This window comes from Halobacillus sp. B29, assembly GCF_052246755.1.
Lineage (GTDB): Bacteria > Bacillota > Bacilli > Bacillales > Halobacillaceae > Halobacillus > Halobacillus halophilus.
Genome location: NZ_JBQQCM010000003.1, coordinates 115,344 through 230,686, shown reverse-complemented (window position 1 = coordinate 230,686; position 115,343 = coordinate 115,344). Strand labels below are relative to the sequence as shown.

The 115,343-nt window shown below is 40.8% G+C and carries 116 protein-coding genes and 3 pseudogenes (2 of these 119 cut by a window edge); 110 read left to right on the top strand and 9 right to left on the bottom strand.

Annotated features, from left to right (window positions below; translation table 11 throughout):
- From fliJ to mutL, 82 genes and pseudogenes are all read left to right on the top strand, one after another.
- Window positions 1–140 carry the final stretch of a flagellar export protein FliJ gene (gene fliJ / locus ACTWP7_RS05450; RefSeq protein ID WP_443122320.1) on the top strand. Its footprint begins 310 nt before the window's first position, so only the last 140 of its 450 coding nucleotides appear in the window; its start codon lies beyond the left edge, outside the window; the stop codon is at window positions 138–140.
- A 4-nt stretch (window positions 141–144) separates the two neighbouring features.
- Window positions 145–732, top strand: a complete 588-nt coding sequence (locus tag ACTWP7_RS05445) for a MotE family protein (protein ID WP_443122319.1) — start codon at window positions 145–147, stop codon at window positions 730–732.
- Between the two features lie 31 nt (window positions 733–763).
- The gene (locus tag ACTWP7_RS05440) at window positions 764–2,266 is read left to right on the top strand and encodes a flagellar hook-length control protein FliK (protein ID WP_443122318.1); all 1,503 of its coding nucleotides are present in this window, start codon (window positions 764–766) and stop codon (window positions 2,264–2,266) included.
- A gap of 8 nt (window positions 2,267–2,274) precedes the next feature.
- On the top strand, window positions 2,275–2,730 hold the full coding sequence (gene flgD / locus ACTWP7_RS05435; protein WP_443122317.1) for a flagellar hook assembly protein FlgD: 456 nt from the start codon (window positions 2,275–2,277) through the stop codon (window positions 2,728–2,730).
- Window positions 2,723–3,097 (top strand): TIGR02530 family flagellar biosynthesis protein, encoded by a 375-nt coding sequence (locus tag ACTWP7_RS05430; protein ID WP_443122316.1) that lies wholly within the window; start codon window positions 2,723–2,725, stop codon window positions 3,095–3,097. Before flgD ends, ACTWP7_RS05430 begins: the two co-directional genes overlap by 8 nt.
- Window positions 3,098–3,179: 82 nt before the next feature.
- Entirely contained in the window at window positions 3,180–4,091 is a 912-nt protein-coding gene (flgG, locus tag ACTWP7_RS05425) for a flagellar basal body rod protein FlgG (RefSeq protein WP_443122315.1), read from the top strand.
- 47 nt (window positions 4,092–4,138) lie between these two features.
- Entirely contained in the window at window positions 4,139–4,354 is a 216-nt protein-coding gene (locus ACTWP7_RS05420) for a flagellar FlbD family protein (protein ID WP_014643281.1), read from the top strand.
- Window positions 4,344–4,772 (top strand): flagellar basal body-associated protein FliL, encoded by a 429-nt coding sequence (fliL, locus tag ACTWP7_RS05415; protein WP_443122314.1) that lies wholly within the window; start codon window positions 4,344–4,346, stop codon window positions 4,770–4,772. The genes ACTWP7_RS05420 and fliL overlap by 11 nt, the downstream gene beginning before the upstream one ends.
- A 28-nt stretch (window positions 4,773–4,800) precedes the next feature.
- On the top strand, window positions 4,801–5,802 hold the full coding sequence (gene fliM, locus ACTWP7_RS05410; RefSeq protein ID WP_443122313.1) for a flagellar motor switch protein FliM: 1,002 nt from the start codon (window positions 4,801–4,803) through the stop codon (window positions 5,800–5,802).
- On the top strand, window positions 5,795–6,976 hold the full coding sequence (fliY, locus tag ACTWP7_RS05405) for a flagellar motor switch phosphatase FliY (RefSeq protein WP_443122312.1): 1,182 nt from the start codon (window positions 5,795–5,797) through the stop codon (window positions 6,974–6,976). The genes fliM and fliY overlap by 8 nt, the downstream gene beginning before the upstream one ends.
- A 16-nt stretch (window positions 6,977–6,992) precedes the next feature.
- A complete protein-coding gene (locus ACTWP7_RS05400) occupies window positions 6,993–7,355 on the top strand; it encodes a response regulator (protein WP_443122311.1) in 363 nt (120 codons plus the stop codon).
- A gap of 12 nt (window positions 7,356–7,367) precedes the next feature.
- Window positions 7,368–8,033 carry a flagellar biosynthetic protein FliO gene (locus ACTWP7_RS05395; protein ID WP_443122310.1) on the top strand — a complete coding sequence of 222 codons (666 nt, stop codon included), beginning with the start codon at window positions 7,368–7,370 and terminating at the stop codon, window positions 8,031–8,033.
- The gene (gene fliP / locus ACTWP7_RS05390; protein ID WP_443122309.1) at window positions 8,026–8,691 is read left to right on the top strand and encodes a flagellar type III secretion system pore protein FliP; all 666 of its coding nucleotides are present in this window, start codon (window positions 8,026–8,028) and stop codon (window positions 8,689–8,691) included. The genes ACTWP7_RS05395 and fliP overlap by 8 nt, the downstream gene beginning before the upstream one ends.
- A 16-nt stretch (window positions 8,692–8,707) precedes the next feature.
- The gene (fliQ, locus tag ACTWP7_RS05385) at window positions 8,708–8,977 is read left to right on the top strand and encodes a flagellar biosynthesis protein FliQ (RefSeq protein ID WP_014643288.1); all 270 of its coding nucleotides are present in this window, start codon (window positions 8,708–8,710) and stop codon (window positions 8,975–8,977) included.
- A gap of 2 nt (window positions 8,978–8,979) precedes the next feature.
- Window positions 8,980–9,756, top strand: a complete 777-nt coding sequence (gene fliR / locus ACTWP7_RS05380) for a flagellar biosynthetic protein FliR (protein WP_443122308.1) — start codon at window positions 8,980–8,982, stop codon at window positions 9,754–9,756.
- A 6-nt stretch (window positions 9,757–9,762) separates the two neighbouring features.
- A complete protein-coding gene (flhB, locus tag ACTWP7_RS05375; RefSeq protein ID WP_443122307.1) occupies window positions 9,763–10,848 on the top strand; it encodes a flagellar biosynthesis protein FlhB in 1,086 nt (361 codons plus the stop codon).
- An 18-nt stretch (window positions 10,849–10,866) separates the two neighbouring features.
- On the top strand, window positions 10,867–12,900 hold the full coding sequence (gene flhA, locus ACTWP7_RS05370) for a flagellar biosynthesis protein FlhA (RefSeq protein ID WP_443122306.1): 2,034 nt from the start codon (window positions 10,867–10,869) through the stop codon (window positions 12,898–12,900).
- Window positions 12,897–14,006, top strand: a complete 1,110-nt coding sequence (gene flhF / locus ACTWP7_RS05365; RefSeq protein ID WP_443122305.1) for a flagellar biosynthesis protein FlhF — start codon at window positions 12,897–12,899, stop codon at window positions 14,004–14,006. The genes flhA and flhF overlap by 4 nt, the downstream gene beginning before the upstream one ends.
- Window positions 13,999–14,820 carry an AAA family ATPase gene (locus ACTWP7_RS05360; RefSeq protein WP_443122304.1) on the top strand — a complete coding sequence of 274 codons (822 nt, stop codon included), beginning with the start codon at window positions 13,999–14,001 and terminating at the stop codon, window positions 14,818–14,820. The genes flhF and ACTWP7_RS05360 overlap by 8 nt, the downstream gene beginning before the upstream one ends.
- Window positions 14,821–14,880: 60 nt before the next feature.
- Window positions 14,881–15,060, top strand: a complete 180-nt coding sequence (locus ACTWP7_RS05355; RefSeq protein ID WP_443122443.1) for a chemotaxis protein CheB — start codon at window positions 14,881–14,883, stop codon at window positions 15,058–15,060.
- Window positions 15,053–17,071, top strand: a complete 2,019-nt coding sequence (locus ACTWP7_RS05350; RefSeq protein WP_443122303.1) for a chemotaxis protein CheW — start codon at window positions 15,053–15,055, stop codon at window positions 17,069–17,071. Before ACTWP7_RS05355 ends, ACTWP7_RS05350 begins: the two co-directional genes overlap by 8 nt.
- A gap of 13 nt (window positions 17,072–17,084) precedes the next feature.
- Window positions 17,085–17,552 (top strand): chemotaxis protein CheW, encoded by a 468-nt coding sequence (locus ACTWP7_RS05345; RefSeq protein WP_443122302.1) that lies wholly within the window; start codon window positions 17,085–17,087, stop codon window positions 17,550–17,552.
- Between the two features lie 4 nt (window positions 17,553–17,556).
- Window positions 17,557–18,199 (top strand): annotated as a pseudogene (locus tag ACTWP7_RS05340) (chemotaxis protein CheC).
- On the top strand, window positions 18,192–18,689 hold the full coding sequence (locus tag ACTWP7_RS05335; protein WP_443122301.1) for a chemotaxis protein CheD: 498 nt from the start codon (window positions 18,192–18,194) through the stop codon (window positions 18,687–18,689). The pseudogene ACTWP7_RS05340 and the gene ACTWP7_RS05335 overlap by 8 nt, the downstream one beginning before the upstream one ends.
- Window positions 18,690–18,978: 289 nt before the next feature.
- Window positions 18,979–19,755, top strand: a complete 777-nt coding sequence (locus ACTWP7_RS05330) for a FliA/WhiG family RNA polymerase sigma factor (RefSeq protein ID WP_443122300.1) — start codon at window positions 18,979–18,981, stop codon at window positions 19,753–19,755.
- A gap of 166 nt (window positions 19,756–19,921) precedes the next feature.
- Window positions 19,922–20,119 carry a hypothetical protein gene (locus tag ACTWP7_RS05325; RefSeq protein WP_443122299.1) on the top strand — a complete coding sequence of 66 codons (198 nt, stop codon included), beginning with the start codon at window positions 19,922–19,924 and terminating at the stop codon, window positions 20,117–20,119.
- A gap of 143 nt (window positions 20,120–20,262) precedes the next feature.
- Entirely contained in the window at window positions 20,263–20,742 is a 480-nt protein-coding gene (locus ACTWP7_RS05320; protein WP_443122298.1) for a DUF6115 domain-containing protein, read from the top strand.
- A gap of 160 nt (window positions 20,743–20,902) precedes the next feature.
- Window positions 20,903–21,640, top strand: coding sequence for a 30S ribosomal protein S2 (gene rpsB, locus ACTWP7_RS05315; protein WP_224892416.1), 738 nt, complete (start codon window positions 20,903–20,905; stop codon window positions 21,638–21,640).
- A gap of 126 nt (window positions 21,641–21,766) precedes the next feature.
- A complete protein-coding gene (gene tsf / locus ACTWP7_RS05310; RefSeq protein ID WP_089750941.1) occupies window positions 21,767–22,651 on the top strand; it encodes a translation elongation factor Ts in 885 nt (294 codons plus the stop codon).
- Between the two features lie 115 nt (window positions 22,652–22,766).
- Window positions 22,767–23,489 (top strand): UMP kinase, encoded by a 723-nt coding sequence (pyrH, locus tag ACTWP7_RS05305; protein WP_224892418.1) that lies wholly within the window; start codon window positions 22,767–22,769, stop codon window positions 23,487–23,489.
- 2 nt (window positions 23,490–23,491) lie between these two features.
- A complete protein-coding gene (gene frr, locus ACTWP7_RS05300; protein WP_443122297.1) occupies window positions 23,492–24,049 on the top strand; it encodes a ribosome recycling factor in 558 nt (185 codons plus the stop codon).
- Between the two features lie 281 nt (window positions 24,050–24,330).
- On the top strand, window positions 24,331–25,098 hold the full coding sequence (locus ACTWP7_RS05295; protein ID WP_014643307.1) for an isoprenyl transferase: 768 nt from the start codon (window positions 24,331–24,333) through the stop codon (window positions 25,096–25,098).
- Between the two features lie 16 nt (window positions 25,099–25,114).
- Window positions 25,115–25,915 carry a phosphatidate cytidylyltransferase gene (locus ACTWP7_RS05290; protein ID WP_443122296.1) on the top strand — a complete coding sequence of 267 codons (801 nt, stop codon included), beginning with the start codon at window positions 25,115–25,117 and terminating at the stop codon, window positions 25,913–25,915.
- Window positions 25,916–25,930: 15 nt separating this feature from the next.
- Window positions 25,931–27,076 (top strand): 1-deoxy-D-xylulose-5-phosphate reductoisomerase, encoded by a 1,146-nt coding sequence (gene dxr / locus ACTWP7_RS05285; RefSeq protein WP_443122295.1) that lies wholly within the window; start codon window positions 25,931–25,933, stop codon window positions 27,074–27,076.
- Window positions 27,077–27,092: 16 nt separating this feature from the next.
- Complete coding sequence (gene rseP, locus ACTWP7_RS05280) at window positions 27,093–28,349, top strand: RIP metalloprotease RseP (RefSeq protein WP_443122294.1); 1,257 nt, start codon at window positions 27,093–27,095, stop codon at window positions 28,347–28,349.
- 114 nt (window positions 28,350–28,463) lie between these two features.
- A complete protein-coding gene (locus tag ACTWP7_RS05275) occupies window positions 28,464–30,167 on the top strand; it encodes a proline--tRNA ligase (RefSeq protein ID WP_443122293.1) in 1,704 nt (567 codons plus the stop codon).
- 98 nt (window positions 30,168–30,265) lie between these two features.
- Window positions 30,266–34,558 carry a PolC-type DNA polymerase III gene (locus ACTWP7_RS05270; protein WP_443122292.1) on the top strand — a complete coding sequence of 1,431 codons (4,293 nt, stop codon included), beginning with the start codon at window positions 30,266–30,268 and terminating at the stop codon, window positions 34,556–34,558.
- Window positions 34,559–34,905: 347 nt separating this feature from the next.
- Entirely contained in the window at window positions 34,906–35,382 is a 477-nt protein-coding gene (gene rimP / locus ACTWP7_RS05265; RefSeq protein WP_014643313.1) for a ribosome maturation factor RimP, read from the top strand.
- Window positions 35,383–35,396: 14 nt separating this feature from the next.
- Complete coding sequence (gene nusA, locus ACTWP7_RS05260; protein ID WP_014643314.1) at window positions 35,397–36,503, top strand: transcription termination factor NusA; 1,107 nt, start codon at window positions 35,397–35,399, stop codon at window positions 36,501–36,503.
- Window positions 36,504–36,515: 12 nt separating this feature from the next.
- A complete protein-coding gene (rnpM, locus tag ACTWP7_RS05255; protein WP_443122291.1) occupies window positions 36,516–36,791 on the top strand; it encodes an RNase P modulator RnpM in 276 nt (91 codons plus the stop codon).
- Window positions 36,788–37,102, top strand: coding sequence for a YlxQ family RNA-binding protein (locus ACTWP7_RS05250; RefSeq protein ID WP_014643316.1), 315 nt, complete (start codon window positions 36,788–36,790; stop codon window positions 37,100–37,102). Before rnpM ends, ACTWP7_RS05250 begins: the two co-directional genes overlap by 4 nt.
- An 8-nt stretch (window positions 37,103–37,110) precedes the next feature.
- Window positions 37,111–39,189, top strand: a complete 2,079-nt coding sequence (gene infB / locus ACTWP7_RS05245; RefSeq protein WP_443122290.1) for a translation initiation factor IF-2 — start codon at window positions 37,111–37,113, stop codon at window positions 39,187–39,189.
- Window positions 39,186–39,464: a DUF503 domain-containing protein gene (locus ACTWP7_RS05240; RefSeq protein WP_014643318.1), complete on the top strand. Its 279-nt coding sequence runs from the start codon at window positions 39,186–39,188 to the stop codon at window positions 39,462–39,464. The genes infB and ACTWP7_RS05240 overlap by 4 nt, the downstream gene beginning before the upstream one ends.
- Before the next feature lie 27 nt (window positions 39,465–39,491).
- Window positions 39,492–39,842: a 30S ribosome-binding factor RbfA gene (rbfA, locus tag ACTWP7_RS05235; RefSeq protein WP_014643319.1), complete on the top strand. Its 351-nt coding sequence runs from the start codon at window positions 39,492–39,494 to the stop codon at window positions 39,840–39,842.
- 70 nt (window positions 39,843–39,912) lie between these two features.
- Window positions 39,913–40,809 carry a tRNA pseudouridine(55) synthase TruB gene (gene truB / locus ACTWP7_RS05230; protein WP_443122289.1) on the top strand — a complete coding sequence of 299 codons (897 nt, stop codon included), beginning with the start codon at window positions 39,913–39,915 and terminating at the stop codon, window positions 40,807–40,809.
- Window positions 40,810–40,836: 27 nt separating this feature from the next.
- The gene (locus tag ACTWP7_RS05225; RefSeq protein ID WP_443122288.1) at window positions 40,837–41,757 is read left to right on the top strand and encodes a bifunctional riboflavin kinase/FAD synthetase; all 921 of its coding nucleotides are present in this window, start codon (window positions 40,837–40,839) and stop codon (window positions 41,755–41,757) included.
- A 127-nt stretch (window positions 41,758–41,884) separates the two neighbouring features.
- Window positions 41,885–42,154 (top strand): 30S ribosomal protein S15, encoded by a 270-nt coding sequence (gene rpsO / locus ACTWP7_RS05220; RefSeq protein ID WP_014643322.1) that lies wholly within the window; start codon window positions 41,885–41,887, stop codon window positions 42,152–42,154.
- 122 nt (window positions 42,155–42,276) lie between these two features.
- Window positions 42,277–44,400, top strand: a complete 2,124-nt coding sequence (pnp, locus tag ACTWP7_RS05215; protein ID WP_443122287.1) for a polyribonucleotide nucleotidyltransferase — start codon at window positions 42,277–42,279, stop codon at window positions 44,398–44,400.
- 107 nt (window positions 44,401–44,507) lie between these two features.
- Entirely contained in the window at window positions 44,508–45,431 is a 924-nt protein-coding gene (locus ACTWP7_RS05210) for a polysaccharide deacetylase family protein (protein ID WP_443122286.1), read from the top strand.
- A gap of 17 nt (window positions 45,432–45,448) precedes the next feature.
- On the top strand, window positions 45,449–45,679 hold the full coding sequence (locus ACTWP7_RS05205) for a YlmC/YmxH family sporulation protein (RefSeq protein ID WP_443122285.1): 231 nt from the start codon (window positions 45,449–45,451) through the stop codon (window positions 45,677–45,679).
- A gap of 315 nt (window positions 45,680–45,994) precedes the next feature.
- The gene (gene dpaA / locus ACTWP7_RS05200; protein WP_443122284.1) at window positions 45,995–46,897 is read left to right on the top strand and encodes a dipicolinic acid synthetase subunit A; all 903 of its coding nucleotides are present in this window, start codon (window positions 45,995–45,997) and stop codon (window positions 46,895–46,897) included.
- Window positions 46,887–47,486, top strand: a complete 600-nt coding sequence (locus tag ACTWP7_RS05195) for a dipicolinate synthase subunit B (protein WP_443122283.1) — start codon at window positions 46,887–46,889, stop codon at window positions 47,484–47,486. Before dpaA ends, ACTWP7_RS05195 begins: the two co-directional genes overlap by 11 nt.
- Window positions 47,487–47,590: 104 nt before the next feature.
- Complete coding sequence (gene asd, locus ACTWP7_RS05190; protein WP_443122282.1) at window positions 47,591–48,637, top strand: aspartate-semialdehyde dehydrogenase; 1,047 nt, start codon at window positions 47,591–47,593, stop codon at window positions 48,635–48,637.
- Between the two features lie 25 nt (window positions 48,638–48,662).
- On the top strand, window positions 48,663–49,904 hold the full coding sequence (dapG, locus tag ACTWP7_RS05185) for an aspartate kinase (protein WP_443122281.1): 1,242 nt from the start codon (window positions 48,663–48,665) through the stop codon (window positions 49,902–49,904).
- A complete protein-coding gene (gene dapA, locus ACTWP7_RS05180; protein ID WP_443122280.1) occupies window positions 49,901–50,797 on the top strand; it encodes a 4-hydroxy-tetrahydrodipicolinate synthase in 897 nt (298 codons plus the stop codon). Before dapG ends, dapA begins: the two co-directional genes overlap by 4 nt.
- 118 nt (window positions 50,798–50,915) lie before the next feature.
- Entirely contained in the window at window positions 50,916–51,641 is a 726-nt protein-coding gene (locus ACTWP7_RS05175) for a ClpP family protease (protein ID WP_014643332.1), read from the top strand.
- Window positions 51,638–51,844, top strand: coding sequence for a YlzJ-like family protein (locus ACTWP7_RS05170; RefSeq protein WP_443122279.1), 207 nt, complete (start codon window positions 51,638–51,640; stop codon window positions 51,842–51,844). The genes ACTWP7_RS05175 and ACTWP7_RS05170 overlap by 4 nt, the downstream gene beginning before the upstream one ends.
- Before the next feature lie 203 nt (window positions 51,845–52,047).
- Window positions 52,048–54,357, top strand: a complete 2,310-nt coding sequence (locus ACTWP7_RS05165) for a DNA translocase FtsK (protein WP_443122278.1) — start codon at window positions 52,048–52,050, stop codon at window positions 54,355–54,357.
- Window positions 54,358–54,549: 192 nt separating this feature from the next.
- Window positions 54,550–55,275, top strand: coding sequence for a GntR family transcriptional regulator (locus tag ACTWP7_RS05160; RefSeq protein WP_443122277.1), 726 nt, complete (start codon window positions 54,550–54,552; stop codon window positions 55,273–55,275).
- A 118-nt stretch (window positions 55,276–55,393) separates the two neighbouring features.
- Window positions 55,394–56,524 carry a BMP family lipoprotein gene (locus ACTWP7_RS05155; protein WP_443122276.1) on the top strand — a complete coding sequence of 377 codons (1,131 nt, stop codon included), beginning with the start codon at window positions 55,394–55,396 and terminating at the stop codon, window positions 56,522–56,524.
- A 169-nt stretch (window positions 56,525–56,693) separates the two neighbouring features.
- A complete protein-coding gene (locus ACTWP7_RS05150; RefSeq protein ID WP_443122275.1) occupies window positions 56,694–58,220 on the top strand; it encodes an ABC transporter ATP-binding protein in 1,527 nt (508 codons plus the stop codon).
- On the top strand, window positions 58,221–59,267 hold the full coding sequence (locus ACTWP7_RS05145) for an ABC transporter permease (RefSeq protein ID WP_443122274.1): 1,047 nt from the start codon (window positions 58,221–58,223) through the stop codon (window positions 59,265–59,267).
- A complete protein-coding gene (locus tag ACTWP7_RS05140) occupies window positions 59,268–60,227 on the top strand; it encodes an ABC transporter permease (RefSeq protein WP_443122273.1) in 960 nt (319 codons plus the stop codon).
- Between the two features lie 140 nt (window positions 60,228–60,367).
- A complete protein-coding gene (gene yfmF / locus ACTWP7_RS05135) occupies window positions 60,368–61,651 on the top strand; it encodes an EF-P 5-aminopentanol modification-associated protein YfmF (protein ID WP_443122272.1) in 1,284 nt (427 codons plus the stop codon).
- 2 nt (window positions 61,652–61,653) lie between these two features.
- Window positions 61,654–62,946, top strand: coding sequence for an EF-P 5-aminopentanol modification-associated protein YfmH (gene yfmH, locus ACTWP7_RS05130; protein ID WP_443122271.1), 1,293 nt, complete (start codon window positions 61,654–61,656; stop codon window positions 62,944–62,946).
- Entirely contained in the window at window positions 62,939–63,655 is a 717-nt protein-coding gene (gene ymfI, locus ACTWP7_RS05125; RefSeq protein ID WP_443122270.1) for an elongation factor P 5-aminopentanone reductase, read from the top strand. Before yfmH ends, ymfI begins: the two co-directional genes overlap by 8 nt.
- 70 nt (window positions 63,656–63,725) lie before the next feature.
- Complete coding sequence (locus tag ACTWP7_RS05120) at window positions 63,726–63,986, top strand: DUF3243 domain-containing protein (RefSeq protein ID WP_443122269.1); 261 nt, start codon at window positions 63,726–63,728, stop codon at window positions 63,984–63,986.
- 154 nt (window positions 63,987–64,140) lie between these two features.
- Window positions 64,141–64,932: a DUF3388 domain-containing protein gene (locus ACTWP7_RS05115; RefSeq protein ID WP_422167759.1), complete on the top strand. Its 792-nt coding sequence runs from the start codon at window positions 64,141–64,143 to the stop codon at window positions 64,930–64,932.
- Window positions 64,933–64,952: 20 nt separating this feature from the next.
- Window positions 64,953–65,903: a helix-turn-helix domain-containing protein gene (locus tag ACTWP7_RS05110; RefSeq protein ID WP_443122268.1), complete on the top strand. Its 951-nt coding sequence runs from the start codon at window positions 64,953–64,955 to the stop codon at window positions 65,901–65,903.
- Window positions 65,904–66,009: 106 nt separating this feature from the next.
- Entirely contained in the window at window positions 66,010–66,588 is a 579-nt protein-coding gene (gene pgsA, locus ACTWP7_RS05105) for a CDP-diacylglycerol--glycerol-3-phosphate 3-phosphatidyltransferase (RefSeq protein WP_014643347.1), read from the top strand.
- A complete protein-coding gene (locus tag ACTWP7_RS05100; RefSeq protein ID WP_443122267.1) occupies window positions 66,585–67,826 on the top strand; it encodes a competence/damage-inducible protein A in 1,242 nt (413 codons plus the stop codon). Before pgsA ends, ACTWP7_RS05100 begins: the two co-directional genes overlap by 4 nt.
- A gap of 164 nt (window positions 67,827–67,990) precedes the next feature.
- Window positions 67,991–69,034 carry a recombinase RecA gene (recA, locus tag ACTWP7_RS05095; RefSeq protein ID WP_443122266.1) on the top strand — a complete coding sequence of 348 codons (1,044 nt, stop codon included), beginning with the start codon at window positions 67,991–67,993 and terminating at the stop codon, window positions 69,032–69,034.
- 346 nt (window positions 69,035–69,380) lie between these two features.
- Window positions 69,381–70,943 (top strand): ribonuclease Y, encoded by a 1,563-nt coding sequence (gene rny, locus ACTWP7_RS05090; RefSeq protein ID WP_014643350.1) that lies wholly within the window; start codon window positions 69,381–69,383, stop codon window positions 70,941–70,943.
- Between the two features lie 77 nt (window positions 70,944–71,020).
- Complete coding sequence (locus ACTWP7_RS05085) at window positions 71,021–71,818, top strand: TIGR00282 family metallophosphoesterase (protein ID WP_014643351.1); 798 nt, start codon at window positions 71,021–71,023, stop codon at window positions 71,816–71,818.
- A gap of 108 nt (window positions 71,819–71,926) precedes the next feature.
- Window positions 71,927–72,187 carry a stage V sporulation protein S gene (locus ACTWP7_RS05080; RefSeq protein WP_014643352.1) on the top strand — a complete coding sequence of 87 codons (261 nt, stop codon included), beginning with the start codon at window positions 71,927–71,929 and terminating at the stop codon, window positions 72,185–72,187.
- Between the two features lie 177 nt (window positions 72,188–72,364).
- Window positions 72,365–73,405, top strand: a complete 1,041-nt coding sequence (gene tdh / locus ACTWP7_RS05075) for an L-threonine 3-dehydrogenase (RefSeq protein ID WP_443122265.1) — start codon at window positions 72,365–72,367, stop codon at window positions 73,403–73,405.
- 19 nt (window positions 73,406–73,424) lie between these two features.
- Window positions 73,425–74,600, top strand: a complete 1,176-nt coding sequence (locus ACTWP7_RS05070) for a glycine C-acetyltransferase (RefSeq protein ID WP_443122264.1) — start codon at window positions 73,425–73,427, stop codon at window positions 74,598–74,600.
- A 161-nt stretch (window positions 74,601–74,761) separates the two neighbouring features.
- Entirely contained in the window at window positions 74,762–76,333 is a 1,572-nt protein-coding gene (gene miaB, locus ACTWP7_RS05065) for a tRNA (N6-isopentenyl adenosine(37)-C2)-methylthiotransferase MiaB (RefSeq protein WP_014643355.1), read from the top strand.
- Window positions 76,334–76,756: a RicAFT regulatory complex protein RicA family protein gene (locus ACTWP7_RS05060; RefSeq protein WP_014643356.1), complete on the top strand. Its 423-nt coding sequence runs from the start codon at window positions 76,334–76,336 to the stop codon at window positions 76,754–76,756.
- Between the two features lie 210 nt (window positions 76,757–76,966).
- A complete protein-coding gene (locus ACTWP7_RS05055; protein ID WP_014643357.1) occupies window positions 76,967–77,539 on the top strand; it encodes an outer spore coat protein CotE in 573 nt (190 codons plus the stop codon).
- Between the two features lie 237 nt (window positions 77,540–77,776).
- Complete coding sequence (mutS, locus tag ACTWP7_RS05050; protein ID WP_443122263.1) at window positions 77,777–80,356, top strand: DNA mismatch repair protein MutS; 2,580 nt, start codon at window positions 77,777–77,779, stop codon at window positions 80,354–80,356.
- A 13-nt stretch (window positions 80,357–80,369) separates the two neighbouring features.
- The gene (gene mutL / locus ACTWP7_RS05045; RefSeq protein WP_443122262.1) at window positions 80,370–82,238 is read left to right on the top strand and encodes a DNA mismatch repair endonuclease MutL; all 1,869 of its coding nucleotides are present in this window, start codon (window positions 80,370–80,372) and stop codon (window positions 82,236–82,238) included.
- Between the two features lie 50 nt (window positions 82,239–82,288).
- Here the strand turns inward: mutL and ACTWP7_RS05040 are convergent, their stop codons facing one another.
- Together ACTWP7_RS05040 and ACTWP7_RS05035 are read right to left on the bottom strand one after the other, a co-directional pair.
- A complete protein-coding gene (locus ACTWP7_RS05040) occupies window positions 82,289–82,501 on the bottom strand; it encodes a hypothetical protein (protein ID WP_443122261.1) in 213 nt (70 codons plus the stop codon).
- Window positions 82,502–82,659: 158 nt separating this feature from the next.
- Window positions 82,660–83,019: a helix-turn-helix domain-containing protein gene (locus tag ACTWP7_RS05035; protein WP_014643360.1), complete on the bottom strand. Its 360-nt coding sequence runs from the start codon at window positions 83,017–83,019 to the stop codon at window positions 82,660–82,662.
- A 185-nt stretch (window positions 83,020–83,204) separates the two neighbouring features.
- Here ACTWP7_RS05035 and miaA point away from each other — a divergent pair, with 185 nt between their 5' ends.
- The 9 genes and pseudogenes from miaA (at window position 83,205) to ACTWP7_RS04990 (ending at window position 92,288) form a co-directional block, all read left to right on the top strand.
- The gene (gene miaA / locus ACTWP7_RS05030) at window positions 83,205–84,134 is read left to right on the top strand and encodes a tRNA (adenosine(37)-N6)-dimethylallyltransferase MiaA (protein WP_443122260.1); all 930 of its coding nucleotides are present in this window, start codon (window positions 83,205–83,207) and stop codon (window positions 84,132–84,134) included.
- Between the two features lie 45 nt (window positions 84,135–84,179).
- Window positions 84,180–84,404 carry an RNA chaperone Hfq gene (hfq, locus tag ACTWP7_RS05025; protein ID WP_443122259.1) on the top strand — a complete coding sequence of 75 codons (225 nt, stop codon included), beginning with the start codon at window positions 84,180–84,182 and terminating at the stop codon, window positions 84,402–84,404.
- 131 nt (window positions 84,405–84,535) lie between these two features.
- Window positions 84,536–85,474 (top strand): AAA family ATPase, encoded by a 939-nt coding sequence (locus ACTWP7_RS05020; protein WP_443122258.1) that lies wholly within the window; start codon window positions 84,536–84,538, stop codon window positions 85,472–85,474.
- Window positions 85,475–85,554: 80 nt separating this feature from the next.
- Window positions 85,555–86,790: a GTPase HflX gene (gene hflX / locus ACTWP7_RS05015; RefSeq protein ID WP_443122442.1), complete on the top strand. Its 1,236-nt coding sequence runs from the start codon at window positions 85,555–85,557 to the stop codon at window positions 86,788–86,790.
- Window positions 86,791–86,810: 20 nt separating this feature from the next.
- The gene (locus ACTWP7_RS05010; protein WP_443122257.1) at window positions 86,811–88,064 is read left to right on the top strand and encodes a methionine gamma-lyase family protein; all 1,254 of its coding nucleotides are present in this window, start codon (window positions 86,811–86,813) and stop codon (window positions 88,062–88,064) included.
- 133 nt (window positions 88,065–88,197) lie between these two features.
- Window positions 88,198–88,602, top strand: coding sequence for a MerR family transcriptional regulator (locus ACTWP7_RS05005; RefSeq protein ID WP_014643366.1), 405 nt, complete (start codon window positions 88,198–88,200; stop codon window positions 88,600–88,602).
- Window positions 88,603–88,627: 25 nt separating this feature from the next.
- Window positions 88,628–89,959: a type I glutamate--ammonia ligase gene (glnA, locus tag ACTWP7_RS05000; RefSeq protein ID WP_014643367.1), complete on the top strand. Its 1,332-nt coding sequence runs from the start codon at window positions 88,628–88,630 to the stop codon at window positions 89,957–89,959.
- Window positions 89,960–90,784: 825 nt separating this feature from the next.
- Window positions 90,785–91,333 carry a hypothetical protein gene (locus ACTWP7_RS04995; protein WP_443122256.1) on the top strand — a complete coding sequence of 183 codons (549 nt, stop codon included), beginning with the start codon at window positions 90,785–90,787 and terminating at the stop codon, window positions 91,331–91,333.
- 82 nt (window positions 91,334–91,415) lie between these two features.
- Window positions 91,416–92,288 (top strand): annotated as a pseudogene (locus ACTWP7_RS04990) (IS3 family transposase).
- 99 nt (window positions 92,289–92,387) lie between these two features.
- On the opposite strand, the gene ACTWP7_RS04985 reads toward ACTWP7_RS04990, so the two are convergent.
- Window positions 92,388–92,531 carry a hypothetical protein gene (locus ACTWP7_RS04985; RefSeq protein WP_443122255.1) on the bottom strand — a complete coding sequence of 48 codons (144 nt, stop codon included), beginning with the start codon at window positions 92,529–92,531 and terminating at the stop codon, window positions 92,388–92,390.
- 234 nt (window positions 92,532–92,765) lie between these two features.
- Window positions 92,766–93,389 (bottom strand): transcriptional repressor LexA, encoded by a 624-nt coding sequence (gene lexA / locus ACTWP7_RS04980; protein WP_224892471.1) that lies wholly within the window; start codon window positions 93,387–93,389, stop codon window positions 92,766–92,768.
- 323 nt (window positions 93,390–93,712) lie between these two features.
- Here lexA and ACTWP7_RS04975 point away from each other — a divergent pair, with 323 nt between their 5' ends.
- The 8 genes and pseudogenes from ACTWP7_RS04975 (at window position 93,713) to ACTWP7_RS04940 (ending at window position 99,802) form a co-directional block, all read left to right on the top strand.
- Window positions 93,713–94,378 carry a YneB family resolvase-like protein gene (locus ACTWP7_RS04975; RefSeq protein WP_443122254.1) on the top strand — a complete coding sequence of 222 codons (666 nt, stop codon included), beginning with the start codon at window positions 93,713–93,715 and terminating at the stop codon, window positions 94,376–94,378.
- A 95-nt stretch (window positions 94,379–94,473) separates the two neighbouring features.
- Window positions 94,474–94,707 carry a DUF896 domain-containing protein gene (locus ACTWP7_RS04970; protein ID WP_443122253.1) on the top strand — a complete coding sequence of 78 codons (234 nt, stop codon included), beginning with the start codon at window positions 94,474–94,476 and terminating at the stop codon, window positions 94,705–94,707.
- A 179-nt stretch (window positions 94,708–94,886) separates the two neighbouring features.
- Window positions 94,887–96,896, top strand: a complete 2,010-nt coding sequence (gene tkt, locus ACTWP7_RS04965; RefSeq protein WP_443122441.1) for a transketolase — start codon at window positions 94,887–94,889, stop codon at window positions 96,894–96,896.
- 463 nt (window positions 96,897–97,359) lie between these two features.
- Complete coding sequence (locus ACTWP7_RS04960; RefSeq protein ID WP_173380447.1) at window positions 97,360–97,578, top strand: YneF family protein; 219 nt, start codon at window positions 97,360–97,362, stop codon at window positions 97,576–97,578.
- A gap of 143 nt (window positions 97,579–97,721) precedes the next feature.
- On the top strand, window positions 97,722–98,426 hold the full coding sequence (locus ACTWP7_RS04955; RefSeq protein WP_443122252.1) for a cytochrome c biogenesis CcdA family protein: 705 nt from the start codon (window positions 97,722–97,724) through the stop codon (window positions 98,424–98,426).
- A 67-nt stretch (window positions 98,427–98,493) separates the two neighbouring features.
- Entirely contained in the window at window positions 98,494–98,922 is a 429-nt protein-coding gene (locus ACTWP7_RS04950; protein ID WP_014643377.1) for a Na(+)/H(+) antiporter subunit B, read from the top strand.
- 20 nt (window positions 98,923–98,942) lie between these two features.
- Window positions 98,943–99,295, top strand: a pseudogene (locus ACTWP7_RS04945) (response regulator).
- Window positions 99,296–99,334: 39 nt separating this feature from the next.
- On the top strand, window positions 99,335–99,802 hold the full coding sequence (locus ACTWP7_RS04940) for a CcdC family protein (protein ID WP_041601327.1): 468 nt from the start codon (window positions 99,335–99,337) through the stop codon (window positions 99,800–99,802).
- 31 nt (window positions 99,803–99,833) lie between these two features.
- Here ACTWP7_RS04940 and ACTWP7_RS04935 read toward each other — a convergent pair whose 3' ends face one another.
- Window positions 99,834–100,262 (bottom strand): DUF2621 domain-containing protein, encoded by a 429-nt coding sequence (locus ACTWP7_RS04935; RefSeq protein ID WP_014643380.1) that lies wholly within the window; start codon window positions 100,260–100,262, stop codon window positions 99,834–99,836.
- 293 nt (window positions 100,263–100,555) lie between these two features.
- On the opposite strand from ACTWP7_RS04935, the gene acnA reads away from it, so the two are divergent.
- The 7 genes from acnA to ACTWP7_RS04900 all read left to right on the top strand — a co-directional run bounded on the left by acnA (window position 100,556) and on the right by ACTWP7_RS04900 (window position 107,660).
- Complete coding sequence (gene acnA, locus ACTWP7_RS04930) at window positions 100,556–103,261, top strand: aconitate hydratase AcnA (RefSeq protein WP_443122251.1); 2,706 nt, start codon at window positions 100,556–100,558, stop codon at window positions 103,259–103,261.
- Window positions 103,262–103,417: 156 nt separating this feature from the next.
- The gene (locus ACTWP7_RS04925; RefSeq protein WP_443122250.1) at window positions 103,418–104,014 is read left to right on the top strand and encodes a TlpA disulfide reductase family protein; all 597 of its coding nucleotides are present in this window, start codon (window positions 103,418–103,420) and stop codon (window positions 104,012–104,014) included.
- A gap of 51 nt (window positions 104,015–104,065) precedes the next feature.
- A complete protein-coding gene (locus ACTWP7_RS04920; RefSeq protein WP_443122249.1) occupies window positions 104,066–104,209 on the top strand; it encodes an FbpB family small basic protein in 144 nt (47 codons plus the stop codon).
- Between the two features lie 101 nt (window positions 104,210–104,310).
- Complete coding sequence (gene tlp, locus ACTWP7_RS04915) at window positions 104,311–104,532, top strand: small acid-soluble spore protein Tlp (protein WP_443122248.1); 222 nt, start codon at window positions 104,311–104,313, stop codon at window positions 104,530–104,532.
- A gap of 135 nt (window positions 104,533–104,667) precedes the next feature.
- Window positions 104,668–106,926: an AAA family ATPase gene (locus ACTWP7_RS04910; RefSeq protein WP_443122247.1), complete on the top strand. Its 2,259-nt coding sequence runs from the start codon at window positions 104,668–104,670 to the stop codon at window positions 106,924–106,926.
- Window positions 106,927–106,929: 3 nt separating this feature from the next.
- Complete coding sequence (locus ACTWP7_RS04905) at window positions 106,930–107,355, top strand: acyl-CoA thioesterase (RefSeq protein WP_443122246.1); 426 nt, start codon at window positions 106,930–106,932, stop codon at window positions 107,353–107,355.
- Window positions 107,355–107,660, top strand: a complete 306-nt coding sequence (locus tag ACTWP7_RS04900; protein ID WP_443122245.1) for a hypothetical protein — start codon at window positions 107,355–107,357, stop codon at window positions 107,658–107,660. The genes ACTWP7_RS04905 and ACTWP7_RS04900 overlap by 1 nt, the downstream gene beginning before the upstream one ends.
- A 135-nt stretch (window positions 107,661–107,795) precedes the next feature.
- Here the strand turns inward: ACTWP7_RS04900 and ACTWP7_RS04895 are convergent, their stop codons facing one another.
- From ACTWP7_RS04895 to plsY, 4 genes are all read right to left on the bottom strand, one after another.
- Window positions 107,796–108,083, bottom strand: a complete 288-nt coding sequence (locus ACTWP7_RS04895; RefSeq protein ID WP_014643389.1) for a HesB/YadR/YfhF family protein — start codon at window positions 108,081–108,083, stop codon at window positions 107,796–107,798.
- A 99-nt stretch (window positions 108,084–108,182) separates the two neighbouring features.
- On the bottom strand, window positions 108,183–108,419 hold the full coding sequence (gene yidD / locus ACTWP7_RS04890) for a membrane protein insertion efficiency factor YidD (RefSeq protein ID WP_443122244.1): 237 nt from the start codon (window positions 108,417–108,419) through the stop codon (window positions 108,183–108,185).
- 11 nt (window positions 108,420–108,430) lie between these two features.
- On the bottom strand, window positions 108,431–109,363 hold the full coding sequence (gene folE2, locus ACTWP7_RS04885) for a GTP cyclohydrolase FolE2 (protein ID WP_443122243.1): 933 nt from the start codon (window positions 109,361–109,363) through the stop codon (window positions 108,431–108,433).
- A 189-nt stretch (window positions 109,364–109,552) separates the two neighbouring features.
- Window positions 109,553–110,134 (bottom strand): glycerol-3-phosphate 1-O-acyltransferase PlsY, encoded by a 582-nt coding sequence (plsY, locus tag ACTWP7_RS04880; protein ID WP_443122242.1) that lies wholly within the window; start codon window positions 110,132–110,134, stop codon window positions 109,553–109,555.
- A gap of 364 nt (window positions 110,135–110,498) precedes the next feature.
- Between plsY and ACTWP7_RS04875 the strand changes: the two genes are divergently transcribed.
- The 4 genes from ACTWP7_RS04875 to parE form a co-directional block, all read left to right on the top strand.
- On the top strand, window positions 110,499–111,563 hold the full coding sequence (locus tag ACTWP7_RS04875; RefSeq protein WP_443122241.1) for an ABC transporter ATP-binding protein: 1,065 nt from the start codon (window positions 110,499–110,501) through the stop codon (window positions 111,561–111,563).
- Window positions 111,560–113,086 (top strand): ABC transporter permease/substrate-binding protein, encoded by a 1,527-nt coding sequence (locus ACTWP7_RS04870; protein ID WP_443122240.1) that lies wholly within the window; start codon window positions 111,560–111,562, stop codon window positions 113,084–113,086. The genes ACTWP7_RS04875 and ACTWP7_RS04870 overlap by 4 nt, the downstream gene beginning before the upstream one ends.
- A gap of 10 nt (window positions 113,087–113,096) precedes the next feature.
- The gene (locus ACTWP7_RS04865; protein WP_443122239.1) at window positions 113,097–113,510 is read left to right on the top strand and encodes a CoA-binding protein; all 414 of its coding nucleotides are present in this window, start codon (window positions 113,097–113,099) and stop codon (window positions 113,508–113,510) included.
- A 192-nt stretch (window positions 113,511–113,702) separates the two neighbouring features.
- Window positions 113,703–115,343, top strand: partial view of a DNA topoisomerase IV subunit B gene (gene parE / locus ACTWP7_RS04860; protein ID WP_443122238.1) — the 5' portion only. 315 nt of this gene lie beyond the right edge of the window; the window shows 1,641 of its 1,956 coding nt (coding positions 1–1,641); it begins with the start codon at window positions 113,703–113,705; its stop codon lies beyond the right edge, outside the window.

The window sequence follows — 115,343 nt, the reverse complement described above, 5'->3', positions numbered from 1 at the left end:
ACGCTTATGTAGAAGTGAAGAAATTTGAAAAGCTCATCGAACAAAAGCAGAAAAAGCATCAAAAATGGGTTAAAGATGAAGAAAATAAACAAATGGATGATTTGTCCATGAGACAATTTTTAAATTTCCAAAGCAGGTGAGGTCATGGCAAAGAAAATAACGGATAAGCAGCAAGGCAGTAAACTTCAATGGTTCTTCCTTGTAATTATTATTCCCATAGTGTTTGCCATCACCTTAGCTTGGATTGTCTTAACTCTTCTAGGTGTGAATGTTACAGAACAAGCTGGCAAGTATGTAAGTAAAGTGCCAGGGATGTCTCAGAGCGCTTCTGTTGCAGAGGAAGAAAATACTAAATCAAACAAGAAGGAAGTTCAGTCTTCTCTTGACGCCAAGAATGAAGAGATTGAGCTGCTTGAAGAAGAACTCAGTGCCAAACAGACAGAGATCGATGAACTTGAACAAAAGGTAGTTAAATTAGAGGCTGATGTGAAATCAGCTCAAGAAGTAAAAGAAGAAAAACCTGAAAATGAGAAAGTGATGGACATGGCTGCTTCTTTTCAGCAAATGGAGCCGGAAGAAGCGGCGCCTATAGTGGAGAACATGAGTCAAGATCTTGCTATACAGGTACTTGAAAATGTAGCAAGCGAAGAAAGAGGATTGATTTTTGGTCAGATGAGTCCAGAAGCAGCCGCTGGAATCGCTGGTGAAATCATTAACTCATCTGAGAATTAATGGCGTTTTATCTTGAAAGGAGGTGAAAACAATGGATCTTGTCCATCAGATGTTTAGCACGGCACGATCCCAGCCGCTGCTTCTATTTAACTCCCCAACAGAAGGTAAGAATTCCAAAGGATCATTTCAAGACTTATTATCCACCTTGCAAGAGAATAGGGAGAGTTTAAATGTTCCGGGCAAGGCAGGTATAGGTCCAATTGATGAAATGGTACAGAAGCTTCGCCGCCAATTAAATGAACTGTTTACAAAACTAAAGTCCTATCAAAAAGAAACTGATCAAGGAAATGGACAGGGGTTAAAAGAACTGGAACAGCTGGCTGAGCTCCAAATTCAGTTTGAAGACGATGCGGTTATGCCTTCAGATTTGGACATATTAACGGGTTTAGACTCCGCTCTTAAAATGCTTCAAGGAGTAATTAAAGCGGAGGAAGCAGAAGGGGGTAATTCGAAAGAAGAGACTAGCCTAGTGAAAGACCCAAAGGTTTCAGATCTTTTTCAAACCATAAATGAAACCATACACTTGGTTCAGAATGTACTTAAAGGCACTGAGGAGCAAAAAAAGAAAATGTCGAATGACACCCACTTTATTACCCTCCCTATTCCTTCCAACTTCACACAATTGGAAAAAAGTCAAGTATTTAATAACTTTGAGCAGAAAGAGATTGATCTCCAAAAATTATGGGTTAAGTTTCAGCAAAACATTCATAGTTTGGAAAACAACAATAAAGATGTTCATTCCAAGGTCAATGGTTATTCAACCAAAGTATTAGTTATTAAAGATGTCATTCAATCGATTTCCCAAATATCCAATCAAGTACCTGAGGGAAAATGGACATCCATGCTGAGCAAGCTATCAGAGCAAGGAACTGAATTTGAAAATAAGCTGTTTAGAGGTTTATGGAATACCTATCAGAATAGACAAACTGTTCCGTCTGGTTATCAAAGGTTGGCGCCTGTTAATGGAAAGGAAATGGGGAAGTGGATTTCACAGTATATTGATAAGCATACGGACAATTCTCGAACCTCGGCACTTTCTCTTCAAACCATGCCGATGGCAAAAGTAGAGCAACATGTGATTCAGATCCATCAGAATCAGCTGTCTTCTTCTATCCCAAACCAGTTTATGAAAGAACTGGAACGTATCCTTCAATCCAGCCGGTGGTTTACCAGCAAGCCGGGCAGTATGGAAATGCAGTTAAAACTTAAGCCTCACAATCTTGGGGAGATGACGGTGAAACTTGCGCAAATAAATGGTGAACTAACCGTGAAGATTATTGCTAGCAGTCAAGCAGCGAAAGAAATGCTGGAAAGTAATATGGGTCAGTTGCGTCATATGTTCTCCCCTCAGCAGGTCGTAGTTGAAAAGAATGAAGGATTATCTGACCAGCAGTCGTTCTATTCTTTCGATGAGGATCAAGCCGGGCACGAAGAACAAAAAGAAAAACAGTCAAATCAGATAGATTCGGATAGTGAAGAACAATCTGAGGATGGAGAGTCTTTTTACGATATTTTAATGAATGAGAAAGTTTAGGTGATGACATGAATACGATTGATTCGTCCTACTATTTAAAAAATCAGCCAGCTGCCGGGAGCACAAATACCTCCCTCGGAAAAGATGAATTCTTAAAGATTTTAATGGCGCAAATTCAAAATCAAAACCCTCTTGACCCTATGAAAGATAAAGAGTTTATCTCCCAGATGACCCAGTTTTCTAATTTGGAACAAATGACGAATATGTCTCAATCTATGGAGAAATTTTTAGAAACTCAAAGTCTACCGCCCCTGGTCCAATATAGCGGTTTGATAGGTAAGGAAGTTAGCTACCCAATAGCTAATGAAGAAACGGGGGCCCGGGAGAGTGTAGAAAAAGGAGTAGTTACATCCGTGGCTCAAAAAGACGGAAATACCTCTCTTGAGTTGAATTCAGGCCTTAAACTCCCAGTCAACCAAATTATATCTGTCAGTGATACAGGTGAAGAAAGTTCCGGTGAATAGATTGAATCCCCGTATTCATCAATTTCACCAACCACTACAGGCACCTCTAGGGAACAAAACGAAAACGAAAACAGATACCTCCTTTCAAAAGGTTCTTAATGAAACTCAGACATTAAAAATAAGTAAACATGCAGAAAAGCGGTTGAAACAACGGAATATAGAAATTGAAGAAAACAAATGGAATGAGATTTCAAATAAGATGGCGGAAGCCAAATCCAAAGGTGTAACGGATAGTTTAGTCATTACTAACCAGGCAGCTTTTGTAGTAAGTACCAATAATAACACTGTAGTTACAGCGCTTGGAAGAGAAGAAGCTGCATCTCAAATTTTCACAAACATAAATGGCACCATTGTTTTAGACGATTAGGCTGGACCCTCAAGGGAGGCCGTACTACCGCTGACTGATGGAAGCGGCTGATCTAATTAAAAAATGAGAGGAATGTTGCAATATGCTACGTTCAATGTATGCGGGAATTTCCGGAATGAAAGGCTTTCAAACACAGTTAGATACGATTGGAAATAACATTGCCAATGTAAATACGTACGGATACAAAAAAGGGCGCGTTACATTTCAGGATATGATGAGTCAAACGATGACAGGAGCTCAAGGGCCTACTGAGGGAGCAAACGGCAACGCGCGAGGAGGTTTGAACCCTTCTCAAGTAGGGCTGGGATCTCAAACAGGATCTATTGATACAATCCATACTCAAGGCAATCGCCAGACTACGAATCGCCCCTTGGATTTGTCTCTTGAAGGAGACGGGATGTTTATGCTTGCCGAAGGTGGAACGGATGACATTGATACTGACGGGAAAACATTCAATCTTGACAACGTGAATACAAGCTTTACGAGAGCGGGAAATTTCTATTTGGATTCTGAAGGGGCAATCGTGAACAATGAAGGAAAATACTTAGTTGGGGAGCCTTATTCTATAAATCAAAACGGTCCGAATACCGCACAAAACATTGCAGGAATAATTACCATTCCTGAAGACGCTCAGAGTTTTAGTATCCAGCCGGACGGTGCTGTAAGTTATGTAGATGTTGATGGTACACCTAAAGTAGCAGGGCAGATCAGACTGGCTAACTTTGCTAACCCAAGCGGCCTTGAAAAGGTGGGTGGCAATTCCTATCGCTATACCACTAACGCTGGTGAGCCCAATGCGGAATTAGGCGATCTTTCGGTTGCTGGAGAGGATGGAACAGGACAAATGGTCGCAGGGGCTCTTGAGATGTCCAATGTGGATTTAGCTGAATCGTTCACTGAAATGATTACAGCACAAAGGGGATTTCAGGCCAATACGAGGATTATTACGACTTCAGATGAAATTCTTCAGGAACTAGTTAACTTGAAACGATAACCGGAGAGGAGGGCGGGGAGGCGGATTATAAAGCCTCCCTGATCATTATGATAGCTTTAACGAAATTAAACGGAGATTCGTTTACCTTAAACGCAATCTACATAGAGCAAATTCAATCCAATCCGGACACTATGATAACTACAACTCAAGGAAAAAAGCTTCTGGTTAAAGAGCAGGAAGAAATTGTGGTAAAGAAAATCAAAAGGTTTTATAGAGAAGTAGGGCTTTTTAGAATAGCTGGACAGGCAGGTGATGACGATTAAAAATCGAGTCTTTAAGACAATGATTATTATTCTCAGTACACTTACTCTTCTCGGTGCAGCCACCCTTATTATCGTCATGAATCTGAATGGTACAGATGAAGTAAGTGGAAAAAGATCCATTGATGAAATGCGTGAGTCCTCTATGCTGACGGAGGATATTACAACGGATTTAAAGAATGGGGACTTTGTCCGCATCCGCTTTCGTGTAGTAACAGACAGCAAAAAATCTTTAGAAGAATTACAAAAGAGAGATTTCCAGATGCAAAATATATTGATTAAAGAACTTGCGGTTATGGATTCGGAATCGTTTCAATCGGGTCTGGGTGACCTTGAGGACCAGTTAAAAGCAAAATTGAACGAGGTGATGAGCCAGGGGACCGTTACTGAAGTTTATACAGTAGACAAGGTTCTACAATAACTAACAATTCTGGTAAGGAGGTGAGAGTGTGGCAGAAGAGGTTCTTTCTCAGAATGAAATAGATTCCTTGCTATCCGCTTTATCAACGGGTGAAATGGATGCCGAAGAACTAAAGAATGAAGAAAAAGAGAGAAAAGTTCGATCCTACGATTTTAAAAGGGCGCTTCGATTCTCAAAAGACCAGATTAGAAGTCTTTCCAGAATACATGAAAATTTCTCCAGACTGCTTACTACTTATTTTTCAGCACATCTACGAACCTATGTAAATATCGAAGTCGCTTCAGTAGACCAGCTACCTTATGAAGAATTTATCAGATCTATTCCAACAATGACCATATTGAATATATTCAGTGTATCTCCATTAGAAGGAAGAATTCTGCTCGAAACCAACCCTAATGTAGCGTATGCGATGATGGACCGAGTCCTGGGGGGCAGAGGTAGCAGTGTGAGCAAAGTGGACAACTTAACAGAAATTGAAACGACTATTATGTCTCACTTATTTGAGAAAGCCCTCGATAACTATCAGGAAGCCTGGGGTTCTATAGTTGAGATCGATCCAGTACTGGAAGAATTTGAAGTGAATCCTCAATTCCTGCAAATGGTATCGCCTAATGAGACGGTGGTAGTTGTTTCCTTAAATACAACCATTGGAGAATCGAGCGGTATGATTAATATATGCATCCCTCACGTAGTGTTAGAACCAATCATTCCGAAGCTCTCTGTACATTATTGGATGCAAAAGCAACAGCCGAAAGATAGAGATCCTGGAGAATATGAAGCTTTAGCGAAAACTATCAAAGGGGCAGAAGTAGATATGAAAGCTCTGCTCGGAGAGTCCAACATATCGATTCAGCAGTTCTTAGGGTTGAAGGAAAATGATGTGATTCGACTAAGTCAGCAAATTGACAGACCTATGACACTAAAAGTAGATAACGAACAAAAGTTTCATGTACAGCCGGGTACAATTAAAAATCATCTCGCTGTGCAAGTTTTAGAAGACTATCGAGGGGAGGCGGAAAGAAATGAGTGACGATATGTTATCACAGGATGAAATAGATGCTCTTCTGAATGGCAGTACAGGTGAAGATCTTAATCGCTCATCTTATAATCAAGGTTTGGCAGAAGAATTATCAATACTTGAAGAAGATGCGCTAGGTGAAATTGGCAATATATCTTTTGGAAGTTCTGCTACAGCTTTGTCTTCCTTATTAAATCATAAAGTGCAAATTACCACACCGAAAATCACAGTTGTAAACCGTAATCACCTGCCTGATGAATTTCCAAAACCGTACGTCGCAGTCGGTGTTACTTACACGCAAGGATTCTCAGGGGAAAATGTTCTAGTTATTAATACTAAAGATGCAGCTATTATTGCAGATCTAATGCTGGGAGGAGATGGCAGCTCACCTGATGATCAATTAAATGAAATTTCTTTAAGTGCTGTCCAGGAAGCGATGAACCAAATGATGGGGTCAGCAGCGACCAGCATGTCAACTATATTTAATAAAAAAGTGGATATCTCTCCCCCCTCCATTGATGTGTTAAACCTCGAGGAAAACCGGGGTACGGATCAGATTCCAGACGATGAAACTCTTGTGAAAGTTTCTTTCCAGCTTAAAGTGGGGACATTAATCGATTCTAGTATTATGCAGCTTCTTCCTGTTGGTTTTGCTAGAGAGTTAGTGGACCAGTTAATGAATCCTGAAGACCAAGCACCTCCTCAAAAACCACTGAAAAAATCTTTGGGTTCAAGAGAAGACGATCAGCCCACTAAAGCTGCTGTTACAACGGAGGAGTCTGACAAGGGTTCGAGTACATCAACATCTCACGAGGGAGTTGAACCTCAGTACGTAGGAGGACCGGTTGGGCAAGGCGTTAATGAGGCGAATATTCAGACCGCTCAATTCCAAAACTTTGAATCTGTGCAACTTAATAACAATGAACAAAGAAACTTAGATATGCTGATGGACATTCCATTAAAAGTTACCGTAGAACTTGGTCGCACGAAGCGTACAATAAATGAAATTTTAGAAATATCAGCAGGTTCTGTGATAGAACTGGATAAGTTAGCAGGCGAACCAGTTGATATTCTTGTAAATGAAAAATTGATGGCTAAGGGAGAAGTTGTCGTGATCGACGAGAACTTCGGTGTACGGGTTACCGACATATTAAGCCCTAAAGATCGGCTGAGTAAATTACGTTAATCAAGGAGGAAGTAGGATGGGAGGAAGAATAATGATTGTAGATGATGCAGCTTTTATGAGAATGATGGTAAAGGACATTCTTACGAAGAATGGCTATGAGATCGCAGCTGAAGCAGAAGATGGGAAAAAAGCGGTGGAATTATATAAAGAAAAAAACCCTGATCTCGTAACGATGGACATTACCATGCCCGAAATGGATGGAATTACAGCACTAAAGGAAATAAAGCAGCATAACCCAAATGCTAAAGTAATTATGTGCTCTGCAATGGGACAACAGGCAATGGTTGTCGATGCTATTCAAGCAGGGGCGAAAGACTTTATCGTTAAACCTTTTCAGGCTGATCGTGTTATTGAAGCCATTCAAAAAGCCTTAAGTTAAAGAGGAATGTTTATGTATCGAACAACTAGATGGACAGCTTTCATTATCGCTCTATTTACTATTTTTCTCGTCGGTGCAGGGTTCGTTCAAGCGGCACCCTCTGCCACTGAGTGTTTAGAAAATCCTCAGCTTGAAGGATGCCCATCTTCAAACTCAGCAGAAGATTCTGAGGCTCCACCTGGGGGCAATTCCTCTCAGGTGGAAGCAGCTGAAGGGTCTTTACTGTGGAACATTATAAAACTGGTTTTTGTTCTTTTGCTAGTATTAGTTCTCATATATGGCCTATTAAAGTTTTTTAATTCCAGGAATAAAGTATTCAATCAGAATCGAACAATGGAAAACCTCGGAGGGATGAACCTTGCACCTAACCGTTCGATTCAGGCTGTGCGGATTGGCGAACAAGTGTTTATCCTTGGCGTTGGGGATTCTGTAGAAATCATTACCGAGATCTTAGACCCTTCGACCAAAAGCGGTTTGATCCAAAAGGATAAACATCAAGGAATGGAACAAGCTTTCCCTTTGGATAAGTGGCTCGGAAAATGGAAAAAGGATAAGGGAAAGGAAGAAACTACTTCCACGGTACAGTTTCAGCAATTATTTGAGAAACAGCTTAAAGATATGAAAGAAAAAAGAAAGAATGCGTCAAGACGGGATCAGGGGGGCAGAGATCATGAATGAATTTATCGATATCTTCTCCGGTTCAGATCCTGAAGATATTTCTACTTCCGTTAAATTACTGCTATTGTTAACGGTCTTGTCCCTTGCTCCTGGAATATTGATTTTAATGACGAGTTTTACAAGGATTCTGATCGTACTTTCATTTGTCAGGACTTCGCTTGCGACTCAGCAAATGCCTCCCAATCAAGTTTTGGTTGGTATTGCTCTTTTTTTAACATTTTTCATAATGGCCCCCACTTTCCAGGAAGTAAACAACCAGGCCTTAACACCATTGTTCAATGAGGAAATTACATTGGATGAAGCTTATGAAGAAGCAAGTATTCCTATGAAGGATTTTATGGGGAAGCATACGAGGCAGAAGGACTTAGCTTTATTCATAAATTATTCAGGAATGGAGCGTCCGGATACCATTCAGGATGTTCCGCTCACTACGCTTGTACCAGCTTTTGCTATCAGTGAACTTAAAACAGCTTTTCAAATGGGGTTCATGATATTTGTCCCTTTTCTCGTTATTGATATGGCTGTAGCGAGCGTGCTTATGTCCATGGGTATGATGATGCTGCCTCCCGTCATGATATCACTTCCTTTTAAAATATTATTATTTGTGCTGGTTGATGGGTGGTTCTTAATTACAAAATCGCTATTAGAAGGGTTTTAGGAGGGAGGTCAATAATATTAACGATCAAATGGTCATTTCATTTGCTAAGGAAGGCATTTATACCGTGTTAATGATTACCGGTCCCTTGCTGATTCTAGCTTTGGCGGTCGGCCTCCTGGTTAGTATTTTTCAGGCAACGACGCAAATCCAAGAACAGACGCTTGCTTTTATTCCGAAGATTGTAGCGGTAATGGTAGGTTTAATATTTTTTGGTCCCTGGATGCTGACCAACATGGTAGAGTTTGCTGCCGGTATATTCAGTAACTTAAATATGTTAGTAGGGTAGCTATGCTTGACTCGATAAATTTAGCGGGCATTCCCGCGTTTTTATTAATATTCATTCGAGTAACCTCCTTTTTTGTCACACTTCCGCTCTTCTCCTATCGTAATGTTCCAAATCAGCATAAAGTTGGTTTCAGCTTTTTTATTGCATTACTAATGTATTTCTCGCTTTCTATACCTGAGCTTGCTGTGGATGAGGAATACTTTTTGCTTTTATTCAAAGAAGCAGCTGTCGGAATTGCGGTTGGTTTACTAGCCTATATTGTATTGGCAGCGATTCAAATCGCAGGTGGTTTTATTGATTTTCAGATGGGATTTGCGATTGCTAATGTTATAGATCCGCAAACAGGAGCGCAAAGTCCTTTAATTGGTCAGTACTTCAATATTATTACTCTATTATTTATTTTAGCCGTGGATGGACACCATCTGATGATTGAAGGTGTGTTTTACAGCTACACCCTGATTCCAATTGATCAATTACTGCCGCTTCAAGATGAATCGTGGATCCAATATGTTATAGAGACTTTCAACCAGATGTTTGTTATAGCTTTTTTAATGGCCGCGCCTATTGTTGGCTGCTTGTTTCTTGTAGATATTGCCCTTGGAATAGTAGCACGGACGGTGCCCCAGCTAAACGTGTTTGTAGTTGGCTTACCGCTGAAAATATTCATAGCTCTCTCTGTCCTGGTCATAGCCATGACTTTTTATATGATGCTGATTGAACAATTATTCGAAACTATGCTCACCACCATGCGTGGTTTAATGCAAATATTCGGAGGCTAGCTGCTCATGCATTACTTACATTTAGACCTGCAGTTCTTTGCAGCAGACGAAAAAACAGAAAAAGCTACTCCTAAGAAGAGACAGGATAGTCGAAATAAAGGACAGGTTCCAAAAAGCCAGGATGTAAATACCGGCTTTCTTCTATTAATGGTATTTGGCGTCCTGTTTTTACTGGGGAGCCAAATGAAGTCAACCATGACAGGAATGTATGAACATGCGTTTCAAGAATATATTCACTGGGATGTAACTGAAATGCAAGTTCATACGGTTTTTGTCGAAATGACCTGGGAGATTAGTAAAGTCATTGCTCCTATAATGGGGGTGGCTATTATAGCAGGTATAGCATCTAATCTTTTGCAGGTAGGCATTATGTTCACCGGTGAGCCATTAAAAGTGGATTTGAAAAAGCTGGATCCTATTCAGGGAGCAAAAAAAATATTTTCAGCACGGGCTCTCGTCGAGCTTGTAAAGTCCTTGCTGAAAATTGCAATGGTAGGTTCTATAACATTTACGATCATCTGGGTTAATAAAGATGAAATGATGCTGATGTCCCAGAAATCCGTACAGGCAGCTCTCGCTTTTTTTGGTAACACTACTATTTTAATGGGGCTTGCTTCAGCACTCGCTCTGCTTATTCTCTCCGTTATCGATTATACATATCAGCGCTACGATCATGAGAAAAATATACGAATGTCTAAAAAAGACATTAAAGATGAACATAAGAACATGGAAGGGGGTCCACATATTAAAGCAAAAATTAAAGAGAAGCAGCGGCAAATGTCTGCTTCCCGTATGATGAGTGAAGTCCCTGATGCGGATGTGGTAATTACGAACCCCACCCATTATGCAATTGCTGTAAAGTACAGTGAGGATCAGGGAGATGCGCCTTATATTGTCGCTAAAGGGGTTGATTTTATCGCTTTAAAGATTAAAGAAGTAGCTAAAGCAAACAACGTAGTTACCGTTGAGAACCGTGCTTTGGCAAGAGCTTTGTATAGAAATACTGAGATCGATCAGCCCATTGATGAGCAATTCTATAAAGCAGTAGCAGAGATTCTTGCTTACGTATATCAATTGGAGAAAAAAATTTAAAGTAAAGGAGGCCCACTGATGTCAGCAAGAGATTTATCCGTTTTATTAGGCGTGATCCTGATCATCGTCATGCTTGTGATTCCGCTTCCGGGGTGGCTCCTTAGTTTTTTTATTCTCATTAATATTACGCTTGCTCTGATTGTCATTTTAGTTTCAATGAATATGGAGGAAGCGCTTCAATTTGCTGTTTTTCCAACCCTATTATTATTGCTTACATTATTTCGCCTTGGTTTAAATGTTTCAACAACCCGTTCCATTCTGTCCGAAGCAGAAGCGGGAGGTGTGATTGCTACATTTGGAACTTTCGTTATCGGAGGAAATCCTTTGGTTGGATTTGTAGTATTTGTCATTCTGGTTATTATTCAATTTCTAGTAATCACGAAAGGGGCAGAGCGTGTATCTGAAGTAGCCGCTCGATTTACCTTAGATGCTATGCCCGGAAAACAGATGAGTATAGATGCTGATTTGAATGCAGGCATGATTAATGAACACCAAGCTAAAGAGCGCAGAGAAAAAATTGAAAATGAGTCCGATTTTTATGGAGCGATGGACGGAGCAAGTAAGTTTGTTAAAGGAGACGCTATAGCCGGTATTATCATTGTACTTATTAATATAGTGTTTGGTTTAATTATAGGAATGGTCCAGATGGGCATGTCCTTTAGTGAAGCAATTGATACCTATATGCGATTAACCGTTGGGGATGGTCTTGTCAGTCAGATTCCTGCCCTGCTTATATCTACAGCTACCGGAATTGTAGTCACGCGCGTAGCTTCTCAGGGTAATTTAAGTACAGATGTAACTAGTCAGCTGCTCCGGTATCCTAAACTGCTATATATAGCTGCTGGAACTATTTTTCTATTAGGTTTAACTCCAATTCCATTCTTCCTTACAACTCTTATAGCTTCCGTGTTAGGATTTGGGGCTTACTGGCTCTCTAGAGAAGTTGAAGAACCAGTTGAAAATGAGCCTGAAGAGCTGGATGAATCGGAAAGTGATCAAATGAAATCGCCGGAAAATGTGGTTAATTTAATCAGTATGGATCCGATAGAGTTTGAATTTGGCTATGCACTTATTCCGATCGCTGATTCAAATCAGGGAGGAGATTTATTAGACCGAATTGTCATGATCCGGAGACAGTTGGCTATCGAATTAGGGATAGTCATACCTGTTGTAAGAATCAGGGACAACATCCAGCTGCATCCGAATGAATATCGGTTAAAGATAAAAGGAAATGAGGCGGCACGAGGCGAGCTTCTGCTTGATCATTATTTAGCCATGAGCCCAGGAGACGAAGATGAGGAACTAGAAGGAATCGAAACGCAGGAACCTGCCTTTGGTTTACCTGCCAAATGGGTTACTGAGGACCTGAAAGATGAAGCAGAATTATCTGGCTATACCGTAGTTGATCCTCCATCTGTTGTATCCACTCATATTACTGAGGTAATAAAACAGCACGCCCATTCCCTCCTTGGACGTCAAGAAACACAGCAGCTGATTGATCATTTGAAAGAATCCTATCCAATTCTGGTGGCCGAAGTTACACCGGAGCCTTTATCAGTTGGCGATGTTCAAAAGGTTTTGGCTAAGCTTTTACGTGAGAACGTGTCCGTTAATAACTTACCAGTAATCTTCGAAACGCTGGCTGATTTCGGCAGAATGACCACCGATACGGATCTGCTTGCTGAATATGCGAGACAATCATTAGCTGCCCAGCTGACCCGTCAATATATGAAAGAAGACCAAACCGTTAAAGTCATCACCGTATCCGGTAAAGTAGAGAAAATAATTGCAGACAACATTCAACAGACAGAACATGGAAATTATCTAGCACTGGATCCAGAAAGTCAACAGTCCATTATTAGCGCCGTGGCAGCTCAGGTTGAACAAATTTCACTTCAGGAAGAAACGGCGGTTTTATTGTGCTCGCCAGCTGTCCGCATGTACATCAAGCAGCTGCTAGAACGATTCTTACCTCAAGTAGTGGTGTTATCTTATAACGAATTAGAGCCAAGTGTTGAAGTGCAAAGTGTAGGAGTAGTGAATGTCGCATGAAGGTGAAAAAGTTTCAGGCAGTTACCATGCCGGAAGTTATGAAAAAGGTAAAAAGTGAATTAGGACCGGAAGCGGTGGTTTTGAATACAAAAACAGTCAAACCAAGGGGACTGTTCAAAAGGTTCAAGAAAGAACTTATTGAAGTCATCGCAGCCGTAGATTCTTCCGCATCTATTCAGAAGAGGGTGCAGCCTTCAAAAAGTTCTAAGGCATTAAGTTCTAATGAATCGGCAGCATCATCGAATGAAGCGATCATGAACGAGTTGAAGCAGCTTCGCTTAACGATAGAATCTACAAGTAATCACTCGCCGGGCTCTGGAGAATTCGCAGCCTGGTATGAACATCTAATTGCGCAAGAACTAGAACCTGCACTTGCTGCAAGTATTGTACAAAGTATCGATCAGAAACAATGGACCGATAATTCTGGTCAAAACGATGGGAGGGAGCGGTTATTAACGGAAGAGATCACTAAGCGTCTGAATTCACATCCTTTTGGACATAAGCATTTGGGTAAAACAATTGTGCATTTAGTAGGACCCACTGGAGTTGGAAAAACAACGACCGCAGCCAAATTGGCAGCAGAAGCGGTTTTGAATCAAAAATTAAACGTAGCCTTTATTACCACGGATACATACCGCATTGCGGCTATTGATCAATTGAAAACCTATGCGAAAATACTGGACGTTCCGCTAGAAGTAGCCTACAACTTTGAAGACTATGAACAAGCAATAGAAAAATATAAAGATTTTGATCTTTTATTAGTGGATACAGCTGGACGTAATTACTTGCAGTCTTCTTATGTAGAAGAGTTAAACCAGCTACTAAATTTTAATGATGCTTCCGAAACTTTTTTAGTATTATCGTTAACAAGTAAATATATGGATATGAAAGATATTTATGAGAAGTTTCGGCCTATTCCCATCAACAAGGTTATTTTTACAAAAGAAGATGAAACCTCTACTTATGGAAGTGCGATTAATTTACTGGTTCACCATAAAATTGGTGTCGCTTACTTAACTAACGGGCAAAATGTTCCAGACGACATTGAAGAAGCTTCGCCTGACATGATGGCGAGGAAAGTTACAGAGGGATATGGTTATGCATGATCAAGCCGAACAATTACGGCTGCGAATGACGGACAGCCGGGTTGTGGAACACAAAGCCCGCAATATTGCTATTGCCAGCGGAGTAGAAGGAGAAGGAAAATCCACCTTCGTTGTTAACTTTGGCATTAAACTAATAGAACAAAATCATCGCGTCTTAATTCTTGATTTAGATGTTGGTAAGGGTACAATCGACCGATTATTAGAAGTTCATCCTTCACGTTCACTGGCTCATCTTTTCTCTGAACAGAAAACGATTCATGATCTTATCGAGCAGGCGCCATCATCTGTATCTTATCTCGCCGGGGGCACAGGGGTGGAAGTGTTTTCTGAGCTTGATGAATGTAATTTTCAATATTTTCAATCTCAGTTTGAAGAGTTAAACCGGTCCTATGACTATATTCTATTTAATATGAGATCAAATGTAGAAGAGAATTGTTCAGAATTTATGACGTCTGCTCATGAAGCGATCATTGTAACTACACTATCCTCCACATCAATTAGAAGTACATACGGACTTATTAAACAATTACTAACCAAAGAAAAAGAGTTTCCGATTTCGATACTCCTTAATCGGTGTGCTTTGGAAAGAGAGAGTGAAGATACCAGCTTACGCCTTCAGGGAGTAATTGATCGTCATTTAAAAACTCAAGTTCAATATTTAGGGGCGATCCCTGAGGACCGTGCTGTCATTCGTTCAATAATTCAGAAGAAGCCTTTTACGATTCAATATCCTGAAGCTCAGGCAAGCAAAGCTATTAATAATATAGTCTATAACTATATAAATCTATCTGAAAATAAACTTCACCATCATTAATTTTTATTTAAATTGAGGCGGTTCATTAGTAAAGGAGCAAGACGATGAAAAAGACATGAGCTGAAACGAAAATATCCTCAGACTTATAGCATTGTCGAGTCGGAAGACAGCTGTATTGCATTTGGAATGCCAAAAGCTATTTTTAATGCTGGATTGGCTGATGAAGTTATGCCTTTATCAGGAATTGGCATCAGTATCATAAAAGCTCTTAGATCAAAGAGGGGGAAGAAGAATGGGTAATAACCCATACCTAGAAGTTTTTATAGATGAAAGTAAAGAGCATCTTCAAGCAATTAATGATCATCTATTATTGTTAGAGAAAAACCCTGAAGACTTGTCCATTGTTAATGAAATATTCAGATCGGCCCATACCTTGAAAGGCATGTCAGCTACAATGGGATATCAGGATCTATCTAATTTAACTCATCAGATGGAAAACGTTCTAGATGGGGTGCGTAATGAACTAATTAAAGTAGATGGTGACATGTTGGATATCGTATTCGACTCAGTAGATGATTTAGAAGCGATGGTCATGGATATAGCAGGGGGCGGTGCTGGTAAACGGGATGTTAAACAGGTGGTGAAAATGCTTGAAGGTATTGAAAGAGGTGAAAAAGCCCCAACGTTTTCTTTGGAACCAGCCCAACAGGTGATCACGTCGGCAAGTATGTCTATTGATGAATTTACCCTCACAGTTTTAGAGCAGTCTAAAGAACAAGGTCAGCAAAATTATCGAATCGAAATTACTTTAAGAGAGGATTGCCTGTTAAAGGCAGCTCGTGTCTATATGGTTTTTGAGGTGCTTGAGCAATTGGGGGAAGTTATTCTGTCCGTCCCCTCTGTGGAGCAGTTGGAGAGCGAAAAATTTGAACAAAGTTTTATAGTTTTATTAATAACCTCTTCCAACATGGAAGAAGTAGAAAAAAAAATACATAAAGTCTCGGAAATAGAGAGAGTTGCGGTCACTGAATTCCTGATTGACAGACGCTCACCTGAATTATCTTCTTATGAAGAAAACAATTCTTCGGAATCTGTAAAAAATACCAAATCTGAAGAGAAAATAACTTCAGTAAACTCAGAAAAAACAAATCAGACTCAGACTGGCAATAAAACGGTACGTATAAATATAGATCGATTGGATGTACTGATGAATTTGTTCGAGGAACTTGTCATTGATAAAGGAAGACTGGAACAAATTTCAAGTGAATTGAAACATGCTGAACTTCAGGAAACAGTGGAACACATGTCCAGGATTTCAGGAGATTTGAAAAGTATAATTCTTAATATGAGGATGGTGCCGATCGAACAAGTTTTCAACCGGTTCCCTCGTATGGTGCGGCAGCTTTCCAGAGATCTGAGTAAACAAGTGAGCTTGAGTATAGTTGGGGCAGACACAGAACTTGATCGAACCGTTATCGATGAAATTGGAGATCCTCTTGTTCATTTAATCCGCAATGCTCTTGATCATGGAATAGAAAGTCCAGCGGAACGAGAAAGAAAAGGGAAAAACCCTTCAGGGAAACTGGAGTTGAAATCCTTCCATAGCGGCAATCATGTGTTTATAGAAATAGCAGATGATGGTGCAGGGATTAATCGGGATAAGGTCATTCGAAAAGCGATAAGTAACCATGTAATTACAGAACGCCAAGCCCTAAACATGAACAATAAACAGGTTTATGAATTAATAATGGAAAGTGGTTTTTCGACCGCTGACGTGGTATCTAATGTATCCGGTCGAGGGGTAGGGTTGGATGTAGTTAAGAATACGATCGAAGTGCTGGGTGGTACCATTACGGTAGATTCTGAGGTTGACAGGGGCAGTGTTTTTTCCGTGCAACTACCTTTAACGTTATCGATCATATCTGTCATGGTTGTAGAAGTGCAGGAAGAGAAGTTTGCGATTCCACATGGTTCGATAATTGAGACGGCGATTGTTAAAAAAGAAGACGTTATGTTAGTTCATAGAAAACAAGTGATCGATTTTCGAGGAAGAGTAGTTCCTCTCGTCTTCTTAGAAGAGGTGTTAGAAGTACCTTCATCATACGAGGAGGGGGAATATCATTCTTTAGTTATGGTTAGTAAAGGAGATAAAATGGCTGGTCTTGTTGTAGATTCGTTTATCGGGCAGCAAGAAGTCGTTTTAAAATCTCTCGGAGACTATTTGAGCGGGGCATATGCCATTTCAGGAGCCACCATCTTGGGCGATGGTCAAGTAGCATTAATTCTTGATAGCCATGCACTTATTAAATAGAGGAGGAATGAGAATGAAAGAAATGAATTCTTTTTTAAAGGTAATTGTCTTTCAGCTAAACGAGGAAGAATATACAATTCCTGTTCATCAAGTAGGTTCGATTGAGAAGATCATGCCGATCACCAGGGTCCCTGGAACGGCCCTGTTTGTAAAAGGAGTGATTAACTTAAGGGGGGTTGTTACTCCTGTAATAGACCTGCGTGAGAGATTAGGAATGGAAGATACCAGAATGACTGAGCAAACCAGGGTTATTACAGCCAAAATAGGTGATCTGGCTGTGGGGTTAATTGTTGATCGAGCAAATGATGTTCTTGATATCAATCAGGAATTAATTGAGCCTTCTCCTGAAGCAATAGGAAATGAAGGATTAGATTTTATACAGGGGGTGATCCATCTTGAACAACGATTGCTGGTTCTTTTAAACCTTGAAAAGGTGCTGTCTCTTGAAGAGGTCCATGATCTGAAAAAGGTTGAAGAATAAATCTATGACATTCAGTGAGCGTTTTTCAGCTTTTCAATTAGATGTACTTAAGGAAGTGGGCAACATTGGAGCTGGTCACGCGGCTACCGCTCTTTCCCATTTACTTGAACGAAAGATCGAAATGTTTGTCCCCTCGGTCAAACTGGCAGACTTTGATGAAGTGGTTGAATTTTCAGGGGGGTCAGAAGAGGTTGTTGTCAGTGTGTACTTAAAAATAGAAGGCGACGCACCAGGGGGGGGTATTTTTCATTTTGCCGCCAGCTCAAGCTGAGCGTTTTGTAGAAATCATGACTGGAGATGCATCTTTTACCATTCATAATTCCAACTCTATGGAAATTGGTTTATCAGCTCTCAAAGAATTAGGGAATATTCTGTCTGGCTCTTACCTTACAGCCCTCTCGGATTTTACACAATTGACGCTTTACCACTCTGTTCCTTCACTAAATATGGATATGGCAGGAGCCATCTTAAGTTTCGGTTTACTGGAACTATCCCTAGTCAGTGATCAGGGGATTGTAATCGAGACTTGCCTGACAGACTCATCTGATGAGACTAAAGGATCTGTTGAGGGGCACTTCTTCTTATTTCTAGACCCTGATTCGTATGATACGTTGTTTAAAGCCCTGGGAGTATTAGCTTATGACTAAGATGATACAAATGGTTAAAGTGGGAATTGCTGATCTAAAAGTAACAAAACGCTCAGAAAAACTCCGCACCTCAGGTCTAGGTTCATGCGTAGGTATAGTACTCTATGATGAATTCCATAAGGCTGCAGGCATGGCTCATATTATGCTTCCTGACTCTTCATTAGCCAGGAAGGGAGATATTAATCGACTTAAATATGCAGATACAGCTATAGAAGATCTTCTTATTAAATTAAGTCGATCAGGGGCTGACAGCTTCCGGTTAAAAGCAAAAATTGCAGGAGGAGCCCAAATGTTTCATTTTACACCGGCGAGTGAAATGATGAGGATAGGTCCTAGAAATGTTGAGGCTGTAAAGAAAAAGCTTGCTAGTTTGCATATACCTATTGAAGCTCAGGATGTAGGAGGGCAAAGTGGCAGGACTATTGAGTTTAATCCACTTACTTCATATCTTCATATAAAAACAGTAAATAAGGAAGAAATGATTATTTGATAAAAGGCTCTATTAACTGGAACTTGTACGCTGCTAAATTTCATACTCTTTACCCTTTGTCTAATTTATGGGAAACCTCTGTCATCCTAGGTGTCACAAGTTTTTAACTTCTTAGCCGCTCTTAGAATATAGAAGACGGACAGGGTATGTAGTAGCTCTCTCAAAACGCTGACAGGCTTCATTTAGTAAAGAGCTTGATCAAAGGGAATTTTCGTAATATCCGAATATTTGAAAATAAGATAAAACGCTGGATAAGTGATTGATTATAGAAAGAGCAGGGAGGGTTATTATGGCAAACTGTTCATCTCCTCAAGAAGAAAGACTATGGGAACTATGGACAATGAATAAAGATGGGGAAGCTGCTAATCAATTAGTTCAGCTTTATGATTACTTAGTAAGCTACCACGTGCAGAGGATATCTGCTCACTTACCCAAAAGCGTGAGTAAGGACGATGTTAGAAGCTTAGGAATGCTTGGATTATATGATGCATTGAAGAAGTTCGACACGACAAGAGATTTAAAATTTGATACTTATGCTTCTTTCAGAATCCGCGGCTCTATTATGGACGGTTTAAGAAAAGAAGACTGGCTCCCACGCTCGGTCCGGGATCGGTCGAAAAAAATTGAGCAGATGACTGAAAAACTGGAGCAGCATCTTCAGCGGCCGGTTACTTCGGCGGAGATTGGAAAAGAATTAAATATGACAGCGGCAGAAGTGGAAGAAACGGTAAAAGATTCGTTATATGCTAATGTTCTTTCAATGGAAGAAAGGCCGAAAGACGGTGGGGAGGAGCATAAAGAAGGAATTGGTTACTCGATCCCTGATGAACAAACAATGACACCTTCTGCATCAATGATTCAAGGAGAGAACTATCAGGAGCTCGCGACTCAAATTCAAAAGCTTAATGAGAAGGAACAATTGGTGATCAGTTTATTTTACACTGAGGAGCTTACACTGACGGAAATTGGCGAAGTGCTTAACTTAACTACTTCAAGAATCTCTCAAATACACGCAAAGGCCATATTTAAGTTGAAAGCCGCACTAAGCGATATGATGAACTCTTAAATACAAGGGCGAAGCGTGGTGGAAATACAAAATAAAATAAAGATACCTGGTTCTCAGGATAAGACGAAAGCTTACATATTATTCATGGCAGTATACCTGCATGCTTCTGTTTAAAAGCGCGAGGCGCAACATTACGAACAAGTAGAAAAAGAGAGACAGTGATGAATTGTCCTCTAAGAAAAGAATCGCTTTTTCTAGCCAGCGAAAATCATTAATGGAGACGGAAGAAGATATTGAAGATCTTACCGAGCAGCTTAAACGACTAGAGTGTAAGATTAGAGATGTAAAAGACCCCAAGGGCCAGGCAGAAGGTAACTGTTTGATAACGGACAGCCAGGGTGTGGTCAATACAAATTCAGAGTGAAAAGTCTTTACAGCCTGGTAGAAGCTGTAATACATAAAGGGTAAATAGTCCTTCGTCCATTAGAAGACTCCCTACTCCAGGAAAAACCAAAAACAAACGACAAGGTTTTACGGACCGATCGTGCACAGCAGGTGAAAATCAAGATGGCCACATTCTTATTAGTCATCAGTTTTATTATAGACGGGGTCATAATACTTACCCTTTTAACGATCTCCACCAGAGTGAAAAAAAACGAAGAGCTTGAAATGCGCCAGGAGGAAGTAGCTAGAGAGATTGAAGATATGTTTACTTCATATTTAATGGAAATTAAAGAAGAGAACAAACGAATGAGCAGTTGGCTTCAGCCCGATAAGCATTCGATACATGATCAAAAAACAGAGGATGGAAAGGCAACTGCTGAAGAGTCTGTATCTTCGAAACATTTTAAAGCTAAAGCTTCGGAAGAGCACACGAATTATTCTCCACCCGTCTCTAACGAGCGGAAGGACTTATTTGAACGCAGCGACAACTACCAAATTTTAGAGTTAAGAAGGGATGGATATTCTGTAGATGAGATCGCAAAAAAATTAGACAGAGGTAAAACAGAAATTGAACTTTTTCTTAAATTTCAGCAAAAACATTAGATGAAAAACTTGATAGAGCTACGGTGGTATGGTATATTTACTGTCGGTGTCAATACACACGTCTTTGGATTCTTTTATAGGTTGCTCTTACAAAAGAGTTTGTAAAAGAAAATGATAAAGGCGGAGGATACTAAAAATAAACCAAACAGGAGGAACAATCATGTCTGTAATTTCTATGAAACAGCTTTTAGAAGCTGGTGTTCATTTTGGACACCAAACCCGTCGCTGGAACCCGAAGATGAAAAAATATATCTTCACGGAGCGTAACGGAATTTATATTATCGACCTTCAGAAAACCGTTAAGAAGGTAGATGAAGCATTTAATTATGTAAAAGATGTAGCCGCTGATGGTGGAAACATTCTTTTCGTAGGTACTAAAAAACAAGCCCAGGATACTGTACGTGACGAAGCAACTCGTTGCGGCATGTACTACATCAACCAGCGTTGGTTGGGCGGAACTCTTACAAACTTCGAAACAATCCGTAAGCGTATTAATCGTCTGAAAGATATTGAGCGTATGGAAGAGGACGGTACAACTGATGTACTTCCTAAAAAAGAAGTTGTTGACATGCTTAAAGAAAAAGATCGTCTAGTTAAATTCCTAGGTGGTATTAAAGAAATGAAGAGTCTTCCAGATGCAATGTTTGTTATCGATCCACGGAAAGAGCGCATTGCGATTGCGGAAGCTCATAAATTGGACATTCCTGTTGTAGGAATTGTTGACACAAACTGTGACCCGGACGAAATTGATTACGTTATCCCGGCAAATGATGACGCAATCCGTGCCGTTAAGCTGCTTACTTCTAAAATGGCAGATGCTGTCCTTGAAGCTAAGCAAGGGGAAGAAACTGAAGTTACAGAAGAAGTAGAAGCTCAAGTAGAAGCTGCTAAAGAGTAATGAAGTTTCAGGAGGTGATAAGGGGGAATTCCTTTTATCACCTTTTTTAAAGAAGAAATGCACCTGGACTTCGGTCCAAGGTGCTAAACATAATAAAATTAGTTCAACTCATAAGGAGGCTTTACAATGGCTGTAAACGCTAAAATGGTAAAAGAACTTCGTGAAAAAACTGGTGCTGGAATGATGGATTGTAAGAAAGCACTAACTGAAACAGACGGAAACATGGAAGAAGCAATGGCTTGGCTTCGTGAAAAAGGAATTTCCAAAGCACAGAAAAAAGCAGACCGTGTAGCTGCTGAAGGTGCTGCTGCAATTGAAATCTCAGGTAACACAGCTGTTCTTTTCGAAGTAAACTGTGAAACGGATTTCGTAACAAAAAATGATCAGTTTAAAAAACTGCTTCAAGAACTTGGACAACACCTTGTCAATCAAAAGCCAGCAACAGTTGAAGAAGCTCTAGAGCAGAAACTTCATGGTGAAGGCGAAGTGCTAAGCAGCTATATTACAGATGTAGTAGCTAAAATTGGCGAGAAAATCTCCCTGCGCCGCTTCTCTATCCAAGAGAAAACTGATAATGACGCTTTTGGTGCTTATCTTCACATGGGCGGTAACATTGGTGTTCTTACTGTACTTGAAGGTTCTACAGATGAAGCTGCAGCTAAAGATGTAGCTATGCACATCGCAGCTGTAAATCCTCGTTATGTTTCAACAGATGCTATTCCTGAAGAAGAAATCAACAGTGAGCGCGAAATGCTTAAGACTCAGGCGCTTAATGAAGGAAAGCCTGAAAATATTGTTGAGAAAATGGTAGAAGGCCGTCTGAATAAATTCTTCCAGGAAATTTGCTTACTTGAACAGGACTTTGTTAAAGATCCTGATCAAAAAGTGAAGCAGTTCGTCAAGTCTTCCGGCGGATCTGTTAATTCTTTCCAACGTTTCGAAGTAGGCGAAGGAATGCAGAAACGTGAAGAAAACTTTGCTGATGAAGTAATGAGCCAAGTTAAAAAATAATGACTGCTGAGGATAGGGGACACACATGGCGTGTTCCCTATTTTCAAAGGCTACATATCGTTAAGGAATTTGTAGCAGACCAACTTAAAGAATAGCAATTACACGGGAGGTTACTATGACTACTGCTCGTTATCGTCGTATTGTACTGAAACTCAGTGGAGAGGCTTTGAGCGGCGAAGCTGGTTTCGGACTAGAACCAAGTATTATCCAATCTGTTTCACGTCAAGTGAAAGAAGTCGCCGAGCTCGGTGTAGAAATTGCCGTGGTTGTCGGTGGCGGCAACATCTGGCGCGGAAAAGTCGGCAGTGAAATGGGTATGGATCGTGCCAATGCCGATTATATGGGAATGCTGGCTACTGTAATGAATTCTCTTGCATTGCAGGACAGTTTAGAGAACCAGGGCATCCCGACCCGTGTTCAAACTTCTATTGAAATGAGACAAGTAGCTGAGCCTTATATTAGACGTAAAGCTATACGTCATTTAGAAAAAAAGCGTGTTGTGATTTTTGCGGCAGGAACCGGAAACCCATATTTTTCAACTGATACAACTGCAGCGCTTAGAGCAGCCGAAATAGAAGCAGATGTTATTCTTATGGCAAAGAATAATGTAGACGGCGTATACAACGACGACCCTAAGCTGAATGAAGATGCAACGAAATACGACCAGCTCTCCTATATGGATGTTTTAAATGAGGGGCTTGGAGTTATGGACTCAACAGCATCCTCATTATGTATGGACAATGATATTGATTTACTGGTATTCTCTATTATGGAGGAAGGTAATATCAAGAAAGCCGTAATGGGTGAAAATATTGGAACGATTGTAAGGGGGAAATAATCATGTCTAAAGCAGTGATTAATGAGACAAATCAACAAATGGAACAAGCCGTACAAGCTTTCTCTCGTCAGCTTGCTACTGTAAGAGCAGGCCGTGCAAACCCGGCTATTCTGGACAATGTATATGTAGACTATTATGGTGCTGCAACACCTTTGAACCAATTAGCTCAAGTTGGCGCTCCAGAGCCTCGCTTGCTGGTTATCACTCCATATGATAAATCAGCAATTGCGGAAATTGAAAAAGCAATTCAGAAAGCAGACCTTGGACTGTCTCCTTCCAGCGATGGTAATGTCGTTCGTATTAACATTCCAGCTTTAACCGAAGAACGCCGTAAAGACTTAGCTAAAGTAGTTGGCAAATATACGGAAGAAGCAAAAGTACAGGTTCGAAACATTCGTCGTGAATCTAACGATCGTTTGAAAAAACTTGAAAAAGAGGGAGAACTAACTGAAGATGATCTCCGTTCCTATCATGATGACGTGCAGAAAGCTACGGACAAGCACGTTGAGAAAATCGATCAGTTGGCTAAAACGAAAGAAGAAGAGATCATGGAAGTATAATCTGCTTCATTTTCAGATATGCCAATAGGTATATAGAGCCGCGCTGTAGATGTTAGGCAGCGCGGCTTTTTATGTTAGGTCTGTTATATTCCCTTGTAGATAAACAGTCCTTTGGTAGTAGTAATATGGATTAATGAGCGCTTCTTCCCTAAGCGTTTGAGAAGTGAAACGATTTTTTGCCTCTGCGCTTTCTTTTGCACAGGTCTTTATGTCGTGCTCAGCATGTTGTAGGATTATAGTATATAATAGAAAGATGGAAGAAACGGACTGGAGGATCAAGTATGCCACTCAAGTTTCCATTTACAAAAAACAAGAAAGAAATTAAGCCACAGCCTCTAGGTCTTGAACAAAGCCATTTGCCCCAGCATGTAGCGATTATCATGGACGGAAATGGACGTTGGGCTAAAAACCGTAATATGCCGCGAATTGCCGGCCATAAAGAAGGGATGGGCGTGGTTAAAAAGATTGTGCGTCATGCATCAGATATTGGTGTCAAAGTTTTAACGCTTTATGCATTTTCTACTGAAAACTGGAAACGCCCTAAAAATGAAGTTGATTTCTTAATGAAATTACCTGTAGATTTTCTAAATACATATTTGCCAGAACTCATTGAGAGAAATGTCCAAGTCAGGACAATTGGTGATTTTAACGTTCTGCCTCCCCATACAAAAAAAGCAGTTCAGGAAGCTACAGAGAAGACTCAGCACAATGATGGGCTTATTCTAAATTTCGCCTTAAACTATGGCAGCCGTTATGAAATGATCAATGCAGTGAAGCAAATAGCTGCTCAAGTAGAAGAGGGAGAACTAAGCAGTGAAGATATTAACGAAGAATTATTCACTTCTAATCTGTATACATGTGAACTAATTGAGCCTGATTTATTAATTCGGACAAGTGGAGAACAGCGTTTGAGCAACTTTTTATTATGGCAGTTAGCTTATGCAGAATTCTGGTTCACTGAAGTATATTGGCCTGATTTTGATGAGAGCCATTTCGAAAAGGCGCTGCTAGATTACCAAAAAAGGAAACGTCGTTATGGCGGAGTATAAGGTGTGAACGTATGTTATGAAACAACGGACAATAACGGCCGTAGTTGCGGCCCTAATTTTTTTACCGATCGTTATGACCGGTGGAATACCATTCAGAATATTTATTTATATCATTGCAAGTATCGCTTTACTGGAACTTGTAAGAATGAAAAAAATCTCTCGTTACTCTGTACCGTCAGGGCTTGGCTTGCTATTAATGTGGGCACTTATGTTTCCCTATAGGGACCTTGGTGCTTATATTGATGCGGAAAGTTTAATTACAAAATCAGAAATTACGTTACTGGCTGTTCTGGTCCTGCTTAGCTATACCGTCCTTGTGAAAAATCGTTTTACGTTTGATGACGCCGGGTTCCTCTTGTTATCAGCTATCTATATAGGGATGGGTTTTAATTATTTAATAGAAACGCGTGAAGCGGACCTTTCTTATATTTTCTTTGCTTTATTTGTAGTCTGGTCTACAGATACGGGGGCCTATGTGTTTGGAAGAACTTTTGGAAAACACAAATTATGGCCGCAGATTAGTCCCAAAAAAACAATTGAAGGTTCCGTCGGCGGTGTCCTTCTGGCTGTTTTGGTTGCCATAATTTTTCAGTTAATCGCTCCACTGAGCCATTCTCTCTTCGTCGTAATTCTCGTTACTATACTCGTTTCGATAGCGGGCCAGATAGGAGATTTAGTGGAATCGGCGTTCAAACGTCATTATGCGGTTAAAGATTCAGGGAAAATCCTCCCTGGACATGGTGGGGTACTTGATCGGTTTGACAGTTTGATATTCATTCTGCCAATTCTTCACCTCATTAATTTCATCTCAATATAGAGAGGAGAGCGAATAATGAAGCAAATAACTTTGCTGGGCGCCACAGGGTCTATTGGCTTGCAAACCCTGGATGTAATCCGCCTGCACCCTGAAGAATTCTCCCTCCATTCTATGGCCTTTGGACGGAATATCGAGAAAGCCTTACCCCTTATCAAGGAATTTGAACCTCGCTTAATAGTGGTACAGGATGAAGAGACAAAGAAAAGCTTAGCAGGTCATGTGAATGGAACTCCTATTCTTACAGGAAGTGGAGGTATGATTGAAGCGAGTGTTGCAGATGAAGTGGATGTAGTAGTAAATGCTGTAATGGGAAGTATAGGTCTCCCAGCAACACTCAAAGCTATCCAGGCTAAAAAATTAATTGCCCTCGCTAATAAAGAAACGCTTGTAACCGCCGGGCATCTGGTTATGGCAGAAGCTCATAAACACAACGTAGAATTATTACCTGTGGATAGTGAACACTCCGCTATATACCAATCCCTAAATGGTGAACGTAAGGAAGACATTCATAAGTTAATTATTACGGCATCGGGTGGGAGTTTCAGAGACAACACAAGAGAAGAACTTGCAGGAGTGACGGTTAAAGATGCTTTAAATCACCCAAACTGGAGTATGGGTGCAAAAATTACGATTGACTCTGCTTCTATGATGAATAAAGGGTTAGAAGTCATTGAAGCGCATTGGCTTTTTGATGTACCTTATGACCAGATCCATGTTATTCTTCATAGAGAGAGTGTCATTCACTCGATGGTCGAGTATGTAGATGGAAGTGTCATGGCGCAGCTTGGAACACCTGATATGAAGGTGCCGATCCAATATGCTTTAACTTATCCGGAACGACTGAATTTACCCATTACCAAACAGCTTAATTTAGAGGAGATCGCTACTCTTAACTTTGAGAAAATGGATTTTGAGCGCTTTCCTTGTCTGAGGATGGCTTATGAAGCAGGACGTGCAGGAGGGTCAATGACTACTGTGTTGAATGCAGCAAATGAAGAAGCCGTTCAGTTGTTTTTAGAGGGAAAAATTTCATTTCTGGATATAGAAAAGAAGATCGAACAATCTTTAGAAATGCACGATCGTATTCATAACCCTGACTTGTCTACCATACTTTCTATTGACGAGGAAACCAGGAAACGAGTTCGTTTCCATTTAATTTAAAAGGAAGGTGCTTCATTTGACTACAGTGATTGCATTTGTACTCATGTTCGGACTACTGGTGTTTGTGCATGAGTGGGGGCATCTGATTTTTGCCAAGCGAGCTGGCATGCTTGCACGTGAATTTGCAATTGGCTTTGGGCCAAAAATATTTGCTTTCACAAAAAATGAGACATTGTACACGATTCGTCTTCTGCCTATTGGCGGGTATGTACGTGTAGCTGGCGAGGATCCTGAACTAGTTGAATTAAAGGCAGGGCATCATGTAGGTCTTGAGTTCAATGATCAAGGAAAAGTAAAGCGGATAATTGTGAATAACAAATCCAAACATCCCCATGCGCGGGTCATTGAGGTGGAAAGAGCGGACCTTGATCATCGTTTAATGATTGAAGGTTACGAAATTGATGAGGATGAGAGATTGGCATTTGAAGTAGACCCGAAAGCTATGTTCGTCATGGACGAAAAAGAAACCCAAATCGCCCCTTACGATCGTCAATTTGCTTCTAAATCCGTCCCGCAAAGAGCGATGCAGCTTTTCGCTGGACCTCTTATGAACTTTGTACTGGCTATTGTGCTTTTCCTGATTCTTGGCTTTATTCAAGGTGTCCCGTCCAATCAAGCGGTACTTGGTGAAATTCAAGAAGGATCTCCCGCAGAATCATCAGGGCTGCAAAAAGGTGATGAAGTGATCGCCATTGATGGAGAATCCGTGAGCAGCTGGGAAGAATTCACCACTATTGTACGCAGTCACCCGTCTGAGGAAATTGTGATAACTGTTGAACGAGAGGGTGAAAATAAGCAAATAGCTGTTACGCCAGCAACCTTGGAGAATCAGGATATGAAGATTGGTCAGGTAGGAGTAGCCCAAACATTTGAAGATTCTTTCTTTAAAAAGGTTACTTTCGGATTCACTCAAACCTATGAATGGTCTACTTTAATATTAACGAACCTTGGTAAACTGGTGACCGGCCAATTTTCCCTCGACATGTTATCCGGCCCTGTAGGCATATATGATGCCACAGATCAGGTAGTAAAAACGGGGTTAACAAACTTCATCATGTGGACAGCGATTCTAAGCATTAACCTGGGTATTGTAAATTTACTTCCACTTCCAGCGCTTGATGGCGGGCGCTTACTGTTTGTCGGTTTAGAAGGGGTGCGCGGAAAACCGATTGATCCTCAGAAAGAGGGGATTGTGCACTTTATCGGATTTGCTTTATTAATGTTGTTAATGCTGCTTGTTACATGGAATGATATCCAACGACTATTCTTGTAAAATAAAGAGCTGGAAGCCGGTGGAGACAACAGCTCTCTCCTGCTTCCGGCTTGCTTTTTAAGTAAATAAACCCATAAAGTAATATTATTAATTCACAGAACTGAGGTGCATCTAATGAAACAAAGCCAAATGCTGATCCCTACATTGAAAGAAAATCCTGCAGATGCTGAAATTATGAGCCACCAGCTCCTCGTTCGTGCTGGTTACATACGTCAGCTTGCTTCAGGAATTTACAGTTTCTTGCCAATTGGACGACGTGTCCTCTCTAAAGTGGAGGCTATTGTAAGAGAAGAGATGGAGAAGATTGGTGCTCATGAAATGCTGATGCCTGCACTTGAACCATCAGAGCTCTGGAAAGAAACAGGGCGCTGGACAACGTTTGGATCTGAACTTATGAGAATAAATGATCGCCATGGTCGCGAGTTTGCACTGGGAGCAACTCATGAAGAAGTAATCACCAGCATGGTTCGAAATGAAGTAAAAAGCTATAAACAACTACCATTGAGTGTTTACCAGATTCAAACAAAATTCCGCGATGAAGCTCGTCCTCGATTTGGACTTTTGAGAGGGCGCGAGTTTCTCATGAAGGATGCTTACTCTTTTAATGAATCCTATGAAAGTCTGGATCAAACGTATGAGCAGATGTTTGAAGCCTATTCGAATGTATTTAGACGATGCGGGCTTAACTTTAGAGCAGTTATTGCAGATTCTGGCGCTATGGGTGGTAAAGATACGCATGAATTTATGGTGCTATCTGAAGTAGGAGAAGATGTAATAGCTTATTCAGATACCTCACGTTATGCCGCAAACATTGAAATGGCACCTGTGAACCGGACATATACTAAATCTGATGAAACGCCTTTAGAGATGGAAAAAGTCCATACACCTGATCAGAAAACAATGAAGGATGTAGCAGATTTCCTAGGTCATGAACTTCAAAAAGGGTTAAAGTCCATTTTGTTTAAAGTTGATGAGAAGTTTGTTATGACCATTACCCGCGGAGATCATGAAGTAAATGATGTAAAACTTAAGAATTTTTATGATGCTGAACTTATAGACCTGGCAAGTGAAGCGGAAGCAAGAGAGGTAGTAGGTGCTGGCTTCGGCTCATTAGGACCTGTTGACGTATCAGAAGATGTTGAAGTTGTGGCTGATTTTGCGGTAGAAGCTCTGGTTAACGTTTCCTGTGGGGCCAACGAAGAAGGTTATCATTTCACCAATGTTACTCCTGGCAAAGACTTTCAAGTCAGTCAGTATGCCGACCTTCGTTTTATTGAAGAAGGAGATCCTTCTCCTGATGGTGAAGGCAAGATTCAGTTTGCTCGAGGGATTGAAGTGGGCCATGTATTTAAACTGGGAGAGTTTTATTCAGAACGAATGAAAGCTACTTTTCTGAACGATCAAGGGAAAGCTACGACCATGATTATGGGCTCGTATGGGATCGGTGTATCCCGTACGCTCGCAGCTATTGTAGAGCAATATCATGATGAACGCGGAATTACGTGGCCTGCCAATATTGCACCCTATCAAGTACACTTGTTATCATTAAATCCTAAAAAAGAGGATCAGAAGGAATTAGCTGATGCTCTTTACAACACACTTATTGAAGCAGGAGTGGAAGTTCTGTATGATGATCGTAAAGAGCGAGCGGGCGTCAAGTTTGCGGACAGTGACCTGTTTGGAATTCCGCTGCGTATTACGGTAGGAAAGCGTGCATCTGAAGGTGTTGTAGAAGTAAAAGAACGAATGTCCAGTAATCAATATGATTTGGAACAAGAAGAAGTCTTGAACTACGTAACCAACTGGTATAAATCCTGACTTCAAAAACAGTTTTTTTATATACCCTTGCTTAAAGGTGAAGCAGGGGTATATTCATGTAAAGACCTTGCACAGGGGATAATAGGGGAGGAATCACATTGGGTGTGACCAATCAGGATAAAATGCATTATTTACTGGAACAGATCCAGTTTCCACACGAACTGATTGAACCTCATTTTAGAGATAGTACAATGGAAAAGCTTACCGTTTACCGGGAAACGAAAGAGTGGCATTTTCATTTTAAAATGCCGCAGCCATTGCCGCCGGCAGTTTATGAATTATTTACGACGAAACTCCAATCCACTTTCAGAGCTATTGCTGAAGTAAAATGGACCATTGAAACAGATAATAAAGAAATGGAAGAAAGCGATACGCTAGAATATTGGAACGGGTTTATCAAGACAATGACCAATTTGTCTCCGGGTTATAAAGATCTCTTGTTGGAACAGAAGCCCGAGATAACGGGAAATAAAATAATGTTAACTTGCAGGAATTTGGCAGAAAGCCATGCCGTTAAAAAGAAGTTGGAAGAACCATTGCAGAGTTTTTGTGTAAGATCCGGACTTCCTCCATATATGGTTTCCACACGTGTGAAAGAAGAACAGGAACAAATTAAAAAATTCCAGGAAGAGCGTCAAAAAGAGGATAAGAAAATTGTCCAGCAGGCCGTGAAAGACCAAGAAGAGCGTGCCAAAGAAAAAGACGATTCTAAGCCGAAGGGACCTATTGAAATTGGGTACAAAATTCAAGAGGATCCTGAACCTATGGAAAATATCCTGGAAGAAGAACGCCGCAAAATTGTCCAAGGATATGTGTTTGAAGCTGAAGTGAAAGAACTGCGATCAGGCAGGTTTTTATTACTTCTTAAAGTTACGGATTACACGGATTCTTTCTCCATAAAAATGTTCTCACGTGGAGATGAACATGCGGAGATGTTTAAGCATGTAAAACAAGGTCTATGGATTAAGGCACGGGGAAGTATTCAAACAGATAATTTCACAAGCGAACTCACCATGATGGCAAATGACATTAACGAAATTAAACCGATCCTGCGCAAAGACGAAGCTCCAGAAGGAGAAAAGCGGATTGAGCTTCATTCTCATACTACAATGAGTCAAATGGACGCTCCGGTTTCTCCGGGGAGACTGATCGCTAAGGCAGCAGAATGGGGCCACGAAGCAATTGCAATCACAGACCATGCTGTTGTTCAAGCTTATCCGGATGCTCATGCGGCCGGTGAAAAAAACGGCATCAAAGTTATTTATGGTCTTGAAGCCAATCTGGTCGATGATGGTGTTCCGATTGCATATGAAGAACAGGACCGGGATCTTGAATCTGATGTTTATGTCGTCTTTGACGTAGAAACAACGGGTCTATCAGCTGTTTATGATAAAATCATAGAGCTTGCAGCGGTTAAAGTGAGGGGCGGAGAAATTATTGATCGGTTCGAATCCTTTGCAAATCCTCACCAGGCTCTGTCTCAAACCACAGTGGATTTAACTGGAATAACGGATGACATGGTCAAAGATGCTCCTGAGATTGAAGAGGTATTAAAAGACTTTCATCAATGGATGGAAAACGATATTCTCGTTGCCCATAATGCAAGCTTTGATATGGGATTCCTAAATGCAGGTTTCACAGCGATTGGATATGAGAAAGCTCAAAATCCGGTTATTGATACGCTTGAACTGGCGAGATTTCTTGTACCAGAGCTTAAGAACCATCGATTAAATACATTGTGTAAAAAGTTCGATATTGAATTAACCCAACACCACAGGGCGATTTATGATGCAGAAGCTACCGGTTATTTATTGTGGAAACTCGTTAAACGAGCGATGGAGCGTGGCATTACCAATCATAAGAACTTAAATGATTATATGGGTGAAGGAAAAGCTTATCAGCGGTCACGTCCTTCTCATTGCACTCTCCTTGCTACAAACAGTACCGGTCTTAAAAACATTTATAAATTAGTTTCAGAGGCGCATGTGGATTACTTTTATCGTGTGCCAAGGATACCAAGGTCACGCTTAGGTAAACTGAGAGAGGGCATTCTTGTGGGCTCTGGGTGCGATAAGGGTGAAGTGTTCGAAACGATCATGCAAAAGTCAGAGGAAGAAGCAGAAAAGGTTGCTGATTTTTATGACTATATCGAAATTCAGCCCCCTGGTAATTACTATCATTTGCTAGAGAAAGATCTGGTTCAGAACGAAGCCCAAATCTATGACATTCTGAAAAGACTGGTTGCCATGGGAGAACGGCTTGGAAAAACAGTGGTTGCCACAGGCAATACCCACTATGTCGAGCCTCATGAAAAACAATACCGGCAAATTATGATTGCTTCACAAAGCGGAAACCCGCTTAATCGACAGACTCTGCCTGATGTTCACTTCAAAACCACAAATGAAATGGTAGACGAGCTGTCATTTTTCGGAAATGATAAGGCTAAAGAGCTCGTAGTAACAAACACTCGGAAAATCATGTCTCAAATTGGGGAAGTAACTCCTGTGAAAGAAGATCTCTTCACTCCTAATATTGAAGGTGCAGATCAGGAAATTCGTGAGATGTCTTATAACAAAGCGAAAAGCCTATATGGCGATCCAATTCCGGAGCTTGTTGAAAAAAGACTGGAAAAAGAGCTGGAGAGTATTATTGGTCATGGTTTCGCTGTCATCTATTTAATCTCCCAGAAGCTCGTAACCAAATCTCTGGAAGATGGATATCTCGTTGGTTCACGTGGTTCAGTAGGATCTTCCTTTGTGGCAACGATGACGGATATTACCGAAGTAAACCCTTTACCGCCACATTACGTTTGCCCAGCATGTCAGTTCCATGAATTTTTTACTGATGGATCTGTGGGAAGTGGATTTGATCTACCGGAGAAAGATTGTCCAGAGTGTGGTACGGCTTTCCGTAAAGATGGACAAGACATCCCTTTTGAAACATTCCTAGGATTTAAAGGGGACAAAGTACCGGATATCGATCTGAACTTCTCAGGTGAATATCAGCCACAAGCCCACAATTATACGAAATATCTATTTGGTGAAGACAATGTGTTTCGTGCAGGAACCATAGGAACTATAGCTGAAAAAACTGCTTATGGTTATGTGAAAGGGTATGCGGGCGATCATCAGCTGCAGTATAAAAATGCAGAAATTGACCGTTTGGTGCAAGGGTGTACAGGCGTTAAGCGTACCACAGGTCAGCACCCTGGAGGAATTATTGTCGTACCGGATGATATGGAGATTTATGATTTTTCTCCCATTCAGTTTCCAGCCGATGATACAAAGTCGGAATGGAGGACTACACACTTTGATTTCCACTCTATTCACGATAACCTCCTGAAGCTTGATATACTAGGGCACGATGATCCCACGGTTATTCGTATGCTTCAGGATCTAAGTGGAATTGATCAGAAGGAAATCCCTGTGGACGATCCGGAAGTGATGAAAATATTCAGTGGCCCGGAAGCACTTGGGGTTAATGCTGAACAGATTATGTGCAAGACAGGGACGCTTGGTGTACCAGAATTTGGAACAAGATTTGTGCGGCAGATGCTTGAGGATACGAAGCCTAGTACGTTTGCTGAACTAGTTATTATATCTGGTCTGTCTCATGGTACGGACGTTTGGCTTGGAAACGCTGAACAGTTGATCAATGATGGAATTTGTACGCTTCCTGAAGTTATCGGCTGCCGTGATGACATTATGGTATATCTCATGCATAAAGGTCTTGAGCCTTCTCTGGCTTTTAAGATTATGGAATTTGTTCGTAAGGGGCGGGGGCTGCAGGACGAATGGATTGAGGAAATGAAGAAGCACGGGGTGCCAGACTGGTACATCGATTCTTGTAAAAAGATCAAGTACATGTTCCCTAAAGCTCACGCTGCTGCTTACGTACTTATGGCTGTACGTATTGCTTATTTTAAAGTTCATTACCCTATCTATTTTTATGCGGCTTATTTTACAGTTAGAGCCAGTGACTTTGAGTTAGATACTATGGTTAAAGGATCAGAAGCCATCCGAAAGCGCATAGAGGAAATTCAGGCTAAAGGGCTGGATGCAACACCTAAGGAAAAAAACTTAATGACTGTGTTAGAACTTTCCCTCGAAATGTGTGAAAGAGGATATGGCTTTAAGAATGTGGACCTGTATGAATCAAGTGCAACTGATTTTATTGTGGAAGACAACCAATTGATTCCGCCGTTTAATGCGGTCGATGGATTGGGCACGAATGCGGCTATTAATATTGTTAAAGCGAGAAAAGAAGGAGAATTCCTTTCTAAACAGGATTTAAGAGAAAGAAGCCGAATTTCAAAAACTGTCCTTGAATATTTGGACAACTTCGGTTGTTTGGAAGGAATGCCGGACGAGAACCAGCTCTCCCTCTTTTAAGTAAAAGCAAAGGAAGTGTGTACACCTCTTACGAGTGGTGTCATTCTTCCTCTATTGCATATTTTAAGCATCTATGGTATATTTTTTTATGGTGAGAAGAGCGATATGAACGACCAGAAGAGTGGGGCAACCCACTCTTTCGTCATATTTAACGCTGATGACTGTCAAGAAACCGGAACCATTAGAGGCTTCAAGCCCGTTTGACTCGACCGCTATGATTTAATTCATAGCGGTTTCTCGTGGACCTTCTTTAGTCTTCACCGCTTAAGCAGAATTGAAATGAAATCAATGATTGAATGCCATACTAAATTAAAATGTATGAAAGTGTTTTTAAAGGAGGGAAGATCATGAGTCATCATCATGTAACATCCGTTACAGAAAAGCTCGTGCAGCCAATTTTGGAAGATATGAACCTGGAGTTGGTAGAGGTCGAGTATAAACAGGAGGGGAAGAACTGGTACCTTCGTGTCTTTATCGATAAACCTGAAGGCGTAGATATTGAAGAGTGTGGTCAAGTTTCTGAAAAACTGAGTGAAAAACTTGATGAAGAAGATCCTATTGAGTTTCCATACTTTTTAGAAGTAGCCTCACCCGGAGCTGAGAGACCTTTAAAAACTCAAGAAGATTTTAAAAAGTATGTAGGCGAACATGTATATATGAAATTATACGAACCCATTGATCAAGAAAAAGAGTTCGAAGGAACGCTCGTTTCTTTTGAGAATGAAACAGCAATAGTAGAAATCCGAATAAAAACAAAAAAGAAGCAGCTGGAAGTACCATTCAGTAAAATTGCTAAGTCGAATCTGGCTGTCACGTTTAACTAAGGGGGAGAAAACTGTTGAGTAGTGAACTATTTGATGCCATGAATTATCTAGAAAAGGAAAAAGGCATCGACAAAGGTTTGTTGTTGGAAGCACTCGAAGCTGCGTTAATTTCTGCCTATAAGAAGAACTTTAATTCAGCCACTAATGTTCGGGTAGATATTAATGAAGATGAAGGCAGCATGAAAGTGTTTGCCAGAAAAACAATTGTGGATGAAGTAATGGATCCCCAGCAGGAAATTGCTTTAGAAAGCGCGAAAGAAATTGATCCTAATTATGAAGAAGAAGATGTCATTGAAGTCGAAGTTACACCTATGGACTTCGGACGTATTGCAGCTCAGGCAGCGAAACAAGTAGTAACTCAGCGTGTACGCGAAGCTGAGCGCGGCATTATATACGGTGAGTACGTGGATCGTGAGGAAGATGTCATGACTGGCATTATTCAGCGGAAAGATCCGCGGTTCGTGTACGTGAACCTTGGAAAAATTGAAGCTAGACTGCCTGAAGGGGAACAAATGCCAACGGAAACTTATGACGTTCATGATCGTTTAAAAGTATTTGTTACGAAGGTGGAAAATAGTAACAAGGGTCCTCACATCTATGTCTCCCGCACACATCCTGGACTTTTGAAGCGGTTATTTGAAATGGAAGTTCCTGAAATTTATGATGGCACCGTAGAAGTTCGATCTGTGGCACGTGAAGCTGGAGACCGCTCAAAAATCTCTGTTTACGCTGAAGACCAGGAAATTGATCCCGTTGGTTCTTGTGTGGGTCAGCGAGGACAGCGTGTACAGGCTATCGTTAATGAATTAAAGGGTGAGAAAATTGACATTGTCCAGTGGTCGGAAGATCCGATTGAATATGTTTCTAACGCCCTGAGTCCTTCCAAAGTTGTGGAAGTCCTTGTTGACGAAGAAGAAAAAGCTACAACGGTTATCGTTCCTGATTATCAACTATCACTTGCGATAGGAAAACGCGGGCAGAATGCACGCCTTGCAGCGAAGTTAACTGGCTGGAAGATTGACATTAAGAGTGAAAGTGAAGCACGTGATCAGGGGCTGCTTGATGAAAGTGAACAAACTGATGTTGACGAAGAAATAGAAGATGAATTGTTTGATGAGTAAGGAGGGGTACTTATGGCCCGTTCTAAAAAACAACCACTCAGAAAGTGTATAGTTACTCAGGAAATGTACCCAAAGAAACAGTTGATCAGGGTCGTCCGAAATAAAGAAGGAGAAGTCTTCGTAGATGAATCCGGTAAAAAAAACGGACGAGGAGCATACCTCTCAAGAGACCTTGAGGTTATAGAAAAAGCAGAAAAACACCAGGTGTTAAATCGCCATTTGAATACATCCGTAGACGCAGCCGTTTATGAAGAACTAAAAGCAACAATTAAGGCAGACGAAAAATGAATAAACGTTATTTGAATTTATTAGGTTTAGCTTTCGGAGCCGGTAAGTGTACACTTGGAGAAGAAGCGATCGTTCGTGATATCCAAAAAAACAGAGCAAAAATCGTTCTTATCGCTTCGGACACAGGAAAACAAACAAAAAAAAAGCTGACAGATAAATGCAGCTTTTATGATATACCTTGCTATATGGTTGATGATCGGGAAACGCTATCACAAGCCATCGGAAAGGCAGGGAGAGTCGCGATCGCAGTTCTTGACCAAGGATTTGCGAAAAAGTTGCAATCGCTACTCGATGAATCTATTCGGGGGTGAAGATATATATGACTAAAATGCGCGTATATGAATATGCCAAGAAAAATGAATTAGCAAGCAAACAAGTAATTGAGCAATTGAAAAAGATGAATGTTGAAGTTTCCAACCACATGTCAACCGTAGAGGATGATGTGGCGAAACAATTGGACCAGGCTTTTGGCAAGAACAAGCCCAATACTGAAGCCAAGAAGACGGATGGCCAGAAGAATAATAAACCATCCAATAAGCAACAAAAACCAAATCAGAAAAACCAAAAAAACAATAAGAATAAAAACCAGAAAAATCAAAAGTCTTCCAACCAGCAGACTCCACAGAAAAAGCAGAAGAAACAAACTCCAGAAAAAGTCACATTTTCTGGAAGCTTAACCGTAGGAGAGTTGGCTGAAAAGCTAAACAAGGATTCTTCTGAAATTATTAAAAAATTAATGTTCCTCGGTGTAATGGCTACTAAAAACCAGGAGCTCGAGCCTGATTCCATTGAATTAATCTGTGATGAATTTAATGTGGAAGTCGAAGAAGAAGTGATCGTTGACGAAACGGATATTGAAAACATGACATTTGACGACAACCCTGAAGACCTGAAAGAACGTCCGGCGGTCGTAACCATTATGGGTCACGTAGACCATGGTAAAACTACATTGCTCGATCAAATTCGTCATACGAAAGTAACTGAAGGAGAAGCTGGCGGAATTACACAGCATATCGGTGCTTATCAAATCGAACACGATGAGAAACAAATCACCTTCCTTGATACACCAGGTCACGCTGCCTTTACCAGCATGCGTTCCCGCGGTGCACAGGTTACGGATATTGCGATCTTAGTAGTAGCAGCGGATGACGGTGTAATGCCACAGACGAAGGAAGCCATAAGCCATGCAAAAGCGGCTGGAGTTCCTATTATCGTTGCCGTTAACAAGATGGATAAAGAAGGGGCAAACCCTGATCGCGTTATGCAGGAATTAATGGAATATGAATTAATTGCTGAAGACTATGGCGGAGAAACCATTTTTGTGAAAATGTCAGCTGTTCAGGGAGAAGGAATCGACGAGTTAGTTGAAATGATTGTCCTGGTTTCTGAAATGGAAGAGTTAAAAGCCAATCCTGACCGTCTTGCGTATGGAACGGTTATTGAAGCAGAGCTAGATAAAGGTCGTGGCCCTGTTGCAACGCTTCTCGTCCAAAATGGAACGCTTAATGTAAGTGACTCCGTTGTTGTTGGAAATACGTACGGACGTGTGCGTGCCATGGTTAATGATATCGGACGCCGTGTGAAAGTGGCAGGCCCGTCAACTCCTGTAGAAATAACTGGCTTAAATAATGTACCTCAAGCAGGCGACCGCTTCCTCGTGTTTGAAGATGAGAAGAAAGCACGCTCCATCGGCGAAGCACGCGCTCAAAAGGCTCTTGAACAAAATCGGAGCTCTACTGCTAAAGTCAGCCTGGACGATTTGTTTGAACAAATCAAACAAGGAGATATTAAAGATATTAACCTGATTGTGAAAGGTGATGTTCAAGGTTCCGTAGAAGCTCTTGCAGGTTCTCTTGAGAAAATTGATGTTGAAGGCGTTAAAGTTAAAATCATCCATACTGGGGTGGGCGCTATAACAGAATCGGACGTTGCCCTGGCCGCTGCTTCTAATGGTATCATTATCGGATTTAATGTTCGTCCAGATGGAAATGCCCGAAAAGCTGCTGAATCCGAAGATGTACAGATTCGTCTTCACAACATTATTTATAAAGTAATGGAAGAGATTGAAGCAGCCATGAAAGGAATGCTTGATCCTGAATATGAAGAAAAGATCATAGGTCAAGTTGAAGTTCGTGAAATCTTCAAAGTTTCCAAGGTGGGCACAATAGCCGGTTCCTATGTAACCGATGGAAAGATCTCCCGTAACTCCGGAGTACGTATTATCCGCGATGGAGTCGTTATATTCGAAGGGGAAATCGATGCTCTTAAACGTTACAAAGATGATACGAAGGAAGTCCAGCAAGGATACGAGTGTGGAATTACGATTAAGAACTTTAACGATATTAAAGTCGGAGATATTATTGAGCCATATGAAATGCAGGAAATCGAACGCACATGATTTTGAGTGCTGAGATCGAGTGCATCATTTATGATGCTCAGTCGCTGAAGGAAAAAAGGTCGGTCCTCAAGCGTGTGAAAACAAGGATTCAAAACGAATTCAATGTAGCTGTAAGTGAACTTGATTATCAAGATCTCTGGCAGCGCACATGTATCGGTTTAGTTACGATAGCCAGTGATAAGGTTATAGCCGAACAAACCATTCAAAGGACCCTCTCCTTCATCGATTCTTTTCCAGAATTGGAAAGAACGGAAACCGTTCTGGAATGGCTATAACGTTCGTTCAGAAGAGGTGAAGAAGTTATGAATGATTTACGTGCTAATCGTGTCGGAGAACAAATGAAAAAAGAATTAAGCGATATTATCGGAAAAAAAATCAAGGACCCGCGTGTGGGCTTTGTTACAGTGACAGAAGTAAAAGTCACTGGCGATTTGCAGCAAGCTAAAATTTTCATCTCTGTATTAGGAGATGAAAAACAAAAACATGATACCCTCGTTGGTTTAGCCAAAGCTAAAGGGTTCATACGCTCTGAGATCGGTCAGCGTATTCGTCTTCGTAAGACTCCGGAAATTATGTTTGAGTTTGACGAGGCGATTGAACGAGGAAATCGTATTGAAACGATTCTTCGCGATTTGAATGACACAGATAGCTAAAATTTTGACGAATCCGTGCTCTTGCAGCACGGATTCTATGTGTATAAAAAACTTACTCTGAGGTGGTTTCATGGATGGGATTCTTCCATTATGGAAGCCTAAAGGATTTACTTCCCATGATTGTGTAAGTAAAGCTAGAGGGATGTTAAAAACAAAAAAAATTGGTCATACAGGAACGCTTGATCCAGAAGTAGAAGGAGTATTACCTTTATGTGTAGGAAAAGCTACTAAAATCGTTCCATTTTTGACAGATACAATCAAAGTATATGAAGCTTCGGTGAGGATGGGGTATTCCACAGCAACAGAAGATGCTGAAGGTGAAATAATTGAGAGAAAACCAGTAAGTCCTTCACTTAGCTTAGAAAAAATTAAAGAAGAATTACCTTCTTTCCAAGGAGATATTATTCAGATTCCTCCTATGTATTCAGCTGTTAAAGTAAACGGGAGGAAGTTATATGAGTATGCTAGAGAAGGTATTGAAGTCGAAAGACCTAAGCGTCAGGTTAGAATTGAACAAATTGACGTCACGAGTCGTGATCTAGTATTTGAAGAAGAAACCGCTTCTTTTTCTATTCGGGTTGTATGTTCAAAAGGAACCTATATCCGAACGCTGTGTGCGGATTTGGGCCGAGCACTTGGGTATCCTTCTCATATGTCTTCCCTGGTGCGTACTAAAACAGCTGATATTTCCGAACAAGAGTGTTATCGTTTTGAAGAAATTCAACGTAAAGTGGATGAACATAAACAACACGAGCTGCTATTACCTATAAAAAGAGGGCTTTCTCATATGCCATTCTGGGAAGTATCGGAAAATATGAAGCCGCTGATTCAACATGGAAGGGTATTAGATAAACCTGAACATCTTGATGCGGATAACTTTTTAGTTCTGTTTGGAGAAGAAGCGTTAGCCATATATCAGCAGCATCCAACCAAGACTGGATATGTAAAACCTTTACGAGTCTTTTAATAATAAGTAATAAAGCAGGTGAGTGAATTGAAAACGTTTCGTCTGTCGCAATCGTCATCGGACTCAATAGATTTGGAACCTAACGTGACAGCTGTAGGTTTCTTTGACGGGATCCATAAAGGTCATCAGCAAGTGATCAGCACGGCTGTAAAGAAAGCTCAGCAATTAAGCTTGAAAAGTGCAGTAATGACCTTTGATCCTCATCCTTCTGTAGTTTTAAAGAAAGAAAAACAGCATGCCCAGTACATTACTCCTCTTAAAGAAAAAGAGGAGATTCTTGAAGATATGGGAGTAGATTATTTATTCGTCGTTCATTTTGATAAAGATCTTGCGGCGTTATCTCCTCAATCTTTTGTAGATGAATATTTTGCTAGTTTAAAAGTCGAGCATGTCGTAGCAGGATATGACTTCAGTTATGGCCATAAGGGGAGGGGATCGATGGAAACGCTCCCTGAACATGCTAAGGGACGGTTCACTCACACTGTAGTTAGAAAAGTTGCCCAGGATGAGGATAAAGTCAGTTCTACAAGAATACGTACCTTACTGGATGAAGGAAATGTTTCTGAAGTTCAGAAGCTTTTAGGGCGAAAGTTCTCAGTCAGGGGAGAAAGAAGGGAAGATACGTCGAGTGTGTGTTTTTCCATCGCTATCAGCTCCTCTTATTACCTTCCTCACTCCGGCATTTATGCTGTAACGATCTCGGATCATCAAAGAGATTACAAAGGGATGGCGATCATAGAGGACGAGGAGCTTACAAGAAGTGAAACAACGAATCAGAAGATTTATCTTCACTGCCTTGAAAGTCCAGTTTCTAATGTCCCTGCAGAGTTTATCGTATATTTCCATCAATTGATCAGAGAAGAAAATCTCTCTGAACAATTGAGTGAACGAAGCAGGCAAAGGGAAAAAGCCAAAGAGGATATCCGGCAGTTTTTTCGCATAGGTTAAAGGTTATCCTTGCATTTTGGCTTCAAAAATTGTACTCTTTACTATGGAACCTTCGCTTGGCGGAACGTAACTCCGACGTCCGCTCGGGGAATGGGAATTTCAAATTTTATCAGGAGGTGTAGCTATAATGGCTATCACACAAGAACGTAAACAAGAACTAATCAATGAGTACAAGACTCATGACAATGACACAGGATCTTCTGATGTACAGATTGCTGTACTTACAGCTAAGATTAATGCATTGAATGAGCATTTACGTACTCACAAGCAGGACCACCACTCTCGTCGTGGCTTGCTTAAAATGGTAGGTAGACGCCGTAACCTATTGAACTACCTGCGTAATAATGACATTACACGTTACCGTGATTTAATTAAAAGTCTTGGCTTGCGTCGTTAATGATGGTAGAAAAAGCGGGAGTATTCCCGCTTTTTCTGTATGTTTACATACATAAGGGTGTAAACTGAGTTTAAACCCTTACTTGTACTAATGAGTTATTCTTGAGAGGAGTTAAGTTTTATATGGCAGATGAAAAGCAAGTGTTTTCAATTGATGTGGCCGGCCGTACTTTTTCTGTGGAAGTAGGCGAATTAGCGAAACAAGCTAATGGTGCCGCACTTATCCATTATGGAGATACAACCGTTCTTTCTACAGCAACGGGGTCCAAAGAACCGAAGGACCTTCCATTTTTCCCGTTAACCATTAATTATGAAGAGCGTTTATACGCGGTTGGTAAAATCCCAGGAGGTTTTATTAAGCGAGAAGGCCGTCCGAGTGATAAAGCTGTCTTGGCTTCCCGCTTGATCGACCGTCCAATTCGTCCTCTTTTTCCGGAAGGTTTCCGTAATGATGTTCAAGTCATCAGCTCGGTGATGAGTGTCGATCAGAATTGCTCGTCAGAAATGGCAGCGATGCTTGGTTCATCTATTTCCCTTGGCATATCTAATATTCCTTTTGAAGGACCTATCGCCGGGGTTATTGTTGGAAGAGTAGATGGCAAATTTGTTATTAATCCGACTGTGGAAGAACAAGAAAAAAGTGATATTGACTTAACAGTAGCCGGAACGAAAGATGCGATCAACATGGTAGAAGCAGGGGCTCAGGAAGTTCCAGAAACAGACATGTTAGAAGCGATTATGTTTGGCCATGAAGAGATTAAACGACTGGTTGAGTTTCAGGAAGAAATCATTGCAGCTGTCGGCCGTGAAAAAATGGAAGTCCAGCTGTTCGATCTTGAATCGGAACTGAAACAAAAAGTTGAAGAAGAAGCAACAGCTTCCATCGTTTCTGCCATAAAAACAGAAGAGAAAAAAGCCAGAGAAGATGCGATCGAGCAGGCTAAAAGCGACGTAATTGCTTCTTATGAAGAACAAGAAGCAGACGAGGAAACGATCAAACAAGTTGGAGCTATTCTTGAAAATATCGTAAAAACCGAAGTGCGCCGTTTAATCACGAAGGATAAAGTTCGACCAGACGGAAGAGGCGTAGATGAAATTCGCTCCTTGACTTCCCGTGTAGGTTTACTCCCTCGGACGCATGGATCAGGTTTGTTTACAAGAGGACAAACCCAGGCTCTTAGTGTATGTACCTTAGGTGCCTTAGGTGATGTTCAAATTTTAGATGGACTGGACTTAGAAGAATCCAAGCGTTTCATGCACCATTATAACTTTCCAAAATTCTCAGTGGGCGAAACTGGGCCTATCCGTGGACCTGGACGTCGTGAAATTGGACATGGTGCTTTAGGTGAGCGTGCACTTGAAGTAGTGATTCCATCAGAAACTGAATTTCCTTACACCATTCGTCTGGTATCAGAAGTTCTGGAATCTAATGGTTCTACATCACAAGCAAGTATTTGCGCTAGTACACTGGCCATGATGGACGCAGGTGTTCCTATTAAAGCGCCGGTAGCTGGAATTGCCATGGGTCTTGTAAAATCAGGCGATGATTATACGATATTGACGGATATTCAGGGAATGGAAGATGCACTGGGAGATATGGACTTCAAAGTAGCTGGTACTGAAAAAGGTGTAACGGCTCTTCAAATGGATATTAAAATCGAAGGGTTATCCCGTGAAATTCTTGAAGAAGCACTAGGTCAAGCTAAAAAAGGCCGTATGGAAATTCTCGGTCATATGCTTGAAACACTGCCAGAAACCCGGAGCGGGCTTTCTCAGTATGCTCCGAAGATTATGACCATGAAAATCAGTCCTGATAAAATCCGTGATGTGATTGGACCAAGCGGAAAACAGATTAATCAGATTATAGAAGATACTGGCGTTAAAATCGATATCGAACAGGATGGAACCGTCTTTATATCTTCTACGGACGCTGATATGAATGCTAATGCACAGAAGATCATTGAAGACATCGTTCGCGAAGTAGAAGCAGGCGAAGTATACGATGGTAAAGTGAAGCGCATTGAGAAATTCGGAGCATTTGTAGAGTTATTCAAAGGAAAAGAAGGTCTCGTGCACATTTCTGAAATGGCGGAAGAGCGTATCGGTAAAGTTGAAGATGTTGTCTCTATAGGTGATATCATCAAAGTGAAAGTCAAAGAAATTGACAATCAGGGACGAATCAATCTTTCCCGTAAAGCAATTCTTGTAGAAGAGAAGAAAAAACAGGAAGCTAACACAGAACAGTAGCTATAATTTAAATGAAAATAAAGATGCTGGCTTGCCAGTTTCTTTTTTTCGTTGTAAGGGTCTAACTAGTTTTTTACTTTCATACACTTTTTTTAGGAGTGGATCTTATGAAAGTAAGAAAAGTTGGACTTTTTTTTATGGTTATTTTTTTTATTGCAGGAGTTGGACTGGCTTATCTGACAGCTGCAAGGACTGAAGCTCCGGTTTCAGGAAGTGATGCTCTTTATCAGATGATCGAAGAAAAAAAAAGTAATTATGAATGGAAAGCTGAAGATGCTCGAATTGACTCTGTATGGAAGAAAACCCCTGGTATTATTGGTCGTTCTGTGGATGTGGAAGCTTCATATGTAAAGATGAAGAAGAAAGGAAAGTTTGATCCAAAACTTCTCGTGTTTAAGCTGATTAAGCCTAAGGTTTCACTTAGTGATCTACCTCCTTCTCCTATCTACAGGGGGCATCCGGAGAAGCCAATGGTTTCATTTCTTATCAATGTATCCTGGGGCGAAGAATATATTCCTGATATGATTGAAACTTTCAATAAGCATCAGGTGAAAGCTACCTTCTTCATTGACGGAGCATTTGCCCAAAAATTTAATGAACTGGTTCAGATGATAGAAGAAGAGGGGCACACAATAGGCACTCATGGGTATAACCATAAAGATATGGGGCGGATGACGAAAGAGGAGGCAAGAAATAATCTGGAACAAGCTGATGAATGGTTATTTGCACTGACAAAGACGAAAGTTAAATACTTTGCACCCCCGTCAGGCAGTTATAATATGGCGGCGGTTGAAGCAGCTCACGAGATGGGAATGGAAACTGTACTGTGGACTGTGGATACTATTGACTGGAAAAACCCGACTCCAGATGTTCTGGTGAACCGAGTGATGGGACGCATTCATAATGGAGCTACCATTTTAATGCATCCTACAGAAGTTACCGCAGGCAGTCTGCCTGCTCTTATTGAGTCGATTAAAAAAGAAAATTACCGGATCGGTTCTCTTCCGACACTGCTCAGTGAAGAACGATAAGGAAAGGGTGAACCATAATGAGGTTAAAATCATTGGCTAAAAAAGAAGTGATTGATGTAGAAAATGGCCAAAAACTGGGGGTACTTGGAAGAGCAGACCTTATATTTGATCCGAGCACAGGGAAAATACACTCTATTGTTATTCAAAATAACGGAATCACAGGTATCGGTCCTGCTAGAAAAGAATTAATCATTGAGTGGGAACAGATCCAGACGATTGGCGAGGATACGATTTTATTAAAAAAATAGCTTTATAAATTTAAAATGCTCATTCTCACGGATGCCTCTGTTTCCCAGAAATACGTTTTGCTATTCAAGTTGAAGTAGTTCGTTTATTGACCTTTTCTACGCGCAGTTTTATAGAAAGCATGACAATTACATTAATAGCAAAGATAAATAAACCCTTACATTGAATGCAAAAAAACCATCTTATCGATTCCATAAGATGGTTTTTTTAGTGATTTTTATTTCTCAGAAAAGCCCCCATTGATTTGCTTTCACTAACTGCATGGTACGGCATAGGATACAAGGAGATTAGATCATAGAAAAAAGGAGACATCCGGCATGCTGACAGGATTTCATGTAGCGGTTATAGGGGGCGATGCCCGACAGATCGAAATCATTCGAAGGCTGAATGGTTGGGATGCAACTGTTTATATAGCCGGCTTCAATCAGTTGAATGAAAGTTTTACTGAGGCCATTGATCTTGACTTTGAAAGTGAGCAGGTAAAACAATTAGACGCTATTATCCTTCCCATTCCTGGGATGGATGAAGAAGGGAATGTGGACGGAATTTTTTCAAACCGTCTTATATCAATATCGGAAGATTGGCTGAAGAAGACCCCTGAACATTGTTTGATTTTTACAGGGATTTCAAATAACTATTTAAATGATTTAACCAAACGTGTGAATCGATCACTAATTCCATTGATGGATCGTGACGATGTCGCTATATTTAACTCCATCCCCACTGTGGAAGGTACACTCATGCTTGTGATTCAGCATACGGACTTCACCATTCATGGATCGAGAGTAATCGTTCTTGGATTAGGACGTGTGGGAATGGGGCTTGCCAGAACATTTGATCACCTTGGGGCTGAGGTCTCCGTAGGTGTGAGATCTTCTAAAAGTGCAGCAAGGGTTTATGAAATGGGCTTGACTCCGATTGACATGACAAACCTTCAAGATGTTGACCTGGAATGCGATATTCTCTTAAATACTGTTCCACAGCTTGTTGTTGACGCTTCCATAATAAAGCAGCTTCCTTCCCACGCCTTAATCCTTGACCTAGCTTCCAAACCAGGGGGAACCGACTTTTCCTATGCAGATAAAAGAGGAATTAAGGCTATTCTTGCACCCGGTCTCCCTGGTATTGTAGCTCCCAAAACAGCGGGGCAGATCATCGCTGATGTGGTCTATCGTTTATTAAGTAAGAACATTAGAAAGGAGATCGATCATGACGCATAGTTTAAAAGGGAAAACAATAGGGTTCGGTCTGACTGGCTCTCATTGTACGTATCACGAAGTATTTCCGGTCATGCGTGAGCTTGTAAGTTTGGGAGCGATCGTAGTTCCAATTTTATCGTATACCGTTCAAAAAACGGATACTCGTTTTGGGGATGCTGCCGACCACTTGAAAACGATTGAAGAGATTACCGGCGAAAAACCAATCATGACGATACCAGACGCTGAACCACTGGGGCCTAAACGTCCGCTGGATTGTATGGTAATCGCTCCTATGACAGGTAATTCTACCAGTAAATTTGCTAATGCATTAACAGATTCGCCTGTACTAATGGCTGCAAAAGCAACTCTTAGAAATGAAAGTCCAGTAGTTGTAGCTATTTCGACAAACGATGCTTTAGGGTTGAACGGTGTAAATGTGATGCGGTTGATGGCCACGAAGAATATATATTTTGTGCCGCTTGGGCAGGATCATCCATATAAAAAACCAAACTCTTTAGTAGCTGATATGACGCTTATCCCGAAGACGATTGAGAAAGCGATCGAAGGCAAACAGCTTCAGCCGGTTTTAATTGAACGTTATAAAGAGTAAATTTCCTGTTTCACGCCAACTTACGGTGGTAATATGATAAAATAGCAAAAATAGTGACAAATTCAACTATTCTAATAATAAATGAAGAAAAGGGGTTAATAATGATGAGCCAATCCAACACATATAACGTTGCTGTAGTAGGTGCTACAGGAGCTGTCGGTCAAAAGATGCTTGAAACACTTGCAGATCGAGACTTTCCAATTAATCAATTAAAACTTTTATCCTCCAGTCGTTCTGCTGGACTCAAGACAATATTTAAAGGAAAAGAGTACGTGGTAGAAGAAGCGACTCCTGAAAGTTTCACAGATATAGACATTGCACTATTCTCAGCTGGTGGATCCGTCTCAAAAAAATTAGCGCCGGAAGCCGTAAAAAAAGGTGCTGTGGTCATTGATAATACGAGTGCATATCGTATGGATGAAGATGTACCTCTTGTGGTTCCTGAGGTGAATGAAGCAGACATTAAAAACCATAAAGGCATTATAGCCAACCCGAACTGTTCCACGATACAAATGGTCGCCGCCCTGGAACCTATCAGGAAATCATTGGGGATTAATCGAGTGATCGTTTCCACTTATCAGGCCGTTTCAGGTGCTGGAAATGAAGCTAATGATGAATTGAGAGAACAATCTCAGGCGTTCCTGAACGGGGAAGAGCTTGAAGCTAATCTTTTGCCTGTTAAAGGAGATGAAAAGCATTATCCAATTGCCTTTAACGCCCTGCCGCAAATTGATGTTTTTCAAGAAAATGGATACACATTTGAAGAAATGAAAATGATTAATGAAACTAAGAAAATCATGCATATGCCAAAATTATCTGTTGCAGCCACATGTGTTCGTTTACCGATTTTCACATCTCATGCTGAAAGTGTGTATATTGAGATTGAACAAGACGGTGTATCAGTGGAAGAAATCCAGCGTCTATTAGCAGAAGCTCCAGGTATTGTGCTGCAGGATGATCCTGCTACACAAACCTATCCAACTCCATTAAGTTCTGCTGAAAAAAAGGATGTATTTGTTGGACGCATTCGTAAAGATTTGGATGAAGACCATGGATTCCATTTGTGGGTAGTCTCCGATAACCTCTTAAAAGGGGCCGCATGGAATTCAGTTCAAATTGCAGAGCGAATAGTTGCTAATCAATGGCTGTAAACTTTTTATGAGTTGAGGTGGCCGAATGAAGCTGCTTGTACAAAAATTTGGAGGAACTTCGGTCCGGGATCGGGAAAGCAGGTCCCGGGCCATCACTCATGTCAAAAAAGCCCTTCATGAAGGATATAAAGTGGTCGTTACCGTGTCTGCAATGGGAAGGAAAGGAAGCCCCTATGCGACAGATACGATCTTAAGTTTGATTAATTATCCAGACACTCTGGTTTCAGAGCGAGAACAAGATCTCCTGATGTCGTGCGGGGAGACCATCTCCTCCATTGTTTTTACACATGAGTTAATGAATGAAGGAATTTCAACTGTATCTTTAACAGGAGCACAGGCAGGATTTTTAACGAATGATGATTTTACAAGAGCTAAAATTATTCGAATGAATCCGGCAAGAATATATAAAGAGCTTGAATCTCATGACGTTGTAGTAGTGGCTGGTTTTCAGGGACAGACGGATAAAGGAGAAACGACTACGATCGGCCGAGGAGGCAGCGATACTTCCGCTGCAGCACTTGGAGCAGCATTATCAGCTGAGTTCATTGATATATTTACCGACGTAGACGGAATCATGACGGCAGACCCACGAGTGGTTACATCTGCTCGGGCTTTAAATGTGATTACGTACAATGAAATCTGTAATTTAGCCTATCAGGGAGCGAAGGTTATCCATCCTAGAGCGGTTGAAATTGCCATGTACGCTAAGGTGCCTCTTCGTGTTCGTTCAACCTATTCAGATCTCCCAGGAACGCTGGTAACTGGAATAAAGGAACCACCTGCGGGTAAAGATATTTCCGATCGCGTTGTGACGGGAATAGCCCATATGATGGGTCTGACTCAAATAAAAGTTCTCTCGAAAGAAGATCCCTCAAAATTACAATCCGATGTATTCAAGTCCATGGCTGCTGCAAACATTTCAGTTGACTTCATCAACATTTCTCCAAGCGGTGTCATTTATACCATCAATCATATTTATACAAAAAAAGCGGTCAGCATTCTTGAGGATTTAGGGTATGAACCTGAAATTAAAGAAAAGTGTGCAAAAGTTTCTACGGTAGGAGCGGGGATTGCCGGTTTTCCTGGCGTTACGGCTAAAATCGTTCAGTCTCTAACAGACTCCGGTATCCAGATTCTCCAATCAGCTGACTCCCATACAACGATATGGGTGCTGATTAAAGAAGAGGACCTTGTTCAGGCTGTTAATGCGCTTCACGAATCTTTCCAGCTCAACGTAGAAACGGTGAAAGGGGAAAGAACATCATGAATTTTGGGAAAGTCTTAACAGCCATGGTTACCCCTTTTGATAATCATGGAAAGATTGATTTAAAGAAAACAGCGGATCTGATCGATTATTTATTAGCTAATGGAACAGATGGATTAGTAGTGGCGGGTACAACAGGTGAATCGCCAACTCTCTCAGCAGATGAAAAAGTGGAACTTTGGAAACAGGTGGTGCAGGTAGTTAAGGGGCGTGTTCCCGTGATCGCGGGTTCTGGAAGCAACAGTACAGATAAGTCCATTCATCTATCCAAACGGGCAGAAGAAGCAGGAGTCGACGCCGTCATGCTGGTAGCTCCTTATTATAATAAACCGGACCAAAGAGGTCTTTATCAACATTTTAAAACCATTGCGGAAGCTATTGACTTGCCCGTAATGATCTACAATGTTCCAGGAAGATCTGTCGTTCGGCTGACTCCGGATACTGTTGTATCTCTTTCTCATATTAAAAATATTGTTTCTGTGAAGGAAGCGACGGGAGATCTGGACGGAATGTCTGAAATTATTTCTCAAACAGACGATTCTTTCTCGTTATATAGTGGCGATGATAACCTTACACTGCCTTCATACGCAATCGGTGCTCATGGCATTATCTCTGTTTCCAGCCATATTATTGGAAATGAAATGCAGACGATGCTTAAGCTTTATGAAGAAGGAAAGGATAAAGAAGCTGCTGCTCTTCACCGAAAACTCCTGCCCTTCATGAAGGGGATGTTTAGTGCGCCCTCTCCTACACCTGTGAAAGCTGCTTTAAAGATGGTTGGAATCGATACCGGAGGAGTTCGCTTACCTTTAGTACCTTTGTCAGATAAAGATCTCGAGTCCATTCATCAGATTATAAATAAGGTAAAGTCAAATGGAACCGAAAAGGGAGTGTGATCCCTTTTCGGTTTCTTTATTGGCAGGAGAGGGGTTGGATTCTTTAAATTTAATCACATGTATGAGAGCAGCATGCTTGAGTCATACTACGTGAAAAGAGCGAAAGGAGCCCTGCCTTATGAAAGAATCTCCTCAAGAACAGGAAAAGGATAAATCCAAAGGGCAATCGTCCATTGTTGATAAGATCCAGCAGCTTGGTCAATCCAATGTACCTCAGCCAGCTGATTCCAATATTCATGTACTTCCGATAATTGGTCAAATTGAAGGTCACGTCCAACTGCCTTCTCAAAACAAAACTACGAAATATGAACATATGATTCCCCAGCTTATAGCAATTGAACAAAATCCAAAAATCGAAGGATTAGTCGTACTATTAAATACTGTGGGTGGAGATGTGGAAGCGGGACTTGCGATTTCAGAAATGATTGCTTCTTTATCTAAGCCTACTGTTTCCATCGTCCTCGGTGGAGGGCATTCCATTGGTGTTCCAATTGCTGTTTCCGCTGATTATTCATTTATTGCTGAAACAGCTACTATGACCATTCATCCGATCCGCATGACCGGACTAGTCATAGGTGTTCCACAGACATTTGAATACATGGATAAGATGCAGGATCGAGTGGTTAATTTTGTTACCAGACATTCCAATGTGGACGAGGAGAAATTTAAAGAACTCATGTTTGCAAAAGGTAATCTTACACGAGATATAGGTACAAATGTCGTCGGCCAACAAGCCGTAGACCATGGGCTTATCGATGCTGTAGGAGGAGTGAAAGAAGCAATGAGTAAACTGAATGAATTAATTGATCATAATAAAGAAAATGAGAAGAAGGTCGTTCAATGATTCATTATACACCGCTTAGTGAATACGATATTTTCCCTTCCCATGAAAAAGAGCAGCAAATTATTTACAATAAGGACAAAAAGTGTTCTGTAAAATGTCAGGATATGGGCGATGGAAAAAAACAAATTGTGCAAGTTTTGTCTACGGATCCAGCACATTATATGGATCCATCCTTACAGCCAGGACAATGGTTGGACTCGTAACACACTCTTTTCATGTGGTATAATAATAATGGCTAGTCAGGATGTCGAACATGTTTTCTTCTCCTTCTCAGAAGAGACAGTCGGCATCCTTCTCTTTTCAAGCTGCTTCTATTATTCTTTGAAACTAATTGGTGTGCATAGATGAATTACAGGCTGCTCCGGCGTGCAGAAGTAAAAACAACTAATTTGGAGGTGTCTATTTAATGGCTAGAAAAAGAAAATCTTCTTCAAAATCTAAGAAAAAACAGTCTGGATTAAAACAGCAAGTTAAATTTGAATTGATGGGACTGCTGTTTATCTTAATTGCTGTCTTTGGAAGTGGAGCTTCAGCTATCAGCGATGGAGCTGTGCCTGGTGGACTTGAGCGCATCTGGCAGTTTTTCTTCGGGGTCTGGTATTTTGTAGCTTCACTATTCTTTCTTATACTCGGTGTCTTCTTAATGGTTAAGAGAAGTTGGCCCTCTTTCCTACATAAACGTTTAATTGGAGTATATATCGTATTTGTCTCGCTATTATTATTTACTCACTTAGAAACTTTATCCGATGAACTGGCAGCAGGTGAAGGTTCGATTTTAGCTATGACCTGGGAACGGATTACCGGCATGATGCGGGGCGAGTTGTCTTTCTATAGTATCGGCGGCGGACTTTCCGGGGCCTTTCTGCTATCCGTAACCTATTTTCTTTTCTCAGGTACTGGAGCGGCTATTTTATCGTTCTTCCTATTTTTAATCGGGATCATATTTATTAGTGAATGGTCAATTGGCAACTTCGTAAGCGTAGTTGGAAACAAAGGAAAAGACCTATTACAGGATCAGGTTAAGCGTATTAAAGAATCAAAGGCTCATCCTAAAGAAAAAAAATCCCAACAAGAACAACCTGAAGAAACGACGGTTATTGAAATTAATGAGCCCGAGGCTAGTGAATATGAAAATCCGGCTGAACCGATTATTCAGGACTTTACAGACCATGCATACGCAAATGAAGATAAAACGGAAAGTCAGTTATCTGAAAATATTTCTCCTAAAGAAGATTATGAGGGAGAGGAACCCGGTCTGGAGAAATCTATGCCGACGGCTGAATTAGAAAATTTCGATTATCAACTACCTAGTATGGAACTTTTGGATGAACCCACTTCGAGTCCTCAAAGTCAGGGGCGTTCCCACATTCAGGCAACGGTTCGTAAACTTGAAAAAACATTTCAGAGTTTCGGTGTCAAAGCAAAAGTTACCAAAGTGCATGTTGGTCCTGCCGTTACGAAGTACGAGGTGTATCCAGATACCGGTGTTAAAGTAAGTAAAATAGTTAATTTAAATGATGACCTTGCTCTGGCGCTGGCAGCTAAGGATATTCGTATTGAAGCTCCCATTCCTGGGAAGTCTGCTGTAGGAATTGAAGTTCCTAATCAGGAAATATCCATGGTTTCTTTGAGGGAAGTTTTGGAAACAGGGAAGTCCAACACAGAAGCAAAATTAGGTTTTGCTTTGGGCAGAGATATCTCTGGTGAGGCAGTTATGTCTGAGTTAAACAAGATGCCGCACCTGCTTGTAGCTGGAGCCACAGGCAGTGGTAAAAGTGTATGTATCAACGGTATTATTACGAGCATCTTAATGCGGGCGAAACCTCACGAGGTGAAAATGATGATGATTGATCCAAAAAAAGTAGAGTTAAATGTGTATAATGGGATTCCTCATTTACTGGCTCCAGTGGTAACTGATCCTAAAAAAGCGTCACGTGCACTTAAAAAAGTTGTATCAGAAATGGAACGACGCTATGATTTATTTTCAGAAACAGGTACCAGAAATATAGAAAGTTACAACGAATATATAAAAAAACACAATAAAGAAAGCGAAGATACACAGCCTCAGCTTCCTTATATCGTTGTACTGGTGGATGAACTTGCTGACTTAATGATGGTTGCGTCAAATGAAGTTGAAGACGCAATTACCCGATTGGCCCAAATGGCACGTGCGGCCGGCATCCATTTAATTATCGCTACTCAGCGTCCTTCCGTGGATGTTATTACAGGGGTCATTAAAGCTAATATTCCTTCACGTATTGCGTTTAGCGTTTCCTCTCAAACAGATTCTAGAACTATTTTGGATTCAGGAGGAGCAGAGAAACTGCTAGGACGAGGAGATATGCTCTTTACACCGGTTGGATCTAATAAGCCAACCAGGGTACAGGGAGCTTTTCTTTCTGATGAAGAAGTGGAACGTGTGGTCAATTTCTGTGTAGAACAGCAGAAAGCTCAATATCAAGAAGAGATGATTCCAGAAGAAGAAAATGAAGTGAAGCAGGAAGTAGATGATGATCTTTATCCTGAAGCGGTACAGATGGTTATTGAGATGCAAAGTGCTAGTGTATCTATGATTCAGCGGAGATTCAGGGTGGGCTATACACGAGCTGCCCGGTTAATTGATGCGATGGAGGATAATGGAATCGTAGGACCCTATGAAGGAAGTAAGCCAAGGTCTGTACTCGTCTCTCAAGTATCGGAAGAACAGTCCTCTTAATTGATCATCAGAGCAGCTAATATAGATGAAAATAGTCATTAAGTCATAAATAGAGTTAGGACAAAACAGAAAAATGTCCTAACTCTATTTATTTATTTGTGGAATAGTGTTATATTAATTAAAAATTATGATGTGTCAAACGTCAGATGTCAGATCACTTAATTGCAGTTTAATAGACTTGGGGTGTAGATAATGTCCATAAAGCACGATACACGTCACCTGTACTTGCAGGTGATTGAACAGATAAAAAAAGATATTGAAAACGGTATCTTCATAGAAAAGCAAAAATTACCCTCTGAGTTTCAATTATCCAAATCTCTTGGAGTTTCAAGAGCTACATTAAGAGAAGCACTTCGACTCCTTGAAGAAGAAGGAGTTGTAACTAGAAGACATGGCGTGGGGACATTTGTTAATCCTAAGCCGCTTTTTACTTCCGGAATAGAGGAACTTGATAGTGTAACAGGGATGATTGCAAAGTCGGGCATGCGTCCAGGGACGCAGTATCTCACAGCTGAACTTGTGGAGGCTACTATAGAAGACCGTAAACGATTTGCTGTTCTGGATCTACATAATTTAGCAAAAGTGGAACGTGTCCGTACAGCAGACGAGGAGCCGGTTGTTTATTGTATTGATAAAATTCCTGAAGGTCTTCTGCCCATTGACCAAATTCGTGAAGCAGACTCTATGTTCGGAATCCTTGAAGCATACACAGGGAAATCGATCAGCTATGCGGTCACTCACATCGAACCTATTGGTTATCATGAAAAAATTTCACCAATCTTAAATTGCGAACCAGAACAAGCCTTACTTTTATTAAAACAAATGCATTACACAGTGGATGATGAACCAATGCTGCTGTCTTCCAATTACTTTAGAGCTGACAAATTCAGTTTCCACGTTTTAAGAAAAAGAGTGTAAGCGTTTTCAATAGTGTGTGCCAATGACTATTTTGGGAGGTGAGGCTTGCTGAAAAAGGGTAAAAGAAACACTCCAAAGGGTTTCGGGCGTCAAACTTAATAAATTAGGGGGAGTTATTTTGTTTAAAAATCGTCGTTTTCTTTTAGTTTTTTCACTCTTATTAGTCATTGGTTTAGTTCTTGGAGCATGTGGTGCTTCTGATGGAGGAGACTCAGCAGAGGATTCAGGTGGAGATAGTGAGAACAACACGGAAAACTCTTCTGAAAATGGTAGTAACGAAGATTTCTCAGTAGCTATGGTTACAGATGTAGGCGGCGTGGACGACAAGTCGTTTAACCAGTCTGCTTGGGAAGGACTGCAAGCATTTGGTGAAGAAAACGGAATGTCCAAAGGTGAAGGTTTTGACTATGCTCAATCAGAAAGTGATGCAGACTATACGACAAACCTGAACCGCCTTGTTCGTCAGGATTATAACTTAATTTATGGAATTGGATACTTATTACAGCCAGCTATTGAAGAAGTTGCCGCACAATATCCAGATACAAACTTTGCTATCGTTGACTCTGGCGCAGAAGGTGACAACGTTGCGAGTATCTTATTTAAAGAACATCAGGGATCTTTCCTTGCTGGTGTGGCTGCAGCAAAGAAAACCCAGTCCAATCAAGTTGGATTCGTAGGTGGAGTAGATGGAGCCTTGATCAACAAGTTTGAAGCTGGGTTTGTGGCCGGTGTTAAATCTGTAAATGCTGATATTACAGTGGATGTACAGTATGCAGAGGCGTTCGACGCTCCGGATGATGGGAAATTGATTGCTTCCGATATGTATTCAAAAGGAATAGATGTTATTTATCACGCTTCTGGTGCAACGGGGAACGGTGTTTTTGCTCAAGCCAAAGACCTTAAGAAAAATAGCCCAGATGAAGACGTATGGGTAATTGGTGTTGACCGTGACCAACATGAAGAAGGTGCAATTGGAGACAATAATGTAACGCTTACTTCTATGGTGAAGCGTGTGGATATTGCCGTACAGGATGTGGCTACTCAGGCCATGAATGGTGAATTCCCAGCTGGAGAAACCATTGAATACGGCCTGGATGATGACGCGATCAGCCTGGCACGTACGAATGAAGAAGCTCTGACAGACGACATTATTACAGCTATTGAAGATTGGAAAGAGAAAATCATCAATGGTGATGTGGAAGTGCCTAGCACTCGTGAAGAATTAGAAACTTATGTGAATTCCTTATAAGTATGAAGAAAAGGCTGGTGTAAGCCGGCCTTTTTTTACTGTATAGACCAAAAATCATCAAATGAAGAGTTGTTTAACTCGGCCCTCTTCATTTGATGATTTTTAAAGAGAGGATTTGGACTGGAGCGTAGATGGATTCATCTAAGACTGAAAAGGAGTGAGGGCAGCAATGGAATACGTTATTGAAATGCTTAATATCCGTAAAGAATTTCCAGGGATCGTAGCCAATGATAATATAAATCTTCAAGTTGAGAAAGGCGAAATTCATGCTCTGCTTGGTGAAAACGGAGCAGGAAAATCTACCTTAATGAACGTGTTATTTGGTCTTTACCAGCCGGAAAAAGGCGAAATAAAGGTGAAAGGTGAAAAAGTTAAAATAACAGATCCGAACGTAGCCAATAAGCTGGGTATCGGAATGGTTCACCAGCACTTTATGCTGGTCGATACATTTACGGTAACGGAGAACATCGTTCTAGGTAGTGAACCTAGAAAGGGCGGAACTGTAGATATAAAGAAAGCTGAAAAAGAAGTAAAAGAGCTTTCAAAACGGTATGGTTTAAATGTTGACCCAGGCGCTAAGATCCGCGACATTTCCGTTGGGATGCAGCAGCGTGTTGAAATATTGAAAACGCTTTATCGCGGAGCGGAAATATTGATTCTTGACGAACCTACTGCGGTTTTGACCCCTCAGGAAATTAAGGAGCTAATAGGGATTATGCACAGCCTTGTTAAAGAAGGTAAATCCATTATTCTGATCACTCATAAACTAAAGGAAATAATGGAAGTCTGCGACCGATGCACTGTAATTAGAAAAGGAGAAGGAATTGGAACCGTTAAAGTAGCCGATACAAACCCTACCGAATTGGCTTCGTTGATGGTGGGACGTGAAGTAAACTTTTCTACTGAAAAAACTCCAGCAAATCCGAAGGAAACCTTCTTATCGATCAAGGACTTATTTGTTAAAGATGTGCGCGGGGTGAACATGGTCAAAGGATTAAATCTTGATGTGAAAGCAGGAGAAATTGTCGGGATCGCTGGTATTGATGGAAATGGACAATCTGAGCTCATCGAGGCGATTGCAGGTCTAAGAAAAAGTGAGTCGGGAAGCATTAAACTTCATGAACAAGTGATTACGAACTTATCACCTAGAAAAGTAACTCAGTCCGGCGTATCTCATATTCCGCAGGATCGTCATAAATTCGGGCTGGTACTTGATTTTCCAGTTGGGGAAAATATGGTCCTTCAAAGTTATTATCAACAGCCTTTTTCCAAAAAAGGGGTTATGAATTTCAAGAATATATACAAAAAAGCTCAAGAACTAATTGAAGAGTATGATGTGCGAACGCCGAATGCTTATACGAAAGCTAGAGCGCTGTCAGGCGGAAACCAGCAAAAAGCCATTATTGGACGTGAAGTCGACCGATCTCCTGATTTAATTATAGCTGCACAGCCTACCCGAGGACTTGATGTTGGAGCAATTGAATTCATTCATAAGAAATTGATTGAGGAACGCGATAAAGGAAGAGCTGTACTATTACTTTCTTTTGAACTGGAAGAGATTATGAATTTAAGTGATCGAATTGCGGTTATGTTCGATGGAAAAATTATTTCAGAAGTCAAACCGGAAGACACAAATGAACAGGATCTCGGTCTTATGATGGCAGGGAACACTCCACAGAAAGCAGGTGGAAGCTAAATGTTTGCCAATCGAACAGTAAATATCCTAATTCCTATAATATCCGTACTGCTCGGATTATTATCAGGGGCTGTTATTATGCTTGTTTTTGGTTACAATCCTTTAAAAGGTTACGCTGCTTTATGGACAGGTGCTTTTGGCGACGCTTATTTCTTAGGCGAAACCCTGAGACAGGTTACGCCTTATATTCTTTCAGGGCTCGCTGTCGCCTTTGCTCTTCGTACAGGTCTTTTAAATATCGGTGTGGAAGGTCAGGTCTTTGTGGGCTGGGTAGCTTCTGTATGGGTGGGAGTTGCTTTTGAACTGCCTATGATTATTCACCTTCCGCTAGCTATACTGGCCGCTGCATTAGCAGGTGCATTTTGGGGGTTTATACCCGGAATTTTAAAAGCTAAACTTGGCGTTCATGAAGTTATTGTCACGATTATGATGAATTACATCGCACTATATTTGTCAAATGAGATTGTTAGAAACGTCATAACAGATGGTAAAGACCGCACTGATTCTATTGCACCAACGGCTTCACTTGCCTCTGAATGGCTGGCTGGAATGACATTTTTTTCACGCCTTCACTGGGGATTATTGATTGCACTATTTATGGCCCTGGTCATGTGGTTTCTTCTAAATAAAACGACCCGAGGTTTTGAATTGCGTTCAGTAGGTTTTAATCAGCATGCATCGAACTATGCGGGGATGAGTGTGGGTAAAAATATTGTGCTTGCAATGGTTATCTCCGGAGCTTTCGCAGGGTTAGCTGGTGCGATGGAAGGATTGGGGACTTTTGGCTACATGTCTGTTAAATCAGGATTTACGAATATCGGTTTTGACGGAATCGCTGTGGCTCTTCTTGGAGCAAACACGGCACTTGGAGTAGTACTCGCAGCCTTCTTGTTCGGTACCCTTAAAATTGGTGCCCTGAACATGCCTACCGTAGCAGGCGTTCCTACAGAGTTAGTAGAAATTGTCATTGCCCTTATCATTATTTTTGTAGCATCAAGCTATATGATCCGCTGGATTATTTTACGTTTTAAAAAGGAGGGGAAATAAATGGAATTCATAGATATCCTTGCCCGAATTATTCCACCTGCGATTTTCTTTGCATCCCCTCTGATTTTTACAGCCCTGGGTGGTGTATTTAGTGAACGTTCTGGAATTATTAATATAGGACTCGAGGGTCTTATGGTTATGGGAGCCTTTGTAGGTATTGTATTTAATTTAACCTTTCATGAGGTTTTAGGTGATGCAACCCCCTGGGTTTCGATTTTTGTAGCAATGGTCTTGTCCGCTATCTTTGCACTGGTCCACGCCGTAGCATCGATCACTTTTCGGGCCGATCAGGTGGTTAGTGGAGTGGCCATAAACTTTCTTGCCTTAGGAGTCGGTCTGTTTCTTACAAAGCAATGGTATGATAAAGGACAAACCGATATGGTTGATCGTCCTTTCTATACTATCGATATCCCTGTACTGAATAAAATTCCAATATTGGGTGACCTGTTTTTCTCAGGGTGGTATTTAACCTCTTATTTAGCGATTATCCTAGCTTTTGCTGCCTGGTTCATCATTTATAAAACTCCATTTGGCTTACGTCTGAGATCGGTTGGAGAGCATCCAATGGCTGCAGACACCAATGGTATCAATGTGTATGCTATGCGTTACGTAGCCGTTATGATATCAGGAGCGCTTGGTGGTCTCGGCGGTTCCGTTTATGCTTTAACCATAGCACTTAACTTTTCTCATGCTACTATTGTAGGGCAAGGATTCATGTCCCTTGCAGCCGTTATTTTCGGTAAGTGGCACCCATTGGGAGCATTAGGAGCAGCTATTTTCTTTGGACTAGCCCAAAGTTTAAGTATTGTTGGATCCAGTTTGCCTTTATTGGAAGACGTTCCTCAAATATTTTTATTAATTGCCCCTTACGTCCTGACGATCCTGGCTCTTGCTGGATTTATAGGACGAGCGGAAGCTCCTAAGTCTCTTGGTGAGGCATATGTTAAAGGAAACCGTTAGAATAAATTAAGTCCGGTCCTTACACCGGGCTTAATTTTTTACATTTCGAAACATATACCTTAGCATAGGACGTAGCTTTTTATGGATGAATTATGTGGAGTGAGTCTATAATAGTAGAGAAACGACAAGGAGGATGGGAAATGAAAATTAAGGAAGAAGTATTGCTTGAAAAACAAGGATATCGATTACATATTCTACCTAGTAAAAAATATAAAACGATTTCAATAGTGGCTAAATTTAAAACACCACTAAGAAGAGAGGGCATTACAGAGAGGGCCCTGCTTCCTCATGTTCTGCAAAAAGCTACCAATAATCATCCGAATGTAAGAGAATTCCAATCATCGTTTGAAAATTTATATGGAACGGTACTATCCAGTGATGGCACGAAAAAAGGCGAGAATCATGTTATCAGTTTCCGTATGGAAGTAGTTAACGAAGCTTATCTCAATGATCAGGAGCCTATATTGGAAGAAGCTCTAAAACTATTCAATGAAGTTCTTTATGCTCCTAAAGTAGAAGGGGAAGGATTCGATTCGTCCATTGTAGAACGTGAAAAACAGACGCTAGAGCAGAAGATCACGTCTGTAAAAGACGATAAAATGAGTTATGCCAATATGCGTTTAATGGATCACATGTGTAAAGATGAACCTTATTCTTTACATGTCAGTGGTTATCAAGAGGATATCTCTTCGATCACTCCAGAAAGTCTTTACACTTATTACCGTTCGATGATTAAAAATGATCTGCTTGATGTTTATGTTATTGGAGACATCGATCAAACTGAAATTGAGAAAATGACAGATCAGTATTTCATCCGTGAGAACAGCAGCAATCAGGATAACGATCAGGTATCTACTTCCAAAGACGTACAAGAGGTAAATGAAGTCGTGGAACGTGAGGAAGTGAATCAGGGTAAACTTCATATTGGATACCGTACGTACACTAAATTCGGTGATTCTGATTATTATGCCCTGCAGATTTTTAACGGGTTATTCGGAGGATTTCCAAGCTCTAAATTATTTATGAATGTACGTGAAAAACATAGCCTGGCTTACTATGCAGCCTCTCGTTTTGAAAGTCATAAAGGATTGCTTCTTGTATTCAGTGGTGTTGATCCAAAAGACTATCAACAAGCGAAATCCATTATTCTAGAGCAGATGGATGCGATGCAAAACGGGGATTTCACCGAAGATCAGGTAGAAGAAACGAAGGAACAAGTGATTCATCAACTGCAAGAAACAATGGATAATGCCAATGGGATTATTGAAGTCCTGTACCACCAAATGCTGTCCGGAGCTGAAATGCCAGTTAATGATTTAATTGAACATATCCGAAAAGTGACGAAGCAGGATGTTGTGGCTATGGCTAATAAGATTAAACTAGATACCATTTACTTTTTAACCAGCCTTGAGGGAGGGGAATAACTGTGGAAGAACTAGTCTATGACCAGATCAATGAAACCGTCTACACAGAAACAATGGATAATGGATTGAAGGTGTTCCTGCTCGCGAAACCTGAGATGGCTAAAACATTCGGAATATTTACCACGAATTATGGATCTATTGACCAGACCTTTACACCTATTGGGCAAGATGAGAAAGTGACCGTTCCAGAAGGAATTGCACACTTCCTTGAACATAAGCTGTTTGAAAAAGAAGATCGTGATGTCTTTCAAGACTTCACGAAGCTAGGGGCCTCGGCCAATGCTTTTACTTCTTTTACAAAAACGGCTTATTTATTTACAGCCACCAGTCAAATAGAAAAAAATGTGGAGACTTTGCTTAATTTTGTACAGGACCCATATTTCTCAGAGGAATCAGTGGAAAAAGAAAAAGGCATCATTGCTCAGGAAATCCGGATGTATGATGATCAGCCGGACTGGCGCTCCTTTTTTGGAACCATTCAAAGCTTGTATCATCATCACCCTGTAAAAGTAGATATCGCGGGAACAGTGGATTCCATTCAAAACATCACGAAAGATGACCTTTATACTTGCTATGAAACGTTTTATCATCCTTCCAACATGGTCTTGTTCGTAGCTGGTAATATAGAACCAGAAGCGATGATGAAGCAAATTCGCGAAAATCAAGATAGTAAAGAATTTCCGGCTGCTCCGGAAATTAATCGATCCTATCCGGACGAGCCGGCGGAAGTCGCGAAAGCCAATAATTCGATTACTATGCCTGTTACTACTGCTAAAGCAATGGTAGGGGTGAAAGAAAAAGTTACTCATTTAACAGGGAAGGAATTACTTAGAGCCGAGCTGCTTTCCAGCATGATCCTTGATTACTACTTCTCTAAGAGTGGTGCGTTTTATGAAGAACTATACCGTAATGATTTAATTGATGACAGCTTTCAGTTTGAGACAGAACTGGATCGTCAATTTGGATTTACTATCCTTGGCGGAGATACACGGAAGCCTGAAGAAATGACTAAACGTGTAAAAGAAATGCTTCATGAACTAAAAGAAAATAGCATCTCTGATGAAGACTTCACCCGAATGAAGCGTAAGAAAATCGGCCAGTTCATGCGGGCTTTAAATTCTCTTGAGTTTATTGCTAACCAGTTCACTCATTACCACACGCTTGGTGTGGATCTGTTTGACGTGCTGCCGGTTATTGAATCACTTACTTCCAAAGATGCTGAGGAATATCTGCAGCACTGGATTAATGAAGAAGCTATTTCGGTCTTCCAGGTCAAACCTCAGGAAAATGAGTAAACGTTGTCTAATCATTGGAGCAAGCGGTGAAATTGGATGTAGTGTCACCAGGACTCTTGTAGAAAAAGGATATCGTGTCGGTCTGCAGTATTACTCGAATTTGTCTAGAATTGAAAAACTGGAAAACCAAATTCCAGCAAGCCAATGGCTCGGAGCTCACAAGGCTGATTTAACTACTACAGAAGGAATTCAAGCTTTTTTACAAATCATTTCTAAAGATTGGGAAGCTGTGGTATTTTGTGGAGGACATCTATGGAAAGGCCTTTTCCAGGACATGACTGACGCGGAAATGGATGAACTATATCATGTCCACCTTAAAGCTCCCTGGATGATTTCCCGGCACGTTCTTCCCTTTATGATCCATAATAAAGCAGGCAATATCGTAACCGTTTCCTCCATATTTGGCGAAGAAGGAGCAAGTATGGAAGTGGCCTACAGCTCTGTAAAAGGCGCACAAATAAGTTTTGTGAAAGCATTGTCTAAAGAAGTGGCTCCAAGCGGAATTCGAGTTAATGCAGTGACACCGGGGGTTATTGCATCAAAAATGAATAATATGCTCTCTTCTGAAGAATGGAATACTTTAGAAGGTGAAATACCTCTTGGGAGAGCTGGGCAGCCTAATGAAATAGCTGACGCCATCAGCTATTTATTGAGTGATCAATCGAGTTATGTTACAGGACATGTACTGCGGGTAAATGGCGGTTGGTAATAAAAATGTGTGCATAAAATGTTTGTTTCCTCTCATACTAAGTATGAAAAACTTAGAGGAGGTAACAACAATGTCTGTTCTTGAAAATTTTGACTCTTGGAAAGACTTTCTTGGCGATCGTTTGCATCAGGCGCAAGGACAAGGAATGGATCAACAAGCTGTATCAGAACTTGCTTACGAAATTGGGGGATATCTTGCCAATTCAGTAGATGCAGAAAATGATCAGGAAGCGGTTCTTCGTGATCTTTGGAACGTAGCTGACCAAAAGGAACAACACGCTATTGCTAATATGATGGTGAAACTCGTACGTAACGAAGGAACTCAAGCTTAAATAGCAAAAACCGCACATTTCATTGTGCGGTTTTTGCTATTTTTCAAAGATAATCCATTTCCTGACTTTCCTATTCAATAAAAATCCTTTATGATAGATAGTGAGTTCGAGTCCTTAAAGGACAATAAATGACATTTTCCAGAGGAGTTTTGTCATGGAGAAAAAAGAATGGTACTTAGAATATGAAATACAATATAATCGGCCAGGGCTGCTTGGAGATATCTCTTCTTTGCTCGGGATGATGGCGATTAACATTGTTACAATAAACGGGGTAGAAAACTCCCACAGGGGAATGCTGCTCTTATGCAAAGATGAAGAGCAGATTATTCGATTAAAATCAATTTTAGATACAATGGATACCATTAAAGTCACAAAATTACGCCGTCCTAAATTAAGAGACCGACTTGCCGTCAGGCATGGACGCTACATACATAGTGATGTGGATGACCGTAAAACCTTCCGATTCAATCGAGAAGATTTAGGGGTACTCGTTGATTTTATGGCTGAACTGTTCATGAAAGAAGGGCATAAACTTGTAGGAATTCGCGGTATGCCCCGGGTTGGTAAAACGGAGTCTGTAGTAGCGGCAAGTGTATGTGCTAATAAAAGGTGGCTTTTTGTCTCAAGTACTCTTTTAAAGCAGACGGTCAGAAGTCAGTTAATTGATGAAGAATACAGGGAAGATAACCTTTATATTATTGATGGCATTGTTTCTGCCAGACGTGCAAGTGAACAGCACTGGCAGCTTGTGAGGGAAATTATGAGGCTTCCAGCTACCAAAGTGATTGAACATCCAGACATTTTTGTGCAGGAAACAGAGTATAAACTCGATGATTTTGATTACATTATTGAATTAAGAAATAACGATGATGAAGTAATCACGTACGAAACGGTGGAAAAACCAGATATGTCGATGAGTGATGGGTTTTCCATGTTTGATTTTTAACTTAATGGATGGTGTTTTACATGGAGAAGGAGATTGGAGCTCGATTAAGGAATGCACGCGAGTCTAAAGGGATGTCACTTGAACAAGTGCAGGAAACAACTAAAATTAAAACACGCTATCTTCATGCCATTGAAGAGAATGATTTTAATGTTCTGCCGGGTAAGTTTTATACACGTGCTTTTATAAGAGAATACGCATCAGCGGTAGGTATTGATCCTGAACAGATGATGGAAGAACATAAAGATGAGATGCCTTCATTTGAGAAAGAGGGCGCAGCTCAGTATAAAAGCGTCCAGTCCTCTTCAAAAGAGCCTGCTGCGAAAAGAGGAAATATTAACAAATATTTACCGACCGTCATGACGTTTGTTCTTATAATTGGAATATTGTTTGTCGCTTATATTTTTATAATGGATGGTAATAATGACCTGGGAAGCGGAGCCGCTGAGCAGGAAGCTTCAAGTAACGATATCAGTGTTCCGGAACCGTCTGAGGCAGCTGACAGCGAAAGTACTCCGGTCAGCTCAGAATCATCAGGTGAAGAGTCGGCGGATGATGAGGAAGATACAAATAAAGAGCAATCTGGCGAAGAAGGAAGCTCTTCAAGCGAGAAGGAAAATCCGAGTGGGAATGACCAGGAAAGTGAATCCTTCGAAATTTCCCTGGCGGAAAAAGGAACGGGAAACTTTCCACAACATACGTATAACATCTCAACGGCTGAAGAGAAATCTTTAACTATTGAATTGAAAGGTACTGCCTATTTAGAAATACAAGGTGAAGAAACGGGTGAGAATTTAATCTCCCCTATTGAATACAGCCCGGCGGATTCTCCGGTTAAGGTTGATGTTTCAGATAAGAAACAAGTATTTATTAAAACAGGGAATGCTCTTGGCACCATTGTAAAAATCAACGGTGAACAAATAGACTTTCAAACCCAGCAGGCTACCCAAAAGCTTTTGCTTAACTTTAAGTGAAATTATTCGAAAAGGCTGTCCTGAAGGTGGATCATAGAGGAGATGATCATCTTCAATCATTAAAAGGGCAGTCTTTTATTTTAGTGGATTTTAGGAGTGTGACAAAATGAACTTACCGAACAAAATTACGATTTCGAGAATTCTACTTATCCCCATTTTTATCATTTTAATGAGTGTCCCGTTCGAGTGGGGGTCTATTCAAATGGGGGATCGGGAGTTACCCGTGGCTCACCTGGCTGGAGCCATACTATTTATTTTGGCTTCAACGACTGATTGGATTGATGGGTATATTGCAAGAAAATATAATCTAGTAACGAATCTTGGGAAATTCTTAGATCCGCTTGCTGATAAACTCTTAGTAAGTGCCGCCTTAATCGTACTAGTCGAGATCGGTCTTGCTCCAGCCTGGATTGTAATTGTTATTATTAGCCGAGAATTCGCGGTTACAGGGCTTAGGCTTGTTGCGGCAGGTGAAGGAAGTGTTTTAGCTGCAAGTCAAATGGGGAAATTGAAAACTTGGATACAAATTATTTCCATTTCTCTTTTGCTGCTTCACAACTGGCCTTTTGCTTACCTAAACCTGCCTCTAGGAATCATTACTCTTTACTTAGCACTAATTATCACTTTTTATTCTGGATATGAATACTTCCAGAAAAACTGGCATGTTATGAGGGATTCTAAATGAAGGCTGAAGTTATAGCAGTAGGTACAGAATTGTTACTCGGACAAATAGCTAATACGAATGGACAGTGGATTTCTAAAGAATTTGCAAGCCTCGGTATACCTGTTTATCAGCATAGTGTCGTCGGTGACAACATAAAAAGAGTGGAAGATGTTTTCGAGGCGGCTCACAGTCGATCGGACGTTATAGTGATCACAGGTGGTCTTGGTCCAACCGAGGATGACTTAACCAGAGAAGCTGCCCAGAAAATAATCGGGCAGAAACTCATAGAAGACCAACAGGCGATGGAGAAAATAGCTCTTTATTACGAAAAAAACAAACAAACGATGACAGCTAATAACCGAAAACAAGCGTTAGTCTTTGAAGAGAGTATTGTACTTCCTAACCAAGAAGGGATGGCGCCTGGTCAAATTGTAGAACATGACGGAAGAGCGTGGATATTTCTTCCGGGAGTTCCCTCTGAGATGAAATCCCTTATGAAAAGCGGAGTGCTGCCTTATCTGCAGCGGTCCTATAAACTACAGTCTGATATCGTTTCCGAAATGATGTACTTCATAGGTATCGGTGAATCAACCTTGGAAAATAAACTCTCTGCATTAATTTCACACCAGACGAACCCTACACTTGCTCCGCTGGCAAGTGAAGGGGAAGTGGGACTGCGGATTACTGCCACTGGAGAGACAGGCGACGAGGCAAGAGAGAAAATCGCCGTAATGAAAGAGACCATATTACAGATTGTGGGCTCCTATTATTATGGAAGTGACGATGTATCTATTGAGGCAACGGTGCGGGACTTACTTAAAAAAAACGGCTACCGTCTGGGGGCAGCTGAAAGCCTTACAGGAGGCAAATTTATCGAGAAGCTAATATCCCTGCCCGGCGCTTCTGCTGTGACTCAGGGCAGCCTTGTAGCCTACACGCCTTTAATGAAAGAGAAAGTGATTGAGGTACCTCCTTCTCTCATTAAGCAGTATGGAACGATCAGTAATGAATGTGCTGAAACTATGGCTATCAATGCTAAAAGGATTTTAGAGGCTGATGTTGCCATTAGTTTTACAGGGGTGGCTGGACCAGAACTCAGTGAAGGACATGAACCGGGCGCTGTGTTTATCGGACTGCAAATCGCAGATGAGCGTCCCTCTGTGTATTATTTTCAATTTGAAGGAAGCAGAGATAAAATTCGTTCCCGTGCTGTAAAAAAAGGATACGAATTAATTTTTCACCATATCAAAAATTTATAAATGACTAAGAAGACCCTATATAATAATTCTTTTTTCTTAGGAAGAAATAGCAATATTGATAAAAAAGCAACTCAAAAAAGGGAACATTTATTCGCTTTTCAGTTGGCAAACTATCAAAAACAAGTTATGATAGGGATAGAAATTTTGAAAGGCGGTATATTTATATGAGTGATCGTAAACAAGCATTAGATTCAGCTTTGCGTCAAATAGAGAAACAATTTGGTAAAGGTTCTATCATGAAAATGGGGGATGGAAGCGAACAGAAAGTAAACACAGTACCAAGCGGGTCGCTGGCACTGGATGTTGCACTGGGTGTAGGCGGCTATCCTCGAGGTAGAATTGTAGAAATATATGGACCGGAATCGTCCGGTAAAACCACAGTAGCGCTTCATGCTATTGCAGAAGCACAGAGAAAAGGCGGCACGGCAGCTTTCATCGATGCAGAGCATGCACTTGATCCAGTATACGCCCGCCGTTTAGGTGTAGATATCGAAGAACTTCTGTTATCTCAGCCTGATACAGGAGAGCAAGCATTGGAAATAGCGGAGGCGCTTGTTCGAAGCGGCGCAGTGGATATGGTCGTTATTGATTCCGTAGCCGCCCTGGTACCGAAAGCAGAAATTGAAGGGGAAATGGGGGACGCGCATGTAGGATTGCAGGCTCGTCTAATGTCTCAAGCTCTTCGTAAGCTATCAGGTGCAATCAGTAAGTCTAAAACAACTGCAATCTTTATTAATCAGATTCGTGAAAAAGTTGGGGTTATGTTTGGTAATCCTGAAACGACTCCGGGCGGCCGTGCTCTTAAGTTCTACTCCTCTGTTCGTTTAGAGGTGCGCAGAGCGGAAACCTTAAAACAAGGAAATGAAATGGTCGGTAATAAAACACGTCTTAAAGTCGTAAAAAATAAAGTTGCCCCTCCTTTCAAACAAGCAGAAGTCGACATCATGTACGGGGAAGGAATCTCCAGAGAAGGCGAATTACTTGATATCGGGACCGATCTTGATTTGATACAGAAAAGCGGTTCCTGGTACTCTTACGAAGGTGAACGATTAGGTCAGGGTAGAGAGAATGCTAAACAGTTCCTTAAGGAAAATAATCATGTATATGAAGAAGTTAAGCGCATTATTCGTGATCATTACCAAATGGAGCCTAAAGAAGAGGAAAAAGATGAAAAAAAATCAGACAGTCAGGAAACTCTTGACGTATAACCTGTCTGATTTCTGATCTGGCGTTGGTCGAACAACATCTGATTCCATAAACACTTACAAATAGAAGCAGTGGCTGTCATGCGCTGCTTCTGTCTTTTTATACATAAAGACTATACTCGATAGCGGAAACGACAAAATCAGAAGTATAAAGACTGACTGTTTGAAATATTTCAAATAATCTGTGGGCTGGATTTGACGTTTCCTTGACATTCCCTATTGGCAGGCATAAAATGAATGTGTATCATTTTCATCTTTATAACCTTATTTAAATTTAATCACACATTGAAAATGAAACGTTTGTACTACCGACAAACGGACCAAGTTCATAGCAAGAGGAGGTGAAAATATGGGTATAATATCCTCGCTCATCTTCATTTTGCTTGCCCTTATCGTCGGTTCTGTTGTTGGTTATCTTATTCGGAAATCGATTGCGGAGGCGAAAATTTCAAGTGCTGAAGAACTTGCAAAACAGATCGTAGAAGAAGGTCGTCGTAATGCAGATTCAGCTAAAAAAGAGGCTCTTCTTGAAGCTAAAGAAGAGAATCAGAAACTACGCCAGGATGCGGAAAGTGAAAACCGCGAACGCCGCATGGAACTGCAGAAAACTGAAAATCGTTTAACACAGAAAGAAGAGAATCTCGATCGTAAGAGTGATATGCTTGACCAGCGTGATCTTTCACTCGAAAAGAAAGAAGGAACTCTTGCCGAGAGACAACAACAAATTGAAGAAATGGAAAGCAAAGTGAATGCTATGCTTCAAGAGCAGCAAACCGAGCTTGAACGCATATCAGGCTTGACATCAGACCAGGCGAAACAGGTTATTTTAGAACGAGTTGAGCAAGAAGTATCACACGAATCAGCTCTTATGATTAAAGAAGCAGAAAACCGTGCTAAAGAAGAAGCTGATAAAAAAGCGAAAAGCATTCTTTCACTTGCCTTACAGCGATGTGCTGCCGATCACGTGGCAGAAACAACAGTGTCAGTAGTCAACTTGCCAAATGATGAGATGAAAGGACGTATTATCGGCCGTGAAGGTCGTAATATCCGTACTTTAGAAACATTAACAGGTATTGACTTGATTATTGATGATACACCGGAAGCTGTCATTCTGTCAGGTTTTGACCCAATCCGTCGTGAGACTGCCCGAATGGCTCTTGAAAAACTTGTGCAGGATGGTCGAATCCACCCGGCACGTATTGAAGAGATGGTGGACAAGTCACGCCGAGAGGTAGATGACTACATTCGTGAAGTAGGGGAAGAAACTACCTTTGAAGTTGGAGTGCATGGTTTACACCCTGACCTTGTTAAAATTCTTGGTCGCTTGAAGTATCGTACAAGTTACGGGCAGAATGTCCTTAAACACTCCACAGAGGTTGCTTACTTATCAGGTTTACTTGCTGCAGAGTTAGGTGAAGATGAAATGCTTGCCCGCCGGGCAGGTTTACTTCACGACATAGGTAAAGCGATTGACCATGAAGTCGAAGGAAGTCACGTAGAGATTGGAAAAGAACTGGCTACCAAGTATAAAGAAAATGAAACGGTAATTAATGCGATTGCTTCACACCACGGTGATGAAGAGCCTACCTCAATCATTTCTGTACTAGTAGCAGCTGCGGATGCCTTATCAGCAGCTCGTCCAGGTGCTAGAAGTGAGACACTTGAGAATTATATTAAGCGTCTTGAAAAACTCGAAGAAATCTCTGAGTCCTACGAAGGGGTCGAAAAATCATTTGCCATTCAAGCTGGTCGTGAAGTACGTATAATGGTTCGTCCTGATGAAATTGATGATCTTGAAGCTACTAGATTAGCCCGAGATATTCGCAACCGAATCGAGGGAGAACTCGATTATCCAGGTCATATTAAAGTAACAGTTATTCGTGAAACACGTTCGGTGGAGTATGCGAAATAAAAGATATGAAGCGGCCCGCGCGGCCGCTTCATTTATGTTTTCAATAAAATATTAATAGAAATAGAGAGGGTTTAATGATGAAGATATTATTTATAGGAGACGTTGTAGGGTCACCAGGCCGAGATATGGTGGATGAGTATCTGCCAAAATTGAAACAGAAATACCAGCCGACTGTAACGGTAATTAATGGAGAGAATGCTGCCTCAGGTAAAGGAATTACAGAAAAAATTTATCGTCGTTTTCTGGAGAAAGGAGCTCAGGCTGTAACTTTAGGAAACCATGCTTGGGATAAAAAAGAGATTTTTGACTTTATAGACGATGCACAGTATCTCGTTCGACCGGCTAATTTTCCAGAAGGGACTCCTGGGAAAGGTTTAACTTTTGTTAAAACCCCTAAAACTGAGGTAGCCGTCATTAATTTACAAGGGCGTACTTTCCTGTCTCCAAATGATGATCCTTTTAGAAAAGTAGATGAATTAATAGAAGAGGCGAAAAAGCGAACGTCCATTATTTTTCTGGACTTTCATGCTGAAGCTACCAGTGAAAAGCAAGCGATGGGCTGGTATGTGGATGGAAGGGTAAGTGTAAATGTTGGCACCCATACTCATATTCAAACCGCAGATGAAAGAATCCTTCCTGGCGGTACGGCATATATATCGGATGTGGGAATGACGGGTCCTTACGATGGAATTCTTGGTATGGATCGGGAGGCTGTACTTAAACGCTTTCTTACAAATTTACCTGTACGTTTCGAAGTTCCAAAAAAGGGAAGATCACAATTAAGTGGATTTTTGGTAGATGTGGACGAACGGACAGGAAAAGCTAAAAAGGTAAATCGAATTCAGATCAATGATGATCATCCTTTCTTCGAATGATTATTTGAATTTTGTGACAAATTGATTCATAATGAAAAGGTAATATTCTACATCTCCAAGAATATAGTAGTTATGGAACAACTATAGTGATTGAAGGAGGAGCTAGTAATGGACGTATTAAAAGTATCAGCTAAATCCGTACCTAATTCAGTAGCAGGAGCTTTAGCCAACGTTGTGAGAGAGCGCGGCACTGCAGAGATTCAGGCCATTGGTGCAGGCGCATTGAACCAGGCGGTTAAAGCGGTGGCAATTGCTAGAGGGTTTGTAGCCCCTAGTGGATTAGACTTGATTTGCATTCCAGCCTTTACTGATATTATGATCGACGAGGAAGAACGTACGGCGATCAAATTGATTGTCGAGCCTCGATAGCATTAATATAAAGCTTACCTTCATACAAGCCGAAGTCGTACTCTCTGGAGTACGGCTTTTTTTGTGTGCATATGTATTTTTAGAGTGGACAGCCGAGGTTGATAATAAAACTAATCATGTTAAAATTGTTATGTACATAGCTTTTATAACTTGTATTAATGATTAGGGGTGTTCACTGTGAATGGAACAATGAAAGCAATTGTTAAACACCATCGCGGTAAAGGAGCAGAGCTTAAGGAAGTAGCGATTCCTTCGATTCGTGATGATGAAGTATTAATACGTGTCCAGGCAACTTCCATATGTGGAACAGATGTTCATATATATAATTGGGATGAGTGGTCCGAGAGCCGGGTGCAGCCACCTTATGTTTTCGGCCATGAATTTGCAGGTGAGATTGTTGAAGTTGGAGAAAAAGTAAATAACTTCACAGCAGGTGATTATGTAAGTGCAGAGACACATTTAGTATGCGGTCACTGTCCTCAGTGCCTGACGGGTAAATCCCATATATGTGAAAATACTAAGATTATTGGAGTAGATACCCAAGGCTGCTTTGCAGAGTACGTAGCATTGCCAGCAAGTAACCTATGGCGCAACCCAAGCGACCTCCCGACAGATATAGCCTCCATACAGGAGCCGATGGGCAATGCTGTACACACCGTCCTCAATGGTGATGTGGCAGGTAAATCCGTGGCTATTATTGGGTGCGGGCCTATTGGTTTAATGGCTGTGGGTGTAGCTAAAGCAGCGGGAGCGTCCCAGGTCCTGGCTTTTGATCTCAATACTTATCGTCTGGAACTAGCTGAAAAAATGGGAGCTACTACTACGATTAACTCAAGGGAAGAAGATCCTGTAGTTAGAGCTAAAGATTTAACCGATAGACATGGAGTAGATGTGGTTTGTGAAATGAGCGGCCATCCTGTAGCTATGGATCAGGGTTTTAAGATGATCACAAACGGAGGACGTGTGTCTATATTAAGTCTGCCCACGAAAAGAGTGAGCCTTGATGTAACGAATGATATTGTTTTTAAAGGAATAGAAGTTCAAGGGATCACAGGCCGTAAGATGTATGAAACGTGGCAGCAAGTTTCCCGGCTGCTTCAATCAGGGCAGGTTGATGTTAAACCAATGATTACTCATCACTTAAAACTGGATGAGTTTGAAAAAGGATTTGAATTAATGAATCAAGGCGAGTGCGGGAAAGTTGTACTGCATCCATAATTATTAAGGAGGAGATATCATGAAGGGTTTTGAATATTTACAAGAACAATTAGATGAAATGAAGGATGAAGGAACATTCAGAAGTTTGATCCCGTTGGAATCAGCCCAAGGATCAAGAGTGACGATTAAAGGAAAAGAAGTCATTCAGCTTTCCTCCAATAATTATTTAGGATTAACATCTCACCCAAAGATGAAGAAAGCTGCGGAAAAAGCTAACGAAGAATTTGGTGTTGGAACTGGTTCCGTTCGTACCATTGCGGGAACATTGCAAATGCATGAAGATTTTGAAAAGAAACTTGCAAAATTCAAGCACACGGAAGCAGCTCTTGTGTTTCAATCCGGATTCACTACCAATCAAGGTGTACTTTCTTCCATTTTAGGAAAAGAAGATGTAGTTATTTCTGATGAACTGAATCACGCCTCTATTATCGATGGCATTCGCTTAACGAAGGCGGATCGAAAAATTTATAAGCATGTGGACATGAAGTCTTTAGAAAAAGCACTGCAGGCAAGTTCGGAGTATCGTACGCGCTTAGTCGTGACGGACGGGGTGTTTTCCATGGATGGTAATATTGCACCGCTCCCGGAGATTGTCGAACTTGCAGAAAAGCATAACGCCCTCATTATGGTTGATGATGCCCATGCCAGCGGTGTCCTGGGAGATAATGGACGCGGAACAGTAAATCATTTTAATCTTGATGGTCGTGTGCATATTCAAGTGGGGACCTTAAGTAAAGCAATTGGTGTACTCGGCGGATATGTGGCTAGTACGCAAACACTCAGGGAATACTTAATTCATAAAGGACGTCCATTTTTGTTCAGCACCTCTCATCCGCCTGCAGTTACAGCGGCTAACGATGCAGCTATCGATGTACTTCTGGATGAACCGGAGTTAATTGAAAAGCTTTGGGATAATACGAAATATTTTAAAGACGGCCTCTCTTCTCTCGGGTTTGATACAGGCATCAGCGAGACCCCAGTCACGCCTGTTATGATTGGAGACGATGCCCTAACCCATAAGTTTTCAGATGAGTTATTTGAGCACGGAGTATTTGCTCAAGGAATTGTCTTCCCGACTGTACAACGCGGTAAGGGAAGAGTTCGAACCATCGTAACAGCTGAACATTCAAAGGAAGAGCTTAAAGAAGCCTTGGATGCATTTGAAGCCGTTGGTAAAAAATTAGGGATTATATAATTTCTTCGTAAGCCGCTATGATCATCAGTCATGGTGGCTTTTTTTCGTAAAAACTGATACTATTTTGGAGAATGAAGAGAAATTCTCTATTCTACTTAAAATTCAGAGAAAAACTTGATATAATAAGACAGTTAGAAGGCTCGGCTTGAAAGGAGATCGCAATGAACGAACAACAGCGAAAAGATATGTCGCAAATTCGTCAGGTTAATCCCGAAGAAGCGACATCAGATAAAAATAACTTGAATCGTCTGAAAGAGAAATCTAGTGAAGATTTCATGAAATATTTTGAAACTACTTACCAGCCTCCGAATATGAGGGATGCGCAGCGCAGGAAGAAGAAAGAAACAGATGTTCATTATGATTTTACAATACCTGAAGATATGGATCAGTCTGGTAAAGGGAAAAAATATATGATCCGTACATACGGGTGTCAAATGAACGAACATGACACAGAGGTTATGGCCGGAATATTTGAAGAAATGGGATATGAGTCCACCTCGGATACGAAAGAGGCGGATATCATCCTTCTTAATACTTGTGCGATAAGAGAGAATGCCGAGAACAAGGTTTTTGGTGAAATTGGTCACTTAAAACCATTAAAAATGGAAAACCCTAATTTAATCATTGGTGTTTGCGGATGCATGTCTCAGGAGGAATCTGTTGTGAATCGCATCTTGAAGAAGCATCCATTTATCGATTTGATTTTTGGGACACATAACATTCACCGGCTGCCACAACTTGTAAAAGAAGCTATGTTCGGAAAAGAAATGGTTATTGATGTTTGGTCCAAAGAGGGAGACATCATCGAAAACCTTCCGCGTTCCCGTAAAGGCAAGATTAAAGCATGGGTTAATATCATGTACGGTTGTGATAAGTTCTGCACGTATTGCATTGTTCCATATACACGAGGCAAAGAACGCAGCCGATTACCAGCTGATATAATTCAGGAAGTAAGGCACCTGGCTGCCCAGGGATATAAAGAAGTTACTTTACTTGGTCAAAACGTGAACGCTTACGGTAAAGACCTTGACTTAGAATATGGCCTTGGTGACTTGATGGATGAGCTTCGCAGCATAGATATCCCGCGCGTGAGGTTTACAACCTCTCACCCACGTGACTTCGATGACCGGCTCATTGAGGTGCTTTCTAAGGGAGGTAATATGCTCGACCATATTCACCTGCCTGTCCAATCAGGTAATACGGATGTCCTTAAGATCATGGGGCGCAAATATTCGAGAGAAGAATATCTGGAGCTTGTTAAGAGAATTCGAAAATCTATGCCGGACGCTACTCTCACTACCGATATTATCGTTGGTTTCCCGAATGAAACAGAAGAGCAGTTCCAGGATACTCTTTCACTTGTAGAAGAAGTCGGATTTGAAGCGGCTTATACATTTATCTATTCTCCAAGGGAAAACACACCAGCAGCTAAAATGAAGGATAACGTTTCTATGGAAGAGAAAAAAGATCGTCTACAACGTCTGAATAAGTTGGTTAATGAACAGTCAGCAGAGGCGATGAAGCAATATGAAGGCGAGATTGTTCATGTTCTTGTAGAAGGCGAAAGTAAGAATAATGAGGAAGTGCTGGCTGGATACACGAAGCGTAACAAGCTAGTCAATTTTCGTGCTCCTAGATCATCCATCGGTCAAATTGTACCGGTGAAAATAACTAAAGCGAAAACCTGGTCTCTTGATGGAGAAATGGTGGAAGCAAGTGTAGAGGTGAAATAAATGGCAGAGTATACTAGAAAGCAAGTAGTAGATGAAGCTCACAAACTAGCTAATATGATGGCTAATATAGAAGAAATCGATCGCTTTAAGCAGTTGGAAGCAAAGTTGAATGAGAACCAGAAAGTTCAATCTCATATAAAAAAGATTAAAGCTTTACAAAAACAAGCTGTAAACTTTCAAGCTTATGGAAAGTCAGAAGCATTAGAGCGTGTAGAAAAAGAAATTGATCGTCTGCAGAATGAGTTGGATGAAATTCCTGTAGTAGCTGAATTTAAAGAGAGCCAAACAGTCATTAATGATATCCTGCAGATGGTTTCAAGCACAATTTCGCGTGAAGTCACAAATGAAGTAATCCGCTCAACAGGTGGAGACTTACTCAAGGGCGAAACGGGATCAAAAACTAAAGGCAGCAGCTGCAGTTAATTCCTTAAATCGATGTCGCAAAAAAATATTTTTTTCGCTCAAATACCTGTCCGCCATAGGGTTTATCCCTTTGGCGGATTTTTTTCGTGCAGTTTTTATGGGCTCTTGCATAGAATGAATTAAACACGTCCTTAGGTCTTTATCATGTTAGTAACCATTCGCCCAACCCCTGCATAGGATGGGTGGTAGAATAAGGAGGAGTGAAACCCTATGTCTTTTTTTGAGCGTGATTACAGGGAGATCATTACAAAAGCTGTAATTGGAAAAGGTAAAAAGTTTACAGAATCCACGCACACGATCAGCCCCTCGCACCGCCCGACAAGTATCCTGGGTTGTTGGGTCATTAACCACATTTACAATGCAAAGAAAAAAGGGGAGCATGTGGAGGTCTCAGGAAGCTACGATGTGAATGTTTGGTATTCGTATAACGATAATACGAAAACTGAGGTAGTCACAGAACGAGTGAACTATTGTGATCTTGTCAAACTCTCTATTAAAGATGACAACTGTATTCATGACGACGTGGAAGTAATAGCTAAAGTTGTTCAGCAGCCTAATTGTCTAGAAGCGAATATAACCGCCAATGGTCAAAAGATCGTGGTAGAAGTGGAAAGAGAATTTACCGTGGATGTTATCGGGGAAACCAAACTTTGCGTAAAAGTCGATCCTCATGGTTGTGATAAGGATGACGATTATGAATATGAGCTATCATCTGATGATTTTTCAACTATTGAAACTGATTTTCTTCCTTCTTCCAGCAGTGACGACGATAAGCATGATTAGATACAGATTCCTTGCTGACTTCAGCGAGGATTTTCTTTTTTTTAATCCAATTAAAGTTTAGATGGATGCATTAAGGCTCTTTTAGGAATTTTCTAAAAGTAGGCGCTAGAGCTTTTTTAAAATGGGTATGGTAACATTTCCCTTTTTTTAGTTGAGTATGCTTTCGTTCAAGAGAGTTAAGGTTGTGTGCTATAATTGGAATAGTATGAACACAGAACGTTTTGGAGGATTGACTTTATGGCACAATATACACCTATGATGCAGCAATATTTAAAGATTAAAGCAGAAAATAAAGATGCTTTTCTTTTCTTTCGTCTTGGAGATTTTTATGAAATGTTTTTCAACGATGCGCTCCGTGCTTCTAAAGAGCTCGAAATTACATTAACAAGCCGTGACGGTGGAGCTGAAGATCGGATACCTATGTGCGGTGTGCCTTATCATTCAGCTGAAAATTACATAAAGCAACTAGTTGAAAAAGGATTTAAAGTAGCGATCTGCGAACAAGTTGAAGATCCAAAAGCTGCCAAGGGAGTGGTGAGGCGTGAAGTAGTTCAGCTCATTACTCCTGGGACAGTCATGGAAGGCAGTATGCTTGAGGAAAAGGAAAACAACTATCTTGCTTCCCTCAGTGAGTTTAATGATGGTACGTACACGGTGAGCTACAACGACCTGACCACAGGAGAAAACAATGTGGCATTAATCACTGGAGGGTTTGATGCAGCAATCAGTGAATTGTACAGCCGTCCTGTTAAAGAAATTGTTTTAGCAAGTGACTTCAATCACGAACAGCAGGAAATTCTTGAAGATCGACTGGGCTACACTATTTCTCATCAGGATGAGACGTCCATTCAAGAAGAGTTTCAAGAGTTAGTAAAAGAGGTACGACAGGAGAAGCTTCTTATTGGGTTCGGCCGTCTGCTACAATATATTCAATTGACGCAAAAACGCTCCCTTGATCATTTGCAGCCTGTTCGAGTGGTTGAATTAAACCAGTATATGACCCTTGATATGTATTCAAAAAGAAATCTGGAGTTAGTCGAAACTCTCCGGAAGCAAGGAAAGTCTGGCAGCTTATTGTCGGTTGTAGATAAGACAATTACAGCTATGGGCGCAAGGATGTTAAAGAAATGGATGGAACGTCCTCTTCTTACGAAGCAAGCGATAGAAGCTCGGCATGATCAGGTAGAAGGGTTATTGGATCAGTTTTTTGAGCGGGAAACTCTTAGAGAGCAATTAACTTCTGTGTATGACCTCGAACGGCTCGCCGGTCGTGTAGCCTATGGCAATGTGAATGCCAGAGATCTAATTCAAGTGCGAAATTCGTTAAGAAAAATACCTGATATTCTGGAAACGCTGGGGTCCTTCAATCATTCTTCAATGAAGAGCCTCTACGAAAAAATAGATCCGCTTCATGAACTTAAAGAATTATTAGAAGGTAGTATAGCAGAGGACCCGCCGATTACGATTAAAGAAGGTGGATTAATTCAAGATGGTTTCCACCAGCAGCTGGATGAATACCGTGATGCTTCAAGAAATGGGAAGCAATGGATTGCTCAACTGGAAAAGAAAGAAAGAGAAGCCACTGGAATCCGGTCTCTTAAAATCGGCTATAATCGTGTGTTCGGATATTATATTGAAGTAACGAAAGCGAATTTGCGTCACCTGCCTGAAGGAATGTACGAACGGAAGCAGACATTGACGAATGCTGAACGATTTATTACACCTGAGTTAAAAGAAAAAGAAACCATGATCCTTGAAGCTCAGGAGAAAAGTGTAGATTTAGAATATGAACTTTTTCTTGAAGTAAGGGAAAAAGTAAAAACGTATGTTCAGGAGCTTCAGCGATTAGCTGAACAAATCAGTCGTATTGATGTACTTCAGGGGTTTGCTCAAATTGCTGAGACAAATGGATACGTGCGACCTTTTTATGGACAAGCGAGATTAGTGGATATCAAGCAGGGACGTCATCCTGTGGTAGAAAACGTACTTAAAGATGAAACCTTCGTTCCTAATGATATTTATATGAATGAAGAAACCGATGTGCTTCTTATTACGGGGCCGAATATGTCTGGTAAAAGTACGTACATGAGGCAGCTTGCATTGATCGCAATTCTTGGCCAAATGGGTAGTTTTATACCATGTGAATCTGCTACTCTTCCAATATTTGATCAAATTTTTACAAGAATAGGAGCGGCTGATGATCTTGTTTCCGGTCAAAGTACTTTTATGGTTGAAATGCTAGAAGCGAATCATGCTCTTAGTAACGCGACCGAACACAGTATGATTCTGCTTGATGAAATAGGCCGTGGTACAAGCACCTACGACGGTATGGCACTTGCTCAATCGATTGTGGAGCATATCCACGAGCATATTCGTGCGAAAACATTGTTTTCCACTCACTATCATGAATTAACTTCACTGGAAGACCAGCTTGAGCGATTGAAAAATGTCCACGTACGTGCGGAAGAATACGAAGGAAATGTGGTGTTTCTCCATCAGATTAAAGATGGACCGGCAGATGAAAGTTACGGTATTCACGTAGCGAAACTTGCTGATCTCCCCTCCTCTTTAATTAATCGCGCCACCGCTCTTCTTACCCAATTTGAAAGTTCCAGTTCAGCTGCTGAAGAGTCGAGCGCTTCCTTAGAAGAAGAGCAGCTTACTATGTTTGTAGAAGAGCAGAAGCCCCATGCGAAAAAAGGAACGAAATCAAAGTCAAATGTAGAATCCTATCTTAAAGGACTGGATTTAATGGAAATGACACCGATGGATGCTATGAATGAGTTATATCAATTACAAAAACGGATTAAATCGTAAAGGAGGAACAGAGATGGCGCATGTTCAACTTATGCCTGACCATTTATCCAATAAAATAGCTGCTGGAGAAGTTGTGGAGCGGCCAGCCTCTGTTGTCAAAGAACTCGCTGAAAACAGTATTGATGCAGGAGCTTCATGGGTTACGATTGAACTAATGGAAGCTGGTTTACAAAAGATACGCATTACAGATAATGGGGCAGGGATGGAAGAGGAAGACTGTGAAAGAGCTTTTTACCGTCATGCCACGAGTAAAATCAGTAGTGAAAATGATCTATTCCACGTACGGACATTAGGCTTTCGTGGTGAAGCCCTGGCTAGTATTGCAGCTGTAAGCCGCCTGAGGGTGCAAACATCTACAGGAGATCAAGCGGGTACAAAACTCGATTTGGAGGGCGGAAAACTAATGAACAAGAGCAAGAGTGATGCCAGGCAGGGGACGGACATCACTGTTGAAGAATTGTTTTTTAATACTCCGGCCCGTTTAAAATATATGAAGACGATCCACACAGAGCTTGGCCATATTACGGATGTGCTAAACCGAATGGCACTCGCTCATCCAGAAATTAAATTTAAATGCACTCATAATGATAAAGAAATATTTCAGACCAACGGCAGGGGAGACCTGCTACAGGTAATTGCAAAGATTTATGGTGTGAATGTAGCTAGGAAAATGATTCCTATTCAAGCAGATACTCTGGACTTTAAAGTAACGGGATATATTGCAAAGCCCGAAGTGTACCGTGCTTCCCGTAGTTATATGTCGACCATTATTAATGGACGTTTTATTCGAAGCATTCCTTTGAACAAAGCAGTACTACAGGGGTATCACACATTACTCCCGATTGGGAAAAGTCCAATTGTGGTGCTTAATATCGAAATGGATCCAATACTTGTAGATGTGAATGTGCATCCAGCTAAATTAGAAGTCCGATTCAGTAAGGAAAAGGAATTGTTTGAAGCCTTGCAGGAATCCATTACAAAAGCTTTTCGTGAGCAAAGACTGATTCCTGAGGTGCAGCATGCCAACCCTAAACCGGAAAAGAAAGAGAAATCCACTCAGGGAGCTTTTGATTTTTATACGGAGCAGAAAAGTGCAGCGCAAAATGCTGGAAGACGTTCAATGGATTCGATTACAGATGAGGATTCAAATAGTGAGGATGCCGAGGAGGCCGCTTCCTTTTCAGCCCGGCAGGATACTCTAGTTAAAGAAGAGGTGCCTGTTTTTGAAGCTGAGGAAAGCTCTGTCAATGAAGAACAGGATCGCGAGGACATTTCATTAACAGAAGAGAAGGCCCCGAGCCGCGTACCGGCAATGCATCCTGTTGGCCAGGTGCACGGCACATATATCATTGCTCAAAATGAAGATGGGATGTACATCGTGGATCAGCACGCCGCACAAGAGAGAATTAAATATGAATTTTTCAGAGATAAATTAGCAGAAGTAGATCATGAGGTTCAAGAATTACTAGTGCCGCTCACTTTTGATTTTAGTAAACAGGAATCATTAAAAATTGAGGAATATAAAGAAGAGCTTGAAAAAGTTGGTCTATTCTTTGAGACATTCGGAGAGCAGAGTTATATTATCCGTAGTCATCCTCAGTGGTTTCCGAAAGGTTTCGAAGAAGAAGTTATTCATGAAATAATTGATCAGTTAATGAATGAAGATCGCATTAATGTTCTTAAATTGAGGGAAGAGGCAGCTATTCTTATGTCCTGCAAACGATCCATTAAAGCGAATCATTATTTAGATCACACAGGAATGTCACGACTATTAGAAGATTTAAGAACGTCGACCGATCCATTTACATGTCCGCACGGACGACCAATTATTGTTCACTTTTCAGAGTATGAAATGGAGAAAATGTTTAAAAGGGTTATGTGAGGTACATTAGAAAGGCCAACACCTATGCAAAGGGTGTTGGCCTTTCTTTATTAAGATCCAGTCCATTTCTTTAACCCGTTTAATTGTTTTCTTAGCTTATTTAAAGCTTCAGAATTTTCCAGGTGAATTTTTGTCTGGCATACCGGGCAAGTGATCGTATGGTCATTTTCAAAGACAGCACTCGTTCCAATCTCTATATCTTTATTACAATGAGGGCACTGCAAACTAATTTTTTGCGCCTTAAATTTTTCTTTAGCATCCATAAAGAATATCTCCTCCTTAATACTAAAATTCGACAGAAGATAATCATTTCCTGTTTATGGATATAGATTCGAGGAAATTAAAAAGCCAACATTAATTGACATAATCTATTTATGATCAATTAATGTTGGCTTTTTCTCCGCTCTACAGGGGAGGGGACTTACGATATATTTTTTTGCTGTAATAAAAATCGGAAGTAATTATCAATTTGTTTTATGTCATCAGGCTGGATGCCGAACCAGGCTTTTTTATCAAAGAAAACCGGTTTGTCATACCCTTTCGTTTCAAGGAGCTGTTTGATCTCTCTAATTTCATCTTCTTTTTCATCGCTCATACCCAGTAAGTAATCGGCAGTGGTTTGGAGCGCGTGAGCAATTTTAGTTAAATCACTCAAATCAGGGGAAGTGTAATTCCTTTCCCAGTTTGACACGACCTGCGGAGAGACACCGACCTTTTCAGCCAAGTTCGATTGGGTTAACCTTCGATTTTTTCTTAGTGAACGAATTCTTTCATGAACCACTGTGGACGCCTCCTTTTTTATACTATAACACAAACTAACGAATCTCGATAGTACAACTAACGAATATTTTGATTTATACTAACGGATTTCGTTAGTAGTGGTAACGGATTCCGTTAGTATATGCTCTGAGGTATGATTCCTATGCGTTTCATGTATAATGGGTACCAGTGATGGAGGTGTGAAAAATGAAGCCATTAGTCATTTCTGTAGTTGGTCCTACGGCTGTTGGTAAATCAAAACTTGGGGTTGAAATTGCGAAACGTTTTGGAGGAGAAGTCATCAGCGGAGATTCAATGCAGATTTATAAATCGATGGATATTGGAACGGCTAAGGTTACGGAACAGGAAATGCAAGGTATTCCTCATCACCTGGTTGATATTAAAGAACCGGACGAAAGTTTTTCTGTAGCTGAATTTCAGAATAAAGTTCAAAGTCTTATACGGACGATCAGTTCTCGGGGGAATGTACCCGTGATTGTTGGCGGGACCGGATTATACATACAGGCTACGCTTTACAATTTTAATTTTTCTGAGGAAAAAAGGGATGAGCAGGTGATTAAGCGCCTGGAAAAAGAAGCTTCCGAGTATGGTATGGAAGCTCTGTACCAACGTTTGCGATCGGTTGATCCTGAGCAGGCAGAAAAAGTCCACCCAAACAATGAGCGGCGTGTATTGAGAGCGCTGGAAGTTTATGAAACTACAGGCAAAGTGATGAGTGATTATCAGAAACAGCAGAGCAATGAATCACCTTTCCGCCCTTTAATTTTAGGTCTTGAGATGGAAAGAGAAGAGTTGTATAACCGGATTAATCGAAGGGTCGATCAAATGGTAGAAGAGGGTTTAATCGCTGAGGTAAAACGTTTATACGATAAAGGGTATGAACATACGCAGGCGATGAAGGCCATTGGTTACAAAGAGTTTCTTCCATACTTTAATGGAGAATACAGTTTGGATCGTGCCGTAGAGCTGCTGAAAAGGAATTCCAGACGCTATGCTAAGAGGCAGTACACTTATTTTCGTAATAAAATGAATGTTCGTTGGTATTCGATTTCAGAGCGGGGATATGAGGAGAAAATTGAAACAATTTTAAATGATTTAGCAGGAATGATGAAGTGAAAAATAGAATGGTACTAGTACAGATAGAATAGAGGAGGAAAATCCATGGCTCAATCCGTAAATATCCAAGATAACTACTTAAACCAACTGAGAAAAGATCGTATGCAAGTGACTGTCTTTCTGCTTAACGGTTTCCAGCTTCGGGGGACTGTTAAGGCATTTGATAATTTCACTGTCCTTCTCGAGACCGATGGGAAGCAGCAATTAATTTTCAAACATGCAATTTCGACGTTTTCTCCGATGAAAAACGTTTCATTGGAGAAAGAATAGAATTTTAAAAGAACGGACGCTTATACAGCGTCCGTTTTTATTTTGATCGTTTTCTGGCAACTGTTATATAGGCTTCTGTCACAGGTTTGGTTTTAAATGCGTATGATGAATGGAAACGAGGAGGGATCCATGTGCACTCGCAAGCAAAAACAGCTAAGCCAGGAACAATTAACATTGTTCTTAATGATACGAAGTCTAAAGCTGTGCCCATCCAGCATGTTCGCCCTAAAGAGCAGCCTTTAACACCTTTTCGTAGAATTGATGATTTCTTTTCATCGATCGTGGGTCTTGGGGATTTGAAAGTTCGTATTAAGGAAATTTATGCTCAGGTATTAATTGCTCATAAAAGGAAAGAACTAGGTTTGAAATCTGATCAACAGGTACTTCATATGGTTTATAAAGGAAACCCGGGTACAGGAAAAACAACGATCGCCAGAATGGTAGCCCAGCTTTTTTATGAAATCGAAGTGCTAGAGAAGGGGCATTTTATAGAAGTGGACCGCAGTGATCTTGTTGGAGAATATATAGGCCATACAGCAAAAAAAACAAAAGACTTAATTCATAAGGCGCTCGGTGGCGTCCTCTTTATTGATGAAGCTTATTCTCTGGCAAGAGGCGGGGAAAAGGACTTTGGGAAGGAAGCTATTGATACGATTGTGAAATGCATGGAGGATCATCATAATCAATTCATTATCATTCTAGCGGGATACCCGGATGAAATGGATGATTTTTTACAAATTAACCCCGGCTTAGCCTCCCGATTTCCCATCCAGTTATCTTTTTCGAATTATTCCGCCTCCGAGTTAGCAGCTATTGCTAACGGCATGCTACGTGATCGCGATTACTGTTTGACAGCTGACGCAGAAAGGAAATTATATCAGCATTTATCCTATGTTTGTTCCTGTAGAGATGGAAATTTTTCCAACGCTCGTTATGTACGCAATGTAATAGAAGAAGCCATTCGCAAACACGCCTGGCGGGTAATTAGCAGCCCAAATCAAAAGAAAGCAGCCTTAATGACTTTAGAAGAGGAAGATTTTTCGGAAACGAATTCGTTTCCGTCTCCATAATGGTACCGTTATCTATCTACGGTACTTTTTGGTATGATGGGAATGGAATCATTCAGGTATATAGAAAAGAAGGTGGAATTATGCAAGGTAAAGAGCGAGTGATCCTAGTAGCCAGAAAAGATCCTAACGAGGAAGAAAAGCGGTTTAACTCTTCACTTGAGGAACTCCAATCGTTAACGGAAACTGCGGATGGAGATGTATGCAGAGTTATAACACAAAAAAGGGACCGGGTACACCCGGCTACATATTTAGGTGAAGGGAAGTTAGAAGAGATAAAAGCTGCGGCTTTGGAAACAGATGCTGAGCTAATTATCTTTAATGACGAACTTACTCCTGGCCAGCTTAGGAATATTTCGGATAAGGTTGAACGACGTGTGCTGGACAGAAGTCAGCTTATTTTAGATATATTCGCCAGCCGCGCACGCACTAAGGAAGGTAAACTTCAAGTAGAATTAGCCCAGCTGCAGTACTTATTGCCTCGTCTGGCAGGACAGGGGACAGAGCTCTCCCGATTGGGCGGAGGAATAGGAACGCGTGGTCCAGGAGAGACAAAACTCGAAACCGATCGCCGTCACATAAGACGCAGAATCGATGATATTAAGAAGCGTTTGAACGCTGTAGTCAAGCAGAGGGAACAGTATCGCCAGCGTCGTAAAGAAAACCAGGCTTTTCAAATTGCGATTGTAGGTTATACGAACGCAGGGAAATCCACATTTTTTAATCGTGTGACGGAAAGTGATTCATATGAAGAAAATCTGTTGTTTGCTACTCTTGATCCTTTGACGAGACAGATGAGTCTTCCATCAGGATTTCAAGCCCTTATTTCCGATACTGTAGGTTTTATTCAAGACCTTCCGACTACCCTGATAGCTGCTTTCAGGTCCACACTTGAAGAAGTGACAGAAGCTGATTTTATTCTGCATATGGTGGATGCTTCTCACCCTGACCACCTACAGCAAGAAAAAACAGTTCTGCGGCTGCTTGATGAATTAGGGGCGGGGCAGTTGCCAATGCTTACGGTTTATAACAAAAAGGATTTACTTCGTGAGGATTTCATCCCCGAAACTCATCCATCCTTAACTGTTAGTGTACACGACCGGATCGATTTGAAGCGGATCTTAGATAAGATAGAAGTAGTGTTAAAGGAAGAGTGGCATGAATACGATGTGTTTATTCCTGCATCAGAAGGTAAACGCCTTCAGCAATTCAAAAAGTTCAGCATGATTACCAGCATGGATTTCTACGAGGATAAAGAGGGATATGCTCTTCATGGATTCATCCATCCGGACCATCCGTTGAAACATCAGATACTATAAAAAGTTAGGAAGACACCATCATGAATATCGAAACCATTAAAATGCAAAGTGAACAAGAAATAACACCCGAACATAAACGAATTGATGAAATTGTTGAATTTAATCAGGAGAAAGTACTCCATGCTTTTCAAAAATTAAGGGTGAGTGATTCTCATTTCAACCCAACAACAGGCTATGGCTACGATGACTTTGGGAGAGATACACTTGAATCTCTTTATGCAGAAATTTTCAAGGCAGAGGACGCCCTTGTCCGCCCGCAATTAATTTCAGGCACCCATGCGATTACAACTGCTTTGTTCGGCGTCCTGCGGCCAGGGGATGAGCTTTTATATATCACTGGCGAGCCCTACGATACTCTCAGGGACGTTATAGGGACAGGCCGGAAAAAGGATATGGGATCGCTGAGAGATTTCGGGGTTTCTTATCAGTCCATACCTTTAACCAGAGAGGGAGATTTTCAGGTTGAGGAAATCCTTTCTTCCATCTCTTCCGCGACGAAGATGGTAGGGATTCAGCGTTCAAAAGGATATGAGGATCGGCCGTCATTCACTATAAAACAAATCTCTTCTATAATCGAACGGATCCGGGAAGTAAAAAGTGACATCATTATTTTTGTCGACAATTGCTATGGAGAGTTTGTGGAAATGAAAGAGCCGCTTGAAGCAGGAGCTGATTTAATTGCCGGGTCATTAATCAAAAACCCTGGAGGCGGGATTGCGAGAATGGGCGGTTACATAGCCGGTAAAGAAGAACTCATTGAACTATGCAGCTACCGCTTAACGGCTCCAGGTCTGGGTAAAGAAACAGGGGCGAGCCTGAATAGTCTTCAAGAAATGTATCAGGGTATCTTTCTAGCGCCTCATGTAGTAGGAGAAGCGCTAAAAGGAGCTGTGTTTACAGCTCACTTTCTTAACTTGCTGGGGTTTGACACGAATCCAGCCTATAATGCTGAGCGAACTGATTTAATTCAGGCTGTGAATTTTGATTCGGCTGAGCAAATGATTCGATTTTGCCAGTCCATTCAACATGCTTCTCCGATTAATTCACATGTCAGCCCAGAGCCCAGTCCAATGCCCGGGTATGATGATCATGTCATCATGGCAGCAGGAACCTTTATCCAGGGGGCTAGTCTTGAGCTGACGGCCGACGGCCCTATAAGGCCTCCTTACACGGCTTTTGTCCAAGGCGGGCTAACCTATTCTCACGTAAAGATAGCTGTAACTGCAGCAATCAAACGTCTGTTAGAAGAAGGGTATGTAAAGGTGAGAGTTTAACTAGAAAATGAGAGATTTTCTTACCTTTTTACTATTTCAATATATATGTGTGAACATTCCTCACATATGTTGACATATCCTCTACTTATCGTATAATTAAAGCAGTATCATTCTTATGGGGAGGTGGCACACGATGAGTGATGAGATTCGTCGTTCCATGCCGTTATTCCCGATGGGGATTGTTCAATCACTGACAGACCTTTCTGCCCGGCAGATCCGCTATTATGAGCAGCACCAGCTAGTACAACCTGCCCGTTCAGAAGGGAACCGCCGGCTGTTTTCATTCAATGATGTAGATCGACTGCTGGAAATTAAAGACCTCATTGAACAAGGCGTTAATATGGCAGGGATAAAGCAGGTTCTTAAGCTGACAGATCAGCCGGAGAACGAGGCATATGACGAGAAGCGAGTAGAGGAAGTTCATAGTGAACTAACTGAAAAAGAACTGCGTCGTATGCTGCAGCAAGAACTTTTCACCGCGGGAAGGCAAGGTAAACTTGGAATTAGGCAGGGGGAATTATCTAGATTCTTCCATTAAATTGTGTTGAGAGGAGACTGGAATTATGGGGTTAACCAAAGAAGAAATTTACAAGAAACTTGATGAGGAAAATGTCCGTTTTATTCGATTGCAGTTTACGGATATGCTGGGAACTATCAAAAATGTCGAAATCCCGCTTAGTCAACTGGATAAGGCTTTAGAGGGTATGATGATGTTTGATGGTTCATCTATCGAAGGGTTCGTACGCATCGAGGAATCCGACATGTACTTAGTACCAGATCTGGATACATTCGTGGTCTTTCCTTGGACATCTGAAAAAGGAAAAGTAGCACGCTTCATTTGTGACATTTACAACCCGGACAAGACTCCTTTTGAAGGGTGCCCGCGTTATAACTTAAAACGTAACATCAAAAAAATGGAAAAGCTTGGTTTTTCCGCCTTTAACATAGGCACAGAGCCTGAGTTCTTTTTGTTTAAACTTGATGAAAAAGGCGAACCTACGATGGAGCTGAATGATAAAGGTGGTTATTTCGACCTTGCTCCAACTGATTTAGGTGAAAATTGCCGACGGGATATTGTGCTAGAACTTGAAGAAATTGGATTTGAAATAGAAGCATCCCACCACGAAGTGGCACCCGGGCAGCACGAAATTGATTTCAAATACTCAGATGCTGTGAAGCACTGTGATGATATTCAGACATTTAAACTAGTTGTAAAAACGATCGCTCGTCAGCATGGTCTTCACGCAACTTTCATGCCAAAGCCTCTATTTGGTGTGAACGGTTCCGGGATGCATGCAAACATGTCTTTGTTTAACGAGGATGGAAATGCTTTTTATGATGAAAACGGTGACAAAGAATTATCCGAAGTTGCTTATCAGTTTACAGCTGGGATCATTAAACATGCCACAAACTTCACGGCTATCACAAACCCTACGGTAAACTCTTACAAACGTCTAGTACCTGGTTACGAAGCACCTTGCTACGTTGCCTGGTCCGGCCAGAACCGCAGTCCGCTCGTGCGTGTTCCTACCTCCCGTGGCTTAAGCACACGTATAGAGGTAAGAAGCGTAGACCCTGCCGCAAACCCTTATATGGCTATGTCTGTGTTACTAGCCGCAGGGCTTGACGGTGTGGAAAATAAATTGAAAGCCCCAACTCCAGTTGACCGAAACATTTATGTGATGAACAAAAAGGAACGTGAAGCACACGGCATTAAAGATCTTCCAGCCACACTCTTCAATGCGCTGGAAGAACTGCAGGAAGATCCAATTATGGTCGAAGCTCTTGGAGAGCACCTGTTTGAACACTTTATTGAAGCAAAAGAAATCGAATGGGATATGTTCCGTACGCAAGTACACCCTTGGGAGCGGGAACAATATCTGCAAACATATTAATCCTCATCAAGCCTTGGCGCTCTAAGCGCTGAGGCTTTTTCTTATATTGTAGGATAAATTATAATTATCAATGTTTCATCTTTCTAATTTATCCTCTATTTCACCCCTGAAAATTCCGATACCCTGTGTTAAATTCTTAGAGAATATAAAGTCCGTAAATGTAGTATTTATTAATGCTCGTAATGCGTATTTGGATATAGAAGATCATGAATTTAATGACTACGACACTAAATATTCGATTGAACACCTATCAAAATTAAGCTACCTCCCAAGTAGCATTACAATATACAATTAAATTATTTTGTTTTTTTAAGCGAATATTTGCAGGAGTAATTAAATTGTACATCAAACAGCGGCTCCTCAGAAGCTCGGTAAACTATTAGTTTCCCCAGATCCACCGACCTAACGATAACTATCTTTGTTTTAAACCATTTCATCTAAGCTTTTGAGTAGGACTTATTCTTAATTCTACGTATATCCGTTGATGGTTTATTTTTATGATGGACCCATAATTTCAACAGGACAACATTGCTTTTCTTTATTGGATAACATTAATCGTGTCTTGGCTGTTAAGCTAGTCTGAGAAAGAGCCAGAAGTTTATGTAATGAAACCATTAACTTCTTTTCATAAAAATATCTTTTTTGACAATTTGAATAAAAAAGACGGCGTCTGATTAAAAACGACAGCGTTCAGCGCTTTGGATATGGAGCGTTTTTAAGTTTAAAAACGTTCAATAATCTCAGATTTAACCTGCTTTAAAGTGTTTCGCAACACGTGTTGTGTTATGATTTATATACAACAATTGATTTGTTAGGGGATGTAGAATGGAACAATATACTGTCGATCAAGCATTGGAAAAATTGAAGCAATATAAAATTACGACACATAAGGAGAGCCTTCGACGATGGTTGCGAAATGGCACTATTAAAGGGGTCGAACCTGCGACACGTAAGGACGGCTGGCGAATAAACAAAGATGATCTATGGTCGTTTATCGAAGAACGTACACTGGTTAATGAAACACAAAAACCTAATGCAACAAATGTTGCTAAAGAGGATGATGTCCGAGAATTTTATAGATCGGAAATGTGGTGGGAAATTGCTCGTAAAAATATGTTCGAAGGATCCGTTGAAGTAAAAAAAACAGACGTACGCTCATGTATTAAACAAAAAAACTATTCCGAAAAATTTGAAATATATATATGGAATAGGATTACAGAACATACTTGGCAAGCTACGCCCCGCATCTTTTATTTGCATGATGCTTTTCTTTTTAGTAGCCAGCGTATAAAGATGGACACTAATTATAAGGAACGTAAAGAGCAAATTTTGTTCGCTTTGATTGAGTATTTAAGAAACAACGGTATTAAGTAAATAGAATGAGTAGAAGTAACAAATGGATGTAAAGTTGTAAAAATACACTTGGAGGTGTATTCCTTATAGGTAACAAAAGCAAGTGGTTCAATTTAAATTAGAAGAGAATCACACGAATCAAGAGTTTATGGGCATGTTTGGGATTAAGAATTAGTGCCAAATTAAATCGAGTAGGAAAAGATTTAAGAACGCGGAAACCCACAGGTTCTCTTAACCTATAGATGAACAATATCTTCACTTGAAATGACCGGAAAATGGGGGAAGAAATGCCTCAGCTTAAGAAAATAAGATAGCTTATTTTGTAAGCAAAGATGAAAAGCTGGAATAGTACCGGTGAATCGCAAGGAAGTGGATCCAAAAGTATTCTCCAAACTGTAGAAGCATTTAAGCGCAAGTACCCTAAAGATATTTTTAATGCTCTGGTAGAGCTAAAGAATGCCCCTATGATCGCTTACGGAGAAAGGTGTGGGGACCATCAGTTCTGGAGAAGGATATCATTGAGTTTTGTGAGGAGAAAACTAAGTGTAGAAGACCATACTCTGGCGTAATGTTTATGTCGAGTATTTTACAACGATTAAGGACTTATATCATAATGAAATCCTCTCTTACTCTATCCTTGATAGACAAGATACATCCTTCGAATTAAATACGTTAAGGAAAGGTATGTGAAGGACATGTTGACATATATGAGGTGATCCTTTCATAGGACCAAGGTTTACAGTACACGTATGTCCTATCAGTCTCAATAAGAGGCAAATAAAGAGGCACTATCAAAGCATGTCCCGATGAGGGAGCTGCTTTAATAATGCCATCATCGAATCATTCTACTCCACGTTAATATCAGAATAATCCAGTCTTCTAGAGTGAGGAAAATAAATCAACATACCGTATGCGCGCATACGCAAATGTATTACTACAATGATTGTCGCCTTTTCAAAAGCTAAACTCACGTTGATTCAAATTAACAGCCAGTGTGTCTGAGGGAGTCTTATTTAACTGTGTCACTCCAGTGAACATAAGGGCTATTATTGCTTGTTTACAGCAAAAATAGCCTCTATTTAAATATTTTACGTATGAGTTTTCCACTGATTTTACCTGCAGCTCTCCTGCCGACTCGCTGGCCAAGTCGGTTATTACGAACAGCATCCACGTCGTTCCAGATTCTAAGGATTTTTGAGAGCTTTGACTTTAATCCCATGTTAATCAACTCCTTACTTATAGTTCAAGCTCAAGAATGACCTTCCTTACGATAATCCGTTTGAACTTAAGTACCCTGTATCAAACATTTGGTAAACCAGCTCTTTTCAAGGAAAGTCCACCTTATGGGAAGGAAGAACGGAATAGAAATTATTTTAAATAGAACTTTTTAGTAGTATTTAATGGGTAAACACATAAAAAAGGGCAGCTCTTAAGAGCTGCCCTTAATATTTAATTAATGAACAGTACGATACAAACCTACTACCCGTCCTAGAATAGATACGTCATTTAAAAGAATAGGTTCCATCGTAGCATTTTCCGGCTGCAGGCGGATATGGTTTCTTTCTTTGAAAAAACGCTTAACGGTAGCTTCCTCATCCTCAGTCATGGCTACTACAATGTCGCCGTTTTGAGCAGTCTGCTGTTGTCTTACAATTACCATGTCACCATCCAGAATACCAGCCTCAATCATACTTTCACCCTGTACCACAAGTACAAACGTGTTATCGTCCGTACCGGCTAAAGAGTCCGGAAGAGGCACGTACTCTTCGATATTCTCGACTGCGGTAATCGGAGAACCAGCCGTAACTTTACCAATGACAGGTGCATAGGAGGCTTCACTTCTTGGGATACTGTGATCTTCCTCTAACTCTATTACTTCAATAGCTCTTGGTTTAGTAGGGTCTCTACGAATGTACCCCTTTTTTTCTAAACGCGATAGGTGTCCGTGAACCGTTGAACTGGATGCCAGGCCAACGGATTGACCGATCTCACGGACTGAAGGCGGATAACCTTTCATAATTACTTGCTCTTTAATAAAATCTAATATTTCTTGTTGTCTCTTTGAAAGTTTACTCATAGATTTACACCTCGTACATAGGATTTATAGTAACCACATTGTACCATGCTTACTTAAATAATACAAACAAGCGTTCGAAAAATCCGGTTGACAAGAACGATTGTTCGTATATAATTAGAATTAGAAAAAGCGAACATTAGTTCTCAAGAACGTTCGTTCCTAAAATTGGAGGGTCTAATCATGTTCAACAAACTGTCAAAGCTTGATATTACGTACCTGGTGCTGTTTATCGCAAGTTTAGCCTTTCTTTACTTTTCAATGGTCTCCATTGGATAATCTATTATATGCTTAATGAGAACACTTAATAGAAAGGGCCGAACATCATGAGAGTTATCCTATATTGTCGCGTAAGTACAGAAAAAGAAGCGCAAGTTTCTTCTTTGAACAGACAAAGAAATGAATTAAAACAGATGGCCGCACACCATAGTATGGAAGTTGTGGATTGTATAGAGGAACAAGCAAGCGGATATGAAATTGAACGGGAGGGAATTTTCCGCTTGCTTGAATATTTTTCTAGTAGGGAAGCGGACGCCTTATTAATACAAGATGAAACTCGGCTTGGAAGAGGAAACACCAAAATTGCATTATTTCATCAATTAAATAAGTTAGACGTTCAAATCTATTCACTTTCCCATGAAGGTGAGTTGGAAATAGCCGAATCCGACTCTATGGTTCTTCAAATAGTGGGCATCGTAGAAGAGTATCAGCGGAAAATACATAACATGAAGATCCGCAGAGGAATGAGGAAGGCGGTTGAGGAAGGTTATAATCCTGCAGTTAATCTATCAAATCAGCACTTGGCTCCTGGACGTGAGAGGATTGAATTTCCCATACACGAGGTTGTTCGTTTACGCCAGAACAAACTGTCATTCAAAGATATAGCCGCTACTCTTCGTGGACTTGGATATGATGTATCAAAAGCAACCGTCCATCGAAGATATCAGGAGCACGTATTACTTGAAAAAAAAGAAGACAAAGGTTACGATTGAATAAATGACAAGGGTCGCGTGGCCTCTTGTCTTTTTCTTGTTCATACATGAATCGATCCTGTTAATCACAATATAAATACAAAGGGGTATGATCTATGTTATCTAAAGAAAAGATTGATCGTATAAATGAACTGGCTAATAAATCTAAGCAAGAAGAATTAACTGTCAAGGAAAAAGAAGAACAACAGGAGTTAAGACAGGAATACCTGAAAAATGTTCGTAAATCTTTTAAGAACCAGTTAAAGGGTGTTACTGTTATTGACCCTGAAGGAAAAGATGTTACACCTAAAAAATTAAGAGAAATGCAGGAAAATGAAAAGAAAAACTGATTTATAAATCCGTACAGCTTATGTACGGATTTATTTTGTTTAAGAAACCCTTTTCTGGGAAAATTAATCGTAAGGGTTGGGTTTTTCTTGAAATATTGCCCCCGTGCTTGTTTCAAACCTCAATTCATTATAGGATAATACTTGTACATATTTTCGAAAGAGAAAGGGGAATGGCGATTATGGCAAACAGCCTTGAACAAACTTCAATAAACACAATCCGAACACTCACTATCGATGCCGTTGAAAAAGCAAGTTCCGGTCATCCGGGAATGCCAATGGGGGCAGCTCCTATGGCGTACACCCTTTGGACAAAATTTATGGATCACAATCCTAAGAACTCTGACTGGTTTAACCGCGACCGCTTTGTACTATCAGCGGGACACGGATCTATGCTTTTATATAGTCTCCTGCATTTATCAGGATACAATGTGACGATCGACGATCTTAAATCTTTCCGTCAGTGGGATTCTAAAACTCCAGGACATCCTGAGTACGGACACACGGATGGTGTGGAAGCAACTACTGGCCCACTTGGTCAAGGTTTATCCATGGCTACCGGTATGGCAATGGCTGAAGCGCATTTAGGCGCTAAATACAATCGAGATAACTATAATGTAGTAGATCACTACACTTTTGCTATTTGCGGTGATGGAGATCTAATGGAAGGTGTTTCTCAAGAAACTGCTTCTTTAGCAGGTCATCTAGGCCTTGGCAAATTAGTCGTGTTGTATGACTCTAATGACATCTCCCTGGATGGAGATTTAGATCGTTCCTTTAGTGAAAGCGTTGAAAAACGCTATGAAGCTTATGGCTGGCAAGTGATTCGTGTTGAGGACGGAACAGATACCGAAGAAATTGCAAAGGCGATTCAAGAAGCCAAGCAAAATACAGATCAACCGACGATGATCGAAGTTAAAACAGTAATTGGCTATGGTTCACCCAATAAATCTGGGAAGTCTGATTCTCACGGGGCTCCACTTGGAGAAGAAGAAGTTACTGCAGCGAAAGCTCACTATGAGTGGGAGCATGAAGAACTATTTCACGTTCCAGAGGAAGTATATCAGGATTTCAACGAAAAAGTTCAACAAAACGGAGAAGAGAAAGAACAATCCTGGAATGAACTTATGAAACAGTATAAAGAAAGCTACCCTGAGCTGGCTGCTGAACTTGAAGCGGCTATTAAAGGAGAACTTCCTGAAGGATGGAAGCACGAACTTCCAACATATCAAGCTGGTGAAGACAGCCCGGCAACCCGTGCTGCTTCAGGTGATGTTATTAATGCCCTTTCTGCTAAAGTTCCATATTTCTTTGGAGGCAGTTCAGACTTGGCAGGTTCAAACAAAACAAGTGTCAAAGAAGAAGAAGACTTCTCTCGTAATAACTATGCCGGCCGTAATATTTGGTTTGGCGTTAGAGAATTCGCAATGGCCGCAGCTTTAAACGGTATGGCCTTACATGGCGGACTTAAAGTTTATGGCGGAACATTCTTTGTATTTAGTGATTACTTGAGACCAGCTCTTCGTCTATCTGCACTAATGAATCTTCCGGTAAACTATGTCTTTACTCACGATTCTGTCGCCGTTGGAGAAGATGGACCGACTCATGAGCCAATCGAGCAGTTACCTTCTCTTCGTGCCATGCCAAATCTATCGGTAATCCGTCCTGCTGATGGAAATGAAACCAGTGCGGCATGGCAGTTGGCTCTGGAATCTAATACTACTCCAAACGCATTAGTATTAACTCGCCAGGGTCTGCCAACTCTTAAAGGCACGGCAGAAAACGCTTATGAAGGTGTTAAACATGGAGCGTATATTTTAAGTGATTCCGATAAGGAAGAGCCGGATGCTATTCTGTTAGCTTCTGGATCTGAAGTGCAGTTAATTGCAAAAGCTCAAAATGAACTGAAGAAAAAAGGTTATGACGTTCGCGTTGTAAGTATTCCTTCTTTCGATCGCTTTAATGCTCAAAGCAGAGAATATCAAGAGAGCATCCTTCCTTCCAATGTTCGTAAACGTTTAGCTGTAGAGATGGCTGCATCATTTGGATGGGAACGCTACGTAGGTCTCGACGGTACGGTGCTCGGCATCGACCGATTTGGAGCTTCAGCCCCAGGAGATACTATTATCGAAAACTTTGGTTTCACTGTAGATAATGTAGTTAAACACGCTGAGAATTTAATGAACTCCTAAGATCATTTAAACAAGCTGTTGGTATTCCACCGACAGCTTGTTTTTATATATCAGCCGCTGAGTAGTAGACAGAATACGTATGGAATAATCTTTTAGAAAATTTCTCTCCATAACCCTCTCATAGATCCAAGAAGTAAAATACGAGAGTTAAAGGATAAAAAGTTGCCTAATAGCTAAGCTTCCGTTCTTCGATAAAAGCTCACAATATGATATAATAATTAATAAGAATTATTGTTGTCTTTTTCAGTGTGAAAGTCTGTGGCAGGCAGAGAATGTCGTGTTTAAGCCATGATAGGATGTCTTCCCGCTCAATTTTTAGCGTCAACTGGACGTAGATCATTATGGCTGGGTATTCCCATTGGCAGGTGAAAGTTTATTATCGTAAACGACTATTGTATTTCTGTGAACCATTTACTATACTGTTATGGGAGATAACACGAAGGAGGAAGACGAAGACATGACTTTGGGTATTATTTGGGTTATCGTCATTGCTGTACTCACTCTCATCGGAGGAGTAGCTCTTGGCTTTTTCATCGCAAGAAAGTATATGATGAACTATTTGAAGAAAAACCCGCCAATTAATGAACAAATGCTTCGCACATTGATGATGCAGATGGGGCAGAAGCCATCACAGAAGAAAATCAATCAAATGATGCGTTCCATGAACAACCAAATGAAATAATCAAAATAAAGCCTTCTTTCTGTTTGGGGAAAGAAGGCTTTTCTTATGGTCCCGTTAATTCTAAGAAGTTCACACTTGTTTCATCGTTTTTTGAAATATGGTTTGGTACAATAGGAGTCTAGTATAATTTTGGAGGAAGCATTATGTCAGAAATAAACATATTTATTGCCTTCGGGGCTGGTTTCTTATCATTTATATCTCCGTGTGTACTCCCCTTATATCCCGCATTCCTCTCGTACATAACAGGAATGAGTGTAAGTGAGTTAAAAGACGATAACGCCATGCTGAGGCGTAAAAGCTTATTGCACACGATATCATTTTTAATAGGTTTTACTACAATTTTTCTTGTACTAGGGTTTTCGGGATCATTTTTATCCCAGTTCCTCATTCAAAATGATACGATCATAAGGCGTTTAGGTGCTATTTTAATTATTTTCTTTGGTTTTATAATCATTGGTGTATTCAATTTTCAATTCCTAATGAAAGATCGAAAAATATCGTTTAAAAATAGACCGGCAGGCTTTATTGGTTCTTTTTTAATTGGACTGACCTTTTCTTTAGGGTGGACACCCTGTACGGGCCCGATCTTATCAGCCGTATTGGTCTTAGCTGCGGATAGTCCTGAGTTATTTATGGTCATGATGCTTGCCTATTCACTTGGCTTTTCTGTGCCTTTCCTAGTACTATCCTTCTTTGTAGGGAAATTAAACTGGGTAAGAAAGCACAGTGGTACTATTGTGAAAATAGGTGGTTATATTATGATTATGATGGGAATTGCTTTATATTTTGACTGGATGACAGACTTAACCTCTTATTTAGTTGGCTTATTCGGTTTTCAGGGCTTTTAAGAAATGGATTTTGAAGAAACTTTATATTATGATTAAAATAGGAATTAAACAGTAAAGGAGTATGAATATGACCCGCACCAATGACATTATTTTACGAGCAACGACTACATTAATCGCGTTTATTATTTTAGGATTTTCTATTTACTTATTCTTTGCAGGCCACAATGCCCCTGGAGGCGGTTTTATCGGCGGATTAATGACGTCCGCTGCTTTTGTACTTATGTATATGGCATATGGAATACGCTCTATGGAAAAGATTCTGCCGATTAACTTTCGCTATATCATTCCGGTTGGATTAATTATAGCTTTAGGAACAGGCATCGGTTCATTTATTTTTGGTCAGCCTTTTTTGAGTCAGACATACGCTTACTTTCAACTTCCGATCTTAGGTAAAACTGAACTTGCTACAGCATTATTGTTTGATCTGGGTGTGTATCTTACGGTTGTTGGTATAACAATGACTATTATACTAACCATTGCAAACGATCGAAGTTGAGATTTTGAGAGGGAGTTTGTATGGCTCGGATACTAGTGGTGGACGATACGGAGTTTACACGCTTGACGCTCACCAATATTCTGCAAAAAGCGAATCACGAAGCCGTAGGAGAAGCGGCAGATGGTAAGAAAGCGGTAGAATTGCATCTTATGCTTCAGCCGGATTTGACAACCATGGACATTACCATCTCTGAAATGAACGGGCTTGAAGCTCTTAAACAAATAAAAACTCAGTCTCAGCATGCCAAAGTAGTGATGGGTTCTGCTCTGGGTCAGCAAAATTGATTGTTGAAGCGATAGAAAACGGTGCTAAAGATTTCATTGCTAAGCCTTTTGATGAAAGAATGGTACTCGAGGCCATGAACGTGTGTTAAGTTAAGTACGGACGATCAGAAAAGAAAGTGTGAATGTTTATGTTTTGGTTAATAGCAAGCACACTGGTTGCGGCGTGTATGGCTACTGCTATGATTTTTATTAGAATGCGGGCAGCCAGGCAGCCGGCCAGTATAAAAAAAATCATTCTCCCGCCGTTTTTTATGAGTACCGGTGCTTTTATGTTCATTTTTCCTGTTTTCCGAGTGGAGTGGACACAGGTGATTGAAGCTGTAGCAGTAGGGATGCTTTTTTCTATTTTTTTAATTAGAACTTCCAAGTTGGAGGTACGAGATGGTGATATCTATCTTAAGCCTTCGAAAGCGTTTGTATTTATTTTATTCGGATTACTCATTCTACGCGTTATCCTTAAACTAATAATTGGTCAAACCATTTCCTTTGGAGAAACGAGCGGAATGTTCTTTTTACTTGCTTTAGGAATGATTCTTACCTGGAGACTCGCTATGCTCAGGCAATTTTTGCGGCTTGAAAAAACGTTAGAAACATAAAAGAAGACCCGGCAGATTGTGCCGGGTCTTCTTAACGATCAAATAATGGCTGATATGGTTCCAAATCGATATCCTTTTCTTCAAGTTTTTTAATAAGAAATTTATGATCCCGTTTAGGAGTGGCTAAAATATAACCTTCAATAATCACTTCTTGGGTTATTTTTTTTCGTTTTTTTTCCAAAGCTACCTGACCGATTCTTCCGGCAATTTTCTGCCGGGCTACATCACGAAATAATTCTGGAACCGGAGAAACTAACTCTTCTAAGAGATCTTTTTGTTCCTGAGTCCACATTTTACGTGTTTTATCGACGTAGTATTCTTCCCAGTCAATGATCGATTTCCCATCTTCTTTAGGGAGACGTTTTAAGAACTTACGAAACATAAAGAAGCCGCCGATCCCCATTAACGTAATTAAAACAACGGTCCAAGCAACGATAAAAAGGGCAAATCCGCCTGACATATTATCACCTGTTTCATTCATATATAAACTTACTTTAATTATAAAAGGAACCTCCAGGAAATACAAGGTCGTTGATGGCGAAAAGAAGGCTGCTACTTGTATTTTTCCAAGTAAGTCGAATTATAAAAAATAGTGTCTAATTATTTTACTTATAAATCGTTTTCATTTACAATAAGGGGTGCAGATTTGTGAACTTATATAATTAAAGGTCGCAAATGTACACTAATTGGGGAATGGGGAAGCCATTTTTACAGGGCTCTCCATTAAATTATGATGAGGGGGTAAAAGGAAGTATGGCTAGCAATCCATATAATTCTCGCAAACAATTTGACCTAAATGGCCAAACGTACAACTATTACGACTTAAAAGCCTTAGAAGATGCGGGGCAGGGCAAGATTTCCCGTCTGCCTTTCTCTATTCGTATTCTGCTTGAATCTCTTCTGCGCCAGCATGACGGCCGTGTGATTAAAGACGAACACGTTGAGAGTCTAGCAAACTGGGGAACCAGTAAATCAAAAGGGGAAGATGTTCCGTTTAAACCTTCCCGTGTAATTCTGCAGGATTTCACTGGTGTACCAGCTGTGGTAGACCTTGCTTCACTTAGAAAAGCGATGGTGGACATGGGTGGAAGTCCTGAAAAGATTAATCCAGAAGTGCCGGTAGATCTCGTTATTGACCACTCTGTACAGGTTGATAAATACGGTACAGCAGATGCACTTAACATTAACATGGAGCTGGAGTTTGAACGTAACCAGGAACGTTATGAATTTCTTCACTGGGCGCAGAAAGCCTTTGATAACTACCGCGCCGTACCACCAGCAACGGGTATCGTTCACCAGGTAAACCTTGAATATATCGCTAATGTTGTCCATGCTAAAGAGGATGGCAACGGGGCTTATGATACTTATCCCGATACACTTGTGGGTACAGATTCTCACACCACCATGATCAACGGACTAGGAGTTCTTGGCTGGGGTGTAGGCGGAATCGAAGCCGAAGCAGGCATGCTTGGACAGCCTTCATACTTCCCGGCACCAGAAGTTATTGGTGTGAAGTTAAATGGAAGCTTCCCACAGGGAACAACAGCTACCGACTTGGCTTTAAAAGTTACGCAAAAACTTCGTGAGCAGAATGTAGTCGGGAAATTTGTTGAATTCTTTGGTCCTGGGTTACAGGAAATGCCGCTGGCTGATCGTGCTACGATCTCAAACATGGCTCCTGAATACGGAGCAACTTGCGGATTCTTCCCAGTAGACGGAGAATCACTTGAATACTTACGTTTAACAGGCCGCAGCGAAGAACAAATTTCACTTGTGGAAACGTACTGTAAAGAAAACCAGCTATGGTATGATCCAGCACAGGAAGATCCTGAATTCACTTCATTAGTTGAAATCGATCTCGGAGAACTGGAACCAAACCTATCTGGTCCAAAGCGTCCACAGGATTTAATTCCGCTTTCCAAGATGAAAAACTCTTTCGAAGATGCTGTAACAGGTCCGGCCGGAAATCATGGTTTTGGTCTTGATAAATCAGAATTCAAAAAAGAAGCGGAAGTTCAATTTGAAAGTGGAGAAAAAGCGGTTATGAAGACAGGAGCATTGGCTATTGCAGCTATTACTTCCTGTACCAATACTTCAAATCCCCACGTAATGCTTGGAGCAGGACTTGTAGCGAAGAAAGCTATTGAAAAGGGTCTTGATGTTCCGGCTTACGTAAAAACTTCTCTTGCGCCGGGATCTAAAGTAGTTACCCGCTATCTTGAGGATTCAGGTCTGATGGAGCACTTAAATACATTAGGCTTTAACCTGGTAGGTTACGGTTGTACTACATGTATAGGTAACTCCGGACCACTGCTTCCTGAAATTGAAGAAACGATTGCGGATAATGACTTGATCGCTTCTTCTGTACTTTCCGGAAACCGAAATTTCGAAGGTCGTATTCATCCGCTTGTTAAAGCGAACTATTTGGCTTCACCGCCATTAGTAGTGGCTTATGCACTGGCAGGTACCGTGGATATTGACCTGAAAAATGAAGCAATCGGTAAAGATCAGAATGGAAATGATGTATTCTTTGACGATATCTGGCCTTCTCAGGAAGAAATTAAAGCTGAAATTGCACGAGTTGTTACTCCTGAGATCTTCCGGAAAGAATATGAAAATGTCTTTAATTCCAATGAAAAATGGAATGAAATTAATACAACAGATGAGCCGCTTTATGACTGGAATGATGATTCCACCTATATTCAGAACCCACCGTTCTTTGAGGGATTATCCAGTGACCCTGAATCCGTTAAACCACTTAACGGCATGCGGGTTATCGGTAAATTCGGTGACTCTGTAACTACAGACCATATCTCTCCAGCCGGTGCTATCCCTAAAGATATGCCAGCAGGTGAGTATTTACAGGAAAAAGGCGTCAGTCCACGTAACTTTAACTCTTATGGTTCAAGACGTGGTAACCATGAAGTCATGATGCGTGGTACATTCGCTAACATTCGTATCCGTAATGAGTTAGCTCCAGGTACAGAAGGTGGTTATACTACTTATTGGCCGACAGAAGAAGTAATGCCGATTTATACGGCTGCTATGAAATATCAGCAGGACGAAACACCACTTCTTGTTATCGCTGGAGATGACTACGGAATGGGAAGTTCCCGTGACTGGGCCGCTAAAGGTACGGACCTATTAGGTATTAAGACGGTAATTGCTCAAAGCTTTGAGCGTATTCACCGCTCTAACCTTGTCATGATGGGTGTTCTTCCTCTCCAGTTTAAATCAGGCGATACAATTGAATCTCTAGGATTAACTGGCCGTGAAACTTACGATGTGCAAATTGGGGAAGATGTTAAACCACACGATCTTGTTAAAGTTACAGCAACCGATGAAGATGGCAATAAGAAAGAATTTGAAGTTGTAGCTCGTTTTGATAGTGAAGTTGAAGTTGACTACTATCGTCACGGTGGAATTCTTCAAATGGTTCTGCGTAACAAAATGAGTTAAGTTTCATATGGAAAGGCCGCCTTATTCTTAAGGCGGCTTTTTTACATAGGAGTGTGACAATATTTCTAGAATTTCTTCATTTATCTTTACAGACATATTTAGATTTCTATATTCTTATACTTAGTACATGAAGAATGATTAGGGGAGTGGACCAGTTTGGTTAAACAAGTGCTCGCTTCTGTATTTTTATTGGCTCTATTATCTCTTGTGGCGTACAACGTCTGGAGCGAAAGAGAGACAAGTCCTGCAGACAGCGAATTACAGACATATGAATCCAAAAAAGAAGAAAAAAGAGCAGGAATGACTGCTCCAAACGCCCCGAGTGGATTAAAAGAAGGTGAGAAAGCCCCGAATTTCACAGTAGAGACCTTAAAAGGGGAAGTTGTTCAGCTTTCAGATTACAAAGGGAAGAAAGTTTTTCTGAATTTTTGGGCCACGTGGTGTCCGCCTTGTCGTGACGAGATGCCTGAAATGGAACGATTTCAACAGAAGTATGGTGAGGAAGTCGCAGTACTTGCCGTAAATGGAACAGGATCTGAAACCAGTATAGATGAGGTCCGGTCATATATAGATAAGGGCGGTTACAGCTTTCCCATACTTTTGGATAAAGATTTAGAGTTGCACCAGACTTATCAAACGATTTCCATTCCTACCACTTATTTTATAGGAACAGATGGAGTGATTCAGGAATCCAGGAAAGTTGGTCCGATGACCTATGATTTCATGATAGAAATGAAAAATGCTTTAGAATAGGTATAATACAGGTTCTAAGTGGAAATCCTTAACAAAAAAGGAGAGATTTCCGTGAGAAAACAGAGAACCTTATCGTTTGAAGATCTTGTTAAAGAGAACATTCGCTCTATAGAGGAAGATGAGCAGTTGATGAATCAAATTGATGAGCGGATAGAGCAAAGACATAATGAACGAATAAAACAAATCCCATCATAACAAGGTGGGATTTTTGTATGGTATAAAACATTGTAAGGTGGAAAAAATAAGGATTGGCTTTATTAAGTAAAGTCAACTAAGGTTTAAAAGGAGGCCACCACATGACTCATCAATCTAATCCAGATAACCGGTCGGACAATGTAGGGAAATTGCAAGAAAAAGTAACGAATACCATTGAAAACATCGAAGCTTCTCATGATTCTCTGAAGTTTGCTACAGAAGAGGAAAAGAAGAACATCGAAGATAAGAACAAACGAAGAAACAAATCCATTAATGCAATGCGTGAAGAGATCAAAGACGAGGCTCGTAATCAGAATTATTAATGTTAAGAAACCGCTTCTAGCTTAGCTGGAGCGGTTTTATCATGTAATGGAAGAATAGTTTGGAAATCGAGTTCATCTACATAGACAGTTCACTATGATAAAATAAATAACGGTGATAGGAAAGGAAGTGAAAATATGATCGAACAGTTAAAACATTGGAAAAGTATAGATGAAAAGCCTCCGCTTTCAGAAGTAGAAGCTCTTCGTTATTTTAATCAAGAGGAAATACAAGACACAGAACTAAAGGCCCTCCTATATGTGACGTTAGCCTATCATCGGATCAAACGCCATCCAGAGCATGAGAAATTAGCTGATCAATTTATTGATGAAGCAAGGGTGCTCGCAGGTAATCATTCACTGGTCACGGATTTATATGAATCGAAGCAGATGATGCAAGCTTATACTCACTTAAAGCGCACACCACTTGAACAGTGGGTGCTTCATGAGACAGATCACGATTCAGCTAAAGCAAAAAAGGCTCGATCTATACATGAAGATGTAACTAAATTGAAAGCCCAATGGGATTCAGAATTAGCTTCTAAAACGCTAATAGACGCGACTAACCGCATGAAATTATATCAGGAAGTATATGAAAAATTAGACGCTTTAGAAAAGATAATGGCTGAGGCGCTTAATTCAGTTGAAAATCGTCGAATTCGCCTTCCTGTTAAAGAAATTAACGAACGTACTAGAGAACTTTCAGACCACCAGGATGAGCTGTATAAAAGACTACCCCGCTTTTTAACGGATGCTTCTTCCGGTAATCCATTGGAAGCTTTTGATCAGATGGTAGGTCTAAAAGACGTTAAGACGTATATTAGACGATATTATCATTTTTTAAAATACCAGCAGCACAGAAAGAATTTTGGTTTCTCTATGGTAGATGAGCCAGGGCTGCACATGATTATTACCGGCAATCCTGGAACAGGCAAAACGACGATGGCACGCTTACTGGCCAACATTTATCATGAATTGGGAATTCTCGATACAAAAGAAGTCGTTGAAGTCAACCGGTCTCATTTGGTTGGCTCATATGTTGGTCAAAGTGAAGAAAATACAATGAACTATGTCAAGCAGGCTATTGGTGGAGTTCTTTTTATTGATGAGGCCTACAGTTTGAAGCGTGAAGGCCAGACGGGTAATGATTATGGGCAAGCTGTGATCGACACGCTGGTTTCGGCCATGACCGGAAAAGAATTTGGTGGAAAATTCGCCGTAATATTAGCAGGATATCCAGAAGAGATGCGGCAATTTTTATGGTCAAATCCTGGGCTTCGCAGCCGCTTTCCTGAACAAAACCATATTTCTCTCCCCGATTATAAAATGGAAGAATTGATTACTATTGCAGAACAGACTGCTATTGATAATGATTTCTTTTTTACGACAAACGCACTAAATGAGTTTACCTCTCTCATTGATCGAGAGCGTGTGGATGATTCCTTTGGCAATGCTCGTACTGTAAAAAATCTGGTCCTGAAAACCATTTTCCAAAAAGGGGCCAAGGAGGCAGAGCGGGATAAAACCCACTGGCTCGATCATATGAGAATTGATGAAAATGATCTGGCATGGGACACTTCGGCTGCCGATGAGAAGCTATCTCCCAGGAATCGCCTAGATGAATTAATCGGCCTGGATAACGTAAAGGCAGAGGTGCGAAAATTATCTTCTTTTGTCCAAGCTCAGCAAAAGAGGAAAGAGAATGGATATCCTGTCGTACCTATTCAATTACATTCTGTGTTTTCAGGAAATCCAGGCACTGGTAAGACGACGGTTGCAGAAATCTATTCGGATATTTTAAAGCAGTGTGGTCTTCTTAAAAGAGGTCATATGGTTGTTGTATCCAGAAGCGATCTTGTGGCCGGATATGTCGGCCAAACAGCAATGAAAACGAAGCGAAAAATCCGGGAAGCACTAGGGGGAGTTCTCTTTATTGATGAAGCTTATTCTCTCTATAACGGAGGAAGAGATGAATTTGGTAAAGAGGCGATCGAAACCATTGTTGATGAAATGACCAAACATAACGAAAACCTCGTAGTGATTCTTGCCGGATACCAGCGTGAAATGGAACAGCTTGTAGAAAGTAATCCAGGACTATCTTCAAGGTTTAAGAAATATTTCCATTTCCCCGATTACAATGAACAGGAACTATTGGAAATGACGCATTTTCAAGCGTACCAATTCGGCTACACTTTTAACGAGTGGGCTGAAGAGTTCCTTCTTGAGAAATATAAAAATCATCGAATTCGCGGAAATGGACGGTTTGTAAATAATCTTGTTAATGAAGCCATTCAGTATCAGGCGACGAGAATTGTAGAGGATGAATCAGCAGATATGAATGAATTAGTAGTAAACGATCTTGAAAAAGCCTGGCAAGCCGTTCGAAGGGAGTCATAAATGATGAAAGTGGTAGAAACACCGATACAGGTAAGGTATCAAGAAACAGATATGATGGGCGTAGTTTACCATGCCAATTATCTCGTATGGTTTGAGATTGGTCGAACTGCTTTTATTGAAGAGCTTGGTTTTAAATATTCAGAAATTGAGAAACAAGGGGTCGTTTCCCCTGTTATTGACGCCAATATAAGTTTTAAACATCCAGTTCGCTATGGTGATGAAGCCGTTGTAAAAACCTGGGTCGATGAGTACGATGGTCTGCGCGTTACCTATGGATACGAAGTCGTTCATGGAGATGGAAGATTAGCCGTGTCTGGACAAACGAAGCACGTCATTGTAAAAAAAGAAAATTTCCGGCCAGTATCAATAAGACGGAGCTTTCCAGAGTGGCACCAAGCTTATTTAGCGGCTATGGAAGGGGAGCGGTAATGGCTTTTGGCGTGAAAAGAAAAGAATTAGTTGACTGGAAAAGAAAAGTAGAGAAAGGTGAAATAGCTTTCTTAACCCATTTCTGGCTTGATGACCGTTTCCCGGGATGCGATACGGTTACTAAAGTTGGCTGTTCTGATCTTGAGAAATTAAGCCAATGGGGAGCTCAATACGGGCTGGACGCCCGTTGGATTCATCATGATCCAAGCTTTCCACACTTTGATTTATTTGGGGACCACCAATATAAAATCTTAATGAAGGAACAAAAATGGGAACATATTGAACGCTTCAATTTAAGTCCTTAATTATATTGCCGAGCTGCCCTTTTGGGGCGGCTTTTTTTATCCAAACGAAGGGAGAATGAGGGGAACCCCTTTAATAGGAAAAGAAAAACCAGAAACGCAGCTTAGAGCTGAAGAGTTTCTGGTTTGATTAAAGGACTATTGATATTGGAAGTCTGGTTCTTCCCATTTAGAGCTGAACTCTACCTGGAGAGAACGACCTCCGAAGTACCATTCATCATCTTCCTCTATAAAATAAGTAATCTTTCCAACTTTTGTTTCCGCAATAGGTTCAGATGGTTCTTCTATTCGAATCGCTAGAGAAAACCCTGGCTGAAGACCACCTGTTCCTCCATAACGGACATAAAATCGAAGGTTTGTATTGTCATCTACATCTAGTTCTTCTTCATACCATTTAGCTGCTTCTTCTGTAACGGTAAGATCCATTATTTATTCAACTCCTTCTATTCTATGGTCGTCCCATATGGTGTATCCGTAAATGGGTATAGATAAACCTACTAAAATAGAAAGACAACCACAATTCATCTACAGATGGTTGTCTTTCTTATGTTTATCAGGAACCGGATCAAAACCACCTTTATGAAAAGGATGGCACTTCAAGATCCGCTTAATGGTCAAATAGGCCCCTTTTAAAAAACCAAACCGTTTGAAAGCTTCAAGTCCGTACTCCGAACAAGTAGGCTGGAAACGGCAGCTGGGTGGAAAGAAAGGACTGATTCCTTTACGGTAAAAATTTATAAGGCCAATCATGACATGCTTCATAAATCAAGTCCTTACTCTGCCTCTTGTTTTTTATCATAACTCAGAGTTGCTACGGCATCGTGAAGATGGATAGATTCTTCATTCCGGCAAGTTACGGAAAAAGCTTCTACAAATTCAAGTTCATATAAATCAGCTGCAACCAGACGAACGATGTCTTCTACAAAGCGAGGGTTCTCATACGCTTGTTCTGTAACCATTTTTTCATCTGGTCTTTTCAAAACGGGGTGAATCCGGGCACTTGCATTACTTTCGGCCGCCTCAAGTAAAGCCGCTTTCCAATCAATTTCCTGCTCGTCGAAATCATCCGTTAATGTAACAGTCATGGATACGTTACCTCGCTGGTTATGGGCGCTGTATTCACTGATTTCTTTTGAACAAGGACAAAGAGTAGTAATTTTACCAGTTAACGTAACCGTAACATCATGCCCGGTTTCTTCCCTATATTCATCACGAATCGTAGCATCTGCGTAGTTCATACCAGCAAGGTCTGAGTAAGGCCCTTTTCTTTCAAAGAACCAGGGGAAATGTACTTCCACTTCAGCATCTTTTTCTTTTAAACGACCGGCAAGTTCCTCGGTAAAGCCTTTTAAGGTTGCAATATCTATGGCAAACCCTTCATTGTGATATTTATCTAATTGTTCTGTGAAGCGGCTCATATTTGTTCCTTTACTTCCTTTCACAATAGAGGAACCAAAGGAGAACGTGCCAATCGTTGTCTGAATTTCCGGCGTCAGTTTACTTGGAATGCGAATAGGGTGCTTCACGTTTGAAATTCCCACCATATCAATATCGAAAAGGAAATCTTTTTTTGAATTTTGTAAATCCGCCATTTTATCTTTATCCACCGGTTTTGTACGTGGACCTGGTTTCACAGATCCAAATAATTGGTGGCGCTCTTCTTTGGAAGGTAATTGCTTATTATGGTTTAGTTCAGTTTTGTTCATAGTAAAAGACTCCTTTCAGGCCTTCATTTCTAAGTCAAAGTATACAATATGTAAATCTATTTATACAATTTAATGCTTTTATTAATGTGTTGGTAAAAACAGGATAAAACCTATCCTACGGTTGTTTTACTATCGTTTCCACAAAAAAGGAGGTCTATGCTTTTTAGCACAGACCTCGTGAAAAGCAGGTTACATCCAAGTGATTTTTGGTTCAGTTTTGTTTATAATCCTTTTAATATTCGATCGATGACGGTAGATCACGAATAGCGTGAAAAGAGTAATTACAATGGTCAACCCAAAGTCTCGGACAATCAGAGTAGCAACTATCCCGACGACACCACTGATCATAGAAGATAGAGATACGTATTTACTAATGTATAAAGCCAGGAAGAAAGTGGCTAGTAGTATAAAGAAAATAATAGGGTTAACTCCCAATATAACGCCTCCGGAAGTAGCAACAGCTTTTCCACCTTTAAAACCTGCAAAGATTGGGTACATATGACCAATCACAGCAAAAATTCCAATGATTAATGTAATGACTTCGGCTCCAAACAATAAAGGAAGAGCTGTTGCCAGAGTTCCCTTAAGGATATCCGCTGAAGTTACAATTAAACCTGCTTTAATGCCTAATACACGAAAAGTGTTGGTTCCGCCCAAATTACCGCTTCCGTGCTCTCTAATATCAGTATCATAGCCATATTTCCCTATTATCAGACCTGATGGAATGGACCCAAGCAAGTACGCGATAATAGCAAATAAAGCGTATTCCATGCCACTCATCTCCTTCGTTGCTTTATTCTATTTTACCATGAGAGGTTTGAGGAAAGAACCCGGCCGCTTCATTGTAAAGGTTAAACTTATTCATTTAAGGGATAAGGAGATTTAGAGTACCTTTATAATATACGATCTATAGATTTAAACTTATGTACTAAACTCCAATGCTGTAACAACTTCCTATTATACCAATTCAGCACCGTGTGACAAGAAATTTCTTGCCAAGTGATAGGATATAGAAGATATAATATTAGTTTCTCAATGTGTTCCAATTGATTTCGAACCTTTGCAAAATGTTTGAAGTTGTGGAATTGTGGAAATATAAAATTCATATTTTATTAGAATAAAGAGGGGGAAAACCATGATTACGTTCCAAGACGTAACGAAGACGTATCCTGATGGGACAACAGCTCTTAAAGACATTGCCTTGCACGTGAAGGACGGGGAGCTGTTAACTTTAATTGGTCCCAGTGGCTGCGGTAAGACTACAATGATGAAGATGATCAACCGATTGATCCATCCTACAGAAGGGTCAATAACTATACATAATAAAGATATTCGCGAATATAACATTCACGAGCTCCGTTGGAATATTGGTTATGTATTACAGGAAATTGCTTTGTTTCCTCATATGACGATAGAAGAGAATATATCTATTGTTCCTGAAATGAAGAAGTGGAAAAAGAAAGACCTTTCTAACCGTATTGATGAACTAATGCATATGGTTGGGTTAGATGCTGAAAAGCACCGGAAGCGGAAACCTAGCGAATTATCGGGCGGGCAGCAGCAAAGGGTAGGCGTTATAAGGGCTCTGGCTGCTGATCCGGATATTATATTAATGGACGAGCCATTTAGTGCCCTGGATCCCATTAGTCGTGAGCAGCTGCAGAAAGATATCAGACAGCTGCAACAGGAAATTCAGAAAACTATTGTGTTTGTGACTCATGATATGGATGAAGCTATGGCTCTTGGAGACAGAGTTTGTGTCATGCAAGCGGGAGAGATTGTTCAATTAGACACTCCTCAGAATTTAATACTACATCCTGCAAATGAGTTTGTGAAAGATTTCATAGGAAGCCGTAAAACTCCATGGGAAACAGCGGTAGACGTCATTATGGACCGAACAAAAAATCAAATGTATCCTGTTGATGAACTAGATAAAGGAACAATTCCGAACAAAGGAACATTCGCGTTAAAAAATCCCGATGGAACGTATGCCACTGCGATTCATGATGGCGAGAAGATGGATCTTCCTGCTCTAGAAAATGGAATGACTTTAAAAGAGGCTACTGCCGTATTTGAAAAAACAGATTATCCAATGCTTCCGGTAGTAAAACAGGATCAGCTTCTAGGTACTCTTTCTTATAAAGATATCGTCTTTTATTTGAAAGAAAACCACCATGAAAAAGGGGTGGGACAGCTATGAGCCAATTTAAAGAGGTTTTTATTCAACGACAGGATGTCTTACTTGAAAAGATCTGGGAACACTTACAAATTTCTATTATTGCTCTAGTCATTGCGACACTCATATCCGTGCCTCTAGGATTGTTATTAACACGAAAACAAAAGGTTGCTGAACCTGTTATTGGGGCAACGGCCATTTTACAAACAATACCCAGTCTTGCAGTCTTAGCGTTTTTAATTCCTTTATTCGGAATTGGGCAGACGCCTGCCATTATTGCTCTAACAGCGTATGGACTTCTGCCTATACTCAGAAATACCTACACCGGGATTAAAGAAGTAGATCCTGCTCTTAAGGAAGCGGCTACAGGAATGGGAATGAATTCTTTTCGCCGCTTATCCCGAGTAGAGTTACCACTGGCTATGCCGGTTATTATGGCTGGAATTCGTACATCTATGGTCTTAATAGTCGGGACTACTACAATTGCTGCTTTAATAGGGGCCGGGGGTTTAGGTGATTTAATTCTCCTTGGTCTTGACCGCGGTGGTGATGTGAATCTTATTCTTCTCGGTGCTATTCCAGCCGCTCTGTTAGCTATTATATTAGATGTGATCCTTCGACTGTTTGAGAGAACATCCGCAAAGTCTGGTTTCCGCTCTCTAGTAAGTCTTTTGGTTATTGCCGCATTAATTGCTGTAGGTCCATTAGCGTTTGGCGGGAAGGCGAAAAACGATCTCGTCCTTGGAGCAAAATTAGGTTCGGAACCTGCTATTTTAATTAACATGTACGAAATGCTTATTGAAGAAGAAACGGATCTTTCTGTAGGATTGAAACCAAACTTAGGGAAAACGGATCTTGTATTCAGTGCCTTACAGGAGGGCAGCATAGACATATATCCTGAATTTACAGGGACGGCTATTGTATCCTTGCTTGATGAACAGGCGAACAGCAATGAGCCGCAGGAAGTATATCAGCAGGCAAAAGAAGGCATGGCTGAAACATATGATATGGCGTTCTTAGAGCCCATGCAATTTAATAATACGTATGCTGTAGCTACTACGCAGGAGCTTGCTGAAAGATATAACTTAGAAACCATTGGGGATTTAAAACAAGTGGAAGACCAGATTACTGCCGGTTTTACTCTTGAGTTCAATGATCGTCAGGATGGTTATCAGGGAATGAAAGAAGTGTATGATCTTAATATTGGTGAAGTACGTACGATGGACCCGGGATTGCGTCAGGGAGCTATTAAAGATGGTACCGTGGATATTATTGATGCATATGCCACTTCCGGATATATGGTAGACTTAAACTTGAAGGTTCTCGAAGATCCTGAGAATTTGTTCCCTCCTTACCAAGGTGCCCCCCTTATGAGGCAGGAAACTTTGGATAGATATCCTGAAGTAAAAGATGCTCTTAATCAATTAGGTGGAAAAGTCACCGGGGATAAAATGCGTCAAATGAACTATGAAGTCGATTATGAAGATCGAACCCCTGAAGAAGTCGCACGCGAGTATTTAGTGAGCGAAGGCTTAATTGAAGAATAGGAGGTATAATATGACGTTTAAAAACCCATCACGCGAAGAGATTGCGGAAGTATTACAAAACTCTAAAACGATTGCGGTCGTCGGTCTATCAGACAAACCGCATCGCACTTCATACCAGATTAGTAAAGCTATGCAGGAAGCGGGGTACCGCATTATTCCTGTTAATCCGACCATCAATGAAGCATTAGGTGAAAAGGCTGTTGCACAATTAAGCGATATTACCGAACCCATCGATATCATAAACGTGTTTAGAAGGTCAGAATTTCTTCCGGATGTCGCTAAAGAAGCTTCTGCTATTTCTGCTCAAGCTTTTTGGGGACAGCAGGGTGTTATTCACGAAGAAGCCTACGAAGAGTTAAAGGATAAAGATATGACCGTGATCATGGATGTCTGCATTAAAGTTGCCCATGCTGTTTATATGTAAAAGAATATACTTTTAAAAAAAATCCCTGTTTAAACAGGGGTTTTTTCATGTTGATACTAGAATAATGTTTGCGAAACCTTATAAAATCGCTACAATATAACAAGCAGCATTTTTTATTGAGCGTTTACACAAACGAACGTTTGTTCTATTATAGTAGTAGATGAAGTTGACGAGAAAGGAGCCGATGGTAAATTGGCGAAGCAGAATCAAACATACTCAGATGATTCCATACAAGTACTAGAAGGTTTGGAGGCGGTCCGAAAACGACCGGGGATGTATATTGGATCTACGGATCACCGCGGCCTCCACCACTTGGTACATGAAATTGTGGATAATGCCGTAGACGAGGCATTAGCCGGGCATGGAGATCAAATGACGGTAACTCTTCATAAAGACGGCAGTGTTTCTGTAGAAGATGAAGCACGAGGGATGCCGACCGGAATGCATCAGACAGGAAAACCGACACCCGAAGTGATTTTGACTGTGCTTCACGCAGGAGGGAAGTTCGGACAGGGGGGCTATAAGTCAAGCGGAGGTCTTCATGGTGTCGGAGCTTCTGTAGTAAATGCCTTATCTGAATGGCTGGAAGTCTATATATGCAGGAATGGAGAAAGATACTATCAACGCTTTGAAAACGGAGGCCTTCCGGTGACTTCTCTGGAGCATAAAGGAGCGACTAGAAAATCCGGGACAACCATTCGTTTTAAACCGGATCCTGGTATATTTTCAGTGACGAAATTCAATTTCGAAACGTTATCGGAGCGTTTGAAGGAAGCTGCTTTTCTGTTGAAAGGGTTTCGAATCAATCTGATTGATGAACGCAGTGAGAAAATTAAAGAGGTTTACCAGTATAATGATGGTATTGAATCCTTCGTTTCTTACCTCAATGAAGAGAAAGACACTCTTCACCCCGTTGTATCCTTCGAGGGAAGCTATAAAGACATCGAAGCTGATTTCGCATTCCAATTCAATGATGGTTTCGCAGAGAATATCCTTTCCTTTGTTAATAATGTCCGTACAAAAGATGGAGGTACGCATGAATCAGGCGCTAAAACGGCGATTACAAGAATTTTTAATGACTACGCCCGTCGTGCTCAATTAATTAAGGAAAAAGATAAAAACCTGGAAGGAAACGATATTCGTGAAGGATTCACCGCAGTGATCTCCGTTCGAATCCCTGAGGAATTTCTTCAGTTTGAAGGTCAGACCAAAAGTAAACTAGGAACTTCAGAAGCGCGCTCAGCGGTGGACGCTGTAGTGGCTGAACAGTTATCTTATTTTCTTGAAGAAAATCCTGATGTAGCTTCTATGCTCATTAAGAAAGCTGTAAAAGCGAAGGAAGCAAGAGAAGCGGCGCGTAAGGCCCGTGAAGATGCTCGATCCGGAAAAAAGAAAAAAAGAAAAGATACGTTGCTCAGTGGGAAGTTAACGCCCGCTCAGTCCAGAAATCCGCAAAAAAATGAACTTTACCTCGTAGAGGGCGATTCTGCAGGAGGTTCTGCTAAGCAGGGACGTGACCGTAAATTCCAGGCGGTTCTCCCATTAAGGGGAAAAGTAATTAATACTGAAAAAGCGAAGATAGCTGACATCTTTAAAAACGAAGAGATTTCCACCATTATTCATACTATTGGGGCCGGTGTAGGCGGAGATTTCACTCTTGAAGACTGTAATTACGATAAAATTGTCATTATGACGGATGCGGATACGGATGGAGCCCACATTCAAGTCTTACTGCTGACATTCTTTTATCGTTATATGAGACAGCTTGTCGAAGCAGGGAAAATATTCATTGCTCTTCCGCCGCTTTATAAGGTTTCTAAGGGCAAAGGCAAG

Bases quoted from the DNA above. Each gene is read 5' to 3' on its own strand.
- pgsA (WP_014643347.1), top strand. From the start codon at position 66,010: ATGAACTTACCGAACAAAATTACGATTTCGAGAATTCTACTTATCCCC.
- rnpM (WP_443122291.1), top strand. From the start codon at position 36,516: ATGGCCCGTTCTAAAAAACAACCACTCAGAAAGTGTATAGTTACTCAG.
- ACTWP7_RS05420 (WP_014643281.1), top strand. From the start codon at position 4,139: ATGATAGCTTTAACGAAATTAAACGGAGATTCGTTTACCTTAAACGCA.
- ACTWP7_RS05320 (WP_443122298.1), top strand. From the start codon at position 20,263: ATGGCCACATTCTTATTAGTCATCAGTTTTATTATAGACGGGGTCATA.
- ACTWP7_RS04995 (WP_443122256.1), top strand. From the start codon at position 90,785: ATGGAACAATATACTGTCGATCAAGCATTGGAAAAATTGAAGCAATAT.
- ymfI (WP_443122270.1), top strand. From the start codon at position 62,939: ATGAGTAAACGTTGTCTAATCATTGGAGCAAGCGGTGAAATTGGATGT.
- ACTWP7_RS05395 (WP_443122310.1), top strand. From the start codon at position 7,368: ATGTATCGAACAACTAGATGGACAGCTTTCATTATCGCTCTATTTACT.
- ACTWP7_RS05205 (WP_443122285.1), top strand. From the start codon at position 45,449: ATGAGGTTAAAATCATTGGCTAAAAAAGAAGTGATTGATGTAGAAAAT.
- lexA (WP_224892471.1), bottom strand. From the start codon at position 93,389: ATGAGTAAACTTTCAAAGAGACAACAAGAAATATTAGATTTTATTAAA.
- miaB (WP_014643355.1), top strand. From the start codon at position 74,762: ATGAACGAACAACAGCGAAAAGATATGTCGCAAATTCGTCAGGTTAAT.
- fliP (WP_443122309.1), top strand. From the start codon at position 8,026: ATGAATGAATTTATCGATATCTTCTCCGGTTCAGATCCTGAAGATATT.
- dxr (WP_443122295.1), top strand. From the start codon at position 25,931: ATGAAGCAAATAACTTTGCTGGGCGCCACAGGGTCTATTGGCTTGCAA.
- ACTWP7_RS05290 (WP_443122296.1), top strand. From the start codon at position 25,115: ATGAAACAACGGACAATAACGGCCGTAGTTGCGGCCCTAATTTTTTTA.
- flhA (WP_443122306.1), top strand. From the start codon at position 10,867: ATGTCAGCAAGAGATTTATCCGTTTTATTAGGCGTGATCCTGATCATC.
- rpsO (WP_014643322.1), top strand. From the start codon at position 41,885: ATGGCTATCACACAAGAACGTAAACAAGAACTAATCAATGAGTACAAG.
- dapG (WP_443122281.1), top strand. From the start codon at position 48,663: ATGAAGCTGCTTGTACAAAAATTTGGAGGAACTTCGGTCCGGGATCGG.
- flhF (WP_443122305.1), top strand. From the start codon at position 12,897: ATGAAGGTGAAAAAGTTTCAGGCAGTTACCATGCCGGAAGTTATGAAA.
- fliY (WP_443122312.1), top strand. From the start codon at position 5,795: ATGAGTGACGATATGTTATCACAGGATGAAATAGATGCTCTTCTGAAT.
- truB (WP_443122289.1), top strand. From the start codon at position 39,913: ATGGATGGGATTCTTCCATTATGGAAGCCTAAAGGATTTACTTCCCAT.
- tlp (WP_443122248.1), top strand. From the start codon at position 104,311: ATGACTCATCAATCTAATCCAGATAACCGGTCGGACAATGTAGGGAAA.
- ACTWP7_RS05440 (WP_443122318.1), top strand. From the start codon at position 764: ATGGATCTTGTCCATCAGATGTTTAGCACGGCACGATCCCAGCCGCTG.
- ACTWP7_RS04970 (WP_443122253.1), top strand. From the start codon at position 94,474: ATGTTATCTAAAGAAAAGATTGATCGTATAAATGAACTGGCTAATAAA.
- rbfA (WP_014643319.1), top strand. From the start codon at position 39,492: ATGAATGATTTACGTGCTAATCGTGTCGGAGAACAAATGAAAAAAGAA.
- ACTWP7_RS04870 (WP_443122240.1), top strand. From the start codon at position 111,560: ATGAGCCAATTTAAAGAGGTTTTTATTCAACGACAGGATGTCTTACTT.
- ACTWP7_RS05080 (WP_014643352.1), top strand. From the start codon at position 71,927: ATGGACGTATTAAAAGTATCAGCTAAATCCGTACCTAATTCAGTAGCA.
- yidD (WP_443122244.1), bottom strand. From the start codon at position 108,419: ATGAAGCATGTCATGATTGGCCTTATAAATTTTTACCGTAAAGGAATC.
- mutS (WP_443122263.1), top strand. From the start codon at position 77,777: ATGGCACAATATACACCTATGATGCAGCAATATTTAAAGATTAAAGCA.
- pnp (WP_443122287.1), top strand. From the start codon at position 42,277: ATGGCAGATGAAAAGCAAGTGTTTTCAATTGATGTGGCCGGCCGTACT.
- yfmF (WP_443122272.1), top strand. From the start codon at position 60,368: ATGAAAATTAAGGAAGAAGTATTGCTTGAAAAACAAGGATATCGATTA.
- ACTWP7_RS05005 (WP_014643366.1), top strand. From the start codon at position 88,198: ATGAGTGATGAGATTCGTCGTTCCATGCCGTTATTCCCGATGGGGATT.
- ACTWP7_RS05140 (WP_443122273.1), top strand. From the start codon at position 59,268: ATGGAATTCATAGATATCCTTGCCCGAATTATTCCACCTGCGATTTTC.
- dpaA (WP_443122284.1), top strand. From the start codon at position 45,995: ATGCTGACAGGATTTCATGTAGCGGTTATAGGGGGCGATGCCCGACAG.
- ACTWP7_RS05240 (WP_014643318.1), top strand. From the start codon at position 39,186: ATGATTTTGAGTGCTGAGATCGAGTGCATCATTTATGATGCTCAGTCG.
- ACTWP7_RS05445 (WP_443122319.1), top strand. From the start codon at position 145: ATGGCAAAGAAAATAACGGATAAGCAGCAAGGCAGTAAACTTCAATGG.
- ACTWP7_RS05345 (WP_443122302.1), top strand. From the start codon at position 17,085: ATGAAAGAAATGAATTCTTTTTTAAAGGTAATTGTCTTTCAGCTAAAC.
- ACTWP7_RS05150 (WP_443122275.1), top strand. From the start codon at position 56,694: ATGGAATACGTTATTGAAATGCTTAATATCCGTAAAGAATTTCCAGGG.
- ACTWP7_RS05120 (WP_443122269.1), top strand. From the start codon at position 63,726: ATGTCTGTTCTTGAAAATTTTGACTCTTGGAAAGACTTTCTTGGCGAT.
- rpsB (WP_224892416.1), top strand. From the start codon at position 20,903: ATGTCTGTAATTTCTATGAAACAGCTTTTAGAAGCTGGTGTTCATTTT.
- ACTWP7_RS05330 (WP_443122300.1), top strand. From the start codon at position 18,979: ATGGCAAACTGTTCATCTCCTCAAGAAGAAAGACTATGGGAACTATGG.
- mutL (WP_443122262.1), top strand. From the start codon at position 80,370: ATGGCGCATGTTCAACTTATGCCTGACCATTTATCCAATAAAATAGCT.
- recA (WP_443122266.1), top strand. From the start codon at position 67,991: ATGAGTGATCGTAAACAAGCATTAGATTCAGCTTTGCGTCAAATAGAG.
- flhB (WP_443122307.1), top strand. From the start codon at position 9,763: ATGCATTACTTACATTTAGACCTGCAGTTCTTTGCAGCAGACGAAAAA.
- ACTWP7_RS04905 (WP_443122246.1), top strand. From the start codon at position 106,930: ATGAAAGTGGTAGAAACACCGATACAGGTAAGGTATCAAGAAACAGAT.
- ACTWP7_RS04985 (WP_443122255.1), bottom strand. From the start codon at position 92,531: ATGGGATTAAAGTCAAAGCTCTCAAAAATCCTTAGAATCTGGAACGAC.
- ACTWP7_RS05175 (WP_014643332.1), top strand. From the start codon at position 50,916: ATGAAAGAATCTCCTCAAGAACAGGAAAAGGATAAATCCAAAGGGCAA.
- fliR (WP_443122308.1), top strand. From the start codon at position 8,980: ATGCTTGACTCGATAAATTTAGCGGGCATTCCCGCGTTTTTATTAATA.
- ACTWP7_RS05070 (WP_443122264.1), top strand. From the start codon at position 73,425: ATGAAGGGTTTTGAATATTTACAAGAACAATTAGATGAAATGAAGGAT.
- ACTWP7_RS04935 (WP_014643380.1), bottom strand. From the start codon at position 100,262: ATGTCAGGCGGATTTGCCCTTTTTATCGTTGCTTGGACCGTTGTTTTA.
- flgD (WP_443122317.1), top strand. From the start codon at position 2,275: ATGAATACGATTGATTCGTCCTACTATTTAAAAAATCAGCCAGCTGCC.
- ACTWP7_RS05145 (WP_443122274.1), top strand. From the start codon at position 58,221: ATGTTTGCCAATCGAACAGTAAATATCCTAATTCCTATAATATCCGTA.
- ACTWP7_RS05055 (WP_014643357.1), top strand. From the start codon at position 76,967: ATGTCTTTTTTTGAGCGTGATTACAGGGAGATCATTACAAAAGCTGTA.
- rny (WP_014643350.1), top strand. From the start codon at position 69,381: ATGGGTATAATATCCTCGCTCATCTTCATTTTGCTTGCCCTTATCGTC.
- ACTWP7_RS04955 (WP_443122252.1), top strand. From the start codon at position 97,722: ATGTCAGAAATAAACATATTTATTGCCTTCGGGGCTGGTTTCTTATCA.
- ACTWP7_RS05010 (WP_443122257.1), top strand. From the start codon at position 86,811: ATGAATATCGAAACCATTAAAATGCAAAGTGAACAAGAAATAACACCC.
- ACTWP7_RS04950 (WP_014643377.1), top strand. From the start codon at position 98,494: ATGACCCGCACCAATGACATTATTTTACGAGCAACGACTACATTAATC.
- ACTWP7_RS05275 (WP_443122293.1), top strand. From the start codon at position 28,464: ATGAAACAAAGCCAAATGCTGATCCCTACATTGAAAGAAAATCCTGCA.
- ACTWP7_RS04875 (WP_443122241.1), top strand. From the start codon at position 110,499: ATGATTACGTTCCAAGACGTAACGAAGACGTATCCTGATGGGACAACA.
- ACTWP7_RS05160 (WP_443122277.1), top strand. From the start codon at position 54,550: ATGTCCATAAAGCACGATACACGTCACCTGTACTTGCAGGTGATTGAA.
- tkt (WP_443122441.1), top strand. From the start codon at position 94,887: ATGGCAAACAGCCTTGAACAAACTTCAATAAACACAATCCGAACACTC.
- ACTWP7_RS05100 (WP_443122267.1), top strand. From the start codon at position 66,585: ATGAAGGCTGAAGTTATAGCAGTAGGTACAGAATTGTTACTCGGACAA.
- ACTWP7_RS05165 (WP_443122278.1), top strand. From the start codon at position 52,048: ATGGCTAGAAAAAGAAAATCTTCTTCAAAATCTAAGAAAAAACAGTCT.
- hfq (WP_443122259.1), top strand. From the start codon at position 84,180: ATGGCTCAATCCGTAAATATCCAAGATAACTACTTAAACCAACTGAGA.
- ACTWP7_RS05250 (WP_014643316.1), top strand. From the start codon at position 36,788: ATGAATAAACGTTATTTGAATTTATTAGGTTTAGCTTTCGGAGCCGGT.
- ACTWP7_RS05360 (WP_443122304.1), top strand. From the start codon at position 13,999: ATGCATGATCAAGCCGAACAATTACGGCTGCGAATGACGGACAGCCGG.
- acnA (WP_443122251.1), top strand. From the start codon at position 100,556: ATGGCTAGCAATCCATATAATTCTCGCAAACAATTTGACCTAAATGGC.
- ACTWP7_RS05085 (WP_014643351.1), top strand. From the start codon at position 71,021: ATGAAGATATTATTTATAGGAGACGTTGTAGGGTCACCAGGCCGAGAT.
- ACTWP7_RS04940 (WP_041601327.1), top strand. From the start codon at position 99,335: ATGTTTTGGTTAATAGCAAGCACACTGGTTGCGGCGTGTATGGCTACT.
- ACTWP7_RS05110 (WP_443122268.1), top strand. From the start codon at position 64,953: ATGGAGAAGGAGATTGGAGCTCGATTAAGGAATGCACGCGAGTCTAAA.
- hflX (WP_443122442.1), top strand. From the start codon at position 85,555: ATGCAAGGTAAAGAGCGAGTGATCCTAGTAGCCAGAAAAGATCCTAAC.
- asd (WP_443122282.1), top strand. From the start codon at position 47,591: ATGAGCCAATCCAACACATATAACGTTGCTGTAGTAGGTGCTACAGGA.
- infB (WP_443122290.1), top strand. From the start codon at position 37,111: ATGACTAAAATGCGCGTATATGAATATGCCAAGAAAAATGAATTAGCA.
- pyrH (WP_224892418.1), top strand. From the start codon at position 22,767: ATGACTACTGCTCGTTATCGTCGTATTGTACTGAAACTCAGTGGAGAG.
- flgG (WP_443122315.1), top strand. From the start codon at position 3,180: ATGCTACGTTCAATGTATGCGGGAATTTCCGGAATGAAAGGCTTTCAA.
- frr (WP_443122297.1), top strand. From the start codon at position 23,492: ATGTCTAAAGCAGTGATTAATGAGACAAATCAACAAATGGAACAAGCC.
- ACTWP7_RS05040 (WP_443122261.1), bottom strand. From the start codon at position 82,501: ATGGATGCTAAAGAAAAATTTAAGGCGCAAAAAATTAGTTTGCAGTGC.
- ACTWP7_RS05115 (WP_422167759.1), top strand. From the start codon at position 64,141: ATGGAGAAAAAAGAATGGTACTTAGAATATGAAATACAATATAATCGG.
- ACTWP7_RS04910 (WP_443122247.1), top strand. From the start codon at position 104,668: ATGATCGAACAGTTAAAACATTGGAAAAGTATAGATGAAAAGCCTCCG.
- plsY (WP_443122242.1), bottom strand. From the start codon at position 110,134: ATGGAATACGCTTTATTTGCTATTATCGCGTACTTGCTTGGGTCCATT.
- dapA (WP_443122280.1), top strand. From the start codon at position 49,901: ATGAATTTTGGGAAAGTCTTAACAGCCATGGTTACCCCTTTTGATAAT.
- ACTWP7_RS05195 (WP_443122283.1), top strand. From the start codon at position 46,887: ATGACGCATAGTTTAAAAGGGAAAACAATAGGGTTCGGTCTGACTGGC.
- miaA (WP_443122260.1), top strand. From the start codon at position 83,205: ATGAAGCCATTAGTCATTTCTGTAGTTGGTCCTACGGCTGTTGGTAAA.
- ACTWP7_RS05170 (WP_443122279.1), top strand. From the start codon at position 51,638: ATGATTCATTATACACCGCTTAGTGAATACGATATTTTCCCTTCCCAT.
- ACTWP7_RS05210 (WP_443122286.1), top strand. From the start codon at position 44,508: ATGAAAGTAAGAAAAGTTGGACTTTTTTTTATGGTTATTTTTTTTATT.
- folE2 (WP_443122243.1), bottom strand. From the start codon at position 109,363: ATGAACAAAACTGAACTAAACCATAATAAGCAATTACCTTCCAAAGAA.
- ACTWP7_RS05350 (WP_443122303.1), top strand. From the start codon at position 15,053: ATGGGTAATAACCCATACCTAGAAGTTTTTATAGATGAAAGTAAAGAG.
- ACTWP7_RS04900 (WP_443122245.1), top strand. From the start codon at position 107,355: ATGGCTTTTGGCGTGAAAAGAAAAGAATTAGTTGACTGGAAAAGAAAA.
- ACTWP7_RS05060 (WP_014643356.1), top strand. From the start codon at position 76,334: ATGGCAGAGTATACTAGAAAGCAAGTAGTAGATGAAGCTCACAAACTA.
- ACTWP7_RS05335 (WP_443122301.1), top strand. From the start codon at position 18,192: ATGACTAAGATGATACAAATGGTTAAAGTGGGAATTGCTGATCTAAAA.
- ACTWP7_RS04865 (WP_443122239.1), top strand. From the start codon at position 113,097: ATGACGTTTAAAAACCCATCACGCGAAGAGATTGCGGAAGTATTACAA.
- fliL (WP_443122314.1), top strand. From the start codon at position 4,344: ATGACGATTAAAAATCGAGTCTTTAAGACAATGATTATTATTCTCAGT.
- rimP (WP_014643313.1), top strand. From the start codon at position 34,906: ATGAGTCATCATCATGTAACATCCGTTACAGAAAAGCTCGTGCAGCCA.
- ACTWP7_RS04975 (WP_443122254.1), top strand. From the start codon at position 93,713: ATGAGAGTTATCCTATATTGTCGCGTAAGTACAGAAAAAGAAGCGCAA.
- ACTWP7_RS04895 (WP_014643389.1), bottom strand. From the start codon at position 108,083: ATGGATCTTACCGTTACAGAAGAAGCAGCTAAATGGTATGAAGAAGAA.
- glnA (WP_014643367.1), top strand. From the start codon at position 88,628: ATGGGGTTAACCAAAGAAGAAATTTACAAGAAACTTGATGAGGAAAAT.
- tsf (WP_089750941.1), top strand. From the start codon at position 21,767: ATGGCTGTAAACGCTAAAATGGTAAAAGAACTTCGTGAAAAAACTGGT.
- ACTWP7_RS05400 (WP_443122311.1), top strand. From the start codon at position 6,993: ATGGGAGGAAGAATAATGATTGTAGATGATGCAGCTTTTATGAGAATG.
- ACTWP7_RS05295 (WP_014643307.1), top strand. From the start codon at position 24,331: ATGCCACTCAAGTTTCCATTTACAAAAAACAAGAAAGAAATTAAGCCA.